Source organism: Enterovibrio norvegicus FF-33 (genome assembly GCF_000286835.2).
GTDB lineage: Bacteria > Pseudomonadota > Gammaproteobacteria > Enterobacterales > Vibrionaceae > Enterovibrio > Enterovibrio norvegicus_A.
The window spans coordinates 1,526,998-1,642,340 of the sequence record NZ_AJYD02000038.1; the positions used below are offsets into that span (position 1 = coordinate 1,526,998).

The window sequence follows — 115,343 nt, forward strand, 5'->3', positions numbered from 1 at the left end:
CGTTGAATGCACAACAACCCGTTAACGCACCTTCGGTTCTATTCATGATGCTCTCGGATGGTAGGCCTGTGACCGTGGCTGGCGATCAAACCACCGTCAATACCGTTATCCAATTGGCTGGCGGCAACAATCCAGCCGCAAAAGAAAGCACCAGCTACAAACCCCTTTCAGCGGAAGCTATCGTGACGATGCAACCCGACTACATATTGGTGTCAGATCGCACATTGGAACAAGTTGGTGGCATGGATGGCATGCTAAAGCAACAACCTCTGCTTGCCGCTACCCCGGCGTTTCAAAACAACAAGGTGATTCCTATCCGTGGTCACTCGATTTTGGGCGGGTTTGGATTAGCAAGCCTTGAGTTGGCAACGTCGCTTAATACCCGTTTTAACAACGATAACTAACACGCAGCGGAAATAACGGAATACAGAATGAACGAGTTAATGACGCGTCGCGTACCTGTTCGATGGATGCTGCTATTTGCTACCATCTTGCTATACACCGCCATGGTGAGTTCCATCACACTGGGCCCAATGGACATCAGTATCACGGATAGCCTAAAAGCCTTACTCCCAATAAAAGCAGACCTGCCAAATTATGTCAGCGTTATCATTCAGCAAGTGCGCTTACCTAGAACCCTGTTAGCCATTGCCATTGGTGGCATTTTGGCTATCTGTGGTGCTGTGATGCAGGGGCTTTTCAGAAACCCACTGGCTGACCCAGGTATTATTGGCGTGTCCGCTGGTGCTTCATTAGGCGCAGCGATTGCCATCGTGTTGTTTGGTGGAGTCATTGGACACACCGCCTTTCTAACAATGGGTACGGTTCCTCTGTTTGCATTTCTCGGCGGCGCGGCGGCCACTTTCGCCATTTACTACTTGGGCACAAACAGCAACGGCACTTCCGTCACGATAATGTTGCTGGCTGGCGTAGCACTGGGCGCAATTGCAGGTGCGGGAATGGGGCTGCTTAACTATTTTGCTGATGATCAGGCGCTGCGTGATTTATCACTATGGACCATGGGATCGTTAGCAGGCGCATCGTGGGATGCGATCATTCTGGCCTATGTTTCGTTGTTTGTACTGGCATTTTTCTATCAACGAAACGCCAAAAAACTCAATGCGCTATTACTCGGTGAAGCAGAAGCGCGTCACATGGGCATCAATGTACAGGCATTAAAGCGCCAGCTGATCCTACTCACTGCTGCTGGCGTCGGTATCACCGTCGCGCTGTCAGGGATGATTGGTTTTATCGGCCTCGTTGTACCACATATCGCGCGCATGCTGACGGGTCCTGACCATCGAACCTTGCTGCCTGTTTCGCTGGTGCTTGGTGGCCTTATTTTGCTGGTCTCAGACATGATTGCACGAACCATTGTGGCACCTTTGGAAATCCCCGTGGGGATTATCACTGCAGCCATCGGGGCACCCTTCTTCTTGGCGCTATTGCTAAAACAACGAGGACGACTGGCGTAATGAGTATTGAAATCAAACACGCTTCGCTTTCAATGGGCAACAAAGTCCTACTCGATGATGTTAGCGTTCGGTTTAACAGCGGCGAACTGACCATTATTCTTGGTCCCAATGGCACGGGTAAAAGCAGCTTACTAAAACTGCTCAGTCGAGAATGGCCGTGCAATGGCGAGCTTAATTTCTATGACAAACCCGCGTCTGAATGGAAACCTGAAACTCTGGCGCAGTCTGTCGGTATCTTGCCGCAATCTAGCAGCTTAACGTTTGGCTTTACCGTTAGAGAAGTCGTTGAACTCGGTGGGTTAGCGTTGAGCGTACCGCAGCGAGAGATTAACAACATTGCGACTGCCAATATGACGCAAACCGATGTTCTCCATCTTGAAGACCGCCTGTACCCAAGTCTCTCTGGCGGTGAAAAACAACGGGTGCACCTCGCACGCGTATTAACACAAGTATCCAGAGCAGCAAGAAGCACAGTACTGATGTTGGATGAACCCACATCAGCATTGGATATCGGCCACCAACACAAGACATTACGTCTGGCAAAGCAACTAGCCAACGAGGGATCTGCCGTGATCGCCGTGATCCACGACCTTAATCTGGCATCACAGTACGCCGACCGCGTCATCATGCTAAATAATGGTAAAATAGTGGCGGACGGAGCCCCGGAAGCTGTCTTAACCTCGACCAACATTGAAGCGGTTTATGGCTGGCCTGTTCAAGTTATCCCCCACCCTGAACAGAACTATCCAGTGATCTTGGCCTAAACGGTTAACGTCCCACACCAAACCTATTTAAACGCTCCCTTGTGGAGCGTTTTTTGTTTAATACCAATTCTTCACCCACAGAAACCAAAACATGAATAAATTTTTGGTATGGCGCAGTTTTGCTACGACATCACTGTTTAACGATACTACGCTGTAGAAAAAGCGATATAACGCTTAGAGTCATTCTGTATTAAGTCACTTAAGTGTCTTGGTATTAACAGTCTTACTCTCTGAGCATCAACCAAAACAAGGGTCTTATAATGATTCGTACGGGTATTGTTGGCTTTGGCTTTTCTGCACAAACCTTTCATCTGCCGTTTCTCTCTGTCCTGCCCGATTTTGAGCCTGTCGCGGTCGTGTCTTCTCAACAAGCACTTGTTGGTCAATTGCTACCGCAAGCTAGCTGTTATTCAAATATCGAAGCAATGCTGCGCGATGCTGACCTTGACCTTGTCGTTATCACAACCCCTAACGACACCCACTATGACTTTGCCAGACAAGCGCTAGAAGCGGATTGTCATGTTCTGTTAGAAAAACCCTTTGTAGTCAATAGCGGTCAAGGGTTAGATTTACTGCGTATATCCAATACGCGCGGTAAAATTCTGTGTCCTTACCAAAATCGACGTTGGGATGGCGACTTCCAGACCGTTAAATCACTCATTGATTCAGATGAGTTAGGTAAGGTTCGTGTGTTTGAATCGAATTTTGACCGATTCCGCCCTGAAGTGAAGCAACGTTGGCGCGAACAGCCTGGTGATGGCGCAGGTATTTTGTATGATTTAGGTTCACACCTTGTTGATCAGGCGCTTTTTCTATTTGGTGAGCCTTTGGCTATCACTGCTCATTGCAAAGCGATGCGCAATCAATCGAAAGCCACTGACTATTTTCACATGACCCTTCACTATTCAGACAAAGAAGTCATTCTCAATTCCAGTCCATTCCGATCGGGTAAAGGCGCACGATTTGTCGTTCAGGGTGATAAAGCGACCTTCTCTTGCTTTGGTTTAGACGTACAAGAACAACAGTTACGTGACGGTGTCACAGTGACATATTCAGAATTTGGCCGCCAACAGCACCAAGGCAAGCTAGAAATCGGTGACAACGTCACTGAAAAAGATATCGAACTCGAATACGGCTGCTATTCGGATCTCTTTGCACAGCTCGCAAGCGCAATTCTAAACGGCACACCTCCGCCAGTTGATACCTATGACGCAGTGAAGGTCATATACGCCTTGGAGCTTGCAGAGCACTCGTCTCAGGCTGGCAGAACAGAGCGCTGGGAGTTCTGATTTACCCTCTCGTGACTCAGTTATTCCGTTATTCACTAATGCCAGCGTGTTAGCTGGCATTAGTGAATCAATAAAATTTGAACCACTCTGCCATCTCTCTGGATGACGGGCCTTTCTCCTACCATTTTTTATCATGAGAGCAGTCATCGGTACTTCCTTAGCCCTCACTTAGTTTTCCTCTACTTTGGCCATTCGGTGCCTTAGGTAGCGAAATAAAGTAATGCCCCATTTAATCAGCAAGAAGATGAGGATAAGCGCGGCAAAAGTAGCGCTAATAGCGTCGAAATAACAAGTTATAGTGCGTATAAGTTGAAAGATAGGAGGCGTCAGGTCGGATAATACATTTCAGATACAAAAAAGCCTGCACAAGGCAGGCTTCTATAGGATGAATCTAACACGTCAACTTTCTATGTTTACATCATGCTCTTTGCAATTACGTAAACCAACATGCCCGCGAGCAGCCAGAACACAGACATATTAAACTTACGCAATACAGCAAAACCGACCACCACTGCCACCATGTCGGCAATACCATGAACCGCTGACACCCAAACGGGCTGATAGAAAGCAGCAACAAGCAAGCCGACCACCGCAGCATTGATCAATACCACCGACCCTGCAAACTTATTGTGATTCATGACTTTTTGCCATACGGGTATCGCGGCAAACAGGAGCAATGCACCCGGCAAGAAAATGGCAACGGTAGCAATGACACTGCCGATCACAGGGTGAATACCATCCATCGATGCGCCAACGTAACTAGCAATCGTAAACATGGGCCCTGGAACGAGCTGCGCAGCTGCATAGCCTTCGACAAGTGCATCACCCGTTACTGCATCACCAATAAGGGGCTGCAGCAATGGCAACACGACATGGCCGCCACCAAACACAAAACTACCCGCTTGATAGAAATGGTTAAACATACTCACTAAGGGCGCACTGCTCAGGGTCGGCAATATTAGAAGTGCTGCAAAGACACCGAATAGAACCAATGTTTGTAAGAGGCTCGTATCTTTGTTCGCTTTGGCTTCGATAGACACTGGTTTACGGATAAACAACCAACCGAGTAAGCCAGCGACAACGATTGGCAATAACTGTGCAAGTAACCCTGACTGCCATAAAATCCAGCTTGCAGATCCTGCACAGACAATAAACGTGACGGCGTCACTAATAAACTTACGCGCCATTGTCCATATGGCGTCAGCGACAACGACTACGGCTAACAATTTGGCCGCAGAAATGAGTATGGTCAACCATGTCGCATCGCCAAGGCTTGCACTATACATAGCTGCGAGCGTCAACAATAAGAAAGATGGAAACGTGAAGCCAACGAATGCGGCAATCGCACCCAGATAACCTGCTCGGTGATAACCAATGAACATACCCAACTGACTGCTTGCAGGACCAGGTAAAAACTGGCACAAGCTCAGTGCCATTGAGAATTTTTCTTCTTCAATCCATTTGCGCTTATCCACGAATTCACGTTGGAAATAGCCAATGTGGGCAACAGGCCCGCCAAAACTCATACAACCAAGAACTAAGAAACGAATAAATACGTCAAGCATTACAGATGTACCTCCATGATTGAGGCCGATTCTATCGGACTTCACCACATTAGTAGAAACAATTCATATCGATGATCACTATTAACCGCATCAATTAACTGACTGATACTCTGATCTGCCCGTCTTAATTTTGTTGCTCGGATCAGTAAGATCCGTTCTTTTTCTACATTTGTATGTAAGTGCACACTAACTAACGCCATGGTTGTTTCCACACGAAAACAATAAGCTTTAATTGGATATATAACAACAACTTAATAAGCATAGAAAACCATGACTCTTAACTTGTACTGTGTGAAATCTAGTTACAAATGGCGATCTTGAGTCAACTTTTTTACAAAGTTGGATCAATAGTCCCTGTTCAAAGTTAATGACCCTTTTGCCTCAATCGCTCACGAAGATTAAAGTGAGCAGATAACAAGCACCGTCTTTTGTCAGTGAAAAATGCGCACTTCTGTGGAAACCATATGCGTGATTGTATTGAGCTGGTTTGTTATGGCTGTTTACCCTATTGGAAGAATTAGTCGCCATAGGTTCATCTGTACTACTCGCTTAATTCATGATGAGCTATCTACAATAACAACGTAAATTACGCCATGTGACACTGTCACTCGTTCAGTGCTCGTGAGTTGTGATACGCTATGCCCTTCTTCTCATAGACGAAATTTCCGCATGTTAGATAATCTTCAGCAAATGGTTATCCTCGCTACCGTCGCGCATGAGCAACATTTCACGCGTGCCGCTGAGTTTTTGGGGATATCTAAATCACAAGTCAGCAAGCAGATCCGCTATCTTGAGGAGCGTCTAGGCGTTCAACTTGTGCAACGAAATACGCGTTCGGTCGCGTTAACAGAAGCGGGTAAACAGTACGCCGCGTTTGGCCGACAGATTGTTGAAACGATGCAAGATGCGGAAGCGATGGTTGCGGGCTATCGAAACGAGATATCAGGCCGCTTGAAGATTGGTATTGCTCAATCATTTGGCAATGCACAGATCACTCGTTTGCTTTCAACATTTCAAGAAAAGTATCCCGCGCTAGAATTGGAAGTGCATTTATTTGACCACCGCCCAAACTTGGTCGAAGACGGTTTTGATTGTTGGCTAGCTATTCATGAACATCCACCTGAAGGTATGGTGGCGCGTAAATTAGGGTATTGTCAGTTCAAGATTGTCGCCTCTTCCTCGTATTTGAACACGCATGGCGAGCCGAAAAATCCTGCTGAACTGAGAGAACACAACTGTATTACGTATCAGAGTGTTCAACGTACTTACGATCAGTGGCTATTTCAAAAAGATGGAAGCGAACAATCTGTCACCATTCGCGGTACGTATCGGATAAATAACGCACCCGCGGTTTTAGAGGCTGCAAAGTCGGGTGTCGGCATCGCCTATATCGCAACATATTTGCTGAATGACGAAATCGAATCTGGTCAGTTGAAAGTATTGATGCCTAGTTGGAAGCCGACGCTCAAATTACCCGTTTATGTTGTGTATCCAAGAAGGGAGTTCTTAGCGCCGAAGGTGAGGCATTTTGTTGATTTTCTTGCGGAGAACATCGACGTGACAAACAATCAACGCTCGTCATTTTAGTCTTTAACAGGCTAAAAGTCAGAGCGCTATGATCGAACAAGATTATACGTGCAGATAAAACAAAAAACGAGTGACAACGTCACTCATTTTTTATTCTTTTTCTCGTAAGTATCTTATATTATTGGTATTTTTACTGAGCATCCACTTTCTTGTCTGTTGGCATCGCGTACATGGATGTCACAATCTGCGCCACACCCTCAGGCAAAGAAGATATCTTACTGTCAAAAAGTGCGCGATCACTGTCAGTTATCGACGAATGATCTTTGCCCGCTGCAATATAATTCGACGGGAACAGATGATAATTTTGATAAATCTGACGGTCAATTTCAGCAGCGAGGGCAACCGGTGTTTCGAACTCATTCCCAATAACGTCACCAAACGCAACGTGGATACGACGTTTTTGTCCGACGATCCCTTGAACAATGCTTTCAATGTCTTCGAACTCACCTTTCTCATAACCACCATCTTCTTGCTTTCGGTAAAGCTCATTGGCTTTAGCAGCATCACAGGGATCGTTTTCATAAGAGATCGTAACAGGGACAATACGCAATGATGCGATGTAATCAGCAAAAGGGATCTTTTCGCGACGCCCTTCTACGTGAAACATTTTCAAAATAGCAGGATCAGTTTTGTCGTTTCCATCTTTGGCACGACCTTCTTTTTGTGCAATCCACACTGATTGATTTTCATCGATCGAATGTTTGATATAAGCAGACAGTTGTCCCAGAGCCTTCATCATTTCACGTGGCCCTTTGGCCGAACGCTTAACAATAAAACTCTTGTTCAACTTCATCAATTCGGTGGCGCAAGGCTTTTTCAGCAAATTGTCGCCAATGGCGATTCTTAACGTATCAAAGCCTTGGGTGTGAAGACACCAGTTTACCATTGCCGGATCCATCGCAATATCACGGTGGTTTGAGACATACAGATAGCTTTGATTAGGGTCAAGTTTATCTACGCCACTCGTCGTGAATCCTTCCGATGAATTTTTGATCATAGATTGCATGTAGCTCGATACATTCAATTGAACATCACGAACCGAGTTGATTTTTCGCCATTTAGCGCGAAGGTATAATTTCATGAGCGGTTTTAGTAACCACCCGATAGTCCCAGACAGTCGGGAGAAACGATATTTGAGGATAGCCGAAATAAATTCGTCATCATTAACCAGGCGCTCAATGGCTGCCGGAACTTCATCATCGCGATAAGGGCGAATTTCTAAAAACGGATCGTTAGTTTGTGGCACGAGACTCTACTTACTCCGATAAAAACTGCGACATTTTACGCGCTTATAAGAATTCGAACATGGTTTTGATCGTCATTCATGACAGGTTGGAGGTCATACCTCCCTCTCTACGAGTCAGATCGTAACAAATTGATTATTTATCGCTCAAGAAGATACTCACAGCTTGATCTAGTTAACAAAACAAAAGAGTATGTGCGCGTCAGAACGAGAGAAAATCACTATGAAACAAGCTATCGAATTTAATCACTATCGTGCAGACACCATGATTATCGGTGCACGCAAGAAACAACACTATGCAAGTTACCTCCATGTACATAAAGGTACGGTATTAATACGCCTTGGTAAGGCCGAATTGCCCGTTTGCGCTAACCAAGGTTTCTGGCTACCGATTGACTGCCTCAATGCTGTCACCATCATGAAAGGCTCTCAAGTATCAACGCTAAACTTCTCTGTTCGTTCAACCGCTTTGCTGTCGAATCAGGCTGGCTTTATTGAAAAATCGCCGTTGATCACTGGCATCATTGAGCAACTGCACGCTCGTCAAGAAAAAGGCAACGAAGATTGGGATACACCATACGGTCGACTACTCCGTTGTGCTCGTGACTATTTAGCCACTTTAACACCCCATGATATTACCACGGACTCGTTCCGCCTATCGATGACATCGCTAGATGCTTTGGGCAACGGCAAAGCTTTGTCAGAAATCACGGGCAAAGCCTTGGAACACGCACTCGGTTTATCAACAGAAGACATTGCGGTTCAACTGCGAGTGCGAGAGTGGGTGCGCCTATACAAATCGGGACGCTCAATTAAAAAGATAGCGCTAGCTGTGTCACTGTCTGAAACTGAAGTTGAACAACTACTGCATCAAATAGCAGGTATCAGTTAAACGGCAGCTGCATTTGAAGTAAAAATTCGGTATCGCTATCCTCATGCCAACGCATATCAAATCGATACCGAGCATCACTGATTTTCGATTCCGTACTGAAACTAAAGTTCAAACCATGGTTCATAATCCAATCTTCGGTTGAACTCTCTTTAAATGAAAGTCCTTGGTATTCCTCAGGCTTCCATATACCAAAACCATAGAATGTAGTGCCACTGGAAGTCGTTAGATATTGAGGAACGTCTAAATCATACTTCCAACCATCCCAAATTGATGGCAGTGGGATATCTTCCACTGTCCATTCAATCACACTTCTTTCATATGACTGAGAAAAGTGAACGTTATACGCCCCTCCATTCTTCAATGTATCGGCTTTCGGAGCTTGTTGCTCAAGGTAAGCAGCATGCAAGAGTGACGGTGTCACTAATAGCCCTAAAGCGACACTTATTTGTTTTATTATCTGGGTCACAGTCAACACATAATCCTACAAGGTAGTTAATCCAGGAGACAAAAAGAAGGCATCTCCAAATTGGAATGTTTTTATATTTTTTGTTTCGTTGCAAAGACGAAGGCCTGCGGTTTGTCAGTCTTGACCTCTTCGCTTTATTCCATCGCGCTAAAATCAATCTTTGTCATATTCGCTGCCACCGTTGGCGTTGTCAGGTCTGAAATATCTATATCTTGTTCGAGTCTTTTCCTGATCTCCGTACTTCTCACCGGCACACTTTCAGGGCATGCCAGCACGCTCCAGCGCTTTAGGATATCTTGAGAGCGATAGAATTTTGCAAAGCTTAAAAAATTGTCAGGCCCTAGTACGAAGGTGAGATCAGAATTGGGATATTGCTTCTGAATATGGTTCAGCAACGCCCACGTTGTCACTGCACCTTCTTCACCCAGGCTTTTTTCATCTAAATAAATGTCTAGATTTGAACAACCCGCATCTTCAATGAACCCTTTCACCCATTGGCAACGTTTGGTGAAATCTGCCATCTTTTTTCCCCAAGCATGTGAATAACTTGGAACAAGCAACACCTTGTCGTAATGCGCTAGTCGTTGCACCACACTTAGATGACCAAGACTGGGAGGATTGAATGCACTACCAAAAATGGCAATTTTTTGATGTAAGTCCGTATTGACCATTATTAATCGTTTTTTGACAATGAGTTACATATAGATACTGAATCAGGCTGTAAGGTTCAATCTATTTCTCACAAAAGCATCACTAAGTGGGCAATAAAGCAACATCGGCATCATACTGCTCAAGCGTGGTCATTCGGGTAGATCAATCTCATGGCATAAAACGTACTTATTTCAACCAATAGGGCTTTATCTCAATGAATGTTCATGATTTTGGCATCGAGATATTGCAGAATAGAGTAAAAGAGAAAATGAGGAATCCCGCGAAATGGAACAAGCTATCCGCGCAGAGATGCGAGTACTGCCAACTATCGATGCAGAATTCGAAATACAACGTCGTGTTAACTTCATTAAGAAACGCTTGGTCGATTCAAGAACCCAATCCTTGGTGCTAGGCATCAGCGGCGGCGTTGATTCTTCAACCTGCGGACGTTTGGCTCAACTTGCTGTTGAGCAGCTGAATCAAGAAACAGGCACCAATGACTATCAGTTTATTGCCGTGCGTTTACCTTATGGGGTTCAACAAGACGAAGATGAAGCACAACTTGCGCTGAGTTTCATTCGCCCTACCCATTCTGTTAGCGTTAATATCAAAGACGGTGTTGATGGGATGCATTCAGCCACACTGGCAGCACTCGAAAATACAGGACTGACGCCAACTAACAACGCAAAAATCGACTTCGTGAAAGGCAATGTTAAGGCACGCGCTCGCATGGTCGCACAGTACGAAATCGCAGGTATGGTCGGCGGGCTTGTATTGGGAACGGATCATTCGGCAGAAAACATTACAGGCTTCTATACCAAGTTTGGTGATGGAGCCTGCGATCTTGCCCCGCTTTTTGGTTTGAATAAGCGTCAAGTTCGCCAACTTGCCGCCCAACTGGGTGCACCAGATCTGCTCGTGGTTAAAACACCAACGGCAGATTTGGAAGAACTGGCGCCTCAGAAAGCCGATGAAGATGCGCTTGAGCTCACCTATGACGAGATTGATGATTTCTTGGAAGGCAAAGACGTGTCAGATCGCGTTAAAGAAAGACTTGTTCATATCTATACAGTGACTCAACACAAGCGTCAGCCTATCCCTACGATTTACGACGACGAATAATTTCTAATTCGACTTCATAGATAAAAAACGCGCCTATCTTGGGCGCGTTTTTGTTTCGGAAAATAAAAACCAAAACAGCATTCGGTATAACGTGTTTTTAGTACCGTCCTATTTTGTCTCCAACCTCAATCAACATATCTAACTCCCACCAGATCATCTCACACAGTCCATGTCGGTATGTCGCTTTACGAAACTCAGCATGCTCTGATCGATACATTTTGTATTTTTCATGATGAAAGAGGCGGCAAGCTTTAACATTGGCAAGCCTATCACACGATTTTACGATAAGTGCAAGACGTGCGGCTTCACTGGATTCATCAAGCTGGATGAGTCTTTGATGAAGTTGATGCTTTTTACTTTTTCGATCGCCACCCATGGGATCGGTGACATAGCTGACAGACAATCCAATCATGCCGCCAAACTCGACGACGAGCTCATCAACACTTGTTGTAGTGTCTTCGAGTATATCGTGCAATTGGGCAATGATCATGGCGTTGATACCGAAAGGCTGTGCAAGCCTTTCAACATCATCGAGGTGGACAGAATAGGGGAATTCACCATAACGCTGCCCTTCATGTCGGGCTCTGGCAAATGTTCTAGCTAGCAGTAAACGATCATTCAAGGCGATACCTAATATGTTGCACGTGAACTGTAAATAGCCTTACAAATTCAACGTGATTCAATATATGTATAGATTACCGCTAGAAAACAAAAAGAAAAACGGCCAATTATTGGCCGCTTTCACATTAATCATCTTTTTTTGATGCTTCGCGTTCTCGGATCTCGTTTGCCACAATCATAATGGCTTCTCCGCTGCTCATGCCTTGCGCCATCAGTGCATGAATACGATCAGCAGCAACTTGTTGCTCTGCGTGCGTTAATGTAGGCGAAAAGTTCATACGCGACCTCAAATTCTTACGATAAGAAGTCGCGTATTCTACTGCCCAGCGGGGATAATGTCACCTTAGAAGGTGAATGCCAACTGTGCAGAGGCACCATAACTGTTCTCATCAATAATCTGAGCAGCTATATCAAAGTGTACTGTATTGAAAGGCGACAAGCCGAGACCTAACGTCACGGTGCCGTCCAGGGTATCTTCCATGTCTTGAATATACCCAGCTCGTACCTGAGCCCATCCCCACGCGTTAAATTCCGTCCCTAAGCGAACCAACTGCGTATTGTCTTTTATCTCTGGTCCACTTGGTGCTGAGAAGCGTTTTTGCTCATTCAAATCAATATCTAGTGCTAACGTGAATAAATCAGTAACAAATGCCCCACCCACTGTGTAAAGTGGCGCGATCTCATACGTATATTCACGCGTATAGAGTACCGTCTTAATGTCTTGTGCAATCAGATTTTTTGCTGCAAAGCCAACACGAAATGGCCCTGTTTGCCACGCTGCGCCCAAATCCACATTGAACACGCTTTCTTCTGTTTGATTGGCATCTGAATCCCAATCATCAGCATCAAAATCATCAATCGAGACTTCGTAGTGATACGTATAATACTTCTGCGATTTCGGGGTGATACCTAGCGCAATACGTTGGCCAGCAAGTTCGACATTCCCCCCCAACGCTAGCCCAACATCAACCACTGCAAATGCCAACACACGAGCTTTTGACGTTAATGTTGGCGCTGAGCCTAATCCGACATTTTCAATGGCTGAAATATCAGCATCTTCCACTTCGGGCATGATTATGGCTTCGGTGTAGCCTTTAACATAAAAGTTACCCGATATGGTCGATGTGGGCACGGCTATCGCACCACCAAATCCGCCACTAACATAAGCCACTTTGTTTTGGAGATTTTCAAGGGCATTGGCCGTTGCCGTGACATTGTCAGGGTTTTGAGGATTATTTGAAAAACTATCAAATACACCACTGAAGTCTTCCAAGGCATCGACAAGATCATCAGGATCGCGATACTGAATACCGATGACCGGAAACAGTACTCCAAATGCGGAATCTGGCTCTAACGCTACCAATGCTGGGTTATGAAAACCAGCAGTGAGGTAGCTTGCTGCTGCTGTGCCTGCGCCACCCATTGCATCAATACGAGGATCAATACTGTAATTTGCTGCAAGTGAAGGTAAAGAAACCATGGCCAAACTGACTGCGAGTAAGCTTTTCTTCATAACATGAATTCCATTTCTGATCATCAAAGGTCAGGAGACTTAAGCACATATCAATGACACGCTGTCTCTCTGTTTGTTTACAATCATGATCTTAGTCGACGATAAGTATCAACTTGGAGACACATTTTAAAGGTGTGACATCACTCATGTGTATGAGCGAAATAGGTGCAGAAAATAGTAGGGATATTCGCAAATAGCCTCAACGACGACTTACTTAACGTCTTTGTTTAATGACAGTTCTTTTAAATCAATATCGGGTAAATCAATTGATCGAGCAATGCGTTGAACATCTTCAAATAAAATAGCTCCCTGCCAACGCCGTTCTATCAACGCCACTGAAAACCAATACTGTCCATTAGGTACATCTATCACCGGCAACGATGTAGGCAAGTTTTTGTCTTTATCTTCTGACCAAATGGGGGCATCTTCCACGCCAGTTTGCTGATAAAGATTCATCGAGAGAAATGGACGCGGGCAAGTGCTCTTGAGATCTATCCTTGGCGCAATACGCCAGCTTCTGCTGTCTTTCCAACTGATCTTTTGAATCGGCTCAGGTTGAGCAATAAGCACCCATGATGACCAAGCCTCTCCTTCTTTAGAAGTGAGGTCGAGCTTGTAAAGACCCGCAGGAACAGCGCCGGCTACCGCTTCAAACTCCAACTTGAATTGGTTTTCGTTTTCCTCTGTCAGTTCTGAAAGAATCAACGATTGATTGGGCCATTCCGCAAATGAAAGGCTGGCTATCCCTTGGTTGGAGTTGCCATAAATGGAGAACTGATAGTAAACACGGTTAGGGGTTTGAACTGTTTCACGACGAATCACCATACTTTCCAGCCAGCTAGGCAAAGATAAGGTGCTCAAACTTCTTCCACAGTCTTCACTGATCGCCAAAGACAGTAATTCAGTCAGATGACGATGCTCAGTACTGGTCTTTTCTTGTTGCCATGCTTCCACCATCGCATCAAAACTTTCTGCGGTATTTCCTTCCAACAAGCGTTGATGAGCCGATGTCAGCGCATCCGATCCACTAAACCATGCACAGACACCTTTCAGGGGCAGCGCCATCATGACGAAAAGAAATACCGCGCGAACCATTATTGCACTTTCATCCTATATCCCACACCGCGAAGTGTTTCGATATCAATTTCAGGTAGCTTTTGGCGAAGCTGAAGGACATGAGTGTCTACCGTACGCGTCGTCGGGTAGTGGTTGTAGCCCCACACTTGATCCAACAGTTCGTCACGCGTAAATACACGTCCCGCATTTCTCGCTAGAAACGCCAAAAGGTCGAATTCCGTTCGTGTCAAAATCACTTCGTTATTTGAACAAATCACACCACGTGTTGACAGGTTGATACGCAGTTTACCCACGACGATATCGTCGGAATCAACATCGTCTTCTGATGCAGGTTTACGTAAATGCACGCGAATACGTGCCAATAACTCAGCCTCTGCAAATGGCTTTGTCATATAATCAGTCGCGCCGGAGTCAAGTCCTCCCACTCTGTCCCGCACTGACACCATTGCGGTTAACATGATCACAGGGACTTCTTTAATTTTTCGCCAATCCGGCAACCAATCCATTGAATCGCCTTCCGGCAATTGACGGTCCAAGACGACCAAATCAGCATCCACCCACAATGCTTCTACTTTGCTTGCACAATCTGCGTACAAACATGTATATCCGTTTTGCTCAAGACTGGCCAATAGGCCATCTGCTAGGTTTGCGTCATCCTCAACGAGCAACAGAGTCGTTTGGGTCACAAGGTATCTCCAAAATAAACGTCGTTGGAGGGCCGATAAGTATTAATTGGCCCCCCATCCTTTCAATCATCGATTCAACAATTGTCAGTCCAAGCCCTAGGCCTTTCTCACTGACAAAAGGTTTACGTATTGTTTTCCAATCCTTCGCGGTTAACTGTCCCTGATCCTGTACTTGAATCTTCAGTAAACCATGACTGATTTCGGCATTCACCTTAACGGGTGCGATACCATATTTCTTTGCGTTGCTTATAAGGTTGTCTAGCGATGTCGTCAACCAATAAATGTTAACTGCAACACACCCATCTTCTTTGACAGCCAATTCAACATCACGTTCTTCACAAATGTAACCCAGCCACTCAGAAAGCGAAGGGATATCCTCTCGGACAAGCTGTTGCTGATTCGATTGCAAATAATCTTTGCTCGCTTCTGCCAATTGCTTGAGACGCATTGAGTCTTCACACAAACGCCGAAATTCATCATAAAGCGCTTCGGGGAGGCTATCGAACTTACGCCTGAAGCCTTCAACCGTCATAGACAGACTCGCAATCGGAGTGCGAAGTTCATGCGTCAAAATTTGCAGTACTAGCATGCGTTCTTGCATCAAGCGTCTTTTGACTGTCCAACGGTTGAATACCCAACCGGCTATCCACAAAAGGTTTATCACTGCCAATATGACAACAAGATTCGACCAATATGAGGGGGCTTGTTCTTGGTTCCAACAGACATTGCCTATACGAGACAAACAATACGCGTCGTTATCCGTTGGGGATGCTAACAAATCGCGTTTTTCAAGCAACGGAAGCCATACATCGATACCATAAATTTTGTATTGGCTGCCTTCGCGTAGCCATAGCTCTTCACCAGACAGGATTGATTCGGCCCCATCATTTAGCGCACTCACGCCGTTTTCAGGCATCCGTTGCAGACGCCCTAACAAAGTATCAGGCGGCGCAAGTAGGCGCTCTTTTATGTGAAAGAAGCGAAGAAGCTCATCTCTGCGTTCGGGGAATTTCTCGACGTACTTCGCCGCATAACTTCCCCCACCAGGGTGAATAAGATTCGATCGTGAAAACCAAACAGGTGGCAAGCGAGTGTTAAAACACAGCGCACGCGTGAAAACCAAAGGATCCGTAACCAATGGGCTAACAGGCCACGCGCCTTTGCATTTCTCAGAGGCTTGATAAAGTCGTTTCAAATCTTTCAGGGGGTAGTTTACGGACTGAGGCAATAAGCTGCCCGCTACCAATAGCGGCTTGGGATATTCGCTATGAACAGCATTCAATGTATACGCTGCCGCAGGTCGCTCTAATAAGAGTGATGACCTGAAAGCACCGAGTTGCTCAGGGAAAGATCCGTTGGCCAGTATATAAGGGCTGACAAAAGACAACATGATAAGTAGGAACGTACGCATTCGAAGAGAGTAGCATCAAAATATTACCAATTGTCAGTACTTTGTCAGAGTGAACGCTGCAAATAAACCTGTTGGCTACTCCTCATACAAAAAAGGCCAGCTTTCGCTGGCCTTCCTATAACGCTACTACGGCTAGAGCGCGAGATTAAAGTGCTTTCGCAATCGCTTCTACGCTTTCTTTCGCATCACCAAACAGCATTGCAGTGTTCTCTTTGAAGAACAGTGGGTTTTGAACACCCGCATAACCCGTATTCATTGAGCGCTTAAACACGATAACATTCTTCGCATTCCACACTTCAAGAACCGGCATACCCGCAATTGGACTGTTAGGATCTTCCATTGCTGCTGGGTTAACAGTGTCATTCGCGCCGATAACTAGAACCGTGTCCGTCTGTGGGAAATCATCATTGATTTCATCCATTTCAAGCACGATATCATATGGCACTTTAGCTTCAGCAAGCAAAACGTTCATGTGGCCTGGCAAACGACCCGCTACAGGGTGAATACCAAAGCGAACATTGATACCTTTCGCACGAAGTTTTTCAGTAATGTCCTGAACAGGATACTGCGCCTGAGCTACCGCCATGCCGTATCCTGGCGTGATGATAACCGAGCGAGAATCTTTCAGCATTTCTGCTACTTCTTCTGCTGACGTTTCACGATGCTCACCATACTCAACATCACTTGCTACAGAAACTTCCTGACCGAAACCACCGGCGATAACGCTGATAAAAGATCGGTTCATTGCTTTACACATGATGTAAGAAAGAATCGCACCAGACGAGCCTACCAGCGCACCGGTCACAATCAACAGGTCGTTTGCCAGCATGAAGCCCGCTGCCGCTGCTGCCCAACCTGAATACGAGTTCAGCATTGAAACCACAACCGGCATGTCCGCACCACCAATCGATGCGACCAAGTGGTAACCGAACGCGAATGCAATCAACGTCATTATGATCAGCGCAAACACACTGCCATCAGCTTTCACGAAGTAAGCCATCAACAATGCAGATGCCACGATCGCTGCCAAGTTAAGCTTGTGCTTATGTGGCAGATTCAGCGCTGATGAAGAAATGATGCCGCGAAGCTTTCCAAAGGCAACGATAGAACCAGTAAAGGTTACCGCACCAATGAACACACCCAAGAACACTTCCACCATGTGGATAACGTGCTCAGTGTGCGCAAATTCGCCGCTGTATTCTGGTGGCGCGAGAAAGCTGTTAAAACCGACCAATACCGCAGCCATACCCACAAAGCTGTGAAGTACGGCAACCAGTTCTGGCATTTCAGTCATTTCAACTTTCTTGGCGTAATAAATACCGATCGCGCCACCGATGATCATTGCAAGAATGATCCAAGTGATACCTTGAGAGTACGGGCCGAAGATGGTTGCAATCAATGCAATCGCCATACCCGCCATACCGTAATAGTTACCGGCTCTCGCTGACTCTTGCTTTGATAACCCAGCCAAACTCAGGATAAAAAATAGTGCAGCAACAATATATGCCGCTTGTGCTAGTCCTGCAGACATTCCTTGCTACTCCTACTAATCTTTACGGAACATTTCAAGCATGCGCTTGGTAACGGTGAAACCGCCAAAAATGTTAATGCTTGCAATAAGAACCGCAATGAATGCGAGGAAGGAAACCACACCATTACCTTGTCCAATTTGCAACAAAGCACCGACAACGATAATGCCTGAAATTGCATTCGTGACTGACATTAGCGGCGTATGCAGCGCATGGGTGACGTTCCAGACCACGTAGTAGCCAACAACACATGCCAAAACAAATACCGTGAAGTGGGATAAGAAGGCGGGTGGAGCGACTGACGCAACCCAACCAAATGCCGCCAAAGCAACAGCCAGACCCGCCAATTTCTTCTTAGGCGAAACAGGCTCATTGACTTTCTTCTTAGCAACTGGCTGAACGTCAACTTTCGCTTGTGGTTGTGCTGACACTTGAATGGGTGGCGCAGGCCATGTGATTTCGCCTTCTTTCACCACGGTAACACCGCGAAGAACAACATCGTCGAAATCAATGTTGATGTTGCCATCTTTCTCTTTGCAAAGAAGCTTCATCAAGTTAACAAGGTTAGTACCGTATAGCTGTGAAGACTGAGTTGGCAGACGGCTTACCATATCGGTATAACCGATAACTTTCACGCCATTTTCAGTAAGAACAACTTTATCCGCTTCAGTGTATTCACAGTTACCGCCGTTTGCCGCAGCCAGATCGACGATAACGCTACCCGCACTCATCGAATCAACCATTTCTTTGGTGATTAGCTTCGGCGCTGGACGGCCTGGGATAAGCGCTGTCGTGATAATGATATCAACGTCTTTCGCTTGCTCAGCATAAAGTTCAGCGGCTTTACGATTGAAGTCATCTGACATTTCTTTCGCGTAACCGTCACCACTGCCCGCTTGTTCTTCGAACGCAACTTCGAGGAACTGCGCACCCATACTTTCGACTTGCTCTTTTACTTCAGGGCGAACGTCAAACGCACGAACAATAGCGCCAAGGCTACCCGCTGCGCCGATAGCAGCAAGACCAGCGACACCAGCACCCGCGACAAAGACTTTCGCAGGGGGAACTTTACCTGCAGCAGTAATTTGACCGGTAAAGAAACGACCGAACTCGTGAGCAGCTTCAACCACGGAACGATAGCCCGCAATATTAGCCATAGAACTCAACGCATCCAGAGCTTGCGCACGCGAAATACGCGGCACTGCATCCATGGCCAGTACGTTGATTTTCTGAGAGGTGAGTTGCTGCATCAATTCTTCGTTCTGGGCTGGCCAGATGAAGCTCACAAGGGTTGCCCCCTCTTTGATACGCGCAATTTCGTCAACGCCAGTCTCTGCATTTTTCACAGGTGCGTTAACTTTAAAGATAATATCTGACTGCCATACGGAATCGGCATCAGCTACTTTTGCTCCAGCCTGCTCGAAAGCAGTGTTATCAAAGCTAGCGAGTAGTCCAGCATTGCTTTCAACAACAACCTCGAAGCCCATTTTAATGAGCTGCTCTACCGTTTTAGGTGTGGCAGCCACTCGCGTTTCATGCGCAAGTATTTCTTTTGGAACACCAATTTGCATAGTTAGTCCCTGACTATTGGCAGTGTAAGTTATCTGTTTGTAACGAACTGAAAAGGCTTAATCAAGCATTTTTGTAGTAAAAACACCAAAATAATCAATAAACCATCTAAAAACGATCAAATCTTAAAGAATTTTGGTGATAAAATAACGCCATTTGTTTGTGGACGGAGGTCATACCTCCCAAATTACACTATTGTTAAACTACTGATTAAATGCTGATTTAAGCAATAATCAAATCAAACCCGCTACCCATTCAATATCCATTCGAAGCCTTGGCGTACATTTGACCGGAAACACAGATATTTGCGTTGATCTTGGTCATTTAGCTAAACATTCTTTCGCCCATTTGATCGATAAATAAATGAGACTTTTTGAGCATAAGTTCTGCTGCACCAGCCTCACTTGGCAACAGATCAGAACGTATGAAGGAATGCGTTTGGACTTCACCATCAATCTCTTTGCAAATGCGCCCACTAATCCGAAATTGACCACCTTCAGATTTGGGTTCTGGGTAAATGAGAAAACCCTTATATTCGGTTGGTTCAGCCTGTTTGCTAGGCTTATCTTTATCGCCAAATAACCAGTTAAACAATCCCACGCAATGTCACCCTCTTCGGTTCTCCAAAATACTGAATAAACATACTGACGAACTGCATCAGCCTTGTCTATAGTCGTACCCGAACAACACACGGTAAACATAACGAAAAAAGGAGAGGATAGTGATAAACAATAACTTGTGGGGTATATAAGAAATTTAATGGCGATGACGCTGTTTCAAAGAATGGCATATACCCAAACCACCTCAAGCTCCTTGTTCTGCGAGATTTTGTTTAGGTTCTGGATCTAAGCAGGGGGAGATAATACGACTGTAGATTGGAAGGAAAAAGAGATAAGGGAAAAACAAAAAACGCCGGTTCGTCACCAGCGCCTTGTCGTATTCTTTTCAAGTTGTCGTGAAAAAATTTAGCGGATCAGCCCGATATCGCGCTTGATGTGTTCTGGCAAATCATGAGTAGAATGAAATGTGTTGCTCACATCTTTCTTGCGCAGTACGTCCATTACATGGGCAATCAATCCTTTGAAAGAAACCGCATAGTTTTTTTGCACTTTTTCAACAGAAGTCATGGCTGGGCCAAGGTTTACTACCTGTGTCATATTTGCCTCACTATGTGATTGTCTTTACAGCACAAATTCTAATCGTATTCCCATCGTTTATGAAATGACTTTAATTCCTCAATTGGATTAGTTTTTCTAATGTTGCGTTTGATCTATGTGTGTTTTTATTGCTAAAAAATCGGGATTTTTAATAACCCTACAATTGATCACCAAAAAAACACGCATTATTAAATTTAATTTATCATCTCATTTTCACTCTGTTAACATCCTTCTTTAACAATAAACTCCGAGACTTCTTTGTTAGCATTTCTTAGTCAACATTCATCAGTACTTCTTATTGCCGCCGCACTATTAGGTTTTACCTTTCCTAACTTGTCAGCTGCCAGCATCCCTTACCTGCCGTATATATTGTTTGCATTAATGCTTTTTACCCTCATTGGCATTAATCAACGCGCGTTGGTTCAAGCTCTCTTTAATCGCTCGGCATGGATTTATGCCCTCGTCCATGGCGGCGTCACTACCCTCGTCGTTTCAAGTATTGCATTGCTGTTTGGTGCTAGCACTGAATTACTGATGGCAGCGACTGCCGTCTGTGCCACCGGAAGTCTGTTTGCCACGCCTGCCATCGTAAGATCTGTTGGCTTTGATCCATTGGCGGCAATGGCATTCACCCTATCCAGTACTTTGATGATGCCAGTCATCTTGTACATCAACCTTGCTGTGTTTAGTGGCGATGAATTCTCACTCGATTTACAAAGTTATTGCTTAAGGCTGGCCGTGTTCATCATCGGTCCAATGGTGATTTCTTATCTCATTCACCAATATGTTCCTCAAAAACACCTCTCTCGCATCCACGGTAAGCTTGCACAGTTCACTATCTTACTTGTCTTCAGCTTCCCGTTTGGTTTAACAGGTCAATACCGTACGCTGTGGAACGACGACAGATCTTTTGCTATCACCATGTTCTTTATGGCTTTTGCAATATGCATTTTATTCTTCATCATTGGGTTGGCGCTGTATTGGCGAAAAGGGCGAGAAGCCGCATATGTCGCCGCGATTACATCAGGCAATAGAAATGTGCTACTGACCTATTCAGTGGCCGGGGCATTTCTAGGCCCACTGTATTTGCCATTGGTAGGCGCATTGCAATTCCCAATATTTTTACAACCTATTGTGGTGAGGTATTTATTGAGAAGAGGAGACAGAAAAGCACAAAAAGAGGGATTGAATAGACGATAAAAAGAAGAATACGAGAAATAAGGAACACCAACACAACGACCGTGTTGTCAGTTTTTTATATTTAATAACAGAGTGCTAGCCTGATGGGCCCTTTATCAGACTATTGGACAGTTGTCCGTCAGCTATTTGTTATCAGCCTCCTGCGCCTGGCACGAAGTAAACCAGTGATAACCATGCCGCCACCCAGAAGGTGATTAAACCGAAATCTAACCAGTCGCGTTTTTCTACCATGATTTATTCCCCTATCGCTGCATCACTTACTTTATCGACGCTGAATCCGACTTCTTGAGACTTTTTCGGATATACCTAATTCATAGACGGCAAAACATCGCCATGTTTCCAACAGCTTGCAAGTTTTGGGCACAAATGTGATGCAGCACGAGAAATAGTTAACATAATGAAAAATAGCGACATTTATAGTCGCTATTTCAATGAGTTAAAACATAGTTTCATCGAAGGGGAAATCAGTCAATGCCATCTGATTTACACTCAGGGCAAGGGACATAATTTGCCAACACCATTGAAGTTGCTGACAACGTTTCCTTGGTTCGCGCAAATTCAATGAAGCTTTCAGAAAGCGTGACGTCAATGGAGCGTGGTGGCTCTTTGAGATGCTTAAGGGAGTCATATCCCTCTTTGCCTTGAGAGGTATAGGCGGAAGAAACGGCGGTATAGGTGCTATCGCGTTCAATATTCAACCATTCGCCGTCAAGACGTTGGTACTGAAGCGTTGTAATGCGCTCACCTTTGGGCATTTCACATTGATAGATGTATTTCAGCCCTGCGGTATAAGGAAAACTGCCGTCACCCGTCCCTTCAGTGCCATTGTTGATTGCATTGTCAATGGCACCTTCAAGCGCTTGCATGACCTGCAGCCCTGTTGGTTTGTACAACATTAGATCAATGGCAAAAGGCAAAAGTCGGCCTGCAATTTCAGCGGCAGTGAGTTTCCCCTGCTCAAGACTGACGCGAACACCTCCCGCATTGTGAATCGCAAAGTCCACCAGATGGCCACGTTGACGAGCGGCAAAGAGCAAACCTTCGCAAACGAGCGGTGCAATTTCACTGCCGCCTTTTTCATCAGGCACGCGAAGGTGACGTAATCTTGCTGGCAATAGCGTGACAACGTCACTCTTCAGTTTTTCAACGGCTGGTTTATAACGCGCATTCAGCACCTGTTTTATGCTTTCATCGCCTCGGCAATGAAGCACATTAGGCTGCTGGGCTAAATATTCTTTCGCGGTCTTGAATGCCTCTTCGGGCAGACTTTGATCCCAAGAAGCATCCATCGCAAGGCTTCTGCCTAGCATAAGATAGTTGCTGCCGCTGTAGGCGCTGACTTTACCTTGCTCATCAAGCGTCACAATGAGTTTGCCCAATGCAAAAGAGTGACAACCCGCCTGCACCACCAGCGTGTCGTTGATCAATCGACCATACGGACCCATATCCCCTAAGCCAACGTTAGTAAAATCGCCTTGCAACACATGGCTGTGTCCACCCACGATGACCGAAACACCTTCCACTTCTTCTGCCACTTTCAAATCTGGTTCGTAACCCAGATGACTGAGCAAGATAATGTGGTGAGTGCCGAACTCGCGTTTGATATAAGAGACAGTATTGATGATCGTCTGTTTGGCATTGACGAATGGTGTGTCGGCATCTGGCATCGCAATATCGGCCATTTTATCTAGCGCAACACTAAAGATAGCGACCGTCTGATCATCCATTTTTTTGAGCAATACATTCGCAATTTGTTTATCGGGATCATACGGCAGTAATTGCTTCTTACCTTTAACGGGAAAGCGTTTGCGGTCTGATTCATTGCTGACATCCCAATTGCCAGCAAGTAATGGAAATTCTATTTGATCGAGAAATCGTGAAACTGCGCTATTGCCAAGATCAAGCTCATGATTCCCCAAAGCCATAGCATCAGGGTTAAGCAAATTGAGCATCGTTGCGTTCGCTTCGCCTTTGAACAGACTGTAATAAAGCGTGCCTTGAAAGCAATCCCCCGCATGAAGAAACAGGAAACCGTCTGTATCCGCTTGGGTTTCTTGTCTAAATGATTTAACGACAGAGGATATACGAGCAAAGCCGCCTACATTGGCATAAATACGCTCATCAAGTCCTTGCACAGCCAATGACATTGGCGTTGGTTCGAAATGGGAGTGGGTATCGTTGATATGCGCGATGGCGAGCGTTATTGGCGTGACGGTAGGCATGATTTCCTTTTACGCGTTTCACAAAAGCTGAGTGTATCAAACTCTAAGTCTAGTTCACACACATCACACTTTTGTTGCAAGAAAATCTAAGACTTCACTGAGGACAGAATAGCTCGTCGATTAGGTCATTGCCCTATCTGAGCAATGAAGGAAACAAACTTCACCGATGCACCGAGCATTAGACTCATCATCGCGGCATACCACCACTTCATTTCTTCAGAAGAAAGGCTCTGAACATTGAACAGCACCACATTGAGCCTATGCCATTTTTCAGTTCGATAAGCATACTGGAAAGCACAACGAATCAGCATCACCACGCCGGTGACCAAGAAAACTGTTTCAATCGCGTGTGCAATCACTGGTAGCAAACTGTTCACTCCTTCTATCAACAAACAAAATAAAACAAATGCGCAATCAAGATTCAATGTTTTATTTACACGGAGAGTATAGTTCGTGAAGTGAAGGGAAAAAGACCAAGATAAAATGCGGTTGTGATCATAATGGTTTGTTCAGATAACAAAGGGAGCCATTGCTCCCTTCTATTCGATTGGCCAGTTAACCCTTCACTCGGTGAGCACACCATTTTGATAATCTTGGATCGCCTGATTAATCTCATCCATCGAATTCATCACAAATGGACCGTAATGCACAACAGGCTCATCAATGGGCAGCCCCGCCAAGATCAGCACACCAGAATCTTTAACGGCTTTCAACGAAAGCTGTTCTCCCTCAGAAAGCTGAACCAAATGCCCCTGACTTATCTGCTTACCCGCGACCTCTATGCTGCCTTTATAGACGAACAGATTCACTTGGTAGGCCGATGACATGGCAATGTTACGCGCCTCTCCCGCCAGTGCTTGCCAATCTGCAATCAATGTTTCAACACCTGTATTCTGCAAAGGTCCAGTGATTGCCTCACCGTTTTCAATGGCATTGCCTGAAATCATTCGAAGTAGGTTTTGTGCTGACCCGAACTCGTTGATTTCTGGCGCTTGAAAATCGTGGTATTGCGCCGGAAGCATTTTCTTTGCTGCTGGCAGATTAATCCAGATTTGAAAGCCATGCAGTTCGCCGTCATTCATGATCGGCATTTCACTGTGGATCACGCCCTTTCCAGCAGACATCCATTGTGCACCACCGCTGCTAAGCTCACCCACATTGCCCATGTGGTCACGATGCTGAAAGTGTCCTTTTAACATATACGTCAGGGTTTCAATTCCACGATGCGGGTGAGGAGGAAAACCGCCAATATAGTCATTTGGATTGTCGCTTTTAAGCTCGTCGATCATCAAAAACGGACTGAGCTTCGCATCGTTAAAGCCATGAACGCGATTGATTTTAACGCCATCACCGTCTTTTGAAGGGTGAGACTGAATAACACGAGTGACGGTTCTTAATTTCATAACAAGCTCCTTTGTTAGAGACAGTCTAGGGCAGAGTGACCCAAGGAAAAACCCACCAAACAGGAACAACTTGTTCTGTTTTTTCGAACAATCAATTTGGATGCAAAAAGTCTTTCGTGTTCAACAAAGTTATTTGCTTATCAAAGGCGAAAAAATTTTCTGTCCCAGTACGGACATCTCTGATATCTATACCCAAGTTCTACCAATTCACGGATGAATTTCTAATGATCGAATGGAAAGCTGACCATCTTTGGTACCACAGCGAAACATATCGTTGTTTTGGCGTCGATATTGGCCAGAGAATGACGATTGTTCGGCTGGATGATGGAAGCTTATTGGTTCATAACCCTTGTGAACTTACAGAAGACATCAAAACGCAGATAGCCGTACTCGGCAGAGTAAGCTGCGTCACCACGGTTAATCAAAGTTTGCATCACCCCCTATCAGACTGGTGGCTTGTGTATCCCGATGCCTATTTTTACTCGGCTCCCGGTCTTGCCACAAAACGCACTGATATTGGTTTTGATGGCGAACTAACATCCACCACTTCACCGAGATGGCGTAATCAACTCTACCAAACAGTTTTGCGTGGCAATGACCAAAATGAAGAAGTGGTATTTTGTGATCCCAACAGTCGGACCTTAATGGTGGGTGAAAGCTTAATTTTGTTAAACCACGGATCAGTATTGCGTCGTGCCGTAGGAAAAGTCAGCGGTTGTCGCCAACATGCCAAAGTTCCGCTCACCCAGCGCTTCCAGATCAAGGACCCAAAATTGCTACGACGTTCGCTACAAGAGATACTCACTTGGCCATTTGATCACATATTGCCCGTGCATGGTGACCCTATATACCATGATGGAAAAACGAAGCTTGCTGAGGCCTATGGCTGGCTGTTGCACAGATAGTGGCTCGAAGTACATTGTTAGACTCTTACCACTAATTCATAGCCCTTTACATTCAAGTCGCTATAATTGGGCAATAATTTTTCCACGTCCCCATAGAAGCAGTTCATGAAACAAAATATTTTAACCTTTTTAAAAGGAATGGCCATGGGTGCGGCCGATGTCGTTCCCGGCGTTTCCGGTGGCACAATCGCATTTATCACCGGCATTTATGACACCCTTTTAGAAAGCATCCGTCGCGTCAATCCATCTATATTCTCTCGTTGGCGTAACGAAGGGTTCGCCGCCGTGTGGACTCACGTTAACGGCACATTTCTCAGTACTTTGCTGGCCGGTATTCTGACTGCAATTTTGACACTCGCCAAAGCCGTTTCTTACGCACTAACCGAACACCCCATCGTCATTTGGTCGTTTTTCTTCGGCCTTATCGTGGCATCTGCCTTACACATGATCAAACAAGTTGAACGTTGGTCACTGCCTGAGGTTGCTCTCGCCATCGCAGGTGCGGTGTTCGCATACGGTATTACTGTTGCTAACCCAATATCTCTTGAGTTCAACATGCTCACCGTATTCATCGCGGGTTCTATCGCTATTTGCGCGATGATCTTACCAGGCATTTCTGGCAGCTTTATTCTTTTGCTGCTTGGCATGTACGGTCCTGTGCTAGACGCAGTAAAAGGCCTAAACATCCCCATTCTTGGCTTGTTCGCACTAGGCTGCTTAGCGGGTTTATTGACCTTCTCTCATGTCCTTTCTTGGTTACTACGATCCTATCGTAGTTTTACTATCGCCTTTCTTACCGGTTTGCTTATTGGAGCACTTGGAAAAGTATGGCCATGGAAAGAAGTGCTCAGTTTCCGCATTAACTCATCGGGTGAACAAGTGCCATTGATTGAGAAAGTCCTGTCCCCATCCGCATTTGAAGCGGCAACCGGGCAACCGTCTCAACTTATCGTTGGACTTCTAATGATGGCTGTCGGATTTGGGCTCGTTCTTGGCTTAGAAAAAGTGTCACAGAAGCTTGGCGACTAATCAGCCTATATGCCACACGGCTGACACGATGCACAAACATTAGCGTCTTGAAATGAAAGGGTTGCCGCGAGGCAGCCCTTTTTCATTTAGCCTATTTCAAGACCTTACTCACATAGATATCAGGAGGATGGTGATACACTTTTCAGCGTTTATTCCTCAATATTGTTCTTTATGAAAAATAGCCTTTTTACACATCGTCGATGGTTCGACGCCTTTTCTCTCCTTATTTTTCTTTGCGCAGGCTATTTTTTGGCCGATCAGTTTCTGTTTTCTGAATCCAATGAATCCGTCACCACGACACCAGCCTGCACACTTGGCACAACACCTTGCGCATTTTCTTCGGCAATAGCAAAACTCACCGAAGATACCGTTACACCTTTAATTCCTGTCACACTCGATGTCACAGTTAACGACAATGACGCACCTTATTTGTTACTGGAAGTCGAAGGTGTGGAAATGAACATGGGGATGTACAAACTCAAGCTAGCCAAGTCTGACAATAATCAATATCGTGGTGAAGTCATGTTGCCACTATGCATGGATGCTGAAATGACATGGCGCGGCGCCATTAGCAGTCCAGACAAGAAAATTTTGCTGCCTATAGACATAAGGATGAAGAGATGAAAACAAAGATCATTGTTTTAGCTCTGGCTTTACTTGCCGGTTTGGGCGCGAGATACATGGTGCAACAAAACGAAACCGTTGAAGCAAATGTTGAACTTGGACAACTAAAAAGTGGTGATCAAAACATCAACCTTTTTGACAATGCAGACGACAGGTTACGCGTGGTCTATTTCGGCTACACCCATTGCCCCGATGTATGTCCAACATCATTAGCCATTCTTTCCGCGGCGCTAAAATCACTCCCAGAAGACGCCTTGACCAATGTTCGCCCACTGTTTGTTACCTTAGATCCCAAAAGAGACGACGCTGAAGCTGCAAAAGAATATGCGGGATATTTCCACCCCATGATTGAAGGTGCGAGTGGCAGTGAACAAGAAATTGCGGCATTGGCACGCAAGTACGGCGTGCTTTATCAAATCACTGAACTTGAAAATTCCGCCATGGAATACGCCGTCGACCACAGTTCCTACTTCTATTTTTTGCAACCTGATGGCACTTTGGTTGAAAAAGTCCCGCACACGCTAAATCCAAACATGGTGTCAGATGCCATCATGAGGCTCACTACTGCCACGCAGTAATCCGTTATCCTAATTACCATCAACGCGCTCCTGGTGCGTTGTTTTCCTTAAACATCAATATATACAAATAAAGGAACCCTTGATGAAAGCCTCTTCGTCTTTATGTGCATTACTCATTGGTCTATTCACTTTTTCTGCACAAGCGACCATCGAAATCAACGATCCTTATGCACGAGCAACACCACCACGAGCGCCAAACAGCGCAGCGTTCATGGTATTAGTGAACTCAGGGGACAAATCCGTCAATTTGGTCAGAGCGGCCACTCCCGCAGCCGGAAAAGTTGAATTGCACAGTCACGTTATGGCTGACGGCATGATGAAAATGCGACAAGTCGAAAACATTGCCATTCCTAGCCATGGAAAAGCGACGTTAGAACCCGGTGGTTTACATGTCATGCTTTTCGATTTGGCTGCACCATTGAAGGAAGGCGAATCACTTCCCCTCACCCTTCACTTCTCAGACGGAACAGAAATCACACAATCTGTTCCTATAAGAAAGACAATAGTTGAATCAAAAATGAAACACAGTCACGATAACGGCTAGAAATCTGCCAAAGTTCTAAACATTTATGCTGACCTGTGACTTAGATTTTTAGGCTGTATCAACAATGAGGCGGATATCAAAGGGCAACAGGCGGCAGAATAGACAATCCCAGTCTATGGTTATACTGCAGCCAGTTATTCAACAGGTAAAAGCAGTAAAGTAATGCAACCCAACAAAAACAATGAGGTTTAACTATGAAAATTCGTCTTCTAGCGTTAGCAGCAGTTGCATCCAGCGCACTACTTGCTGGTTGTTCTGGCAATTCAGCGCTTGAGCAAAGTGTTGCAGATATGTCATCGAAAGTAGATTCTCTTTCAAACCAAGTTTCAGCTCTACAAGGTGACGTAGCTGACGTAGCAGCAGCATCTGCACTGGCTTATGACGAAGCTGCTCGTGCAAATGAGCGTATCGACAACATGGCGCAGTCTTACACTAAGTAAGTCAACTGCACCATATCCCCCTATAATTCTGCGGCATCTTCGGATGCCGCATCGTTATTTCCCATCTCTAACGGCAATCCTGATTGTACCGCTAACGCTGCCCTGTAACGACTCACATTCATTCTGTTGGCTTCCAACCAATGTGCCGTGCGCGCATCTGGTGGCGTAAGAATGCGTGAGCCTGCTTCTGCTTCATCTTCTGAAAGCGGACGATGAACTTCAACATACACTGCGCCATCAGGCTCATAACTGGTTTTCACCGGCTCGTTTATCACACGTACTTTCTCGCCAACCGCCACTTCATTGAACAACCAATCAATGTCCTGCGGGCGCATACGAATACACCCTGAGCTTACACGTAAGCCAATCCCAAAGTCTTTATTTGTACCGTGGATCAAATAAGAGCCAGTGCCATAAGCCAGTCTCAGTGCGTGATTGCCCAATGGATTCTCTGGTCCCGCGGGTACAACTTCAGGCAACACGATATTGCGCTCTTCTAGATACTCTTTGCGAATGCTTGCTGGAGGCGTCCACGTTGGATTTTCACGTTTTTGGCTGATTTTTGTTTTCATAATTGGCGTATCACGGCCAATACGGCCAATACCGATCGGGAAAACATTTACTTTGCCGATTTTCGGTTCGAAATAGTAAAGGCGAAGTTCCGCAAGGTTGATGACAATGCCTTCGTAATCGACGTCAGGCAGGATCAACGCCTGCGGAATCGTGACGAATGAACCTGGCTGCGGCAAATAAGGATCGACGCCAGGGTTGGCTGAAAGCAAGGCGAGAAATCCGACATTGTATTCTTTCGCGATAAGCTCGAGATGCTCGCCCGGTTTAACGACATGCACCGTATTGTCACCAATCAGGCGCGTGTCTTTTTCCGGCCATTCGTATTGGTTTGCTTGAAGTGCAAATGGCATCAGCAATGCACATAAAATTGAAAGTCGTTTTAGCGTTAAACTCATGTGTCAAAATTCTCGGTAATATTTTTCGCCGAATCGATTCTTCATTTACCGCACGTATTCAAACGGACAAATTGCATGTGGCGCTTAATCCAAGACGATTCAGTGTCTTTAACCTTATAGAGTATAAGATATCACGCCAAGCGACTCACCCTTCAGGCTAGCCTCTTTGATTATCACATCAAATGTGCAATTTTTCTCGACGCTGACACAAAACGTAAAGAGCGCCCATCGGCGCTCTTTAACATGAAATCTTCCCACTGCAATACCGAGCAGAACACAGCAATGATCAGAAAAACATTCTAAGTCCAAATGACCCTTCAAATTTGAACGCTGCGTCTTCTTGCCAATACCAGGCTGTTCCCGCTTCTCCGTAGAGTTCAACATTGCCATGCCCCATTGGCAATGCAACACCTAGCCCTGCTCTGGGTCCCCATTTATGCTTAGGGTCATCAACCCACTGCATGCCTGTGTAGCCATAAAGAGGCGCATATTCGGGTCTTGCCAACCACTCACCGAGATTCCATAGGCCATCAACGGCGGCCCCTTTTTCTTGTATTCCTAAAGAAATACGAACCACATCTTGTGACACTGTCACACCAGACATTGGTGAACCAAAAAAAATCCCAGCAGACAAGCCTTGTGCTGACACGGATATCGAAGGCATGGCTAAAGCAAACAATAAGAAAAAACGTTTCATCAAAACTTCCATTTAAATATACCCGAATGACATAACCGTTCAGACGTGCAACGGGCGATAGGAGCGCTTCATTGCAGAGGTGGAATAGCTGAAAATAGGTTCAACCAGGCATCCCAAACGCCTGACTGCCTATAAAACAATCACTTCGTTATATGCATCGACAACGCGATCACTCTACATGCCATCGGTCACATCTACCATCATCCAAGTAACGTTTTTTCATACAGAATGTAAACTAATGAAAGAAATTGCTCGTTATGTAGGTCTGTTCGGAATAATACGTAGGCTTTTGATGAAAGCCTGACCTGAAGTCACCGCCGGAGAGCATCGATGCTGATTCGTGTACCTAAAAAATCTGAGATAAAAGAGCATGAACTGACACCACAATCGGTTTATCACTCGCGAAGAGACATACTGAAAAAGCTAGGAATAATGACAGCCACCTTGCCTTTTGCGGCTCAGAGTCAAGCTAACATCTTTGACATATTCAGTAGCGGAGAAGACAACGCTGAACCAGCGACAGTTTTTCAACGATCCCCGCTTATAACAAACTCAAGCCCTTATGGGAGTGGTTTGTCACTGACTCCGGAATCAAAAGTGCTTACCTACAACAACTTTTATGAGTTTGGTACAGGCAAAGGCGACCCTGTTGAAAACAGCCAGTCTTTTCGCGTTGACCCTTGGAAACTCGAGGTGACTGGATTAGTCAATAACCCTATCACGCTAAGTTATGATGATTTGCTCAAACAGTTTCCATTAGAAGAGCGCTTGTATCGAATGCGCTGTGTGGAAGCATGGTCGATGAATGTGCCATGGATAGGCTTCTCACTTGCTGCTCTATTGAAAGCTGCCGATCCTCTTGGCAGTGCGAAATACGTTGCATTTGAAACCCTACACGATCCCAAACAAATGCCAGGGCAAGCCTCTCAGTTTGTTGGTGGTGGGATTGATTACCCCTACGTTGAAGGATTACGCCTTGATGAAGCCATGAACCCATTAACATTGTTAAGTGTGGGCTTATATGGTCAAACTCTTGCCCCGCAAAACGGCGCACCGGTGCGCTTGGTTGTGCCATGGAAATACGGATTTAAGAGCATCAAGTCGATCGTTAAAATTCATCTTTTGGAATCACAGCCAGCTACAACGTGGAACTTGCTGGCTCGTCACGAGTACGGGTTTTACGCCAACGTGAATCCTCAAGTTGATCATCCGCGTTGGAGCCAAGGCTCAGAACGTTTCATTGGTGAAGGATCAATCTTCAGTTCTCGTCGTCAACCTACACTGATGTTTAACGGCTATGAAGATGAAGTGGCGAGCTTGTACAAAGGCATGGATCTGAGGTCTAGCTACTGATGCCACTCACAGCAAAGCGAATCGTTTGGGTAAAAGCGCTGATTCATGTTGTCAGTCTGACGTTTGCGGCCAATATGGTTTGGTTAGTGCTAAACAACAAGTTCGGCGCTGACCCTGTAGACGGCATCACTCACTACACTGGGCTGGCTGCGCTTAATACTTTGATCATTACTATGTTAGTTAGCCCCATTGCGAAGTATGCGCGACAGGGTTTACTGATCCGTTGTCGGCGGGTGCTTGGGCTATATAGCTTTTTCTGGGCAACCTTACACTTGCTCACGTATTTGGCGTTGGATCTGACATTCGATTTTTCACTTCTAGGCACAGAAATCCTAAGCCGCCCTTACCTCACCGTCGGCGCATTTTGTTGGGTAATCCTTTTTGCACTAACCGTGACTTCAACGTCGCGTATTCAACGGAAAATGGGCGTGAAATGGCAGAAACTGCACAATTCTGTTTATTTGGTTCTTATTTTGGCACCGATTCATTTTTACTGGTCATCAAAGTCTGAATTGCTTGAGCCTTCCCTCTATTTTTTGTTGGGAGTTTCACTACTGGCAATTCGCTGGAAGACCTTAAAAAGAATCGTATTAAACCCGATGCTTAAGCGCGGATAGCCTCACTTTTGAACGCTTCACCACATTTAGCTACCAGAGATAGTGCAAAGTGTAAATTTTTGCCATACTTTAGATAACCCTCTGTCGTGGGGCTTGTTTTGGAGTAGGCATTTTTGCTTGATGAACTTATTTCACAGAGCCTGCGAGACTTTCAATCAGACTGTCTCAATTTCTGTGAGCACCACTATCCGACGATTCATAATCGTGGCATGAATGAGAGCCATCTTGGTAAGGCTTTAGCACGACGGATCGTACACTCCTATGACAAGCTCAACATTGATGCTTTTCTTCATCAATTGGATGAATCACCTGCCCTAAAACAACCTGTGTTTCGTGTCGACGCACCCGATCATCAAATCTATATCGTTGCCCATCGACTCATCAGTGCAAACCTTGCTTGCCGAAAAGGCATTGTGAAAGACATGCATTGGACACTCGACCATATTGATACCACCAGCGAGAAAGAGAAACGCGTGATTTTAGTGGCGGACCACTGGATCGATCGCTCTTCTGCCAGCAAGTCAGTACCGAGTTGGTGGTTAGGCCACCAGCCCATTCACCAAGCCGATTTCGCTGCACAAGGGGTAAGGCTTCTTGAGGCTGAACATTCTCTGGCGGGTGATATCGAACTAGAATGCGCTCTAACTGGCGGGCTGAACCGGATTTTCCATCCATTCCATCGTCAGCGAGATGGCCTGCCTCTCTATAAGTATTTGCTGTTAACTGCCACATATCCGCTTTAGTTATACGTATGAGTTCTGCGCATGCTTTATCCTGCGTACTTGCATTGTCTCTGGATGATGTGGAAACTCTATTAGGACAGACTCTCAGCGCGGCTTTCTAAGCGCTAATTAACCACTATTCGATACTCTTAAGGGGCATGGATGCTCGAAAAAGTCATTAGCATACTGTTCCCCGTTTTTGCGGTGGTTGCGGCAGGCTTTTTCGTTGGAAAGAGCTTTCGCCCCGATATGCGACACGTTAATCGAATCAATATCGATTTGATGGTGCCTTGTTTAGTGTTCACCACACTGTCCGTGATGCCTATGGGCGGAGAACAAAACGCACTGTTTATTGCAGCAGTCATTGCGGTATTGCTGCCCGGCGTACTGATGATACCCATCTGCAAGATCCTATCTTTGCCCTACAAAACATGGGCTCCCCCACAGATGTTTAGAAATAGCGGGAATCTCGCTATCCCCTTATTTGGTTATGCATTTGGCCTCATTGGAGAAGCGCCCGCCATCTTGCTGTTTGTGGTTTCCATGATGCTTCACATCACGGTGGGGTTGGCCATGCTAAGCAATAGCGAGTATCGCTTTCGTCAAATATTCAAAATGCCGATATTGATTGCTTCCATCCTCGCACTGATTTTCAATTTCAGCGGGATAACTGTGTGGGCGCCGTTAAACGAAGGAATGATATTGATTGGCAACGCAGCGGTGCCAGTGATGTTGATTTCTCTCGGGGTGCAACTCACCGCAATTCAATGGTCAGGATTGGGCGTGGGTATTCTCAGTACCTTCTTGAGCCTCGCAACAGGGGCGGTAAGTTTCGCCGTGATCTATTTCTTCGTGCCCCTGCCACCGGAGCACCTGCGTATGATGCTGTTGTTCGCCATGCTACCACCTGCCGTGATGAATTTTCTGTTTGCTGAGCGCTTCAATGTCGGTCCAGATAAGGTCGCCTCTATGGTATTGTTTGGCAACTTCCTCACCATCGTGACCTTACCCGCGTTGCTCGTCGCTGCTTTTGCGCTGTTTTAAACCAGATTTAAACGAAGTTTGATCAAGTTTAAGCCTGCTAGAGCGCAGGCTTTTTCCAGACAGATTTAAAGTCAAACCAGCCCACCTTGTTAGAAGACACATCTTCCAACTCACGCCCATCCACCACACCAAGCCATATGTGAAACAACGGGATAATCTGTGCTGAACCCACCAAGGTTTTACCGATGGTTTCCGCATCAAAATGCGGTTGGTCTTTATCACGCCACGTCGCCATTTTTTCAACAACAACGCTAAATTCATCTTGGGGCATTGCCGCTGAAAGGTGCTCAAAGTTCATTAACCAAGGCAAAATGGCATCGCTACGCTTATTTCCTAAACTCATACCACAAAGCCAAATATCCACTTTCTTTGCTTGTTTCGGCTCCATCATGTCTTCATAAGAAACGACTTCGATGTCTAACCCCACCCCTTCTTTCGCCAGCAACGCCTTCAGGGCTTTAGCCATCAAAGGAAATAACGGATTGTCCGATTGATGCGCTAATCTGAGTGTTGTTTTTGAAGACGGTACAGCAATGTCAGAATGAGAAACATTGGTGTGAATCCAGCCTGGTAACAAACCATACGCATTGGTCAGGCGGTATTCGCCAATGCCGCTTTCTGCCAAGTATGGCAACAAACGTAACGACGACAGCCTATCGCTTAAATAAGCCGCCCAACGCGGGTCTTTCGCCACACCACTGCAGCGATTTAGCATCAGGTAATTACACCCTTCATCCAGTGCCAAGCGTTCTTTGGTTCCATTTTGCAAAATGCCCTGACGTGAATCCAACGCCGTCGGATCCAATGTTGCCGTGGGCTGCAAATAACACATCGCCGCACTGTCTAAGACCCAGATTTCGATTTCATCCGTCAAGGCACGGAAGCCAAAATACTGATCATGGGCCTTCAACACGAGCTGGTGGCTATTGTTCTCGACGACACGATATGGCCCTGTACCAACAGGAAACTGCTCACCGTTTTTTGACGTGGCTGCTTTCTTCGATTGAATCGAGGCCATAGGCACTGCCAATGTATCGGGCAAGCGGCGATCTGGGCGATTCAAATAGAAATCAATGACATTGTCTTCGGGCGCCACAATGTGGTCGATATGCGAGAAATAGACATTCTCGCTAAGGGTTTGCAGTGACCAAATCACATCATCGGTCTGCAACAAGCTACCGTCATGAAAACGAACAGCGGGTCGCAGGTAAAATCGCCAATGCGTATCTGAAAGAGCTTCCCAATGGTGGGCGAGATCGGCTTCTACCTCTTCAGTCGAATCATTGAACCGAGTGAGCCCATTAAATATTTGCGTGATCAGGTGTTGCTCTGAACGTCGAAGCGGTTTGGCCGGGTTCAAACAGGGAAACGCGCGATAATAAGGAAGGCGAATGATCTGCTTACCTTCTTGCGTCGATACCCCGAGTTGTTCTTGGATAAGATGCGCCAACTTGGCCGCGTCATTACCCAATTCTTCGAGTGCCGCATCCAGCTTTCCGTCTTTAACCCACTTTCTGACACGCTTCATTTGCAGATCAGAATCAGTTCGGTGAAAAGTCAGTCGGCTTTGTTTACCACGCCCTACCGCAGGCTCCCAACTCAACCAACCCTGCTCCCCCATTTTACTCAGCACCATCCGAGCATTACGACGAGTGCAACTGAAGATTTCAGCCATATCTTGGAGGTTTGTATCACTGTCCTTACCACTGAAATGGGCAAAGACTTTTGAAAACTGAGTTTGAAGACGCTGTCCTGACATAAAAGGGGAACCTAATTTCAAAGCAAGTGGGCATCAGAATTTCCTATTTTAACCCAAATTTTGGGAATGCCTACTGTTACTCGCTTTTTATCAATTGGTTAAGAGATATACAGTTACCAAAATAGTTTCCTCATTCTTTGGATTGAGCATTGTTATTTAACGCCATAGAGCTATTATCGATGCTCAACTGCAAGATGCCTAGCCGGCACAGGAGCCACCATGAGCGACGCCGCTGTTCTTTCTCACTTCCGCAAAAAGCATTTTTGGATGGCAAGCCATGTTGAAAACGCTCAATACCCAACGCCTGAGAGCCTGCAAGGTCTGAAATGCTATCAAGTAGCCGAAACAGAACCTAAGCAAGTCGAACGAGCTGCTGTCTCAGCGCCGGTTGAAGGTTATTCGTTTTATGCTGTGGATTGCCATCCATTGATGGTTCGCTACGCACGCACTTTAGCGCAAAAGTGGCCTGAAGCAGAACATGCCGCGATGCTCGAATATTTGTCTCAATTGTCGCTGACAGACATTCCCACTCCTGATGGCATAAATGTGGCGCTCTATGTAGCGATGCAATCGGGTAAACCTGTCGCAACGGGAATGATATTCAGTAGTACCGAAGAAAACGATGTGTCGGTCGTCGGCCTTTACGATATCTATGGCATGACTGAAGAAGCAGAACGTGCAATACGTGGACATTTGGCGACACTCACAGACACCCAGGTCCTTGTTAGCGAGTAACGCATCCACCGCCAACGTCCAACTGTACTGTAATGTAATGTCAGCTTAAATGAACAAAAATAAAAAAGCAGAGCCAATCGGCTCTGCTTTTTTATTTCTCACTTACCCTGCACTAGGATAAGCCATTAAAATAATGTGTTAGTTTGGTTTACGCTGACAAAAATTGAAGCAAAAGATGTACTGACTCAGCGTAATCCAATTTTACGCACGTGATGCGCGTTCTTTCTTCACAATCACAAATGCTGCACAGATGAATGCGATGACAAGAATAGTTTCCACGGGGTTCTCCAAGATTGTTTTAGGCAGCATTAAGCCACAGTAATAAAAGGTAACAACATAAGGTTGTTTTTTCGGCAGCGAGTATAACCAAAACTCGTAACCAGATCTCGCCAAATGTTAAAAAATATACATCTAATTTCGATGTCATGTTGAAGGGCATGATTTAACGCGATTCGACAATTCGGAGTTTATCTGCACATCGCCTTTAAAATCCTTGATTTACCGCAGATATAACAAAAAAACCACCTCATCTAGAGGTGGTTAAAGTTTGCTTTTGCGGGTGATACTAATATTTTGTAACAGTACTATTGAATCGCTGCTCCCAAGGACGCCCATTGGCCGATCAGATCTCGCTCTTCTTGCGTCATCTTCGTTAAGTTACCCAAAGGCATGATATTTGTGGAAACCGATTGGGCGACTATCCTCGTCACTTCGAGCTGAATTTGTTCTGGCGTATCGAGCATCACACCCGCAGGAGCAACCGCAAAAGCGGGATGTGTCGGCGATTGGGAGTGACAAACCGTACAACGTTCCGAAATAATGGTTTTCACTTCAATAAACGCCAGCGTATTCTGAGATTCTGCATTGGCTCCTGCTGTCGCAGGGGCAGTGCCTGAAGGAGAAATAGGCGCAGATACTGGCGCTGATACATACGCCAAACAAATCATTCCCAACGCTGCCGCCGGCAATGTCCATGCATACTTTTGGCTCGCATGTCGCGTGTTGAAGTAATGGCGAACCAAAACACTGAGCAACGAAACACCTGCCAGCACCGCCCAATTGAACTCATGACCGTAAGTGCTTGGAAAATGGTTGCTGATCATGATGAACAACACAGGCAACGTGAGATAGTTATTGTGTCGCGAACGCAGTAACGCTTTAGCTGGAAGGCTTGGATCAGGCGCTCTCTGTTCTTCAATCGCTTTCACCAAGGCGCGTTGCCCTGGCATGATCACTCGGAACACGTTACCCACCATAATGGTACCGATAATTGCACCAACATGGATGTAAGCGCCACGACCGCTAAACACGAGACTCAATGCCCAAGCGGCGAACACCAAACCAACGAACAGCGCCACACCCAATAGCATTGGCTTTTTACCCAATGCCGAGTTGCAGAGAACGTCATAGACAAACCAACCAGCAACCAGTGACGCGATACCAATCATGACTGTCGTGCTTGAACTAAATTCTGACCCTGGTTTCACCAAGTAAATATCAGCATTGGCGTAGAACACGATGAAAAGCAGAGTCATGCCCGTGAGCCACGTAAAGTAAGCTTCCCATTTAAACCAGTGTAAGGTTTCTGGCATTTTTTCAGGCGCGAGTTTGTATTTTTCCAAGTGATATATACCGCCACCATGAATGGCCCACAAATCACCAGACAAACCATCGCGCGGGTTTTGTCGATTTAAGTTATTTTCCAACCACACAAAGTAAAACGACGCACCAATCCATGCCACGCCAGTGATCATGTGCATCCAGCGAACCGCTATATTGAGCCATTCCGTGATATAAGGATCCATTACACTCTCCTTTTCGGATGCCGTTGCTCATACCCATTCAATACGCACTCAATGCTCACTGAAAAACCGCATCTTGGCATTACTTGGGTATATTATCGGCTACGTCATCCCTTACTGTTTTTTCTCAGATATTGACGCTCACTTTAAGCAAAGCAGGAATCGATTGGCTTTGATAAGTCCAAATCAAAATTCAGGTGCCAATATCACACGTGTTTGTTCTGAAAAGAAAAACTCGTCACAGTTATTCCCGGCACCTTCTCGGTCGACCACCAAGAATCTATCTTTTGCCGTCAATGCCAGTACAGGGTGATGCCACACGCCACAGTGATAATTCACCCCTTGCGTGCCTTTGGCATAGAAAGCGCGGATCGAGCACAGATCCGGCTCCTCACCCACGGGCGCAACTAACACTAAGTAGTCATGACCAAGCAGCGGCATAAATGCCTGTGAGCCTTTCGGGTGACGCTCCAGCATCTTGATAGAAAGCGGATAGGAAAGCGGTGTTGCCTCAAAAATATTGATGATCACGCCACTCCCCTCATCCACTTGTGTGGTAGCAAGTTTGTGGTAACGACGTGTAGAACCGTTGTTGATCATGAAGAAGTCTCGATTTTCTGCTTCAATCACGTCTCCAAATGGCGCAAACTTTTCTTGCGTCAGCGGTTCCGGCGTCAACGTAATCATGTTGTCGAAGGCAATATCTTTTTCCATGTCCATTTTCATCCTATGACTGTCTGCAACGCGTCTGTTTTTCAGTCTGATTTTCGACCAAATACGCGCACTCGACTGATGCCACCATCTGGGAAAATATTCACTCTAACGTGAGAGATAGTGCCCAGCCCATTCAGTTGATCCGCAAACTCATGGATATTATCGGCTGACAATTTTTGACTGGGCAGAAGTTCGCGCCAGAACAAGCTTTGTGTAGCGATTTGATCGTCCGTACCACCTTCAACAAAAGCGGCTTGAATAGACAGGCTGTCAGGGTAATTACCTTTAAAGTGCGCCGTATCGACAACGATGCGATCAACCAAACCTTCATGGCCCAGCGACAAGATAACCCAGTCATTACCGGGTACACGTCGACGCGCTGTTTCCCAGCCGTCACCCATATTTACGCCACGGCCCGGCATAATGAGATTACTCATATGACCAAAGTGTTGATCATTACACGCTAACGCCCTGCCGCCATTTTCCACAGCAAGTAGGTCTAACTCTTGCTCAGTACTCACTCGGTCCCAATCCATTTCGGGATGACCATACACACGCAATCGAGCAACACCACCATCTGGATAGATGTGGAATCGAACATGCGTACAAGGCTTTTGAGAGGAAACATCTGCAAAATGATGACTGTCGCCACGCAGACCTAAAGAAGGTAAGAGTTCATCCCACTGCTGGTGGGTTGCAGGTTCGCCATCGGGGCAATAACACCCTTCCAATGACGCGGACGGCGGGTAGTTTCCAGTGAAGTGAGCGGTATCAATATCGACACCGACAACTTTTCCCGGCAGACCCAATTTAACGACACAGTAATCATGGCCTTCTTCACGCTTACGACGTGATTCCCAGCCATCCATCCACTTGCCATTTTCGTCATAAACATCTTCTTTCCATTCTGCAGGGGCATCATCGACAAGACGCTGTTTGTCTGCAAAAAAGTCGTCAGTCGCATAGATTGCTTGCGAGCCCAGTCTGCTGCTGGCGAGATTGACGAGCTTGGTGAAATCAGGACGATTATCCATTTCCGTTGCTTCCTTCAAGAGTAAGAAGCGTCTTTTTTCCTTTCACTGTGGCAGGAAACCAAAAGCCGGTTTCCTGCGAGCTTCAATTTGCGAGACGCTGTATTCGCCGTCTACATTAATTAGTCGTTAACAGACGGCGGCCAGAGAGCTACAAATCACGTAGCCTGAACAAAGCGATGTTGTTGATTTCCACAATCGCTGTGTTGAATTCGGTGATAACGTCATTTTCCAAACGACGCTCAAAAGCGTCCAAAATCAAATGCCGATTTGCCCCCTTTACCGCCATGATAAAAGGGAACTGAAACTTGTCCTTGTAGCGCTGATTAAAATCCGTAAAGCGCACAAATTCTTCGGTCAAACATTGATCAATGCCCGCACTTGCCTGCTCAGTCGTCGATTCAGCCGTCAGTTCACCAGCTTGCGCAGCGCGTCCGGCCAAATCAGGGTGAGCCAAAATCACCTGCATTTTAGATGCTTCGTCAGCACTGTTCAGAACGTGTGCCATTCGAGCATGCAGAACATCCTGATCGTTAAAGGCTTGGTCCAGCCCGTCGCCATAAGCTTGTTCCGCAACCCAAGGGCTGTGTTCATACACACCGCCAAAGGTTTGAACAAACTGTTCTTTCGTTTGTTCACTTGGGCGACAGGTCGAAAATAATCCCATTGTGCTACCTACTCCTTGGTCATCGATGGATGCGGATGATGCTGATGCCAGTGTTTGGCAATATCGACGCGACGCGTGATCCATACATTGTCGTGCTGTTTCACGTACTCAACGAAGCGCTTTAACGCAGCCAGTCGTCCAGGCCTGCCAATCAAACGGCAATGTAAACCGATAGACAGCATTTTGGGTGCATCCAACCCTTCCTCGTACAAGACATCAAAACTGTCTTTAAGATACTGGAAAAACTGTTCGCCAGAGTTGAAACCCTGCACGGTTGAAAAGCGCATATCATTGGCATCTAGCGAATAAGGAATAACGAGTTGGGGTTTACCCGGTGGCGTGCCATCTTCATGCCAGTAAGGCAAATCATCATCATAGGCATCAGAGTCATAAAGAAAACCGCCCTCTTCAGCCACCAGCCGACGCGTATTTGGGCTTGTTCTGCCGGTGTACCAACCTACTGGTCGCTCGCCTGTTGTCTTCTCGATCGCTTCAATAGCTTTGGTCATATCTGCGCGTTCGTCTTCTTCGCGCACATATTGGTAATCAATCCAACGATAGCCGTGGCTACAAATTTCATGGCCTTCGTTCGCCATGGCTTTGATCACATCAGGGCTTCGCTCTGCTGCCATGCCCACGGCAAAGATGGTTAATGGGATTTCATGTTGTCGAAACAAGCGAAGAACACGCCACACGCCTGCACGCGACCCATACTCATACATTGATTCCATACTGATATGACGAACACCAGCCAGAGGTTGTGCTGAGGGTATTTCAGACAAAAAAGCTTCTGATTCCCGGTCTCCATGCAAAACGCAGCGCTCGCCACCTTCTTCAAAATTGAGTACAAATGAAACCGCAATCCGAGCCTCCCCTGGCCATCTTGGGTGAGGAGGATGGGCGCCATAGCCTTTTAGATCTCGAGGATAGTCACTACTCATCGCGCCATTCCTATCATTATATTTGCGTCAAAATCTTGCGTGTTTAGTCACTTCCATTTCCCTGCTTATCAAGTCGATGTCAGCGAAGTTCACAAAAAGCGGGTTTCGCCATTCACTGGCAAGCTCAATTTTAGTATTGCATTTTGTATACAATTTACAAGAACAAGTTAACAAAATGTTGCCGCCTTCATGTTTTCGACAATTCGATCCTGTCTAGATTAACTGCCATTTTTCACGCTAACCCTTTTAATTACGGTATTTATTCCCAGATTCTCACAATTAGCACTGCGTATTTTTTGACCTTTACAAGACTTAACTATTGTGTACATTTTAGTTATTAGATGTGCACATACGGCAGAATTCATTGCTACTGGGTAACGTTGATTTAACGGACCAATACAGCAGCAAGCTGTAATCAATCGGGTTGACGTCACTGATGCGATGCCATTGCACAAAGGAACCGTTACTCATGAAGGACGAAGTGAAGATGGGAAAGCTGACAACACATGTTTTGGATACAAGCAAAGGTAAACCTGGTTCAGAGATAGAAGTCACGCTATTCAGGGTCTCTGGTCACAGTCTAGAACATGTCGTCACCACAATGACAAACCTTGATGGAAGAACGGATGAACCGTTACTCGAAGGTACAAACTTCCTAAAGGGAAAGTATCAATTGCAGTTCAATACCGCCGGTTATTTCCACAAAACAGGCGTCACGTTAAGTGATATTCCTTTTCTTGATGACGTGGTGATACGGTTCGGTATCGACAACCCTAGCGCTCACTTTCACGTTCCTCTGCTGGTTTCTCCGTACAGCTTTTCGACTTATCGAGGGAGCTGAAAAAACCGCCCCTCGCAAATACTCACAGGACTAAATCGACATAGAAAGCGCGAACAGGTTCTTAGTGAAATTGGACAGAAGTAACAGGATGGAAACGATGGACAAGAATAGCACTGTTGAACAAACATCAGTAAAGAGTGGCTTTCTGGAGCGGTTCTTCAAACTCAGCCAACACGGCACATCAGTAAAGAACGAGTTTATTGGCGGGATCACCACCTTTGCCACCATGGCATATATCATTTTCGTGAACCCTAACATCATGTCAGCGTCTGGCATGGATCCCGGTGCGCTCTTTGTCGCTACCTGCATAGGCGCAGCCATCGGTACGTTGATGATGGGACTATTTGCGAACTGGCCTGTTGGTCTTGCGCCAGGAATGGGGTTGAACGCATTTTTTGCTTTCACCGTCGTTGGCGAAATGGGCTATAGCTGGCAAGTCGCACTCGGTGCCGTGTTTATTTCCGGTGTGATCTTTGTGGGTCTCAGCGTGTCACGTGTCCGTGAATGGGTCATCGAAAGTATTCCCACCAGTTTACGTTATGGCATGACAGCGGGGGTCGGCCTATTCCTCGGCATTATCGGGTTAAAAAGCGCAGGCATTGTTGTCGGTAGCTCGGCCACCTTGGTGACACTGGGAGATTTTACTCAGCCCCCTGCCATTCTTGCCGCCGTGTGCTTCTTCATTATTTCCGTGTTGTCTGTGAAGAAGGTTTTTGGCTCCGTGCTCATCGGCATATTCAGCGTGACGCTCATTGGCCTTGGGCTCGGTCTTTTCGAATACAACGGTATCTTTTCCGCACCGCCAAGTATTGCCCCAACATTTATGGCCATGGACATCGCAGGCGCGTTCAATGTCGGCATGATCAGTATCATTCTCGCTTTCCTTTTCGTGAACATGTTCGATACCGCGGGTACGCTAATGGGCGTGGCTGAGCGCGCAAACTTGGTCAACAAAGAAACAGGTAAAATAGATGGGCTACCAAAGGCGCTCAAAGCAGACAGTCTGTCGAGCGTCATCGGCGCTTGCTTTGGTTGTCCTCCTGTCACCAGTTATGTTGAAAGTGCGGCAGGTGTTTCTGCCGGTGCGCGTACTGGCTTATCGGCGGTTGTGGTTAGCTTGTTGTTTCTGGCCGCCATTTTCCTCGCGCCGCTGGCAGGAATGATCCCTGCCTACGCCACGGCTGGTGCACTGATTTATGTCGCATTTCTCATGATGAGCAGCATCAAGAACGTCAACTGGGATGACTTTACCGATTCCGTCCCTGCTGCCGTCACCGCGCTCATGATGCCACTGACTTTTTCAATCTCAAACGGCATCGCATTGGGTTTCATCACTTACACCGTACTCAAAGCAGGCACCGGAAAATTCTCAGATATTTCCATCGCCATGTATGCATTGAGCATTCTCTTTGTATTCAAACTTATCATTCTTGGATAACAAAAACATAGGGACCCGCAGAGGTCCCTTTTTTCTATTTTAGGATTGGACAACCTTTCAATCAGCATCAAGGGTAAACGGAATTTCACTATCATCGCTGTCGAAGGGAACGAGACAGTAAGAGGAAAACACTATGAAATTGCTTTACGAGTTAAATGACAGGCCACCAGCAGGCTCAACATTCTTGCTGGCACTGCAACACATGCTTGCTTCCATTGGGGGCATTATTGCTGTCCCTCTCATCGTCGGCAGCGCCATCGGATTGCCTGCCGGTGATGTCGTTACACTGATTAACGCAGCACTATTCGTTTCTGGTGCCTTTACTATTGTTCAATGCCTTGGATTAGGCCCAGTGGGTATTCGGTTACCCGTGGTTATGGGGTCAAGTTTCGCCTTTTTGGGGATAGCTATCGGGATAGGCAAAGCTGATGGGGTCTCCGGCATAATGGGCGCAGCCCTCGTGGGTGCCTGTCTGGTCATTGTTTCAGCCTTCTTCATGGAGCAGATCCGAAAACTGTTTCCTCCCGTTGTCAGTGGCGTTGTGGTTACCTTGATTGGTTTAACGATATTACCCGTCGCCATGAATTGGATTGGTGATGCCCCCGCAGGCAGCGATCAATTCGCCACACTGCCGAAGCTATTTCTCGCTGCAATTTCGCTATTGGTTGTCCTTTTAGTGTCGACCTATGCCAAAGGCGGAGTGGCAGCATCAGCCATCGTGATTGGTTTGGCGGGTGGTTACCTTGTCGCACTCAGTATGGGCATGGTCAATCTCGATCAGCTCCACAATTCAAGCTGGTTTGCTGCGCCAGAGCCCTTTAAGTTTGGTCTCAGTTTCTCTTGGCCTGCCATCATAGGCATGTGCCTTGCGTACATCGTCGTGATTGCAGAAGCGACAGGAGATTTCCTTGCCCTTGCCAGTAACTGTCATCGCACCATTTCCGGTAAAGATCTGAAGCGTGGACTGTTAGGTGATGGTATCGGCAGTGCTGTTGGCTCTTTATTTGGCGCCATGCCATTGGCATCGTTCAGCCAGAACGTCGGCATTGTGGGCATTACTGGGGTAGCAAGTCGCTTTGTGGTTGGCACCACTGGCGCATTGCTGATCCTTGCAGGCTTATTCCCTAAATTCGGCGCGTTAGCCGTCTCCGTACCGAAACCTGTATTGGGTGGTGTCGGTTTTGTCATGTTCGGGATGATTGCTTACGCGGGTATCCGCATGCTGGTGAAAGCCGCCGATACGCGTCGTAACGCCTTGGTGATTTGCGTATCGCTAGCAGCAGGTTTAGCCGTCACCATTAAACCTTCGTTACTCCAGCATTTACATCACGATATTGCGCAGCTTCTGCACTCCGGTATCACCACAGGCACGATTGTCGCCGTGATGTTGAATCTTGTTTTACCAAAGTCGAAAGAAGATGTGACCGCTGAGCGTGAAGCCGAAGAGGAAGAAATGAACAGCGAACACACTCAGCCATTGAACGAAGACACTGCCGATCCAGTGATGGTTCGCGCTACCGCGCCAAAAGACGCGCCGCTCGATGAGGATTCCAAACCGACACCCTAATCCTCACCTAGCACGTTATCGCCCCGTTCATTCGGGGCGATTTTCTTCAAAGACTCTGTTTTCAATCACATTGACTTCACCGACAAAGGATCTTCTTACATGGCGACAATCTGGCTTAAATCTCCCCTCGCAATTTGGACAGGCACTCACGAAGACGCGTCCGGTGGTGTGGTGATTAAAGGTAATACCATCGTTGAACTGGTCGCGCAGAACGCCCTACCATCCGTCAATGTCGATCAGATTGTGGATGCCTCAGAACATGTCGTGTTACCCGGCTTGATCAATGCGCATCACCACTTCTACCAAACCCTGACTCGCGCCTATCCCGATGCACTGGACAAAGAGCTGTTTCATTGGCTCAAAGCCTTGTACCCAGTGTGGGCAGGGCTTGATGAAGACATGATGCGTTTAGGCACAGAACTCGCGTCAGCAGAGCTGTTACTTTCAGGGTGTACAACCGCTTCCGATCACCATTACTTGATACCAGTTGGCCTCGAACACGCCATCGACATGCAAGTTGAAGCCACGCGAAAACTGGGATTGCGCACCGTGCTTACGCGTGGATCAATGAGCCTTGGTGAAGATCAAGGTGGCCTACCACCAAGGCACACCATTCAAACCGAGCAAGCCATTATTGATGACAGCCTACGTTTGATCCGCGATTACCATCAACCTGAATTTGGTGGAATGACACACATTGCTCTTGCTCCTTGCTCGCCATTTTCAGTCACCACAGAATTGATGAAAGAAACCGCACGCGTTGCCAAACAACACAATGTCATGCTTCACACCCACCTGTGCGAAACCACCGACGAAGAAGCCTTTTGTTTAGAGAAATTCGGGCTGCGACCTGTCGATTACCTCGAAGATGTCGGCTGGCTTCACAACCGAACATGGCTCGCACACGGTATTCACTTTAATGATGAAGAGATCAAACGATTGGGTCAGGCTGGTATTGGCATTTGCCATTGCCCGAGTTCAAACATGATGCTGGCTTCAGGTATTTGTCGGAATTTGGAGCTCGAAGCAGCAGGCGCGTCTGTCGGGTTAGGCGTGGATGGTTCCGCCTCCAATGACGGTTCAAACCTCGTTAATGAACTTCGAATGGCGACCTATATTCAGCGCCTACGATACGGGTCCGCCAAGGTTAGTCATCTCGATGCTTTCCGTTGGGCAACCCAAGGCTCTGCAAAAAACATTGGCCGCAGTGACATCGGGACTCTGTCCAAAGGCATGCTGGCAGACATCGCCATGTTCAAACTCGATGAAATCCAATTCTCCGGCAGTCACGATCCACTTGCCGCTCTCGTGCTGTGTGGCGCACACCGTGCAGACAAAGTCATGGTGAATGGAGAATGGCGCGTGAAAGACGGAGAACTCGTTGGTGTAGATACACACGAGTTGATGGTGAAGCATCGCGCCGCAGCGCGGAGATTGGCGGAAAAGGCACAACAGTTAAAACGATGAGTGTGGTTTTCTGAGTAGCTTCAAATCACATGATGATTTGATAAACCGCCTTATTCGAATCATCTGGTGATTAGAATAAAACGTTAGTCACCTTAAAACGTGGCAATGAAAACACGCTACCACGTGCAGCATTTCACTTGGTAGAACCCCGGCTCTCTGGCATCATGCGCCCAAGATCGCCGTGGTCAGTTACGGCACAGTAAGTGTGAAGGTAGTCAGTGTTAGAAAACAGCCAACAGTTAAGTAACCGTTACAATGAACACGGTTACTTTGTTCTGAGAAATTATTTCGATGAAGCTCAAATTGCTTCACTAAGAAAAGTCATCCTCAAATTCCACGAACTGTGGAAAGACGACAACAGAAGATTCTATCGAGAAGAAGCATTTAACTCGTCTTTGATTACCGGAAGCGAATATCTGCCCGATGAAGACAGAACCCAACTTTTTGATTTCATCAGCTCGAAAAAAGTCATGGATGTGGTGGATGCGGTGATACCGCAAAACCCCGCGTTCATGAACACGCAATTGTTCTTCAACCCCGTGAATCCCGAGCAAAAGGATTTCTGGCATCGTGACTGTCAGTACGACTATGACATTGAAGATCAGATGAGAGTGATACAGGAAACCCAAGTGTTGCATCTTCGTGTGCCATTGTTTGATGAACTCGGCATGGAGATTATCCCTGGTACGCACAAGCGCTGGGACAATGAAGAAGAGTACAATGTCCGCCAAGAAGAGAATGGAAAAGTGAGCAATGACCCCATCTCTGGCGGCATTAACATTCCGTTAGCAGCCGGTGATCTGTTGGTGTTTTCGGCAGACATGATCCATCGCGGCCTATACGGGTTAGATCGTTTGGCGTGGGATATCTTGATTTTTGATTCGGCGGCAGATTATATCGACTACATCGATGATGATTGCTTGCCCTCCCTATCTATGCTGAACAATATTGCCGACCCCAGGCTGTTTATCAATACGATGCAGTTGAAATCGACGGCGTGTGCGTAGAAATATCAACAAAGAAAGAATTAGGTTGATGCCATCTCCACCATGGATGCATGGCATCGATTCGTTAGGATAAATGATACAGACCTCAATCATTGAGCTTGGTGCCAACTGAGTCGCATGAATCCGCCCTCGCCCTCGTTATCTTTAATCACTGTGCTCAAATGAGGTAATTTCTGCCCATTGAGGACGACGTAATGAATCGCGATCCCACTCTTATCAGCAACAACACGACACACTATCAAGGAGTGGTAGAACGATTTTCATTTGAGGCCGCCTCGTTGAAAAGCAACATTGCAAACGAAGATGCTGAACGCCATATCGTCGTATACCTTCCCCCGTCATACGCCGAGAGTCCAAAGCGCGAATATCCTATTGTCTACATGCTTCATGGCATGGACAGCCACCCAGAGAGTTGGTTTGACCAAACCGCAACCAATCTGGGCATTAGACACATCATGAATAATTTGGGCGAACGCGGAGACATTGAAGACATGATCGTTGTCGCCGTGGATGGCAGATCGTCTATCAAAGGCGCTTGGTATCTCAACTCCCCCATTTCTGGCAATTTCTTTGATTATCTGACGCAAGACATGATTAATGAAACTGAAAACCGCTACCGCGTCAAAAAGGGGAAACGAGGCATTTGTGGGCATTCAATGGGGGGATTTGGCGCACTCTACGCAACAATGCTTCACCCAGAGTTATATCAAGCATGTGCGGCATTAAGTCCAGGTGGAATGATAATGCGCGAGCATCGCTACCAACAACATGCTGAGTTTTTCAAAAATCAGGTAGAAGCTTTCACCAAAGGCGAAGAGTGTGAGTGGTTTTTCTATGCCTATCTTGCCATTCTTCGTGCCATAGCACCGGACAGGAGTAATCCTCCCTCTTACATCATTCGCGACATGGACGCAGCGATGCGAGCACTGGAACAATTTCACCTTTCAGCTATTGCTAAAAAACGTGCGCCCTTCATCAATAAACAGGGTAAATACACAGCCATTGGCGCACGCGATATAAACGCGCAAGACGAATTACCTATCTATGCCGAGATCGGCTCAGATGAGGGCGAAGCAGCAGGCGAACCGATTCTAGAAAACTTCCAGAAGATGATCGCAACGTTTGAAGAGTTAGAAATTCCCATCACCCATCATGTCTTTGAGGGCGGACACATCGACAAAGTTGGAGAACAAATTGATCGAGGGATTCGGTTTATCGACGCTTCGTTTAAACAGTGAAATTGACAAATATATGCCTATCTGGGGTGTTTGATCCCCTCATCTCCTTTAGCCCCGTTGTAACCGCTTGAGTGAGCCGCCAAACACCGTCAGCAACAAGCCGACAATCACCACAACAGCACCAAAAACCTGTTGCGCGTTCAAGGTTTCACCCAGCAACACGGCAGCACTGATCATCCCTACCACTGGCACCAACAATGAAAGCGGTGCGACACGCCACGTTTCATAACGGCCCAGCAAATAACCCCAAATACCATACCCCATTATCGTGGCGACAAAGGCCAGATAGAAGATAGAGAAAACAGACTGGAACCGGATATTTTGCAGGCTATATACAATGGCCTCTTTGCCTTCAAAAAACCAAGAAAATACAAGGAAAGGCAATACTGGAATTAAGGCGCTCCATACCACCAACGACAAGACAGGAACGTTGTTATTACGCATGATCACTTTGTTTGAAATGTTACCCAAACTCCAACAAAAAGCGCCGGCAAGAGTCAGCAACATCGTGGTAAACGACAGGCCGACAGCAACGTCGCTGCTGCCCTCTGTTCCTGCGAGAAAATACATGCCAGTCGAGGCGACAATAATCCCGACGATATGATGCCATTTAAGGCTCTCGGACAAGAACAACGCACCGAGCAAAATAGTAAAGAACGCCTGCGCTTGAAGCACCAAAGAAGCAATACCCGCAGGCATTCCGCTCTTAATAGCAAAGAACAAGAACGCAAACTGACCGAAGCTGATGGTTAGCCCGTAACACAACAACCAGCGCAGCGGTACATTTGGCCGTTTAACAAAGAAAATCGCGGGTATCGCCACCAAGCTAAAACGCAAAGCGCCCAACAGAAACGGCGGTACTTCGCTCACCCCGACTTTAATTACGACGAAGTTGACTCCCCAAACAACAACAACGAACAGCGCCAAAAAAAAATCTTTTACGGTCATGCTTTTTCCTGCTGTTAGCCATAGGTTTCGGTGTTTAAAAACCGTTCTTACCCCAAGCGCTAAATTTATAGAATAGAGAATTGGCGCGAATCACGTGCCTGAGGTGAAGTAGAGTTGATAGCGTAGAAAAGCACAAGTAAAAGAAAGGCTAACACCCAGTAAACATATTCAATCCTCGCACCCTTACAGCCGTCTTATAAAAGCGAGTAAAAAAATGAGAATGATCTTTGTTGGTACTAGCGGCCGTTTTTCAATCCAGCCTCTGTGATGTTCGTAGGATTGTTGTGCATGTTCGTCGTAGCCCCAGAGAAAAGAGCGGCGAACACAGCGTGAAACGCAGTGATAATAAGGGGTGGCGTCGAGACTGATGAGAGAGGCTCGGGCTTTTCTCATTGGCAGTAAAGTGGCTATCTATTAAACGACATAGAAACAATATCGTTTAATAGTTAACCGTTCATCGTTGAGCATTGCCTTTGAGCCTGAAAGCACAAAGCCGTGAAACTGATAAATCTATGCCTTTCTAAATGTGCCTGTCCCACTTATTCCAGCTTCGACGTGCGAAAACACAAAAACGGCACTGCTCGCAGTGCCGTTTTTTTATGGGTGGAGAAAAAGTGAGTTCGCTTTTATGGCATTTTAAGTCGATTTAAAAGCCGTTATTGCACGTTTTTACCCACCCAGGTAGTGATCCAATTCGCGATGTCTAGGTGGTTATTTTCAAGCATTAACATGTGCCCATTGCCGCGAATGCCCTCGTCTTCGAGCCTCACCAAATCCACATCGACGCCTGCCTGCGTTAGCCACTTAGCGGTGCAATGGTCGTATTCAGCGTGATATGACGATTCGCTGATGAGGAAAAGTACCGGGGTATCTTTCAGATTAACCAGTTGCTTTGCGGGTTCTGTTTGCTGCCAACATTTAATGAGGTCGGGTCTGTCAGCGTTTGCTTGCTGTTCAGTCACGAGATCGGCTGGCGTACTTACGCCAGGTGAATAGGTGATTGGCACGACCGTTACGCCCCAAGGCATGCTCGCCTTGCCCTTTTTGTTTTGAATCGGTGGGCCACTTGGTTCCATTGTCACGATAGACTTAACTAACTCAGGCCTTGCATCTGCGATCAGCCAGCCGAAGGGACCCGATTGAGAGTGGGTGAGAACAATGGCAGGGCCGATTTTGTCGAGCAACGCTACACCTGCATCACGCACAACGTCACTGCTTTCCACGTGTGATTTGAGCGACTCAACCTGACTGGCATAGAACTGATCGAAGACAGGGTCGCCTTTTCTGCCCGTTCCCGGCCATTGGGTATGAAGGTGAGATTGCGGCCATTGCTTCTCGAACTGTTCTGATGCGGTGAATTTCTTTTCGATAATGCCAGCGTTGAACATCCGTAATTCACCATTGAGATTCGGGTGCCATGCAGAGCGTCCTCTCGCGGGTTGGTCAACCATGTAGACCACATAGCCTTTTCCTACAAAGTCATGCGCCCAGCCGGAACGCCCGTCTGGGGTTGTCATCCAATTAACGGAGGTTTGTGCCGCCCCATGAATCAATACGATGGGGTAGGGCTGAGTCACCGTTTCAGGTGTCCAGCGCTCAACATACATTTGACCGGACATCAGTTCTTTGCCGGGTTCACCATGGTATTCCCCGCCAACAAAAAACACGTCACTTTTGTAGTTGCCCGTAGAAGGTTCTGTGCCATGAGAATATGGCACAACCGCGGATAGCAAAATGCCTAATAGAAGTTTTTTCATTGTCATCCCTTGCTCTAATTTACCACTGCCCTCGTTAGACACAGACCATGAAGCCACCGCGAAGCCGAAGCAAAACGGTAGTCAGTTCATTGGCGTTTAGTGTCTACATTCATTGCAAATCAGCCATGCTGGGAGTTTGAGCGATTGGCTTAGGCCGTAATCGCTCATCAAGGTAAGCGCCATAGATGGGCTTTTCATATGTTTATTGGAATATGAACATGGGCTATACAGCCCAGCGATGGCCGATGGATAAACAGTATTGAAGACGAAGCTGACACCGACCTGTCTTACTCAGAATGATGTTCCAGTTAGGCATATCGTCATCAAATTCGGATGGAGAATGGCGGATAGAGAATGACGGATAGGAAAGAAAGGGTATAAAAGACCGGATAAAACATGACGAGTGGGATGAAAAACGCCAGCGGTATGTGACTGGCGTTTTCAACGGGGTTGGGTGTTATTCAGCGCTTAGCGGTTTAAGGCCTGCAAGAACCGTAGGCAGAAGCTCGGATACCGTAGGGTGGACAGGCAGGGCTTGTTGCATGATGCGATAGCTCGCACCCGTTGCCATGTAGTTGATGATCACCGAAATGATCTCGTCTCCGTTGAGGCCAAACACGGTTGCGCCGAGGAATTGTTCCGTATCACCATCCACAATTGGTTCTTTGTTGGGACAGTCACTATTAAAAAATGGAAAATACATTTCATATGCCTTCCTACTATTGGCCTAGTAGCAAGCTTTTGAAACTGGATAAAAGAGGTTCAAACTAGATTTCAAAGGAGATCGACATATAAGAGGTGTGCGAAAATCACCAATGTGGTGATTATTAGTGCTTGCAGGAGGTGTTGCCGACGCTAGCTCGTCGAGATGCGAAACCCGCAAAGTCGTTTTCGTCCCAGTAAGGGTAGCGCTGTTTTGATTGATGATTCAGAGCCAATCAAGGTTCCCTTTTCAACTTGCGCGTAGGTACTAAGCCATTCAGCGGAATCAAACCCTAGGCGGTTGAGTATCTCAGGTTCATGATCATCAATATGACCGCGCTTATCCTCTCGGCACTGACGCCCCGTCCAATCAACCAACTCTAAATAATCCATCAAGCGAAAAGGTATACCATCAGGCATATTTCCTCTGGGGTTGCCCGCAAAAGGCAGCAAACCAACAGCGCCAGGTTTATCAGTCTCTATCGCTTCAATTCGCGCTTTCACGCTCGTGAAATCAGACGTTTCCGGCGTGTCTGCGATCGCAGCGCGTACTGGGTTCAAATCCACATATGCCATCGCTGCCGCTAAGGCTTTTTCATCTAACAGCGCCTGACTTTTAAACCGTCCTTCCCAGAAGTGCCCTGTGCATTTGTCTTCTTTATTGGCCTCTGACGCGATATGTTGATTGAGCAACCGCATGAACCAGCTAATCGAAGTAAGCCTATCCCGCCATACTTCAATGATCTCGCTGCATCGTTCAGCTTCTGCCTCTGACAGTTTATCACCTTGAATAAAACGCTGGATAAGTGAAGGCCCTTGATGAAACGCCAACCAGCGCTCAACAACATCAACTTGAGTCAGCTCGTTGGCTTTTTCCGTATTGATATGAAGAACCACATGGTAATGATTGCTCATAATGGCGTAAGCACAAACATCGACACAGAATGCATTTGCCAACGCTAACAACCGTTTTTCAATCCAGCCTCTGCGATGTTCGTAGGATTGTTGTGCATGTTCGTCGTAGCCGCAGAGAAAAGAGCGGCGAACACAGCGCGAAACGCAGTGATAATAAGGAGTGGCGTCGACACTGATGAGAGAGGCGCGGGCTTTTGTCATTGGCAGTAAAATGGCTATCTATTAAACGATACAGAGATAATATCGTTCAACAGTTAACCATTCATCTTTGAGCATTGCCTTTGAGCCTAAAAGCACAAAGCCATGAAACTGACAAATCTATGCATTTCTAAATGTGCCTGTCCCCTTTATTATTGCTTTATTACCATATGGCTACTTCACATCAAATGAATAACTACCTTTTTCCCTTTGAATATCATCTAAAAAATCCTGATATTTATAGTCACGAGAGAAATATGAGAATGATTTCAGATAAAAATAATCATTTGCAGTCATAAAATCTCTAGATAGTTCCTTTGAAATTTGCAATGAATTTTCATAATTAATGGAATCACTTAAATTAAAACCAGTTACTCCAATAAACGAACTATCTTGACATACACTAGCCCCACACGATTCTAAGGTTTTAATAAAGTTTGATTTTCTATTATCCCAACCAAAAGCTAATACAGGGCCTACAGAAACACCTTTAATGTAATCTCTATGTTGGTCTAACCATTTATATGTTTCATCTATTGTCTTACTAGTTTCACCGGCATAAAGTAAGACATTAACTTTTACATCAATTCCTACTTCATGAGCGTCCTCTAGAAGCCTTGAAGCCCGCGTTAGATACTTTTCAGGATCTTTAGCTTTGCCCATATTTTTTATTTGTTTCGGGCTCGCGCTTTCTAAACCAAGATCTAAAACTTTCATACCAGCCTTAGCTAGGGCTGAGATATCCTTAGATGTGAAATTATCAGCTCTCGACTCTGCTCGCCAAGAATAGGTTTGTGAATGTAACTCTCTCTGCTCAGTTAACTCTTCTAGCCACTGTGATGAAGGTTTAAATATTGATGCCTCAAAGTACGGCGACATAGGATTTAAGTCATCTTCCAATAAAATATGGTTTGCTTCAGATGTAAGTGCTAATGCAGATTTTAATGGTTGTAGCTTCTCATCACGTTCTTGACAAAAATCACATTTCATTCCACATCCACGAGAAACTTCTATACCTGGTTGATAAAATTCTCTTTTATCAACCAGGTTGTAATTTAAAGGTACATAACCCGAAACTCTATCTGCTTTTATATTGAGAAGTGTAGCTACCTGATTTTCACCTAAGCCATCGACTATTTTGTCTGCATATGGCAATAACTGAGTTAACTGTGCAATTTCGCCATCTATTACCCAGCGTCCACCAATTATAATTTCTTTTATTTTTAATTCATATTTAAGTATCTTAGTAAAATCGTTAACCCAACTTATTGCATAAAAGCTAGGTATAGAAATAAATACAGGAAACTTAGTCTTAGCAATACCTAACTGCACACAATATTCAGCAAAAGCCCTTGGCGCAGAAAAATGCCCATGTAACTGAATTGGAGTTAGACCAAACTCATTAATAATTGATGTCAAAGACAGTAAGCCATAGTTCAAGTAATTATTCTTTTTATTTATAACATTTGCATCTTTCTTAACATCCAACTGCCCAGCACTGATGCAATAAACTTCATACATTAGTATTAAATTCCTATTCTAATTATTATACCCACTTAACGTGAGCTGCTTTGCCATATAACGTCGTAATAATGGGTGCTTACCAAACCACCCAAAATGATAAAAATAACCTTATTAACAATGGGTTAGAAAGCGCCGCAACGAGATTGCATCCCATTAATTACCTTGTTATAGCAGGCACAGCTAGCCTTACTATCGCGGTCTTAATTGAATGTACATCCGATCTGTATTGACACCCTTCCTATAAGACACGGCATAAGCTAAATGCTTGGATGCTAGCGTGTTTCGATAACTAGCGATCACACTTGTTGGTGTGTTGTACACAAACCGAACAATGTATTTCCCGTTGTCTCTAATCACTTTATCAACAACAGTAATCGCCGACAGCTCATCGTACATTAGCGTCTCTGGATTAATAGTTGCCCCAGGAAGAGCATCATAGATGACGGTGTCTTCAGTGCTTCGAATTCGATTCTGGATAAATTGAGATTTACTTCGGTAAGTAGGTGTTACGTCAATTACGACATTGTCTTTGTGTTTACGCTTTTCATCTTTTGCAGCATCATCGGCTACTTTCCAAATGACATGTGTCATTGCGGCTATGATTTTTCCAACATTAAATACTATCGTTATCAATAGAAATGGAAGAGACAGCAATGCTTTTAGTGCTTCAAATGCTTGTTTTCCCAAGCTTTCATCATTTTCGTTGTACATTATGTGTCAGTAATTACTCGCATGAGCTTGCTTAATAGATATGACACGAATTTTATTCCTAAAAACCATTTCAGTATAGCGATTTGTATAAGCGTATAACGTTGTTTTAAGGGGCGAAAAACATTAGCTTTACGCCAGAAAGCCACCGTAATCGCCATAAGTTGATATGACAAAATTTGCGCGAATGTTTTGCGTCCACCTTGAAAACCTTTGTTATAAAGCTGCCACCCAAACTGTTTGACTAGCCGCACCTCGCTTTTTGCCTTTGCAAGCAGCCCTTGGGATGCTTGGTCTTTTCTGGCCATTGATGGCTTGTTTGCAACACTTTCAATGGTGAGCGGCGATCCAAAACCAAACCGCTTTTTTGTTGAGAAAACCACCGTGTTTGAGTTTCAAACTCACTGGCTTACATGTAAGCAAAATCACAGCGTATAACGCCTGCATAACACGTTTGCTACCATACAAATTAAATCAAAATTTACCACTTAATACGGTAAATTCAAAGAAACCTACAATGCCGAGTGTAGCAAATCGTGTTGATGCGATTGTTATGGCTACAACTCTCCGCGAGCGAGTTTAAAAGCATTAACCATCGCATCTTTAAAAGGGTCAGCTTTTAATTCTTCCACGTTAGTTCCCAGCTCTAAATTTTGGGCTTCTATCTGGGGGGGCTGTATTATGAGTTCGTTAATAATCCCCCGATATGCTGGAATTATTGCAGATTTCACTTTGTCTGAAAGTTCATTTATTGAACTAAAGTAACTTGGATTATGGCGCTCTGATAGCTGAGCCTTAAACTCTATAAGTTTAAATTGCTTTTCTTTTAACTCATCATACGGTCATCACTAATTGACGAATCATTTCGAAAGAAGACAAGTACGTGCTTCTTATATTTCTCTGAAGCTAATATATATTCCCAATGAGTAATACTTCGGCGTCCACCGGTCATTTTAGGCAAGATTGAACCATATCGCTCACCGACCAAAAGAATAACAAAGTCAGCCTCTTTAATACCCCTCTCAATTTGAGATTTTGACGAATTATTTGACGCAGGTTGAATATCCAGCGCATTTACATTTATTGATTCTGATTTCAATACTTCAGCAACTGCTTGTCTTTCATTCATAAAATCAACAAATGTCGAACTAATAAATACCGAAGGGTGTAGACTCTGACTTATACTCAAGTTAACTCCTTTGTTTAAATATTCCTGTAGCCATAACATTATATTAGACCCCAAAATGGGGCGTTTAAACACCCCATTTTGTCCGATAACAACAGTACGTTAAAAGGTATATTTTTGTAACATGCTAATTTATAATTATTTTAACAACATCTTAAAATAAATGCTTGGAGAAATACCCCAAAACGGCCTGCTTCGATATTATACACCTCGCGCCCAACCACTGGATATTTAACCTGTGGTTGATTTTTACGAATATACCCCCCAAACCGACGCATTCAAAACACACCCACCTCGCCCCACAGCAAAACCATCACTGCCTACTTTACCCGCCCAAAATCTACCACAAAGTGCATAAATCACGGCATGATTTTGGTCGCAGTTAAGCACGGGTGCTGAGTTTTTAATCAGCCAAATGAAGAGATTGTGAAGCAAGACTATCTTTGCAACTATTTCAAGGCGTTAAAGGGAAATCAGCCATCAATCCGCATGCTTCACCCCACACCCTTTCAGTACCAGATTGACCAAAAACTCTGCGGCTTGTTCGAAGTCTTCGTCGTCGAGTTCATATTGTCCGCAGACTTGGCAAATCTGCCAGTTGAAGTCGGCATAGGTTTGGGTGGAAGACCAAAGCATAAACATCAGATGCTTGGCGGGAACAGGGTCCATCCAACCTTGGGCAATCCAATAATCAAACTTGTTGAGGATCATTTTAGATTGGTCGATCAAGGCTTCTGCAATGTCTCTCGGCAAATGCGGTGCACCCGCCATCACTTCGGCAGCAAAGGTTTTTGAGGCTGAGGCGTGGTCACGGGAAATTCGAAGTTTGGTGCGAATGTATTGGGTCAGCGCTTCTCTTGGGTCATCCAATTGCTCAATCGGTAATGAGGCTTCGAGCAACGGCAAGGTGACGCTCTCCAATACCGCGCGGTAGAGGTTGTCTTTGGTGTTGAAGTAGTAATAGAGGTTGGGCTTGGGGATTTCTGCGCGTTGGGCGATTTCGGCGGTTGTCGTGGCAGCATAGCCTTTTTCAGCGAAAAGTTGGCTGGCAACGTCGATGATCTTTTCCTGATTTTTCGCCCTGATGCGTGACATTACCCGTCCATGGATTCATTAAGTGCTTAGCTCAACTCTAATGAATCAACGGCAAATCATCCAGTCGCACTGGCGGAATTCACGATAAATGAAACAAAAAAAAGCCCGTCGTGAAAGAAGCGGGCAAATATCAAAGGACCGATATGATATCTAAAACAAAACTCGGCAAAGCTTAAACCATGCTACTCGCCGCGAATATTGTGGCTTGAAAGGGATTCAATGGCTTTGATCAGCGCGGAATGATCCCAATCCTCACCGCCTTGTTCTGCGCACAAGCCAAAGAGATCTTGGGCTGATTGGGTATTGGGCAATGCGACACCCAGTGTCTTGGCTCCCGTTAAAGCGAGATTCAAATCTTTCTGGTGAAGGCGAATTCTAAATCCGGGGTCAAAAGTACCTTTCACCATGCGCTCCCCGTGTACTTCCAGCACTTTGGAATTGGCAAAACCGCCAAGCAAGGCGTTGCGAATACGTGCTGGATCGGCACCTGCTTTGGAAGCAAATACCAACGCTTCCGACACCGCCTCTATGTTCAACGCGACAATGATTTGGTTGGCCACTTTGCACACTTGCCCAGCGCCGCAGTCACCCACCAAATTGATGTTTTGACCCATGGCACCGAACAAAGGCAATGCTTTCTCGAAATCAGTTTCAGCGCCACCCACCATGATAGTCAGCGTGGCATTGATTGCCCCCACTTCTCCGCCAGACACGGGCGCATCTAAATACGCTGCGCCGCTTTCTTTTACGCGAGCAGCAAACTGCTTAGTTTCTAGCGGTGAAATTGAGCTCATGTCGATCACGGTTTTCGATGCATCTAACGCGGGCTCAATCCCTTCTGCGCCGAACAGTACCTCATCAACCTGCGGCGTATCAGGCACCATAATGATGATGAAATCTGCACCCTGAACGGCTTCTCGATGGGTGGCGAAGGTTATAGCGCCTCCTTCTTTCAAGCTGGTTGGTGCTGAAGAGCGACGTTCAGAAAGATGGAGTTGATAGCCCGCTTTTTGCAGATTCTCTGCCATGGGTTTGCCCATGATGCCCGTGCCAATAAATGCAATTGTCGTCATGCTATGACTCCTTATTCTGTTGGTAGTCCGCTAACCATTTCAGCCCTTCGTGGGTTGTGGTGGCGGGTTTGTACTCGCAGCCCACCCAACCTTGGTAGCCAATGCTGTCGATATGATTAAACAGGAAATGGTAATTCAGTTCGCCCGTTCCTGGCTCATGTCGACCTGGGTTATCCGCGATTTGAATATGACCAATGCGATTGAGTGAGGAAGTCATCGTTTGGGCGATATCGCCTTCCATGATTTGCATGTGGTAGATGTCGTATTGCAGTGAAATGTTGTCACTGCCCACCGCATCACAAATCCTCAATGCCTGTTGGGTATTGGTGAGCGCAAAGCCCGGAATGTCACGGGTGTTAATGGCTTCAATCACTAGCCTTATTCCCGCGTTTACCAACTGTTCATTGGCAAATTTCAGGTTCTCAATCAGGGTCGCTTCTGCGTCTTCTTGAGTGACGCCTTGGGGCACAATGCCTGCCAGACAGTTTACTTGGTCACATTCAAGTGCCTTGGCATATTCAATCGCGGTGGCAACGCCTGCGCGAAACTCATCGACTCGCGATGGGTCAGCAGCAATCCCGCGGTCGCCATTGTCCCAATCACCCGATGGGAGGTTGAATAGCACTTGTTTCAGCTGGTTTCGATCAAGTTCTGCTTTAAGTTCCTTTGCGTTAAACGCATAGGGAAACAAGTACTCCACGCCTTTGAATCCGAACTCTGCCGCGGCACTGAAGCGCTCAACAAATGGCAGTTCGTTAAATAGCATGGATAAATTGGCAGCAAGCTTTGGCATATCAATCTCCTTATCTCTGTGTTCTTTGTTCTTGCTTCTTGATGTTGTATTTGCGCTGTGCAAACACTTATCTGTCTTGCGCCGCCAAAGCGGTGGGAGCGTCAGCTATGGATTCCGCCAACGATTCGAATTCATTCACGGCATCGATTTCAGCGCCCATGGAAATGTTGGTGACCTTCTCCAGAATGATTTCCACCACAACGGGAACGCTGTGTTTTGCCATTAGTGCTTTCGCTTGTTCTAGTGCAGGCGCAATCAGATCAGGGTCTCTGACTCTTATCGCCTTACAGCCCAAGCCCTCTACGACAGCAACATGGTCGACACCATAATCGGCCAATTCTGGCGAATTCTGATTTTCGAAGGCCAGTTGTACGCAGTAATCAATATCGAATTGACGCTGCGCCTGTCGGATTAATCCAAGGTATGAGTTATTCACCAATACGTGGATATAGGGAAGCTTGAACTGTGCACCGACAGCTAACTCTTCGATCATGAACTGAAAATCGTAATCGCCTGAAATCGCGACGATTTGACGCTCGGGGTCGGCAGCGCGAACGCCTAAGGCCGCAGGTACTGTCCAACCTAAAGGCCCAGCCTGACCACAGTTAATCCAGTGGCGAGGTTTATAAACATGCAGGAACTGCGCGGCGGCAATTTGTGAAAGACCAATGGTGCTGACGTAGCAAGTCTCTCGGTCAAATACGCGGTTCATTTCTTCGTAAACACGCATGGGTTTGACTGGCTGTTCGGTGTAATGGGTTTTACGCAGCATAGTGGCTTTACGCTGCTGACAATCACTCACCCAAGCGCTGTGATCGTTCAGGCGACCTTGAGATTTCCATTCTTTGGCGACCTCAACGAGTTGGGACAAAGCTGCATAGGCGTCAGACACGATGCCGAGATCCGGACAGAAAACACGGCCAATTTGCGTCGGTTCAATGTCGATGTGAACAAATTTTCTGCCTTCGGTATAAACATCAACCGATCCCGTATGGCGATTCGCCCAACGATTGCCAACGCCAAACACCAAATCAGACGCCAACATGGATGCATTGCCGTAGCGGTGAGACGTTTGAAGCCCCACCATGCCCGCCATAAGTTCATGATCATCCGCGATACTTCCCCATCCCATTAAAGTAGGAATAACCGGTACGCCGAGAATTTCCGCAAACGCTTGCAACAGCTCAGACGCATTGGCATTAATCACACCGCCGCCTGACACAATTAATGGCCGCTCTGCTTCATTGAGCATTTTCAACGCCATTTCCGCTTGATGGCGTGTCATCGCAGGTTTGTAGGGGTCAAGAGGCTCATAGCTATCAATATCGAATTCGATCTCAGCCAGCTGAACATCCAAAGGCAGGTCTATCAACACAGGACCAGGACGACCAGAACGCATCACCTGAAAAGCATGCTGAATCGCCCGAGGGACTTGTGCTGGCTCCATCACGGTTGAACACCATTTGGTGACAGGACGCGCTATCGATTCTATGTCTACCGCTTGAAAATCTTCTTTATGTAGACGCGCTCTTGGTGCCTGCCCTGTAATACATAAGATGGGTATGGAATCAGCCTGCGCAGAATAAAGCCCCGTGATCATATCGGTGCCTGCTGGGCCAGATGTGCCAATACAAACGCCGATATTTCCTGCATTTGCTCGCGTGTAGCCTTCAGCCATGTGCGATGCGCCTTCAACATGGCGAGCGAGAATATGGTCAATCCCTCCCACTTTCTTCAATGCTGAATAAAAAGGGTTGATGGCAGCCCCCGGAACACCAAATGCTTTCACCACCCCTTCACGCTTTAACACTTCTATGGCTGCATCAATCGCTCTCATCTTTGCCATGAAAAACTCCTTTTGTATACAATTTAGAACTTAATTGTATTTTTAGATCGAATAAAATTTAACCGCAAGGGGTTTTTAACATTTACCCAACAAAAGAACGACGGTGAGTTACCTTCAACGGCATCAGGCCTGGCATGGAGGGAGTGGTCTGACAACTTACGAAATATCAGAGATTAGAAGAAATCACTATTCACATCGCATTAACATTGTGCTTTTATTGTTCACTATAAAAAAAATTATAAAACACCATAATTAGAAAAATTGTATACATTAAACAAAGGACCTTACCGATGCATGACATTCAGAACAATCCAGAACATCAGCAAAAACAACGCCAAATACATCAACCCAACGCCGCTGCATCAAGGCTAGAGGTCATTGGTTCGCTTTTTAGCGAAGAGGCTAAAGCGATACTCAATAAAAAGGCATTAGCATTTTTGGAAACCCTGTGTGTGAATTTTGCGGGTGATCGGCAAACACTGCTCGATACACGAATAGCGAAACAGGCTGAATTTGACAGCGGATCACTGCCAGATTTTCGAGCCGATACGCAGCCTATTCGTGATGACCCGAACTGGAAAGTGGACGCAGTGCCTGATGCCCTGCTCGACCGCCGCGTTGAGATCACAGGCCCGATCGACCGAAAGATGGTGATTAATGCCCTCAACTCTGGGGCCAATGTTTTCATGTGCTGCTTTGAAGATGCAACGTCGCCGACATGGGAAAATATGGTCAATGGCCAAATCAACATGCGTGATGCGAATGCTGGCACGATTGCGTTCACCGAACCCAAAAACGGTAAGCACTATCAACTGATAGACAACCCTGCCACCATGATCCATCGCCCTCGTGGTTTGCACTTAGAAGAGGCGCACATTCTGTTTGATGGCAAGGCGATGCCGGCTAGTTTGATGGATTTTGGCCTGTACTTTTTCCATAACCACCAGAGCAGAAAAAACATAGGACAAGGCGTGTATTACTACCTGCCGAAACTCGAATCAATGGAAGAAGCCGCATGGTGGGAAGCCGTATTTGATTTTACGGAGCAATATTTCAACGCAGATAGCGGCACCATTAAAGCAACGGTTTTATTAGAAACACTGCCAGCCGTATTCCAGATGGAAGAGATTCTGTATGCCATGCGCAAGCACATCGTCGGTATGAATTGTGGCCGTTGGGATTACATTTTCAGCTACATCAAAACACTGAAAAACCATACTGACCGCATCCTGCCCGATCGTCATGCCATTGGTATGGATCAGCCGTTCCTTGAGGCATACAGCAAGCGTTTGATCCAGACCTGTCATCGTCGCGGGGCACTGGCTATTGGCGGCATGTCAGCGTTTATTCCTTCCAAAGATCCGGAAGAAATGGATCGCGTGACTAAGAAGGTTATCGATGACAAACGCCGAGAGGCCACCAATGGCCATGACGGCACTTGGGTTGCACACCCGCATTTGGTTTCTCTGGCACGCGAAGTGTTTGATCAATACCTTGATGGCTCTACTAATCAACGTCATTTCATTCCTGACGGCACATTCAATAGAGAAGCATTACTTCGCCCAAGCCGAGGGCCGAAAGATGAGCAAGGGGTAAGAAAAAATATCCGAATCGCGGTGCTTTACATGGAATCGTGGCTTCGCGGCGTCGGCTGTGTGCCTATTTATGGAATGATGGAAGATGCCGCCACCGCAGAAATTTCTCGCGCAAATATTTGGCAATGGTTGAAACACAACGTGTCGTTAGATGACGGGCGCACTTTTACCACTGAGATGTTTAGAGAATGGTTGGATCAAGAAGTGGCTGAAATGAAAGCATCTTCAGATGACCCCAACAGCAGGAAATTCGATCAAGCGTCTGATCTGTTTTTCACGCTTTCGACCGACAACCATTTTGCCGACTTTCTGACGATTCCTTGCTACGCAAAACTCGAATAACAAGCATTGGCGGCTTGCTTAACCCGTAGCCGCCCACAAAGTCTAGGAGACTTCCAATGGAAAATCTGACGATGATAAAAGCACTGGAAATTACCACTCAAGTATTTCTGGCGGCACAAAACCGAAAAACGGCTCCGCTCACTGTTGCCATATTGGACAAAGGCGGCGCGTTAATCTCGCTTCAGCGGCAAGATGGTTCCAGTATGATGCGCCCAGAAATTGCCATCGGCAAAGCGTGGGGAGCCTTAGCACTGGGTTGCTCATCAAGAAAGATTGCTGATGATGCGCAAGCAAGGCCAAATTTTATCTCGTCGATTTCCACGCTTGCTCAGGGCAATTTGGTGCCTGTTGCTGGCGGTGTTCTCATTCGTGATGAACACACCGAACTACTAGGTGCGGTGGGAGTTTCTGGCGACATTTCTGACACCGACGAAGCGGTTGCGATTGCAGGGATTATCGCAGCTAAATTGAACACAGATACGGCTCTCAATGCGCAGTAAATAGTGCGCAATTAGTCGACGCACAAACAAAACCCTTCAGGTTCCCTCCATTTGCGGGGGAGCGAAAACAACACCTATCAATGAATCATTACTGTACCCAAGCATCTTGATGTTGTTTGGGTACAGTCGAACCGCCGCAATCCCCAAATTCTCATCAATCTCCTGAATGGAACAGAACACGCACCGCAAACATAGGCGCAATCAATACAATAATTACGTCGATGTTGTACAATCACTTCAACTATTCTTATACAAACCAATAGTCAAAATTATCAATTTTTTTGCGTTCGCTTTCAGAACGTTATTTGACAGCTGGCTCACTCTTGGTGGGTCGTGAAAGGGATAACTGTATGACAGGGCTTCTCAAAGCTACCACAAAAAAAAGTAAACCGACGAACCCTAAAATGACACAAGATGACATCGTATACGGCCATATTTTCGATGCCATCCTCGAGCAACGTCTTCCGCCAGGAACCAAACTTAGCGAAGAAGCGTTGGGCGAGATCTTTGGTGTTAGCCGTACCATTATTCGTCGTGCACTGCTTCGCCTTTCTGTTGAGCAGGTCGTCAGCACGCGCCCGAACCGAGGTTCGATTGTCGCTTCACCATCTGTTAGCGAAGCACTGCAAATACTCAAGGCGCGTGACGTTATGGAACTCGCGATTGTTGAGCTTGCGGCTGAAAATGCCACCAGCGACCAAATCGCAAAGTGCCGTGCCATGGTTGCAGAAGAGCATGAAGCGATCGCGCTAAATGACACTGGCCGAAGCATTCGCCTTTCCGGAGAGTTTCACATTGAGCTGGCTGCGATGGCAGACAACCTTCCCTTGATGAGCTTCCAGCGCAGTTTGGTTTCCCAATGTTCTTTGATCATTGCGCTTTATGAATCAACCAAGCAACATAACTGTTCTTACGATGAACACACACAACTTCTTGATGCCATTGAAGCTCGCGATAAAGTGAAAGCGATGGCGTTGATGAAAACGCATCTCGACCACATCAAATCAAAACTTAACCTTCACGATGAAACCAACGCTCAAGATCTTCATGCCGTTTTTTCTAACGTGCTGAAAAAGAAAGCTTAAGTTCTGAGTCTAGATTCTACATATTGTCCCACTCTGTAGTGGGACAATCATGCCTCCCCCACATATTGCCCTTATCTTCCATTTCCTTCTCCGTTGTCACAAAACCAATTCCACCTATCGTTTCCGAGATTATGAAACGATCAAACTCACAAATTGTATACAATAATTAAAGACAATTTAAGATTCTAACAACCAAAAACACCAATTATCCATTGATTTATAATGATTTTCCTTTGTTAATTTTCACGATCAAACTTGTTAACGAAAAGTTGACCCATCGGTCAGAAATGACTAGTTTATAGACAATGGATTCGAAAGCGTCATGGAGGCAGTGTGATCCGTTTTCTCTTAAATCAAACCTTGCAGGAAGAAAAGGATATTTCTCCCAACCTGACTGTATTGAATTACCTTCGCGAACATGTGCGCAAGACAGGTACCAAGGAAGGATGTGGCTCCGGTGATTGCGGTGCATGCACCGTCGTGTTGGGTGAGGTGGTAGATTGCAAGCTTGAATACCGCAGCCTGAACGCCTGCCTCACCTTTGTTTCGGCACTTCACGGAAAACAGCTTATTACCGTGGAAGATCTTCGAACGAAAGAGGCGCTTCATCCCGTACAGAAAGCCATTGTCGATTTTCACGGCAGCCAATGCGGCTTCTGCACCCCCGGTTTTATCATGTCGATGTTCGCACTCACCAAAAACACACCGAACGCCGATAAAGAAGATACCTATGAAGCGCTCGCTGGCAATCTTTGTCGTTGCACGGGTTATCGCCCTATCGTTGAAGCGGCGTTATCACTCAGTCAAGAAGCGCCTATCCGCGATCAGTTCTCCGATTACGAGCGAGAGACCGTCGAAAAGCTCAATGCGATTGGTGAACCCGAACTTGAACACCATGCTGATGGCAAGACGGCTTTTACCCCGACGAACAGTGACGAACTTGCCAAAACCTTGATGGCACACCCCAATGCCAAACTGTTAGCAGGTGGCACTGACCTGGCGTTGGAAGTCACGCAATTTCATCGTGACATTGATAAGCTGATTTACCTCGGCCATGTCGATGACATCAAAACCGTGAACGAGACTGACACGCACATCGAAATCGGCGCCAATGTCCCGTTAACGGATGTGTATCGCGTGCTCGAACCTCACTACCCTGATTTCGGCGCACTGATCCAGCGTTTTGCTTCTCTGCAAATCCGCAACCAAGGCACAATTGGCGGCAATATTGCCAATGCTTCGCCGATTGGTGATGGGCCACCGTTGTTAATAGCGCTAGGTGCGACAATCACGCTTAGACGGGGAGAAACAGCACGTGAGATCGCGTTGGAAGATTTCTTCAAAGACTACAAAGTCACTGCGCTGCAAACCTCTGAGTTTATTCAGACGATTCGTGTACCCAAACCGTTGCCAGACCAAGTATTCAAAGCATACAAAATCTCCAAACGCTTTGATGATGATATCTCGGCGGTATGTGCTGCATTCCGCCTGAAATTCAACAGTGACACTGTCACAGAAGCACGCATGGCGTTTGGTGGAATGGCAGCCATTCCGGCTCGGGCCGTTAAGTGCGAACAGGCATTAGTCGGCAAACCGCTTTCTTTAAGTACAGTGCAAGCCGCCATGACTGCGATAGCCGATGACTTTTCTCCCATTTCTGACTTCAGAGCGACCAAAGAATATCGCGCTGAAACGGCAGCGAACCTGCTTTATCGACTGTACACCGAGTTGAACTATTCATCTGGCGGCAAAATGATTGAAACGAGGGTGATTCACTATGTCTCGTAAAACAACCCCCTCCATGACAATGGAAGAAATGACCACGCAGGCCAAAGCCGGACTAATGACAGGTGTCGGCAAATCCGTAAAGCATGAAAGTGCTGAGAAACAGGTTTCCGGTGAAGCACTGTATATTGATGACCGCGGCGAATTTCCCAATCAGCTCCACGTTTATGCGCTGATGAGTCCCCATGCGCATGCCAACATCACCAAATTGGATGTGACGCCCTGTTATAACGTGCCAGGTGTGCGTTCGGTGATCACTTCAAAAGATGTACCAGGCGAGTTGGATATTGGTCCTCTTCTCCCCGGCGACCCAATGCTGGCTGACGGTAAAGTCGTTTATGTCGGCCAACCCGTCATCGCCGTTGCCGCAGACAGTCTCGACAACGCCCGCAAAGGTGCGGAAGCCGCCATTGTTGAATACGAACGCTTGCCTGCCGCGCTAGATGTTGAAGAAGCATTGGCACAAGAACTGTTTGTGACTGACAGCCACACTCAAAAACGTGGTGATTCTGCCGCTGCCATCGCCAACGCTGATCACGTCTTAGAAGGATCGCTACACATTGGTGGTCAAGAACATTTCTACTTAGAAACGCAGGTTTCTAGTGTCGTTCCGACCGAAGATGGTGGCGTGATTGTCTATTGCTCCACCCAAAACCCGACTGAAGTGCAAAAGCTTGTGTCATCGGTTCTTGGTGTTCCTATGCACAACGTGCTGATTGATATGCGCCGAATGGGGGGTGGATTTGGTGGTAAAGAGACACAAGCTGCTGGCCCTGCCTGTATCGCAGCGGTTTTCGCCATTCAAACTGGTCAACCGGTGAAGTTCCGACTACCTCGTCGTGAAGACATGATGATGACAGGTAAACGTCACCCTTTCTTTAATCAGTACAAAGTCGGTTTTGATAACAATGGTTTGATTGAGGGAATCGATATTGTGGTGTCCGGTAATGCTGGGCATTCCCCGGATTTATCTCGCTCGATTGTCGATCGCGCCATGTTCCACTCAGACAACGCGTATTTTCTTGGCAATGCCACTGTCACAGGGCATTGCGTGAAAACCAACACCGCATCAAACACGGCTTATCGGGGATTCGGTGGCCCTCAAGGGATGATGACCATTGAACACGTGATGGACACCATCGCTTACCATCTCGGCAAAGATCCGCTCGATGTACGCAAAGCCAACTACTACGGCGCAGAAGGCGAAGGCCGTGATGAAACCCACTACTACCAGAAAGTGGAAGATAACTTTATCCACGAAATGACCACAGACTTGGAATCAGAGTGCGACTATCAAGCAAGACGAAAAGCCATTGCTGATTTCAACGCGAGTAGCCCGATCCTAAAAAAAGGCATTTCCATCACGCCTGTGAAGTTTGGGATCTCTTTTACGGCGACCTTCCTGAATCAAGCTGGCGCACTTGTGACCGTGTATACCGATGGCAGTATTAGCCTGAACCACGGTGGCACAGAAATGGGCCAAGGTTTGAACACCAAAGTGGCACAAATCGTCGCCGAAACCTTCAGCGTTGATATCAGCACGATTCAAGTGACCGCTACCAATACTGAAAAGGTGCCAAACGCTTCGCCCACAGCGGCCTCTTCAGGAACAGATCTTAACGGTAAAGCGGCACAGAATGCTGCGTTGATGATTAAAGAGCGCATGGTGAGTTTCGCCTCGTCGCATTTCGATGTTTCACCAGAGGCTGTGGTTTTCAGTAATGGCATAGTTTCCGTTGGCGACAAAAAGACGATGACTTTTGCCGATTTCACTGAGCTTTGCTGGTTTAACCAAATCTCACTGGCGGCGTCTGGTTTTTATCGCACACCGAAAATCTTTTACGATCACGAAAAAGCCCGTGGACGTCCCTTCTATTATTTTGCTTATGGCGTGTCTTGCTCTGAAGTGATTATTGATACGCTAACAGGGGAATACAAAGTGCTCCGTGCTGACATTCTTCACGACGTGGGGGCATCACTTAACCCAGCGATAGATGTCGGTCAGGTTGAAGGTGGATTTATTCAAGGCATGGGATGGCTGACAACGGAAGAATTGGTCTGGAACGACAAAGGCCAGCTGATGACTGCAGGCCCGGCAAGTTACAAGATCCCAGCTGTCGCTGACACGCCGGAAATCTTCAACACGCGTTTGGTCGAAAACCGCACTAACCCAGAAGACACGGTTTTCCACTCCAAAGCCGTGGGCGAACCCCCATTCATGTTAGCCATTTCGGTATGGAGCGCGATTCGCGATGCCATTATGAGTGTTGCTGAAGACGGGGAGATCCCACACCTTCCTTCCCCCGCCACACCCGAGCAGGTTTATCACACCATCAAACAGGCTCGCAAAGGTAAATCTGCCGCGGATTTTTCGCTCTAAGCAGATAACCCAGAACCATGGATTGGAGAACAGTGATGTTTAAAGACAATTGGATCCAGGCACTGGCTGACTTTGAAGCCAAAGGCACACCTTGTGTGATGGTTACAGTACTCGAAGACAAGGGCTCTGTGCCACGTGGCGCAGGCACGAAAATGCTGGTGACGGAAAACGAAGTCATTGCCACCATTGGTGGCGGGCATCTTGAGCATGTTGCAATGAAAGCCGCGCAAGAGATGCTAACGCACGGTGATAGCGAGATGAAAATCGAGCGGTTCAATCTAGGCGCAAGGCTGGGGCAATGCTGCGGTGGCATTGTCACACTGAGCTTCGAACCCATTGGACAACAACGACATATACTGGCTCTTTTCGGTGCTGGCCATGTTGCCAAAGCACTGGTTCATGTTCTCGCCACCCTGCCATTCAAGGTGATATGGATTGATGAGCGTGAAGCGCAATTTCCCGCTCAAATTCCTGACAACGTTGAAATGCGATTAACGGACGACCCCGTCGGGGAGGTGGCTAGCCTGCCAGCCAACAGCATGTATCTGGTGCTGACCCATAACCACCAGCTGGATTTTGATCTCTCTCGCGCCATCCTCAAACGCGGAGACAGCCGCTACTTCGGTTTGATTGGCTCACTGTCTAAGCGCAAACGTTTTGATTATCGCTTAAAAGAACGTGGATTTAACGATGACGCCATCAATACCATGATCTGCCCTATCGGTATCGAGGCGGTAAAAGGTAAACACCCCGCAGAAATCGCCGTTTCCGTCGCGGGCGAGCTTATCGCCTGCTACCAAGGTGAATACATCTCTAGCAAACGGGAGCATACGCCACAGAAACGGGCAGAAAAACTCTCTATTCTGAATACACAACCAAGCGAAAACCAAAACAATAAAAATAACGAGAAAATAAGGGCATAAAGGAATGAAAGACCCAAAAGCTCATCCTACAAGAGCCTTTCGCGCTGCTATTTTACACAGTCTTGCCAACCCAACGGACGTGGGTTTGGAAGATTCATACCAATATTTTGAAGACGGTATGCTGCTTGTCGCCGACGGTCACATTGTTAACGTCGGTCATGCAGAGGATATCCTTCCAATGCTTGATGCCAGTATTGAAGTTGTCGAGCTTGACGGCAAATTAATCATGCCGGGATTTATCGACACCCATATTCACTACCCGCAGACGGGTATGATTGCTGCCTATGGCGATCAACTGATCGATTGGCTGAACAACTATACCTTCCCTGAAGAAAGGCGCTTTGAAGACGATGACTATGCGCGAGATGTCGCGGTGCATTTTCTTGATGAACTGGCGCGAAACGGCACCACCACTGCACTCGTGTTTGGCACTGTGCATAAATCCTCTGTTGATGTATTTTTTCAAGAGGCAGAGAAGCGCAACCTGCGCATGATCGCGGGAAAAGTGTTGATGGACAGAAATGCGCCGGACGATCTGACCGACACACCCGAGTCTGGTTACGCCGACAGCAAAGCGCTGATAGAAAAGTGGCACAACAAAGGTCGACTTCATTACGCTATCACGCCACGTTTTGCGCCGACCAGTTCGTCTGAACAGCTTCGATTAGCCGGAAAACTGCGCCAAGAATATCCCGATGTTTACCTGCACACACATCTGTCTGAAAACCCGAAAGAGATAGAATGGGTGGCGGAGTTATTTCCAGACAGCAAAAACTATTTGGATGTTTACGACTCACACGGTTTGCTCTCGAATCGCTCAGTGTTTGCCCACGGCATTCATTTGTGCGAGCAAGAGTGCGCAAGACTGGCAGAAACCGATTCAGCGATTGCGTTCTGCCCCACGTCGAACTTGTTTTTAGGCTCGGGCTTGTTCCCTTTGTCGAAAATGGAACAAAGCGGAATTAAAGTAGGCATGGGGACAGATGTCGGTGCAGGCACCAGTTTTTCACTGCTTCAAACCATGAGCGAAGCCTATAAGGTGATGCAACTGCAAGGCGAGAAACTGCACCCACTAAAATCGTTGTATCAAGCCACGTTGGGCGGAGCAAAAGCACTCTCATTGGATAACGACATTGGTAACTTAGAGGTTGGGAAAGAAGCGGACTTTGTTATTATCGATCTTCATGCAACTCAACTGATGAAGTTTAGAATGGAGCACGCGGAATCATTGGAAGACAAACTGTTTGTGCTCATGACACTGGGCGATGATCGCGCCGTATTTGATACATACTCTTATGGGCAATCCGTGTATCCCGTCAATAACAGGTAGAATTTCTCATATCCCATTAACGAAGAATCTGTCTCATGTCTACGCTGAGACACTTAGCCTTTCGGCCAAAGCCTCCTCCTGATTGCCATTAAAAACTCAGCAGAATCAATTCCGCTGAGTTCAATGGAACGAAACCAAGAGTGACTCTAGTTGCCGTTAGCTGTTGTTGTGCGAATACCGAAACTGTTCGGTTGAACCGTAAGTACTACACCATCACTAAACTGAACCTGTTGCGTCGTACTCTCATAGTTATAAGCCATATACGTTAGCGTATCGCCTTTCTTGAACGCTACTGCTGTTGGGGAGTCGGCCGTTAACGCTCCTGTTCCCGTCATCAGATGCCCTAGCGCCTTCCATGTATGTATCCAATGGTAGGTATGCGCTTTCGATTCACCTTCTTCAGTGACATAGTTCGAGCCTCGCGTTTCATAATCTGCAATCGCAGCATCTGCATCTGTCATTGCCCATAGGTTCCACCAGATATCTCGCCAATGACCGTCTTGCAAACCCGACGCTTTTCCATTGCTGGACTCGGTTAAGCCAAGTTCAACATAATCTTCCATGTAGTCAGCGTGGAGGCCAACGTGGAAAACCAATGGATTGAGCGGCAGCCCTTGTATGCCAAGGATATGCGCGTAAGCGCCACTGAACCAGGTAGAAAAAACACCGCCCGTCCCCCAGATAATTGACGTTGTGATCTTGTCGTATCCCGGCGGGAAGTTATCGTAATCGTCCCCTTTGTTTGGATAAAGCGGTGAGCGATTACGATATCCATCAAGGTTGTTCCAATATTCCCAATACGCAGCACTTGATGAAGCATGCAAATACATGCCTTTATCAACGAGATCTTGGTCGCCCGTGATCATGCCGTATAGCACGATAGCACCGTATGAGTTGGCCGCTTCTGATGTCGATTCGTTGTTGTTGCCCAGTGCAAAGTTAGCGTGACCTGACGCCCATGAGAAGCCATTCGCAGGGTCGAAATTTCGAAGGTACGGGAACATATCATCCCCTTTGCTCGCTGCGTAATCACGGATCAATAACTCAACCATAGGGCCGTACTGATCCGCGCCACACCACGATTTATCAGTGCGACAAATTTCCGCAGCGGCACGCACGAAGTAGCCGTAATGGAAATGGTGATCGTTGAGTTGTTGGTGCGTACCGAACGACTCTTCAACGCCCAATAAGGTTGTCCAAGTTTCGTCGTAAACGAAATACCTTACCGTGTCCAAGCCACCGTTGGTGTCTGCACTAAACCAATCTTCCAGTTCAGATTTCAACCATACCGTCAGGGTGTTAGCTTCTGTTTCCATACCAATAGAACGGGCAATGGCAATCACTTCCGCCGCTTTACCGTAACTCTTACCTGACCAATAGGTGTCTGTGTATGGGTTCCATCCATTCGAGCCTTTGTTGACATATTCCGTCACCAAGCTGCGTAATGTTGTGTCGTTAACGTCCCCAACCGTGCTCGGAAGCGTCGGCAAGACACCAACAAATGGCATGGTGTAAGAAAACGCATTGGTTTGGCTGAACTTGATCACGCCACGCGCACTGCGCATTTTATGATCGGTCGTTGGCGCATTGCTGTTCTTCCAATGCATTGGATGCAAACCCGCCAATGTTTCAATCGGGCTGCCACTGGCATTAAGATAGCTATGCGTCACTGTTACTTGGTTATTGGCACGGTTAACTTCGTAATCAATTTCTACGTTACGGACAACTTGACGTGCCAACGCAGCAAACTCATTACTAACGGCATTACTTGGCACAGCAGTGCCCGGTAACAATGTAATGGTCGCTTCTTTCGCGCTGTTTATAACGGTAATTCGATTGCTCGTTTTCCCGGTGAAGGTGGTTGCACCCTCGCCCACAACCAAAAAGTTAGTGCGGTTTCCCGCTATGCTAGTCCAGATCCCCAGCATGTTGTTTGAATCTGCAAACGTGCCTTTTTCACCGCTGTTCGACCTCAGGGTTTTCAGCACTATGTCGCCATGAAACGCTTTCACATACACATAAGGCGAGCCATGTACAAAGGTGGCCTCCATAATTGGCGTCGTACCATTTCGCCATTCCACGGTCATTGCGCCATCGCTGTGATCTTTTAGGTAGCCTTCCATGTCGCTAAACTGCGAGTTGGCGATGGCAATACCATCAAAGACTTCATCGAACGGCGCTGGCACTGTGTATTCAAACTTATCAACCGCACCTCGTAGCCCACTGGGGATACCAAGCATTCTAAAACCGCGCTCAGAAATACGTGCACTAACAGGATCCGGTGTGATGTACCCTGCGCCGTTGGGGTCGCCAATACGCATTTCCCCTAAGAAAGACACTGAGCCCCACCATTTGTGTGTGGGCACAGGTTGATCTGAGAGTTCGGGAACAAGCTGAGGAAATATTTGAGTTGGCGTACCAATGTTTGAGCAAGATTCTACGCCAGGTTTCACAACACCTGCGTTAAATACCCAAAAGCCATGATCTTCGGCACAGCCATAGCCTTCAGGATTAAACGTATCTGAAATGCTGCCAGCGCCATACGGTGTGATGACATAGTCACCATTATAGGTGCTGCCGTTTCCAGCATTTTCATCTTCAACCAGATACACATCTGCCACCAGCACTGTGCCACTCCCTGAAAATTGAAGGCCAATCCACGTTAAATCGGCGAATGCTGGAAACGGAACCTGCATCTCAATCCAGCCATTGCTGAGTGCTGTGCCGGTATTAATCGCATAAGGCTTTTTATCTTCGGTGCTATTTACGCCCTGAATGGACACTTCAACTTGAGCCGCAAAAGTACTCTTCACTTTAAAACGAAGTTGGTTATACGCCGACGCATCAATAGCCTTTGCTGGATTTCGATTGCCCCACGCAAGTTCAGCATAAGGAACGCCATATCCCGTGCCGCTTGTTACCTGAATGGCGCGCTCATAGGTGGTGTCTGAGGGGGTTTTATTGATCGTTGAATTTGAACCCCAAGAGACAGCAGATTCAGCAAAATCGAATGAATCAGCATTCTCTGAATGGAAAACATAACCATTGGTATTTTCGGGGGTGCCATCACCGCCGTCTGTGCCATCGCCACCGTCTGTGCCATCACCGCTGTCTGTGCCATCGCCACCGTCTGTGCCATCACCGCCGTCTGTGCCATCACCACTGTCTGTGCCATCACCGCTGTCTGTGCCATCGCCACTGTCTGTGCCATCACCGCTGTCGGTGCCATCGCCACTGTCTGTGCCATCACCGCTGTCTGTGCCATCACCGCTGTCGGTGTTTTCTCCCCCGCCATCAGAGCCGCCTGACCCAGACTCCAAACCGTCAGTGGTGGTCGTTTTCTTGAGCTCAATATCTAGTGCACTATCCTCACCACCCACGGTGACGTTACGCACTAAATTGCCAAAATCATTGTGTGAGATAGCAAGTATGTAGTTGCCACTAGGAAGCGAGAATAACGCTTTGCCCGAAGTATCGGTGCGGTGGGTGTTGCCTGATACATCGACGATGGCATTGGAGACCGCTTGATTCGAATCCTGATCAGTTAACACCACACTTAACACGTATGTGATCGTCGTTTCTGAATTGGTTTCGTCACCATCGCTACCTCCGCCGCAGGCAGATAATAAAAATGATAGACAAAGGTAGGTGAAAATTCTGAAATTACTCAAAGGGATACATCCATTCGCTAAGAATCCAACCACTTTCTAATGCTCCATAAGCAATTTTGAAAGCGCTTTCTTTTCGTGGATTATATAGATGCCGGATATTCAATGGACATTGGTTCATCACAAATTAAGTGTTGTCGTCGCATTTATTGCTCACTCACGACATATGAACCATCCGAACCTTAAGTGAGACAGGCAAGGGATATCTACAATCCCAAACACAAAAATTAACCACAAAAAAAGCGCCTTAACAAAGGCGCTTTCTTATTCAATCGACGATTACTCTTCGACGGGCTTTTTCTTCTTAACCATAAAGACATCTTCACCCACAGACACACCTTGATAGAAGCTTTTATTGCGCTTCTTCGGTGCTGCTTTTTTAGAGGTTGGCTTATTGGTTTTCTTCGCTTGTGTCGGTTTCTTACTAAACGCTTTCTTACGTTGAGGCACCAGACCTTTAAACTTACCTTCCAACCCTTCAAAGGTCGCAAAGGTCATTTTCTTGTCAAGGAAGCCTTCAATGCTTTTGAAGCTGTTCCAGTCTTTCGGGCCAACGAAAGAAATCGCGATACCTTTATTACCAGCACGACCTGTACGGCCAATACGGTGAACATATTCTTCGGAGTGCTTAGGCATATCAAAGTTCACAACATGCGAAACGTTTGAAATGTCCAAGCCACGCGATGCCAGATCTGTTGTGACCAACACTCGATGCAAGCCGCGCTCAAACTCATTCATGATGCGGTTACGCGCACTTTGGCTCATCTCGCCGCTCAGTGCAACAGCCTTGATGCCACGCTCTACAAACATGTTTGCCAAACGTTCAGTATCTGCTCGCGTTGCAGTAAATACCATTAGCTGTTGATATTCTTCTTCTGCTAACACGCGATCCAGCAATGCTTGCTTGTGATCTAGGTGGTCACATAGATAGAAGCGCTGCTCGATATCTTTGTGTTCTTCGTTAACAAAACCAATCGCTACGCGCTTTGGTTCATTCAACATGTCAGCGGCAATGTCATTGACTTGGCGATGATCAAGCGTTGCAGAGAACATCAGCGTTTGACGACGACGGTGACCCGCTGCATCGTTAATCGCTTTAAGCTGGGGTGCAAAGCCCAAATCCAACATGCGGTCGGCTTCATCAAGGATCAACATTTCCAAACCTTCTAGGCTTAGATGACGATGCTCAAGGTGGTCAGCAAGACGACCAGGGGTCGCAACCACGAACACTGGGTCTTTACGAAATTCTTTCGCTTGATCATTGAAGTTCTCACCACCAAGGATCAACACGGCTTTGTATTGTGTGCCCGCAATCAATTTACGCAGCTCACCATATACTTGTTTTGCCAATTCACGAGTAGGTGCAAGCACAACAACACGTGGATCACGGCGGGTTAACGCCTTGACGCGCATCACGCGCTGCATCGCTGGGAGCAAGAAGGCCAGTGTTTTACCTGAGCCCGTTTTAGACGACGCCAACAAATCTTTCCCTGCATTTACAACAGGAATGGCGGATGCCTGAACATCTGTCGCGGAATCAAATCCCCAGTGTTCAATTGTTTTTAGCAGGCGCTTGTCTAAACCCAGGTCTTCAAATTGCAAGGTGATACTCCAATGTTTCTTTATATACAGGCCGTTACTGCGTATTCGTTATACTTATCAACGCAAAGTGACGCCCCACAGAAATAGGCGCGGATCTTATCATATTTCTTCATTACCACACATTTTTATTGTGCGTGATCACACTTTCACCGACAACCAGCATCTATCCATCGGTATTTCTCTTTTTGACAGGTAGCGTGGGGGTCAAACTAGTCATACCGAGAAACCAATTAATGCCAACATCCAGCCCACTATATGCTTGGAAACGCTTTACGCTTGAAGAACGCGAACACACTTTTCCAAACGGATTAGTGACCTCGCACATCACCCTTACCCATCCTGGTGCCGTGCTTATCCTGCCAGTGGCGAATGACGGTAAATTGGTCATGATTCACCAATACCGTCCATCTATCGATCGTTGGATTTACGAGTTTCCCGCAGGCACCATGGAATTAAACGAATCACCTGATGTGTGTGCAAAACGTGAACTTGCCGAAGAAGTGCAATTAGCAGCCTCTGAGTGGCACAAGATTGGCGAATCACTGCCTGCTCCTGGATTTTGCGATGAAACCCAGTATTTGTATGTGGCAAAACAGGTTTCAGACTGTGAAGGCGAACTGGACGACGACGAAGTGCTTGAAGTGGTGCATTTCCCTGTTGATGAAGTGGCTCGTATGATAGCCAACAACGACATTCAAGATAGCAAAACCATTGTGGCATTTTGCCGCGCTCAACTTTTAGGGCTGATACGCTGATAATTCCTAGTCCAGTGTCTCTTTGCTTTTTTGTATCAACGCTGACTACCTTTCCCTTCGACCTACGCCACCTCACATGGCTAAGGTAATCGGCACGTCGATCACAACGTGCCTTTTAAACAAAGTGTTAACATTGACATCCGACCAGTTGAACAATTAACGTGAGTGAAGCAATTTCAACTCAAGGAAGAACAATGAAACAGACTCTTGCCCATGCTAACCGAATGCTAAAACTATTCGGATTCTTCAAAGTTCCTTTAATTTGGTATTGCCGCCCTAAAATTCTTGTGCTCAACGAAGAGCGCGTTCAAATTCGAATTCCACTCAAGCGAAGAAACAAAAATCACCTGAACAGTATGTATTTCGGCGTTTTAGCGGTAGGTGCTGATGTGGCTGGCGGTTTTATGGCGATGAGTAAATCTGAGTCTCGAGGCAAGACAATATCACTTGCATTCAAATCAGTGACCGCTGAGTTCCTAAAGCGTCCAGAGGCTGATGTGATTTTCACATGTGACGACGGAAAACTCATCGATCAGATGCTAGATCAGACAATATCAAGCGGCGAGCGTGTCAATCAACCCGTCAGAATCACGGCAACATGCCCTTCCTTACATGGTGATGAACCGATGGCGATCTTTGATTTAACATTGTCAGTAAAAGCAATAAACTGAATTTTTCACACCACTTTGCTGGATACGCTAAAAAAATTCAATAAGTCTCTAAAATGAAATAACTATTTCTTTGCCCTTTTATTGTTTTCGTTATTAGACTTAAGTATTAAAGCGAATTTAGCGGAGTCTGTTTTGGGCAAAAAAATAAGCGACTTTTTCCAACTCGATACAGCGCCCGGCATCATCCTTATTGCCTCCGCTTTTTTAGCACTCATTATTGCTAATTCCGCCCTTGCTCCCTATTACCTCGCCCTTCTCGATACGCCTATTCACTTCAAAGTAGGTTCGCTAGATATCGAGAAAAATTTATTACTTTGGATCAATGATGGTTTGATGGCCATTTTCTTTTTGCTTATTGGCTTGGAAGTAAAGCGTGAGTTAATACAAGGCGCACTGCGCACTCGATCTAGAGCCATGTTCCCTTTGATCGCGGCTGTTGGCGGAATGGTTTTTCCGGTGCTTATTTTTGTTTTGTTTAACGCAAACGACCCACAAGCATTGGGAGGCTGGGCAATACCTGCCGCTACAGATATCGCTTTTACATTGGGTGTATTGGCGTTGTTTGGAAAACGCGTTCCTGTGAGTTTAAAAGTGTTCCTACTTGCATTGGCGGTGATCGACGATCTTGGCGCGGTGATCATTATTGCACTGTTTTTTAGCAGTGATTTGTCTTTGCTAGCACTGTCCATTGCCGTTTTAGCTTCTGCCACTTTGTTCTACATGAATGCAAAAGGCGTTGCTCGATTGACGGGATATTTATTGGTTGGTGCGATTCTTTGGGTCGCGGTACTTAAATCAGGCGTACACGCCACTGTGGCGGGCGTTATTCTGGGCTTTGCCGTTCCACTAAAAATTAAACATCACCGCATCAGAAGCCCTTTGCGTTATCTTGAGCATGGCATCCACCCATGGAGTAGCTTCGTTATACTGCCGCTGTTTGCATTTGCCAACTCGGGCGTTCCAATGGAAAACTTCAACATGGGCATGATATCTGACCCCCTCCCTCTGGGTATTATTCTCGGATTGCTGTTAGGCAAGCCTGTAGGGATTTCCATCACCTGCTATGCATCAATCAAGTTAGGGATAGCCAGCTTGCCAAAGGGTGTTCAGTTTGCGCACATCATGGCGTCATCTATCTTATGCGGCATTGGTTTCACCATGTCGATATTCATCACCACTCTGGCCTTCCCTGGCGTCGATAATCACGCATTGGTCGACTTGTCTCGTATTTCTATTTTTATTGGATCGATATTGGCTGCGGTCTTGGGTTATCTGGCATTGAAATATGCTTTGCAGTTACAACCAAAACCGAACGCTGACGAGATTGAAGCAGAGCAAAAGTAGCGCCTTTCTAAATGGACATTAACAACTAGAACGCGACTTCTCATTCACTGGTAAATGATTTCCACCTCACTTGTAGACACAAAAATGTCACGCATTTTCTCCCCTTTTTTTGACTGTCATAAGTCAGAAGTTCTGCAAGTTTTCTGGCGTGTTTTTACCCCACCAAAGCCCAACTATTGACATTTATAGAAGCCGCATCACAGCAGTGTTCAAAGAGGAAACCTACCTAGTTATCAACTGTTTCTGTGGATAAAAAATCATTTATCCACATGCCGAAAATGAACAAAAGCCATTGATATTAAAGGAATTAATATAGTCCAGAAATAGATGCTGTTTTTCATGCAATTTTTCTTTGTGATTTTCGGCAAATAATAGACATGAAAAAGGCCTGCAATATACAGACCTTTTGACGGTGAATGTTACTTAGTCAGCAGCGAAATACTTCACTCTATAGAAGATTCGATAAAGCACCGGAACCACAATCAAAGTCAGTACTGTGGCAAAACCCAACCCGAACATGATGGTTACAGCCATTGGTTTAAAAAACACATCAGGCAAGAGTGGCAACATGCCAAGTACCGTGGTGATAGCTGCCATACAAACGGGACGAACACGGCTCACCGACGCGTCGACAATGGCAGTGTATGGCTCTTTTCCGCTTTCCATTTCAGTGTTGATTTGGTCAATCAAAACAATGCCATTCTTAATCAACATGCCCGATAAGCTCAAGAAGCCTAGCAATGCCATAAAGCCAAACGGCGTATTAAGCACCAACAAGCCAGTCGTGACACCAATAATAGCCAGAGGCACGGTTAACCAGACGATGAGTGAGTCCTTCACTGAGTTAAACAGAAATACCGTAATCAAGAACATGAACAGATAACCGAGAGGCATGGTAGTGAACAAGCTTTCCTGCGCATCGCCCGACGATTCATATTCTCCACCCCATTCGATGCTGTAGCCTTTAGGTAGTGGAATAGCTTCAATTTCTGGCTTGATACGTTTTAACAAGGTAGCCGCCGTCACATCTTTCAACGGATCGGGATCAGCAAATACCGTTAATGTACGCTTGCGATTTTCTCGCACAATAAGCGGGTCTTCCCAAATCAAATCGTAACCCAAAATAACCTGCTGCAGTGGGATAAAGTCATTGAGCACTGGGCTCCAAATTTTTATCCCTTCAATGGTTTTCACATCCACACGTTCAAGCTCTGGCAACCTGGCCACAATCGGCATCAAGGTGGTTCCATCGCGATAGACACCCACATTCAAACCTGAAAACGACATCATGAATAGGTCATCAACATCTGCTTTAGTAATGCCATAACGTCGGGCTTGGCTTTCATTAAACTCTGGTTGCAGAATTTTGGTTCGCTCTCTCCAATCATGACGAACATTCACCACATCAGGGTCGGCTTTTAATGTGTCGACTACCTTGGCGGCAATGGAACGCAGCACACTCGGATCTGAGCCGACAATGCGAGTCTCGATTTTTGAACCGCTAGAAGGCCCAAGTTCAATACGCTTTAGCTTGTACTGAATACCGGGGAATTCCTTATCAATGTGTGATCTTACGTCGGACATAGATGGTAATACTGCATCGTAGTCTGTCACTCGAACGATCAGTTCACCGTAGGCTGAGTAACTTTTTTCAGGTGCATAGGTCAGCATAAATCGCTGCGTACCTTTACCTGTGCTCGTTGATACGTATTTAACCGTAGGCTGTTCACTTACCCATGCTTCCAATGATGACAGTGTTTCTTGGGTTGCACGGATATCCGTTCCTTCTGGCATCCACACGTCCACCATATAAACAGGCGTTGTTGAAGACGGAAAGAACGACTGCTTAAGCAGCGTGAAACCATAAAGAGAGACGGCGAGTGCGACAGAAAGCACCAACACGGTGAGGTAAGCGCGACGCATACAAATATCAAGAAGCTTTGTATACACCACAAACAACACGCCGTTGTATGGATCACTTTCGCCATCACTCTCGCTGGCGCTTTGCTCTTTAAAAAACAGGTTGGCGAAAAATGGCGTCAAGGTAATTGCGGTAAACCAACTGAGCATCAGCGATATGAGTAATACGCTGAATAACGTACCGCAATACTCACCCGTGGAATCGCTCGACAATCCAATGGGGGCAAAGGCAGTGACAGAAATGACGGTTGCACCCAACAATGGCCACTTGGTCTGAGTGACAATGTCAGATGCTGCTTCTATTCTGGTTCGCCCTTTCTTCAACCCAATGAGTATGCCTTCCACCACCACAATGGCGTTATCCACCAGCATACCCAGCGCTATAACCAATGCACCAAGCGAAATGCGCTGCAAATCAATTTGGAAATACTTCATGAAGATAAAAGTACCCAAAACGGTAAGCAGCAATATCAAGCCAATCAGTAATCCCGACCTCAGCCCCATGAACAACAACAGCACCACGATCACAATTGCCACTGCTTGCGCTAGGCTCACAACAAAACCGTTAACGGATGTTTCCACTTCCACGGGTTGCGCATACACCACACCGATATCAATGCCGATAGGCTGATTTTCTTTTAATTCCGCCAAACGGCGATCGACCCGTTTTCCAACCTCCACAACATTGACCCCTTCGGCAAATGAAATGCCGAGGTTTAATGCCCTTTCTCCGTTGTATGAAAGTAAGTTGCTTGGTACGTCTTGATAACCACGGGTGATATCAGCGACATCCTTTAAGTAGATCAGACCACTGGAGCCAGCTTCATTGATGATGAGATTACCGAGTTCATCCACGCTTTTAAATTCGCCGGTTGGATGAATACGAATATATTCATCACCCACCCGTAATGCGCCCGCGTTACTCACCACGTTTTGCGTCGCTAAAAGGTTGTAAATGACTTGTGGCGATATCCCTAAGTTCGACAGACGCCGTATCGAAATTTCGATAAAAACTTGCTCTTGCTGGGAACCGGTAACTTGTACCTTGGCCACGCCATCAACCAGCTCAAGATCTCGCCGAAGAAAATCAACGTAATCCGTCAGTTCTTTCGATGAGTAGCCTTCACCTGTTATGGCCAGCAATACACCATATACGTCGCCAAAATCATCAATAACTTGCGGCGTATTCACGCCAGGAGGAAAACTGCCTTGAAGGTCGTTAACTTTGCGTCGCATTTCATCCCAGATTTGGGGTAGATCATCCGGTCCGTAATTGTTCTTCATTGTCACCGTGATTTGTGACAATCCACGACTGGAAATGGACGTCACTTCATCAACATACACCAGTTGCTGAACCGCTTTCTCTATTGGGTATGTGACTTCCTCTTCCACTTGCTGTGGCGTTGCTCCGGGGTAGCTTGTGACGATAAGGGCATCTTTCAGCGTAAACGCAGGATCTTCCAATTGGCCCAAGCCAAAGAAAGACGTCGTACCGCCAATAAGAAAGATCAGCGTCAGCATCCAACTAATGACTTTATTTTTTATAAAGTAACTCGCAATAGTCTGTTTCATCAGTTGGCGTCCCCTTCCATCAAGACATTGACGGGCTGCTTCGCGCGCAGTTTATTCACACCTGCAGACACCACTTTTTCACCCTTTGACAACCCATCTACCACTAAGACTCCCGTTGGTGTTAGCGCCCCCACGGTGACGTGTCGTTTTTCGACACGGTTGTCTTCACCCACTACCCACACAAACTTATTATCGCGGTTTAATCCATCGCCATCTTCATTGAAAAGCGTTTCCAGTGGGACTTCGAGAATGTTTGCCCGCTCTTTAACTAAGCCATTTTCTTTAACCACGACTTCGACGGTCATACCATCCAAAATGAACTTGTCTTCTGGCATTGGCATGGTCAAAGTCACCATGAAAGAACCTGTGGTGGGGTCAGGCTCAGCCGTAAACTCCTTAACCTTTGAGGTATATGTCTTTCCATCGTCCGTTTGCACACTTGGGTTAATCTCGCGAGAATTTTCTTCACGGGTTCGATCACCATGTCGAGTGAACATGACATCTGGAACTTGGAGACGCACATCCACTTGCGTGGCGTCATGGATATTCAGGATGGTTTGCCCAATGGCTACGTTCTCAAATTGCTCCACGGGAACACGGCTCACGACACCATCAACCGGTGCTTTTAGCGACGTGTAAGACAACTTAAGCTTTGCGATGTCCAGTTCGGCTTTTGCAATCTGACGTTGAGCTGCCAACTCATCAAACTGAGATTTAGCTAGCGAGCCTTTCTCGACAAGCGGTTTCGAGCGACGATACTGGCTGTCTGCAACATTGAACTTAGCCTGCGCATTGTCTGCCGCCAGTTTGTAATTGATTGGGTCGATAGTCGCGAGTACGGTACCCTTTGTGACTAACTCGCCAGGCTTAAAAAAGATCTTATCTACCTCTCCGGCTACCAAAAATGACAATGCTGCTTTATCAGCCGCTGAAGCGATGGCTGGGAAGTGCAACTTACTTTCTGAATCATTCTCACCAACCTCGAGCACTTCCACATTTTGGACAGGGACTTGTGAAGAAATTGGCGGCTCCGTGCACGCTGCTAAAACGAAGAGCGCGATGAGTGGCAGTGCTGCATATTTCACTGGTGTTCCTATAAAATGGATGCTGTAGGAAGACGAGTCATGTTTTTCTTTATATTTGTTTTCCATTATTACAGCCCTCTTTCCTTCACCCATGGATAGACAACCATGCCATTTTTTAGGCTTTGAATACCGTTGACTACGATGACATCACCGTCAGATAGCCCGCTTTCAAGCACATCGCCATTAAGCACGATAGGGACGTTGTTCACCTTGCCCCCTTCTCCAACACGCCACACGGAAGTTAGCCCTTCATTAATATCAATCGCACTTGAAGGCAACGTATTCTGAGCACTGCCGGGAAAATTTGTCGACACTTCGGCAGCCATACCTGGCAACACATTGACACCTTGGGGTCGAGGCAAAGACACGGTAATTCGATAAGACGCTGTCGTGGTATCTGCCTCAGTATCTACTTCTTTAAATTCGGCAGGGAAAGTCTGATCGGGGTATGCGTCAAAAGATACCGAGGGAGAGTGGCTATTGGCTTCTCCTCCAGAAGAGAAAAAATTGAATAGCCTTTCTGGTAATTGAAAACTGACATTGATCACTTCGTTAGTTTGAATATGCATGACAGGTTCCATCGCATTCACAAACTCAAACTTTTCTTTCACTCTTAACGACACCGTGCCACCGTAAGGCGCTCTCAATGTTGTGTAGTTGAAATTGGATTGGGCTAACTCTAAGCTAGCTTTGGCTTCATTCAGTGACGAGACCGCTTTATCAAAATCCTGCGCAGAAATAAAATTGGTTTTCTTCAGCTTTACCGCGCGTTGATATTGAACAGTGGCTAATTGATGAATAGATTTCGCTTTTTCTAACAACAATAAGTATTCAGCTTTGTCGAGTTCCGCCAGTACGCTTCCTTCGACAACCTCCTCTCCTGAAAACACCGGCATGGCAATGATTTTGCCTTCTACTCGAAAAGCTAACACGGCCTGATCATCGGCCTCAACGGTTCCTGGAAAAGCTCGCTCAACGTTGCTTTCTCCAATCGAGACGGTCATTAATTTTGCGGGACGTGCTTCAGGTTCGGGGATTGAAACTTCTTCACTGCAACCACTTAAATAAAAACAACACGCAAAAATAAGCGTTACTTTCATCATAACTCTCCTTGTCAGAACAATTTTATCGAGAGGATTTGAAAACGTACGAGTAGCGCAGTAGCACTTGAAAACCCTAAAGATAGAGTACTCGAAGAAAGGATAGAATTAGTCAGATATGGTCATTTTCTTATATATCAAACAAATAACTGCATAAATTGGACAAGGTCACTCTATGTGGTTAGAGATTACGTAATATTCGTTCCATTTGATTCCGAACAAATCGTTTCAACTTCACGGGTGATCGTACCCGTGCTCTGATCCAATTCAGGAAGAAATTGTTGCAGGTCTTCGATAGATTCACCGGGCATTTTCTCTATGCGTAAACACAAGTCTGCCAAACCATCCGCACCAATCATTGATGCTGCGCCTTTCATACGATGCGCGATTTTTTTCGCAGCAGCAACGTCGCCACTGTCGAGTGTTTGCTGAAAAGCGTCAATATCTGCTTGCTGTGCCGACACATACTTCCCAAGAATATGATGAAGCAGCTCCTCGCTGTCCCCAACCTGATCGCGAATACGCTCTAGGTCCAGACTAGGATGCGGAGCAGCCATGTTTGACGATGACAGAGAGGATGAAATGTCTGGGTGTGACGTTTCCTGAGAAGTACGCTTGTTATGATTGTTCACGGCGTCATTGAGGCTAAGGGTCGACGTATAATCATCTTCCAAAGTACTCGATACATATTTACTGCTGACATATAACAGCATCAAATTGACCAATTGTTCTTTAGTAAATGGTTTTGCTAGGTGAGCGTTCATCCCTGCATCAATACAACGTTCTGAATCTCCCGACAACGCATTCGCTGTTACCGCTATGATTGGCGTATCAGTATCAAACTCACGAATTTTATTGGTTGCTTCAAACCCATCCATCTGTGGCATCTGGCAATCCATCAGTATCAGGTCATAAGGCGTATCGGTGTGCATTTCCAATGCCTTAAGACCATCTTCTGCGAGCGAAGGGTTACACCCTAAGCTATTAAGAATTAACATCATCAAATCTTGATTCACTAAGTGATCTTCTGCCACCAGCACGTTTAACCCTTCAAATCTCACAAATTCCGGCGATTTGACTTCAACAGTCGGCAGTGGTTCGTCTATCGCCAAGGAATGGAACAATGTATCGGGGTTCACAGGGTTAATCAGACACGGTAAGCCCAACTCATCAATGACGCCATCGTGGCTGATCATAATCGAATTTGCCGCCATGTTGATGACGGGACGCATCTCTCCCATGACGCTATCATCGATGAAAAGCAATGTTGTCTCCGTGATGGATTCATTGGGCGTTTTACCCGGCGTAAATTCCGACACATCCATACCAACACTAGACAGATAGGTGTTAAAGACCGTGAATAGCTGGGCGTCGTTAGTTGCAATGACAGCATTAAGGTTGCGAATATCATCAGGAAGATGCATACCACTAAACAACGTGTCGTTCATGTCTTCTACACTTTTCAGCGGTATATCGACAGTGAAGGCCGTCCCCATACTTTCTTTACTCTCCACGGTCAGGGTGCCATGCATAAGTTCAGTGAGTTTCAGACAAACGGGTAAGCCAAGTCCTGTGCCTTGATAAGATCGCGAATAGGAACTGTCAACTTGCGTGAAATTATCAAAAATTGCCTGCTGGTTTTTTTCTGGAATGCCGATACCTGTATCTTTGACTGTCAAACGAACCATCGCCTTTCCATCAACGACAATCTGACTGATGTGAACCATGACAGAGCCTTTCTTGGTGAATTTAACGGCATTACCCACCAAGTTAAGAATGATTTGGGTGTAGCGAACAGGATCCAAAATCAACCAACGAGGAAGATCTGGCTCAATCAAGCAATGAAGGCGAAGGCTTTTTTCTACCGCGCGAGCGTGAAACACAACCAAAGCATCATGCACCAGATCAACCAATTCCGTTTCCTGCTCGATAAGCTGCATTTTGCCCGCCTCGATTTTGGTCAGATCGAGTACATCGTTAATGATATTTAGCAAGGCATTAGATGAATGAGCGAGCGTATCAACAAAATAGGATTGTTGTTGGTTGAGTGGCGTATCTTTGAGCAGGTTAGACATGCCGACAATGCCATTCATCGGCGTTCTTATCTCATGGCTCATCATGGCGAGGAAGTTGGTTTTAGCTTCGTTGGCGCGTTCCGCTTCTTCTTTCGCGCTCAACATTTCTTCGGATATCAAATCATTAAGTTTCTTTTGGCGCACAAAGTTGACCATCGCACTCAGGCTCGACAATACCGGCTCTAGCCAAGAAAGTAGATCATCATCGTAGCTCGTCGATTCATCAAATAGGCAAACCACACCAACTAATTGATTCGATAAAAATAAAGGCATGCATAATGAATTGATAATGAGCTTATTGTTGTTGGTAGTCAGCCCTGCGACTTGCAGGCTCTTATCCCCTTTTGTTGTTTCAATTACCTTGGTGACAACACTCTTAACAAATTCCTCAGACACATAGCCATTAGCAACAAGGCGAGTTTGTGCCAAAGGACGATAGTTGTCTTTCTCGTTGTAATCGACCTCTACAATCAAGCCGTGGTTACTTTCCCCGATCCGGAGTAGTATTTTCAGTACTTCTTTAAAGCTGTTGTGGTAATCATCGCTGACAAGAAACTTATCTTGAAGAGTTTTCACTGCGGAAAAAAGTTCAGCACCTTTAGACACTTTTATTTTGTCGAGATGTTGCTCTGTAATGTCTCGAATAATGGCAACTTGAAGTTGTGCATCATTAACTTCAATTTTCGTCGAGCGAACTTGAACAATGACTTTGTCATGAGATCGCACAAGCTCGTAATTTAAATTCTTAGTGTTAAAGCCATACAAAGCTTGCGAGAAATAAGCGCGTGAATCAGGGACCACTTTTGCAATAATGTCGGTGAGCGACGTTTTTTCTAATGGGATATCGTCCAGCTCAAACATCCGCTTTGCGGCCTCATTGAGTGTCGTCACTTTGTGGTCTTCCCCGAGCACCAGCAACCCATCTTTGTAGCTGTGAATGATGGTATTGAGGTAATTTTTACTGGATTCAATTTCTTTAATCGCGCGCGCATATTTCCATATCAAAAACATGATCATCAAATCGAGCAAAAATATCTGCGCAATACCCGATACGATCTCTGATGTCAGCGTGTTTTCAATGGGTCTTGGGTCTTCATAGATAATGAGCTCGCCAACTGGTCTGGGTTTATCAAGCTCCGAGTATGTAATCGGAAAGCGATGAAGGCGGAACTCGTTATCAAATCGTCCATCTTTGGGGGGCGTGATATGGCGGAAACTATCATCGTTCGCAACCACCTCAATGCGATACACGAATCGAGAGAGCGCCTCGCTCTCTAAGTCCTTGACGACGGTCTCAAAATCAAAGTTCCAAAGTTGATTGGGTAAACGATAAGACAAGCGTGTAGCGATAGACGCAATTTCATACTCTAGTTCACCATGAAGTCTGTCATGGGTTTTCACATAGTTGAACGCACCAAACATACTGAGTATCAACGTGCCACATATCAGCAAAATCACAGCAAGTTTTGTTCGCATCATCAACATAGGGCTAAACCTGCATGCTAGAAGTGATATCCGAAGTACTATCTCGCGCCTGCTCGTACTCTTTTAACACCGCTTTATCATTAAGCTTGAGTTGATTACACCAATGCAATAAACCATTCCAGTTCGCATGTTCAATGTCGTGACACAATGAAAGTAAGTGTCCATATACACCCGATCTGGCAACCAAAGCGCGCTTCACATCGGGAGAAAGATCGAGCAACCCAATAATGTCGGCCATTGGCTTACTCAACATCACGTCTAGCATTGAGAAAGCGCCAACAATGAACCCTTCATCCTGATTAAATTGCTCAGAATCGAGCGTCAATGACGAAAGAAACGTCGCGCGGGTAAGAGACACACTTTGGAGTTGGGCTGCATGTTGGTGGTTCAAATTAGACATGATCAGCAATGACACTAGACGCCTTAGAGATTGCACACCTAAATACACCACCGCCTGACGTGGATTAGAAATTTTGTTTTTCTTGGTTTTTGCCAAAATGTTTGCGCTGGCTATCACCTTGTAAAGCAAAGAAACATCTTTGGAAATAATTTTGGTGAGGGTGTCGATATCATCAGGAGTACGATTGATGATGATACAAACGTCCAGCAACGACATCACTGACGGGGCAACATCATCAGTACGAACAACCTGAGGTTTTTCAAAAAAGTAGCCTTGAAACAACGCAAATCCATAGCCTTGCGCTGCAGCTAACTCTTCTTGTGTCTCCACTTTTCTTGCCAAAAACACTTGTTGTGAAAACTGTGTAATGGTTTCTTCCCAATCTGCTGGATTGCTGCGTTCCATACTGATGCTAAAAATATCGACCAATTCAAGATGCCTGCGCCATTCATTATCCATGGCCTTACTATCCATCAAGATACGGTATCCTTCAGTACGATAGCTTCTCAGCTTACTAACGAGCTCTTGAGAAGGTAAGCAATCATCCGTCACCGAAATGATCAAATGCTGTGACGGCATCGCCAATGGGATCTCATTCAGTAACGAGGACTCCCCGAAACTGACAATATAGCGAATGTCAGTGTTACGATTGGCACTGGATAGAAAATTGGCACTCAATATACGCGATGTCGCCGTGTCTTCATCGACAGACGGAAATTTGTTTTCCAATCCCTCACGGAATAGCAATTCGCTACCCCAATGGTGCAGTTCATTGTCAAAGATTGGTTGGCATGAGAAAAACACTTCGGCCACGCAGTCGCCATCCTATTTATGAGACATGTAATTAAAATTTAGACCAAATGCCGTATATTTCCTTTTTTTTCCGTTAAATAGACGAAACTCTTGTTCAACATCACGCGTCTTGGGCCCACGAATGACAAAAACAAAAAAAGAAGCCAAGAGGCTTCTTTTTTATTTATAACTTTCAATAGGTTTGCTGTTTACTCAGTGGCTTCTTCAATGCGGAAAGGGATCCGCTGAGGTTTGTCACTGAAACCTCCAACACTCACTTGAGTGATGTCATCACCATCAGGCTCAACACTGGCCCAAATTAATGAGCGTCGGTTCAAGTTTTCGCCTTGCTCAAACAAATAGCGATACTTACCACCACCTTGATAAACATGCAGATAAGACGCTAGCGCACCCGCAGCACTTCCGGTTGCTGATTCTTCATTAATACCAAGTAGCGGGGCAAAGTTACGACAGCGTGCTGAAATATCGGATTCTGCAGGCGTCAGTGAAAACACGTGTACAGCCCCTGTCTTGGTTGCCTTGTTAAATTTCTTAATGGCTGCAAAATCGGGCGAAACCTTGTTCAATACCGCTTCGTCGGTTACCGGGACAATGATATCGAACAAGCCAGTAGATACCGCTTTTACCGGTAATCCGGTTGCAAGTATGTCTTCAACGGTTAAGCCGAGCATTGATGCTAGTTCATCAGCAGCAAACTCTTTACCAAATTTAGGCAAGGTTTGCTCCATGGAGATGCGTCCTTCAGGAGAGACGGATACCCCTAACACCCCTGCGCCAGTTTCTTGCTTGTAGTCACCAGCCTCTATTTTCCCATTTTTAAACAGAGTAGAAAACGTACCGACCGTAGCGTGACCACAAAACTCGACTTCATTTGTTGGTGTGAAAAAACGCACACGAAAATCTGCTTTTTTCGAAGGGGAGACAAACGCGGTTTCAGAATGGCCAAGTTCTTTGGCGATAGACTGCATTTGTTTGGCGGTGAGATGAGCGCTGTTGAGAACAACGCCCGCTGGATTGCCGCCTTTATTGTCAGCAACAAAGGCATTAACCACATAGACTTCAATAAATTCTGACATCGCTACCTTCCTTGTTTTTTATTATTCTCTGTCGGTCATGTGACCTGTTTCGAAATAACAGGTACAAAACACATTTAGGTATATTTGTTACAGTGTTACAAAAAAGCGAAAAACACAAGAAATTGATGTTTTTTCAGGGTATGCGCGACCTTGTCGTCACGAAAATTGCCTTAACCACGCTAAGAATGCTGTTGAGGCGTCATTTGCTTGCTAGATGTTAGGTATTTTCCTTAGAATATGTCCCACATTGGCTAGGAGTGTTAAACAATGATCGATTTAGAAAACATGATGAAAGGCGCACCTGAGCGCGAACCCGATCTTCCTTTGCCTTCTTTAGAAGATCAAAAGCGTATCGTCGCGGAGCTTAAAGCATTAGAAGAGAAAGGCGAACTCACGCCTGAGGTTATGGAAAAGTACTTCGGCGGTAAATCAACGCATTAATGATGATTTGAACACTTACCGCGAACGGTTGCGGAGTTTGTCAATTCAATGGCATATGACTCCGCTATTAAGCGGTTAAATTGTCAAAAAAACGCGCCTAAAGCGCGTTTTTTATTTCAGGTTGTTGGGTCTCAAGATACTTTCAAACAGTGTACTGCCGTCAAACAATTGTTTAGCTAAACGGGTCAACATCCCCTCATCTATTTGATAGATAATCTCATCAGGGTACAACACCCCTTCTACGCCATATCCCCACAGGTCGTATCGCGCCAGTGCACCCACCATGTACAAACCATCGTTACTAATGTCATACATATCATTTGAAAGCTGACGAGCGGCGTTATCTCTTTCACGTTTTGACACAGGGGCTGTCAGCACGCCCTGAATCTCGGGCCAAAGCGACGCCAATAGCTTTTCTTTTTCCGGAGAAATTAACGCAGTTAAACTCGTCACCGAAAAAGCCTCGCCATCCCGCGTCCAAGAAGAAAAATACGGGTCGTAAGACAACGCATGTTTTTCTCTAACAAGGTTGTTATAACGAGATTGCAGCACTCGGTTTAACATGTCTTCTGCGTAAATTAAATTCAATGTTCGCGGCGTTGCCTCAGAGACGAATACACGCTCGATATAGGTACGATATTCTGGTGAAAGATGCTTAACAACACGACCACCATTACGGTTATATCGGTTCAATACTGGCTTTGTTTCTTGCCTTTGGGTGGTCATGCTACCCAAATAGCCCGTCACCATCCTTTCAACAATGCCAAGTGATTCATCTGACACTACATAGATACTGAAGTGCCCGACGTCACTGAACAGCTTTTGGTAAACATGTTTAACATCATTAAACATTACCGATTCATAATCTTCCGCTGACAACGGAGACTCATAACAGTCAGACGGATAAATCGCATCTAACGATGCCCGGCCAAACACATCATAAGGTGAGCTTTCCGCACTATTTACCCGATGAATAATGCGTGCTTTTTCTCGTGAAAACGCCTCGTTATTGGGTTCAATCTTTTCAATTAGGTATCGTAGCGCGTTCAATGCTTCAGGGAGGTATTCATTGGGACTCAACAACGCGAAATTATGACTTTTATTGAATACTTCGGGTTCGATAGAAATCGATCTAACCTCAAGGTAGTGCGAAAAATCAAACGCTTCAATATTGCCGACGTTACCGGTTCGGTAGGTTTCAAACAGTAAATCAAGCGCTGCCCTTTCTGTTCTAGAAAGAACGGATAGCCCCCCTTTGGCTTGTAAAACCACATAACTTTCATACGTCGGCCGATCCATTTGATAAAACATCACGGGCAATCCGTTTGGCAGTTGCCATTCAAATAGGCTGTCGTGTCGTTCATTGACCGCCTCCACCCCCTCACTGAATGTTTCAGGTTGCGGTATCTCCACATCCAAATAGGCGACATTTACGTTTTCGCCCCGCTTTCCGGCATCAGCAAAATAGCGCCGCTTCAATGCTTCAGCATCAGATATTGATTCCCCATTGTCGTAAACCAAAGTGACGGCTTGATGAGGGACAGAAAGAAGCTTGGCTAACCTTGAATTGAATGCATCAAACGACAGCGTATTGAGAAAACCTTCGAAATTCGCATTCTGCTCTCGGTCATCTTGGGGCAATCGGTTGAGGTAGAGATCTTGCATTGCCGTTTCTGCAATCTCAATGGGCAGGTAGTCTTCATACAAATTAATGGACGCTTTGTACTGCTCAAGCAACGCAGAAAATTCACCACGGCTAGCACCATGGTCGCGAAGAGATGCCATATTTCTCGCCAATTCATCCAATATAAATTGTCTGTCGACATTATTGAATTCAACAACCAATTCGTACACGTCATAACCTGGCGTAAAGGCAACACTGTTATAAATGCCATTGTGCGAAACACCGGCACGGTCGAACTGTTCTTCTAATCGCAATTGAATGGCATCCAAAACCATCCATTCCAACCACATCTCTCTTTGCTCTCTCAACGTATTGATCGCGTTCTGACGTCCATCGGGAAAGCTAAGTACAACAGCAGGCGACTCGCCTTGCGGCGCATAAAGCGTTAATGGATAAAGAATATTGGCGTCTATCTCGTCAAGTTGATGGAGCTCTGGCTTTGCGTTATTGGAAGGCAATGACGCAAACGCTTTATCAATCTTCTGACTTAAGTTGGCGACATCGATACCGCCAACCACGACCAACTGCATTCGATTGGCTTGGTACCACTTCGTGTAAAACGCCCTGAGTTTGTCAGCCGTAGCCTCTGTCAACGTTGAATCAGTACCAATCGGATCGCGAACGACATAGGGCGAGTTTGCGAGTAATGTGTCATAGAGTTTGAGCTGCCAAGATGCATCGCTGCGATTGTCTTGACGCCATTCACCAAAAATAACTCCTATCTCACTGTCCACTTCTTGCGGGTCGAGTATCAGCCCATCGCCAATGTCTCTGAACCACGCCAACGCTTGCTGCGTACTTCCGTTGTCCGGGAGAGAAAGCTGATAGATCGTCCGCCCATAATCAGTTACCGCATTAATGTCAGGCCCAAACTCGACGCCTACCGCAGCAAACGTATCGAACACAGAATTGTTTGGAAATCGCTCGGTGCCATTAAACGCCATGTGCTCAATGAAATGCGCATAGCCTCGCTCATTGTCCTCCTCGTTTAGACTCCCAACGTTCACTACCAAGCGAATTTCAACGTTTTCACCTTCTATCGGGAACAGGTGATACTGAAAACCATTGGCAAGCGTGACTGATGTCCAATTAGGATCCGTCGTTAATGCAGGAGAAAGCGTAAGTGTTGAGCAACCCACCACTAACAGTAATGCTAGTGTTGTTGCTAGACGAGCAAACATAGAGGCTCCGGAAATTCAATGCTATGAATCACTGACAAGAAATGATGTTTTAATTTGATGACTATTAAGACATAGGCAAGGTTGGAAAAATTGCAATTCAAGCGAGAATGTGAAGTTCAGTGTCAATTGAGATTAATTTCGCTCGGAAATCACTAAAGTCATGCCCGATTTCTTTCGAAAAAAAAAGCCGCCAACGCGTGGCGACTCCGTATCTCTTTCATGACTAAATAAAATCAAGCATTAGGCAATGAGATCAAAGCGATCTAAGTTCATGACTTTCGTCCACGCTGCTATAAAATCATTCACGAATTTTTGTTGAGAATCTTGTGTGGCATAAACTTCTGCCAATGCGCGAAGTTGTGAGTTTGAGCCGAAAACTAAATCAACACGAGTACCTGTCCATTTGACCGCACCGGTTGACCTGTCACGACCTTCAAACACGTCATCGCCACTAATGGGTTTCCATTCAATGCCCATGTCGAGCAAGTTAACAAAGAAATCATTGGTTAACGACTCAGGACGATGCGTGAATACTCCGTGACAATGACCACCCGCGTTGGTGTTAAGAACACGCATGCCACCCACAAGCACGGTCATTTCTGGCGCTGTTAGTGTCAGTAATTGCGCGCGATCAACCAACATTTCCTCTGCAGAGACGGTGTATTTGGCCTTCTCATAGTTTCGGAAACCATCAGCCTCAGGCTCTAACACCTCAAAGGAATGAACATCAGTTTCGTCCTGTGACGCGTCCATCCTTCCCGGTGTAAACGGCACATCAACCGTTTCGCCAGCATGTTTAGCCGCTTTTTCGATGCCAACACCACCCGCTAAGACAATAATATCCGCAAGTGAAACACGCTTGTCGCCCGTTTGAGTTCCATTGAAGTCAAACTGCACGCCTTCCAATTTCTCTAGCACCATCGACAACTGGTCTGGGTGATTAATCGCCCAATCTTTTTGAGGTGCAAGTGCAACGCGTGCGCCATTGGCACCTCCACGCTTGTCTGAACCACGGAACGTCGATGCAGACGCCCAGGCTGTAGACACTAATTCTGAGACAGTTAAACCCGTTGCCTCAATGTTGGCTTTCAGATGTGCAATGTCAGCGGCATCGATCAAGACATGATTGCGCTCTGGTACATGATCTTGCCAAATCATTACTTCACTCGGCGCTTCTGAACCAAGATAACGAGTACGAGGACCGAGGTCACGGTGGGTCAACTTAAACCATGCGCGTGCAAACACCTCTGCAAACTGATCCGGATTTTCCATGAAACGACGAGAAATCTTTTCGTAAGCTGGATCAAAACGAAGAGACAAATCCGTTGTTAGCATAGTGGGGAGCCGTTTCTTCGAACTGTCAAATGGGTCAGGGATAACGCCATCTGCGTCTTTCGCAACCCATTGGTGTGCACCAGCGGGACTTTTCGACAGTTCCCACTCGTAACCAAACAAGTTTTCAAAGAAATAGTTGGTCCATTGCGTTGGCGCTTGTGTCCAAGTGACTTCAACGCCACTGGTAATTGCATCACCGGCTTTACCCGAACCATGGCTGCTTATCCAACCAAAGCCTTGTAATTCTATCGGCGCTTCTTCCGGTGCTGGCCCAACCAATGCAGCATCACCTGCGCCATGTGTTTTACCAAAAGTATGCCCACCCGCAATCAATGCGACGGTTTCTTCGTCATTCATTGCCATTCGTGCGAAGGTTTCACGAATATCAACAGCAGCAGCAAGTGGGTCAGGGTTACCGTTTGGCCCTTCTGGATTCACATAGATAAGCCCCATTTGAACAGCAGCAAGTGGGTTTTCCAAATCGCGGTCTCCGCTATAGCGAGTATCGCCAAGCCAAGTCTTTTCTGTGCCCCAATAAACATCTTCCTCTGGCGCCCAAATGTCTTCTCGACCGCCTGCATATCCAATCGTTTTGAATCCCATCGACTCCAATGCAACGTTACCCGTTAGGATCAGCAAATCAGCCCAAGAGATCTGTTGGCCATATTTTTGTTTTATCGGCCAAAGTAATCGACGAGCTTTATCTAAGTTTCCGTTGTCAGGCCAGCTATTGACTGGCGCAAATCGCTGATTCCCAGTGCCTGCGCCACCGCGTCCATCTGATGTTCTGTAGGTACCCGCGCTGTGCCACGCCATACGAATAAAAAACGGGCCATAATGACCAAAATCTGCAGGCCACCAATCTTGAGAGTCAGTCATTACTGCATGAATGTCTTGCTTCACCGCTTCGAGATCGAGCGCTTTGAATGCGTTTCGGTAATTAAAACCACCGCCTAGGGGATTAGACTCAGGGGTGTGTTGATGCAAAATACTGATGCGAAGTTGGTTTGGCCACCAATCACGATTTGTGGTGCCACCACCAGCAGAATTGTGGAATGGGCATTGACTCATATCAGACATAACTTTCCTCCAGATAAACGCATGTTGTCTGCGCAGACTTAAGGTATAGATGGATTAGCCCCTCGTATCCAATTGGAAGATCTGAACGTTGTAATAGGTAATTTCGATGTCATACGTGATAAACAAAAAATAGATATATATCATATGTTTACATTGATTCGCCATTCTCACGTTTGATACGGTGCATTCACAAATAAGCCTCTCAAGTGAAACACCCAAAACCGACCAATGAAACCGAGAGTCAACCCAAAAAAATAAGCCCCGCGAAATGCGGGGCTCGGTATGACTTATTTAACGCTTACTAAGCGTGAATCATTACTGAAGTGCCCAAGGGCCATTAGCAGATCCTGGCATGTCACCTTTAGTCCACCATTTCGCCTTGTACGTGCTACCTTGGTACGTTGTTTGATCACCACCTGTGTAGACTTTATCTGAACGCCACTCGTTCAATGAACCATCGTCAAACTCTTCCCAAACGGAAGCTTTGCCTGGCTCTTCACCTTTGGTCCACCATTTCGCGGTAAACTCAACACCATTGTGAATGACTTTGTCACCCGTGTTGTAAACCTTGTTGGCGTCCCAGTTGCTGTCAGTTGGCCCCGTATCACCTTTCACGTTAACCGCAACGGTGGCTGAATCAGCATCCGAACCGTCAGTCACTGTTACCACGACTGAGATCACGCTGTCTTTATCAGATGCAGGTGCAGTCACAGTAATAACTGCAGAGTTACCATTTTGAGCAACGACACCTTCGCTTGCAGTAAAGGTCAGCGCATCGCCTTCAGCATCAGAAGCAGACACCGAGATATCGACAGACTCGCCAGCGTTAACTGAAACTGATGAAGGAACGGTCAGTGCTGGTGGCGTATTTTCAACAACGCCAGAGCCTTTCACATTCACAGCCACGGTAGCCACGTCAGATTTCTTACCATCTGTTGCAGTTACTGTAATCGTCTCAGTGACATCTGTTGCGGTGTTCGGTGCTTTGTAAGTCACAGTCGCTGTGCCATCGCCATTATCAACGACATCTGCACCAGACGCGGTAAATGACAATGCGTCGCCGTCTGCGTCTTTCGCTGAAACAGCAAAGCTAATCACTTGACCAGATTCCGCGGCTTGTGCACCCGGTACAGAAATGACTGGCGCTTCATTTGGCATTACATTCGCGCTAAACACGTTGTCAATTTGCTGTGCCAGTGGCGATTTCAGGTTGGTACACTCTTTTAGCTTAGTACCGTGATTGATGAAGGTACCTTCACACTGAATGTCACCGTGTACCTGCCAAACGATAATACCGCCAAGATCGTTGTTCACAACATACTCAGCTTTCTTACGAATGGCTTCTTCATCGTCGTAGCTAAGGAAATACTTTCCTTTCACTGCATAAGGCACTTCTGCATTGGCGTCCCAGAAATGCTCCCAGCCGTTTTGCTTAATGATGTAGTTGTAGTTTGGTTGACCTTCAAACGCTTTCCAGTTATCCAAGTCCACTGACGACTCAGTCGGACCATCAACGGAGAAATTCACGGTACGCTTGTCGGTAGGTGCGCCTAAGTACGCCGTTGTTTCGTTAGTTTGAACACCACGACCGTAGAACGCTGCGCCGAAGTTAATCTTCTTAGATGGAATACCACGCGCCTGCATCCAAACGCGCAAATCGTCCAACGTTAGTCCATCAAACTCTTCTTCTGGGTACGGGTACAGCGGGGAGTTATGACCCGCAACGTTTGACCAACCACCGTTAAGGTCGTACGTCATCATGTTGAAGTAATCCATCGAGTTCGACAGACGATTCCAATCGTAACCTTCTAGTGCAGCGGGTACTGCTTTAAACGCAGCAGTCAGAAGTTTGTCATCACCAATACGCGCACGAATGTCATCCATCAACTGTTCAAAGTTAGCGTAATCGACATCAGAGCCAGTGAAGTTCATGCCGCCAGAACCAGGGAATTCCCAATCAATATCAATACCGTGGAAACCGAGTGCCATTAGACGGTCTACGTCAGCAAGGAAACGTTCTTTTTTGACCGGATCAGCCGCCATTTCAGGGAAGTGCTTAGACATACTCCAGCCGCCAAGTGAGGCCATCACTTTCACGCCTTTTTGGTTTGCCAAATCAATCAAACCCGGTGCGCCGCCTTCTTTTTTCAACGGAATAGGCATTTGGCCTGTTACGCCTGACGGCGCATGTTTCCAACCGCGTCCATCTTTCACAAAACCTTGTGCTTGTACTTTTGCTAGCTGATCAGCCTGCCATGGTTCGTTTCCAGGGAACTCATGAATGTACTCAAGCTCACCCCAAAGAATATGGAAATCCCAGCTTGAATAAACATCTGGGTGCAACAGTGGGCCTGGTTCTTGAACAGAATTAGGTTGGTAGATGTTCTTGTTACGTAAATCACCACTGTGCAGCGAGCCATCTTTTGCTACACCGAAAAAGGAGAAGTTAAGGATGGAGTAGATATCCATGTCTACGTTTAAATGGGTTGCTTCGCCTTTTACGCTAAAACCTGCATCAGTGCCCTTCCACGCTTCCCATTGCGTCAGGTAACCAATAACCGCTTTATCATGTGTCGGTGCGGCTTGCAGTGAGGCACTCATGCCTAACACGCCAGCGACACATACGGCAACCGCTGTGAACTTAAGTCCTTTATACATTGTTATTTTTCTCCACGTCTTGGATGTTGGTTGTTGTGCTAACACCTACTTTTCCATTACTTAATTTCTGACGCGAATGTAAATATCAAACTTTGGTATCAAGGTTAGGAATGTGTTTACTCAGTTACATTTATTTCGTAAATTTTTTGCAGCAATGCAGCTAATTGGAAGAGAAAAACAGGCGAATATCACATTGTTAACAATTCGTTTTTTATCTTAAAAATCAACCATATTTAACCAACATCACGATGAAGCTGAGTGAAGTAAAGACGTTAAATAATAGATAAAAAAAATCCGCCAGCGTAAGGCATGGCGGAGACAAGCAACAAATGTGAAGCGCTAACTAAATATTCCCTTCAGCAGGGAAATAGTGAGTGTAAGCCGTGCCGTGTAAGCACTATGGCTTATAGCAAATGGCATACCAATTAATTCAATCGGCAGAACATATGGGAGGACGGGTACTTATTACACAGAAATTCAAAGCATGACGTTAGATATTGGGGCAATTTTTGCACCATCTATGCGCAAGGTGGCAACGAGGACTGGCTCTAAACGTGCGTTTCAAACCGTCATTCTTACCTTCAACGTTAGCAGCGTCACATCTTGTTTAGCTTTAACGATTCCAATCTGACCTCTGCTTGATGATAATGTCTCACTTCAAGGCGTTGCCAATAACAACCAGTGAGATAGCTACCATGGATTTTGCGTTACCTCTCGTCATCCTCGTGATATTCGTTTTCATTATTCTTAACCGCCAGAAGGCTAAGAAAGCCGCAGCAGAAAACATTGAAGCTGGCACAGCATTCTTAGACAAAAATGCACAAGAGGAAGGTGTGATGACCACCGCTTCTGGTCTTCAATACAAGGTGTTGGAACAAGGCGAAGGCGAAGCACACCCAACCGCCAAATCTCGCGTAAAAGTGCACTACCACGGCACCTTGCTCGATGGCACTGTGTTTGACAGTTCTGTGCAACGTGGTGAGCCAATTGATTTTGGCTTAAACCAAGTGATTCGTGGCTGGACAGAAGGCGTTCAGTTGATGAAAAAAGGCGAAAAGACACGTTTCTTTATCCCTGCACAATTGGCTTATGGCAATACGTCAGCAGGCGCAATCAAGCCCGGCTCAACGCTGATTTTCGAGGTCGAATTACTCGATTTTAACTGATCGTCGTCATTCAATAATCGAACGAAGAAAGCCGCTTACCATCATGGTATGCGGCTTTTTTGTTTTCGGGCGACCCCTATTGCGAGTGATCAGTAACAGCAGGCAGTGTCATGTATTGATAACACTTAGCCTAACTCAACAACCTTAGATGCGCTTTCGACGCTTTGCGTCCACACAATGGCTTCATCAAGAGGCATTGGCCTTGCAAAGTAGTAACCCTGACAGGTTTCGATGCCACAGCTTTCGACAAACACTTTCTCGTGCTCTGTCTCAACGCCTTCTGCGACCAGAGCGCAACCAGTCACTTCGCTAATCTTCCCTAACAGTTGATAGAGGTTTTGGCCTCGCTCTTCCTTCACGTTTAACAGCAGCGAGCGATCCAGCTTCACCTTGTCGAAGTTGAACTTGAGCAAATGCGAAAATGACGCATATCCAGCGCCAAAATCATCAATAGCTACTTTCACACCCAGGTTTTGCAAAGCGTTAATATTAGCGGTGATCTGAGTGTGATCTTCTAAAATAGCTTCTTCGGTGATTTCAATCTCAAGCGCCGTTGCTGGCACACCGTAATACGTCAAACGCTCGGCAATGTAATCCACAACCTTCGGGTTAGACACGGTATCAACGCAGATGTTCACACCTACCTTACAGCCCTTAGCAATTGGGAACTGTTTTATATCGGTCAGAACAAGATCGATCACCATTTGGTCAAGTTGCCACATCGCATCGAGTTGTTGAAAGTCCGATATAAACGTTGGTGGTTGTACGTTGCCATTCACATCTTTGTAGCGAACAAGCGATTCGAACGCGATGTGTTTTGGGTTATTTAAATTAACCTGGGGTTGGTAAAACATCACAAACTCGCCCTGACTCAGCATTCGGCTCACACGTTGACTGACTTCATGCTTGTTGATATAGCCGCCCATCGAAGTATTTACGTCGACGAGGAAAGATTTCAAGGTACTGTTTTCAATTTCGCTTTTACGAAGAATGGCCCTGTCGTCAATGTTACTTCTCCCTGCGTAATGCAAGTAGAAAGGGCGATAAATCAGTATACCGACGCCCACCACAACAAGTTGAAGCACAACGCCACCAAGACTGTCTTGTGTCGCCCAATAGCCGCTTAAAAATGGTGGCGTCATCCAATCCACTATCGTGCTCACCGGGTTAACCCAACCAATAGACATTACGCCATATACCACCGCAAAGCTGACGATAGGAACGAGGATAAACGGGATAATCAATGTCGGGTTAAACACGATCGGCAAACCGAACAAAAGCAATTCGTTGATGTTGAACATCACTAAAGGCAATGCTGACAGCGCCAATATAGTATGGCGACGATCTTTGGAAAATAGCAAGATACAACACAGCAAACTGAGCGCATTTCCAGAACCGCCGATCGCAAGAAACGCGTCATAGAACCCCTGCCCCAAGATATTCAGTGATGCCTCGCCCGCTTCCCACGCAGCGATATTTAACTTCGTGTCTTCAAACAATTGCTGCTTTGCTCTAAACAGAAAGTTATGCCCATTAATGCCCACTGAACCTAACAGGCCCAATAGAAAGACATATGCCATGCCGCCATCAAACGTCAGTGGATCAATCACCGACAAATCACGGTACTTATCACCATACGCAATGATGGTCTTCGTGAGTGCCGAGAACGCCATGGTTAGCAATAAGAAACCAAAAAAATGTGCCACTTGCTTATAGAGCGCACTGACAAAATCGACACGTGATGGATTGAGTGGGTACAGACGAAATGACACACAAGATGCCGTCGCTACACCTGCAGTCAACAAGGCTACGAGTGGGTTATTCGGCAAACCATTGTGATCCGCCACCAAACCATTCGCCAACGAAATCGTGACGAACATTGCCAACGCATACGGCACAACGACCATTGGATTCACACTGTGTTTTGACGACAAGTAGTACGTCGTAATCAAACACAATGCCGTTGGGTATACCCCGATCAAAATATTCGAAAAGTAGAAAAATTGTTGCGCAACCAAAGGGATGTTTGAGAAATTTAATAGTTGACCAACAAATATCGAAATCGCGTTACAAATAGTTAAAGGGAGAAGCAGTAAAAAAACAATGGATATATCACGTACATAGGTATCGTAATAAGATCGGAAAGTAGACAAGTTGCGCATATACAGTTGTTAAATCTCAGCACGTACGATTAATACACAACAAACATTACCCATAAATCGCCCTGATGATTGCATTCGGTATCATTAAACACACAAAAACATCGCACTCACTATCTTTCGAAAGTAAGCCGTGATTTTGTCTGTTAATGAGGGAAGACGGGCATACCCGCTAAATCAATTGGCAAGAACTCATAGTCTGAGAGTCCGCACTATCCAAGGAGAGAAGCAGTTTGTTGACGGTGTTCACTGTTGTTCAAAAATTTTGCGAATTATATAGTCCAAAATATATACACTCAACCAAACCTTGGTGTTATTTCTAATTAGCATCCCCCAAGCGCCCATTGGAAATAAAACACATCCACCATGTAAATACTTGGTAACAACACAACCACAAACTAAGGCAATAAGCCGTCACTAAACTAAAAGTGACTGAATTATCTAAATGAAAGACATGTATCCACTACAACAGAAAATGTGGTGGCGGTGGCTCGCTTTTCACCAAGTCTGAAACGATCTGCAATCCACGCTTGATACGATAACGACTGGCTTCTCCTCCCAAGCTAATTCGAACATGATTTCTGCGTATATCGTTATCTAATGTGAACGGCTGAAAACCTGTCAGTTGAACACCCGCTTGTCTTGCGGCAACCAGTAAATTGTCAGCTTGCCATTCGCTGGGCAAGGTTAACCACACATGCTGACCATAAGGGTGAGCTTCAAAGTGCATGCCGGATAGACAATTCGCGGCAAGACGCTGTCTAGCCGCAAACTCCTGACGCTGAAATGCTTCAATGCGCTCAACTGAGCCATTAATGATCCAGTGACTGGCGATTTCAAACGGCAAAGGTGTGGCCATCCAACTCGTCGCCGCCAATCGTCCAACAGCATGCTGCTTAAGATGGCGCGGAACAACCAGATACCCAACGCGCAACCCTGGTGCCACTGTTTTTGTCAGGCTGGTAACATAGAAACTCTGCTCAGGGATCAAGCTCGAAATTGGCGGTAAACGATTCGGTTCTAACGCGCCATAAACATCATCTTCGATTAGCATCAAGTTATGTCGCTGCACCACTTCAGCAATCGCCATTCGGCGTTCCATGCCCATGTGTGCGCTGGTAGGATTGCTCATGCTCGGCGTACATGCCAATGCTTTAATTTCTCTTTGCTTGCAGATGCGATCAAGCGCTTCAGGAATGATTCCTTGTTCGTCCATGTCGATGCCGCACAGCTTAAAATTGAAGATCTTTGAACGTGCAATTAAACCGTGATCAACAAGCCGCTCGCATGCCACTGTGTCACCAGACGAAATGGCAGTACCAAGCGCGAGCACCAAGCCGTGGCATGCGCCATTGGTTAACAAAACACATTCAGCTTCCGCGTTCAGCTTTTGTTGGGCAAGATAATGTACCGCCGCGTCTATGTGTCGTCGCAGCCCAGCAACGGGTCGCGCTGAATTGAGCAGATGAGCGGTATCACCATGCTTGGCAATGTCCATCAAGGTCTCATTGAACAACTGAGTGATTTGATTGGTGTAAACCGGGTGTGCAATTGACATGTCAATCACGTCGGAAACCGACTGTTCATTCTTAACGTCTTGCGTCAGCAGAAACTCACTTTCCTTCCCTTGGGCAAAGCTTCTGACAAACGTCCCGCTGCCCACCCACGCCTCAACCGCACCTTGCTTTTCTGCATGGGCATAGGCATTGCTGACCGTCTGCACACTGACGGCCAATTGATCGGCCAGTTCACGATGCGGCGGTAATTTCGATCCCGGCAGCAATACGCCCAAAGAAATTTGATCCATTATCGCTTTTGAGATCGCCATATATTTCGGGAGCCCTGGGGCTAATTCGAGGTTTAATTTAATTGTCATAGTTCAATATTTTTATTGACCAAATTTTAGCCAGTGGTGTATCTCTAATGTATGCCTAATCAAAACAATTTGGCAACATTGAATCGTATTGATATGTATTGAACTAGTTTGAACTATAAGCGGCACTGATAAAAAGGAGGCCGGAAACGCATAAAACTGAGCTTAACGCATTCATAACAAGGTTATGGACGTGTCGCTGCTACTCAAGTTTCAGCATCACAAAGCGGAAGGCAAAGCTGGGAGGCAAAACAGTCATAAGTGGAAGGTCGATCCTGATCTCTGCTAGATATTGATGACTGGCGATGACTCTAACGATGGTCAACGTTCGTCCATTTGGGCGGTATATTGAGGAGCAAAGGGGCATGAGTGATGTAGTCCTTAATTTTACACTTGAAGAGTTTGACGTCCGGCTGGAGAAAGTTCGTGCGGCTATGGAAATCAACGAAATTGATATTCTTATCGTCCATGATCCGTCCAACATGGCGTGGCTAACAGGCTATGACGGCTGGTCATTTTACGTACCTCAATGTGTCGTCGTCGCACAAACTGGCGTTCCTTTGTGGTTTGGTCGTAACCAAGACGCCAATGGTGCACGTCGCACCGTTCATATGTCTCCTGAAAATGTCGTAGGCTACCCGGATCACTATGTGATGAATCCTCCGCTTCATCCTATGGAGTATCTCGCTAACGCAGTGCTTGGTGAAAAGCTATGGGACCGTGGTCGAATTGGCGTCGAAAAAGACAACTACTACTTCAGCGCAACCGCCTACGAGGCATTGCGTGACAACCTACCCAACGCATCATTTACTGATGCAACAGGCTTGGTTAACTGGTGCAGAGCAGAGAAATCAGAACAAGAACTGTATTACATGCGAGCAGCAGCGCGCATTGTAGAAAACATGCACCGCGTGGCTTACGACCTGATCGAACCTGGATTACCGAAACATATTCTGGTGGCTGAAATTAACAAGCACTCCGTTATCGGTCACGATGGGCACTTCGGCGACTATGCCGCTATCGTCCCCTTGCTACCGTCTGGCATTGACGCGTCGGCCCCACATCTCACGTACGATGATCGTCCCTTTAAAAAAGGTGAAGGCACTTTTATCGAGATGGCGGGGGTTCACCGTCGCTATCACTGCCCGCTTTCACGCACGATTTATCTTGGCGAGCCGGCCGATCATTTTAAACGCGCCAACGATGCATTGAATGAAGGTCTAGAAGCGGGACTGGCGGTTGCCAAGCCTGGTAATACGTGTGGCGACATTGCCCGCGCCCTCAATGCCATCATGGTGAAGTATGGTTTTGATCGGGGCGGTTCACGATGCGGCTACCCCATCGGTATGAGCTATCCACCCGATTGGGGTGAGCGCACCATGAGTCTTCGCGACACTGACACTACCATTTTGAAAGAAGGCATGACATTTCACTTTATGCCCGGTCTTTGGATGGATGATTGGGGCATGGAAACCACAGAAAGCATCGTGATCACGCAGTATGGTGCAGAAACATTGTGCAATTTTCCACGCCAGCTTTTTATTAAGCATTAGCAGTGAAGAACATACTCAAACGCTCACGAAAAAAGGATTAAGATTCTATGGCGAAATTACCGCCTAGTTCAGTATCAACAACCGTTGATTTTGAAGCAGACGGCATACAGCATGGCTTTTTGAAATTGCCTTATTCTCATGATGGATCGGCATGGGGTGCCATCATGACCCCCATCACCGTCATTAAAAATGGTGAGGGTCAAACAGCGCTGCTAACAGGGGGAAATCATGGCGATGAATACGAAGGGATCACGTCATTACTCAAATTGAGCCATACCCTAACACCCGCTGATATCAAAGGCCGCGTAATTATCGTGCCAATGATGAACCACCCAGCTGTCGAAGCGGGAAGCCGTGTTTCTCCCATTGATAACGGCAACATGAATCGCGCATTTCCGGGTCACCCCTACGGCAGTATGACAGAACGTATGGCTGACTACTTTACCCGTCACCTTGTCCCCTTGTGCGATACCGCACTGGATATTCACTCAGGGGGCAAGACACTAGACATTCTCCCTTTCGCTGCGGCTCACCGTCTTGTCGATAAAACGCAGGAAGAACGTTGCATAGAAGGCGCACGATTGTTTGGCGCGCCCTACTGTTTTTATATGGAAGAAATGGACCCGACGCAGCTGTATGACACGACTGTTGAAGCACAAGGAAAAGTGTTCGTCACCACGGAATTGCGAGGCGGCGGAACCACGAATCCTGAAACAATTGAAATGGCAGATCGTGGTATTCACAATTTCCTCGTATTCAGCGGCATCTTGCAGAAAGACCACATTGAGCCACCTAGCACACCCACTTTCTTGGAAATCCCAAATGCTCAGTGTTATTTGCAAAGTGAGCACAATGGAATCTTAGAGCTATGTGTGACGTTGGGTGATGACATCAAAGAAGGTGACCTCATCGCGCGCGTTTATTCGACCGAACGCAGTGGACAAGCCCCGATCGAATACCGTTCACAAACTCACGGTATCCTCGCTGCCCGTCGGCATTTAGCTAAGATCAGCCTCGGTGACACCTTCGCCGTGCTTGCGAAGCCAATCGACTAACCACCTCACTTCTGAGGCATAGCAAACGGCGTTGCATCATCAAGTCGCTCGACGCCGCTTGTTTCTGCCTGGGCTATGTGAACCAAACGCCCTCGCCACTCGCCTTTAGCACACAAAATTGGCCTCGAGAAATGTCAACAATTCCAACTCTGTGCCACGCTTAAAGGTATCGAGCACACTGAGACAGGGTCATCAATGCAACTTGATCGGTACGACACAAAAATCCTGCAAATTTTGGCGACGCAAGGGCGAATCACAAAATCGCACCTCGCCGAAGCGATTAATCTGTCGATCAGTCCGTGCTGGGAACGAGTAAAGCGCCTTGAAGAGGCTGGGATCATTGAAGGCTATGGCGCCAAGATCAACCCCAGTATCTTCAATAAAAAAACGCCGGTACTGGTGGAAGTCACACTTGGAAAACACGACGCAGCCAGCTTCAAACGTTTTGAAGAAGCCATGCAAACCTGCCCTGAAGTGGCTGACTGTTTCGCAACGGGTGGAGGCATTGACTACATCCTCAGAGTGATGGTGAAAGATATCGATCAGTATCAACGTCTTGTCGACAGTTGGCTGGTGTCAGAACTCAGTATTGAGCGCTATTACACCTACATCGTCACGAAAACGATCAAGCACCAAGGTGACACATTTGAAATCGATGAAAACCTGATGCGATAACCTTCTTTTCGTCTCGAAAAATTCTCCTTAACGCCTCTTTTATTGCTCACCGTCAGGCCATTAATCGCACTCGTTTTCCTGTGCAGAAAAAACACCATGTCTTTCGTCGTCCAATAGAAAAAAACCTCAAGCCAAACCCCATTTAACAGAAAACAACCCAGCCGAAACTGACTTACCTTTTAATGAGAAAAACCATATATACCCAAACAAACTCTCGCTGAACAAGCATCTTGAGGTTGCTTGGATATACACGAGTCATCTTATAGGGAGGTCATGATATGGCCGCACTGAATTTGCCTTACGAAGGAAAAGCCAGCAACGCTGTGTTAGCGCAGTTGGATGATGCGCGCTTACTCCGTCAGCTTGCTTATATAAACGGAAAATGGGTGGCAGGTAACGACGATATTGCCGTGACCAACCCCGCCGATGATCATGTGTTGGGTTATGTCACCTCATTAAAAAAATCTCAGGTCGACAAGGCCATCAACGCTGCGCACAAAGCTTTTGTTCCTTGGCGTGCCTTATCCGCAGAACAGCGGGCAACCAAACTGATGAGTTGGCATGATTTGCTGCTTGAAAACAGAGAGGACCTCGCCCGCTTAATGGTATTGGAACAAGGAAAAGCCTTAAACGATGCTCGGGGCGAAATTGATTATGGCGCATCGTTCATTCGCTGGTTTGCCGAAGAAGCGCGTAGAGCTTATGGTGAAACCATCCCTAGCCATATCCCCAATGCACAGCTTGCTACTCTGAGAGAACCGATTGGCGTAGCGGCGTTAATCACGCCATGGAATTTCCCCAATGCGATGATCACCCGCAAAGCCGCTGCTGCATTGGCAATTGGTTGTACGGTGATCGTGAAACCTGCCAACGAAACGCCCTTCTCCGCATTAGCACTCGCGGAACTGGCAGAGCGTGCTGGCATTCCAGCCGGCGTATTTAACGTGGTCACCGGCGATGCACCCATGATCGCCGCCACGCTGTGCGCCTCAGACAAAGTAAAGGCCCTCTCGTTTACCGGTTCCACACGCGTCGGGAAAATCCTACTCGAACAATGCGCCGATACAGTGAAGAAGTGCTCGATGGAGTTAGGTGGCAATGCCCCTTTCATTGTTCTGCCGGACATGGACATTCATGAAGCAGCCAACGCTGCGATTGAAGCCAAGTTCCAGACATCAGGCCAAGACTGCCTCGCCGCCAACCGGATCTTTGTACCACGCGAATACCATGACGAATTTGTCGCGGCCTTCGCTGCTGGCATGCAAAAACTTCGCGTTGGAAATGGCATGCAAAAAGGCGTAGACCTTGGCCCGTTGATAAGCCGTCAAGCCGTCGAAAAAGCGCAAAAATTGGTCGACGATGCACTCGAAAAAGGCGCAACGCTACTCGCAGGAAAATCACCACAATCGCTCAACAGCAATTTTTTTCATCCCGTACTGCTAACCCAAGTTACGCCTGACATGGCGGTATATCGTGAAGAGAACTTCTGCCCCGTTGCAGGTGTGATTGCCTACGACAACGTAGATGACCTTCTTGTTGCCGCGAACGACACCGAATATGGCCTTGCTGCCTACGTGTACGGAAACGATATCCGCGACATATGGAAGCTCATGCGCGGGCTAGAGTTTGGCATGGTGAGTGTGAACAGCGTGAAAATGACGGGTCACCCGATCCCGTTTGGCGGCATGAAGCAGTCAGGCCTTGGGCGCGAAGGTAGCCGACACGGTTTTGATGAATACAGCGAAATTAAATATTACTGCCTTGGCGGTTTACCGACAGCCAGCGGTTGCTGATCTTTTGCAGATACATGGAGTTTGATATGACACAGAATATTGATACCAAAGCCTTGCTCGAAATAGACCGTCAGAACGTCTTTCACGCATCAACGCACCTAAAGCAATACGCCAATGGTGACTTGCCTGGGCGTATTATCACCAGCGCCAAAGGCATTCGCATTCAAGACTCAGAAGGCATAGAACTTGTCGATGCTTTCGCGGGGCTTTACTGTGTGAACATCGGCTATGGTCGAGAAGAAATGGCCGAAGCCATCTACGAACAAGCCAAGAAGCTTGCTTACTACCACACGTATGTCGGCCACACGAACGAAGCATTGATCACCCTGTCAGAACGTATTTTGAAGATGGCGGGCCAAGGCATGAGCAAGGTGTATTACGGCATGTCCGGCAGTGATGCGAATGAAACCCAACTCAAGCTCGTTTGGTATTACAACAATGTGCGCGGGCTGCCAGAGAAAAAGAAGATCATCTCTCGTGATCGTGGTTATCACGGCTCCAGTATCGCCTCGGGTTCAATGACAGGGCTGCCACTCTTTCATGCCCATTTCGATCTGCCGCTTGATCGTATTAAACACACTGTCGCGCCTTACTATTATCGTCGTCAAGACGACGGGATGACCGAACGTGAGTTCTCAAAATACTGCGCAGATGAATTGGAAAAAATGGTGCTCGCCGAAGGTCCAGAAACCGTCGCCGCCATGATTGGCGAACCTGTACTGGGCACTGGCGGTATTGTTCCGCCACCAGAAGGCTACTGGCAAGAAATCCGCAAAGTATTGGATAAATACGACATTTTGCTCATTTCTGATGAAGTGGTTTGTGGTTTTGGTCGTCTTGGCGCTGACTTTGGTTCAATTATGTATGACATGAAGCCCGACCTCATTACCGTCGCCAAGGGACTTACTTCAGCCTATCAACCGCTTTCCGGCGTCATGGTGGGTGAAAGAGTATGGAAGGTGCTTGAAGATGGCACAGATCAATGGGGCGCTATCGGGCACGGTTATACCTATTCAGGTCACCCATTGGGCGCGGCATCGGCGCTGTGTAACCTCGATATTATCGAGCGTGAAAACCTGACGGCGAATGCGCGTGATACGGGTGCCTATTTCCAACAACAGATGCAGGCCACGTTTGCCAATCACCCGCTCATTGGTGACAGCCGCGGTATCGGATTGCTCCATGCGCTTGAGTTTTCCAGCAACAAATTCAAACGCGAACACTTCGATCCCTCTTTAAAAGTCGGCCCACAAATCGCCGCTGCATGTCTTGAACAAGGTTTGATCGCTCGTGCCATGCCACACGGCGACATTTTGGGTTTCGCGCCACCTCTGGTAGTTAACCATGCAGACATTGACGATATCGTCTCACGGGCGAAAAAAGCCATCGACAAAGTGACAGACAAGTTGGTGAGCAGTGGTAGCTGGAAAGCCGCTTAACACATTCAAACATCACCTCATACCATTGAAAAAGCCCCGAATCCGGGGCTTTTTATTGAAGATGACAATCGCGATCATCCAGATAAACTGGATGACATTCTTCTTGATATTCCGTGTAATATTGAAAAAATGTGCCCGTAGCCGCCTAAAAATGGCTAACACGTGTGCAATTACACGTATTCTCAGGATCTAGAAACGATATTTGTTGACCTTCCCCCAACTGTAACCTTTATACTTCTCTTCAATATCTACTCACAAAAGTCTTTCGATGCGCTTTTCATCTTTTCGTACATACTGGATCGCTATTATCAGCTTACTTGTCATGCTGACGTCCGGTTTTGCGTCGAGCGCATCAATGATGTCGATGTCAGTGCACATGATGTCCAGCGAACAGATGTCTCACGCTACAATGAGCGAAGAGCATCACGCGGCTTCAAATACAGATTCTGATCAAGATTGCTTGTTGTTTGAACCTTCAACCGATTTGCATGCTCAACATAGGGCTTCACCTAATCCTACATCAGAAATAGAAATGCTCGATTGCAGCTCCGATCCAACCATGGTTCATAACTGCTGCACGGCGACTTGTTTCAGCGCTGTTGCGCTAATCTCCCCCAATTATCAATCCGAGCAACACGTAACCAAACTTGCCCTTATCCACTTGGAGCAAGGCGTTACCCTCATTGCTCGCGTTCAATCTCTCTACCGACCCCCGATAGCCTAAATCCAACTCTGAAATGTCGTACCACTGCGCCTTTTTTATGCGCCGTGGAGGGTGATTCCGCGTCCGAATTTGACGCGAACAGAATGGATTTAACTCGTGAATATCAAACCAAGCTTATTAGCACTGTCGATCAGTGCCATGGTTTGGATGCCAACGCCCGCTTTCGCCGCTCCATCGGCAGAGCAAGTGCGTTTGGCGTCTGACTCCAACACACTGACGCAACTTATCGAAACAGCATTAGCAAACGATGCCAGCCGAAAGCAGTTCTATGCGCAATCTCAAGCCATGCGTGAAACAGGCATAGCCAGTGCTACCTTGATGGATCCCAAACTCAAAGTGGGTGTGGGTGGCCTGCCCGTCGACAGCTTCCAGTTCGATAAAGACCCAATGACCAACATCTCCATTGGCCTGATGCAGCAGTTTGAACGTGGTGACACCTTGTCTTTGCAAGGTAGAAAAGCCAATCAGCAAGCCGATGGCATTCAGCTTCAAGTCGAAGTGCGTGAGCGCGAAGTGGCCAATACTCTGACTCAGCTCTGGTTAGAATTGGGTTATCAGCAACAGGCTGAACGCATTTTGCGCGAGAACCAACGCCTGATGCGAGAGCTCACCACCTTCATCCAAACCAACTATTCGATTGGCAAGAATGAAGCGCAAGACTTGCTCAACGCCCAACTTCAAGTCAGTAGGCTTGATGAAAAACTGCAAGCTAACGCGCAGGTTCAGCGCCGCATTATTTCTCAACTCTCCGAATGGCTGGGTGCAAACTGGCTCGCCAACGCAAAAGATCTTAACGCCAGCAACCAGCTAAATTGGCAAACCCTGACGGCAACACTGAGTCAAACCAGCTCCATCGAGCATTTTACCCTTCTTCGCCAGCACCCAATGGTAAAAATGGCCGATGTGGCTATCACCACACAAGAAACACAGGTTGAATTGGCCGAGCAAGCTTACGCGCCGCAGTTCGGTGTCGAAGTGATGTACGGCTATCGCCAAGCTAACGGCATGAACGGTCAACCTGCCTCCGATTTAGTTAGCGCGTATCTGACGCTCGATATTCCGCTGTTCACCGATAACCGTCAGGACAGAAACCATGCCGCCGCTCAGTACCAAGTGGGCGCTGCAAAATCACAGAAAGACCTCCTCCTTGCGCAAATGAACGCCAAGGTGAATGCGCTTTTGGTGGATAAAAGCAATCTAGAGCAACGTTTAGATCGCTACAGAACCACCTTGCTAGAACAGGCTAGCGCACGCACCAAAGCGGTTGAACGTGGATACCAAAACAACACGGCACAGTTTAATGACGTGATAGCCGCCGCCAGTGATGAACTCACTTTATCCCTTGAGCAGCAACGTTTGATCACCGATTTAAATCTCGTGAACAGCAATTTGGCGACCTTATTGGGTAGTTTTGATTACACGACCGTGACACCTGATATCGCAATGCCAAACCCAGCGCCATCACAAACAAAGCACTAAGCCGCAAGGTAGGAGATAACAATGAAAACAATGCAAGTAGCTACCCTCGCTTTGCTGGTTGGCGGTGCCATCGGATTTGGTGCAAACCAACTGCTTTCAGGGCATGACATGTCAGCCATGGCTGGCGCAGCGACACCTGCGAGTAATGATGAGCCTTTATATTGGGTCGCGCCTATGGACCCCAATTACCAGCGTGATAAACCGGGACAATCCCCGATGGGCATGGATTTGATCCCCGTGTATGCGGATGATGCGTCAAGCGAAGGGGACAAAGCAGGAACTGTAAAAATTAGCCCAGCGGTCGAAAATAACCTCGGCGTAAAAACAGCCGCCGTTGAGTGGGCGCCACTGTCACCGCGTATTGAAACCGTTGGTTATATTGCCTTTGATGAAAGCCACCTATGGCAAACCAACGTCCGCGTCGCGGGTTGGGTACAAAAGTTATATATCAATGCCGTGGGCGAAAAAGTCAGCAAAGACGATGTGCTTTTTACGCTCTATTCTCCCGATCTCGTTAAAGCACAAGAAGAACTGCTCAACGCCTACCGCACAGGCCGCAAAGGCTTGATGAAGGGCGCAACAGAACGATTGGTTTCTTTAGGGGTCGACCGTGACCAAATTGCACAG

95 protein-coding genes and 1 pseudogene (2 of these 96 only partly in view) are annotated in these 115,343 nt (G+C 46.5%); 45 read left to right on the forward strand and 51 right to left on the reverse strand.

Annotated features, from left to right (window positions below):
• From A1OO_RS15120 to A1OO_RS15135, 4 genes are all read left to right on the forward strand, one after another.
• Positions 1-404, forward strand: the end of a protein-coding gene (locus A1OO_RS15120; RefSeq protein WP_017003508.1) for a heme/hemin ABC transporter substrate-binding protein. Its footprint begins 457 nt before the window's first position; 404 of the gene's 861 nt are visible here — the last part of the coding sequence; its start codon lies beyond the left edge, outside the window; it ends in the stop codon at positions 402-404.
• Positions 405-431: 27 nt separating this feature from the next.
• Entirely contained in the window at positions 432-1,475 is a 1,044-nt protein-coding gene (locus A1OO_RS15125; protein ID WP_016958739.1) for a FecCD family ABC transporter permease, read from the forward strand.
• Positions 1,475-2,239, forward strand: coding sequence for a heme ABC transporter ATP-binding protein (locus A1OO_RS15130; protein WP_017003509.1), 765 nt, complete (start codon positions 1,475-1,477; stop codon positions 2,237-2,239). Before A1OO_RS15125 ends, A1OO_RS15130 begins: the two co-directional genes overlap by 1 nt.
• 260 nt (positions 2,240-2,499) lie before the next feature.
• Positions 2,500-3,528 (forward strand): Gfo/Idh/MocA family oxidoreductase, encoded by a 1,029-nt coding sequence (locus tag A1OO_RS15135; RefSeq protein ID WP_016958741.1) that lies wholly within the window; start codon positions 2,500-2,502, stop codon positions 3,526-3,528.
• 413 nt (positions 3,529-3,941) lie between these two features.
• On the opposite strand, the gene chrA is transcribed toward A1OO_RS15135, so the two are convergent.
• The gene (chrA, locus tag A1OO_RS15140) at positions 3,942-5,093 is read right to left on the reverse strand and encodes a chromate efflux transporter (RefSeq protein WP_017003510.1); all 1,152 of its coding nucleotides are present in this window, start codon (positions 5,091-5,093) and stop codon (positions 3,942-3,944) included.
• Positions 5,094-5,762: 669 nt separating this feature from the next.
• On the opposite strand from chrA, the gene A1OO_RS15145 reads away from it, so the two are divergent.
• Positions 5,763-6,680, forward strand: coding sequence for a LysR family transcriptional regulator (locus A1OO_RS15145; protein WP_017003511.1), 918 nt, complete (start codon positions 5,763-5,765; stop codon positions 6,678-6,680).
• A 130-nt stretch (positions 6,681-6,810) separates the two neighbouring features.
• On the opposite strand, the gene A1OO_RS15150 is transcribed toward A1OO_RS15145, so the two are convergent.
• Positions 6,811-7,926 (reverse strand): 1-acyl-sn-glycerol-3-phosphate acyltransferase, encoded by a 1,116-nt coding sequence (locus A1OO_RS15150; RefSeq protein WP_017003512.1) that lies wholly within the window; start codon positions 7,924-7,926, stop codon positions 6,811-6,813.
• A 220-nt stretch (positions 7,927-8,146) separates the two neighbouring features.
• On the opposite strand from A1OO_RS15150, the gene A1OO_RS15155 reads away from it, so the two are divergent.
• Positions 8,147-8,815 carry a hypothetical protein gene (locus tag A1OO_RS15155; protein ID WP_017003513.1) on the forward strand — a complete coding sequence of 223 codons (669 nt, stop codon included), beginning with the start codon at positions 8,147-8,149 and terminating at the stop codon, positions 8,813-8,815.
• Here the strand turns inward: A1OO_RS15155 and A1OO_RS15160 are convergent.
• Positions 8,808-9,281: a hypothetical protein gene (locus A1OO_RS15160; protein WP_241819242.1), complete on the reverse strand. Its 474-nt coding sequence runs from the start codon at positions 9,279-9,281 to the stop codon at positions 8,808-8,810. The genes A1OO_RS15155 and A1OO_RS15160 overlap by 8 nt on opposite strands.
• Before the next feature lie 134 nt (positions 9,282-9,415).
• Complete coding sequence (locus A1OO_RS15165; protein WP_017003520.1) at positions 9,416-9,952, reverse strand: nicotinate-nicotinamide nucleotide adenylyltransferase; 537 nt, start codon at positions 9,950-9,952, stop codon at positions 9,416-9,418.
• Between the two features lie 265 nt (positions 9,953-10,217).
• Here A1OO_RS15165 and nadE point away from each other — a divergent pair, with 265 nt between their 5' ends.
• Positions 10,218-11,054, forward strand: a complete 837-nt coding sequence (gene nadE, locus A1OO_RS15170; protein WP_016958748.1) for an ammonia-dependent NAD(+) synthetase — start codon at positions 10,218-10,220, stop codon at positions 11,052-11,054.
• A 97-nt stretch (positions 11,055-11,151) separates the two neighbouring features.
• Here the strand turns inward: nadE and A1OO_RS15175 are convergent, their stop codons facing one another.
• The 10 genes from A1OO_RS15175 to A1OO_RS15215 all read right to left on the reverse strand — a co-directional run bounded on the left by A1OO_RS15175 (position 11,152) and on the right by A1OO_RS15215 (position 20,617).
• Positions 11,152-11,676, reverse strand: coding sequence for a phosphohydrolase (locus A1OO_RS15175; protein WP_016958749.1), 525 nt, complete (start codon positions 11,674-11,676; stop codon positions 11,152-11,154).
• 124 nt (positions 11,677-11,800) lie between these two features.
• Complete coding sequence (locus tag A1OO_RS23080; protein WP_016958750.1) at positions 11,801-11,953, reverse strand: YoaH family protein; 153 nt, start codon at positions 11,951-11,953, stop codon at positions 11,801-11,803.
• 65 nt (positions 11,954-12,018) lie between these two features.
• A complete protein-coding gene (locus A1OO_RS15180; RefSeq protein ID WP_016958751.1) occupies positions 12,019-13,188 on the reverse strand; it encodes a conjugal transfer protein TraF in 1,170 nt (389 codons plus the stop codon).
• Positions 13,189-13,398: 210 nt separating this feature from the next.
• Positions 13,399-14,283 (reverse strand): DUF2861 family protein, encoded by an 885-nt coding sequence (locus tag A1OO_RS15185; protein WP_016958752.1) that lies wholly within the window; start codon positions 14,281-14,283, stop codon positions 13,399-13,401.
• The gene (locus A1OO_RS15190) at positions 14,283-14,951 is read right to left on the reverse strand and encodes a response regulator transcription factor (RefSeq protein WP_017003530.1); all 669 of its coding nucleotides are present in this window, start codon (positions 14,949-14,951) and stop codon (positions 14,283-14,285) included. Before A1OO_RS15190 ends, A1OO_RS15185 begins: the two co-directional genes overlap by 1 nt.
• Positions 14,923-16,362, reverse strand: a complete 1,440-nt coding sequence (locus A1OO_RS15195; protein WP_026023883.1) for an ATP-binding protein — start codon at positions 16,360-16,362, stop codon at positions 14,923-14,925. Before A1OO_RS15195 ends, A1OO_RS15190 begins: the two co-directional genes overlap by 29 nt.
• A 145-nt stretch (positions 16,363-16,507) precedes the next feature.
• Positions 16,508-17,893: a Re/Si-specific NAD(P)(+) transhydrogenase subunit beta gene (gene pntB, locus A1OO_RS15200; RefSeq protein ID WP_016958755.1), complete on the reverse strand. Its 1,386-nt coding sequence runs from the start codon at positions 17,891-17,893 to the stop codon at positions 16,508-16,510.
• Positions 17,894-17,908: 15 nt separating this feature from the next.
• The gene (pntA, locus tag A1OO_RS15205) at positions 17,909-19,462 is read right to left on the reverse strand and encodes a Re/Si-specific NAD(P)(+) transhydrogenase subunit alpha (protein ID WP_017003531.1); all 1,554 of its coding nucleotides are present in this window, start codon (positions 19,460-19,462) and stop codon (positions 17,909-17,911) included.
• A 322-nt stretch (positions 19,463-19,784) separates the two neighbouring features.
• Positions 19,785-20,060 carry an HlyU family transcriptional regulator gene (locus A1OO_RS15210; RefSeq protein ID WP_016958757.1) on the reverse strand — a complete coding sequence of 92 codons (276 nt, stop codon included), beginning with the start codon at positions 20,058-20,060 and terminating at the stop codon, positions 19,785-19,787.
• A 365-nt stretch (positions 20,061-20,425) separates the two neighbouring features.
• A complete protein-coding gene (locus A1OO_RS15215) occupies positions 20,426-20,617 on the reverse strand; it encodes a hypothetical protein (RefSeq protein WP_016958758.1) in 192 nt (63 codons plus the stop codon).
• 381 nt (positions 20,618-20,998) lie between these two features.
• Between A1OO_RS15215 and A1OO_RS15220 the strand changes: the two genes are divergently transcribed.
• Positions 20,999-21,817, forward strand: a complete 819-nt coding sequence (locus A1OO_RS15220) for a hypothetical protein (protein ID WP_016958759.1) — start codon at positions 20,999-21,001, stop codon at positions 21,815-21,817.
• Positions 21,818-22,281: 464 nt separating this feature from the next.
• Here A1OO_RS15220 and A1OO_RS15225 read toward each other — a convergent pair whose 3' ends face one another.
• The 3 genes from A1OO_RS15225 to A1OO_RS15235 form a co-directional block, all read right to left on the reverse strand.
• Positions 22,282-24,039 (reverse strand): bifunctional metallophosphatase/5'-nucleotidase, encoded by a 1,758-nt coding sequence (locus A1OO_RS15225; RefSeq protein ID WP_016958761.1) that lies wholly within the window; start codon positions 24,037-24,039, stop codon positions 22,282-22,284.
• A 125-nt stretch (positions 24,040-24,164) separates the two neighbouring features.
• Positions 24,165-24,398, reverse strand: coding sequence for a hypothetical protein (locus A1OO_RS15230; RefSeq protein ID WP_241819244.1), 234 nt, complete (start codon positions 24,396-24,398; stop codon positions 24,165-24,167).
• Positions 24,399-24,602: 204 nt separating this feature from the next.
• The gene (locus tag A1OO_RS15235) at positions 24,603-25,442 is read right to left on the reverse strand and encodes a pirin family protein (RefSeq protein WP_016958763.1); all 840 of its coding nucleotides are present in this window, start codon (positions 25,440-25,442) and stop codon (positions 24,603-24,605) included.
• Between the two features lie 224 nt (positions 25,443-25,666).
• On the opposite strand from A1OO_RS15235, the gene A1OO_RS15240 reads away from it, so the two are divergent.
• The 6 genes from A1OO_RS15240 (at position 25,667) to A1OO_RS15265 (ending at position 29,562) form a co-directional block, all read left to right on the forward strand.
• Positions 25,667-26,347: a DUF4336 domain-containing protein gene (locus A1OO_RS15240; protein WP_016958764.1), complete on the forward strand. Its 681-nt coding sequence runs from the start codon at positions 25,667-25,669 to the stop codon at positions 26,345-26,347.
• Between the two features lie 105 nt (positions 26,348-26,452).
• Positions 26,453-27,376 carry a DUF368 domain-containing protein gene (locus A1OO_RS15245; protein WP_017003532.1) on the forward strand — a complete coding sequence of 308 codons (924 nt, stop codon included), beginning with the start codon at positions 26,453-26,455 and terminating at the stop codon, positions 27,374-27,376.
• 249 nt (positions 27,377-27,625) lie between these two features.
• Complete coding sequence (locus tag A1OO_RS15250; protein ID WP_241819139.1) at positions 27,626-28,000, forward strand: hypothetical protein; 375 nt, start codon at positions 27,626-27,628, stop codon at positions 27,998-28,000.
• Positions 27,997-28,578 carry an SCO family protein gene (locus A1OO_RS15255; RefSeq protein WP_016958767.1) on the forward strand — a complete coding sequence of 194 codons (582 nt, stop codon included), beginning with the start codon at positions 27,997-27,999 and terminating at the stop codon, positions 28,576-28,578. The genes A1OO_RS15250 and A1OO_RS15255 overlap by 4 nt, the downstream gene beginning before the upstream one ends.
• 82 nt (positions 28,579-28,660) lie before the next feature.
• Positions 28,661-29,122, forward strand: a complete 462-nt coding sequence (locus A1OO_RS15260; protein ID WP_016958768.1) for a copper chaperone PCu(A)C — start codon at positions 28,661-28,663, stop codon at positions 29,120-29,122.
• A 194-nt stretch (positions 29,123-29,316) separates the two neighbouring features.
• On the forward strand, positions 29,317-29,562 hold the full coding sequence (locus A1OO_RS15265) for an LPP leucine zipper domain-containing protein (protein WP_016958769.1): 246 nt from the start codon (positions 29,317-29,319) through the stop codon (positions 29,560-29,562).
• A gap of 20 nt (positions 29,563-29,582) precedes the next feature.
• On the opposite strand, the gene A1OO_RS15270 is transcribed toward A1OO_RS15265, so the two are convergent.
• Together A1OO_RS15270 and A1OO_RS15275 are read right to left on the reverse strand one after the other, a co-directional pair.
• On the reverse strand, positions 29,583-30,530 hold the full coding sequence (locus A1OO_RS15270) for a L,D-transpeptidase family protein (RefSeq protein ID WP_017003533.1): 948 nt from the start codon (positions 30,528-30,530) through the stop codon (positions 29,583-29,585).
• 286 nt (positions 30,531-30,816) lie between these two features.
• Positions 30,817-31,227 carry a hypothetical protein gene (locus A1OO_RS15275; RefSeq protein ID WP_016958772.1) on the reverse strand — a complete coding sequence of 137 codons (411 nt, stop codon included), beginning with the start codon at positions 31,225-31,227 and terminating at the stop codon, positions 30,817-30,819.
• Positions 31,228-31,557: 330 nt separating this feature from the next.
• Between A1OO_RS15275 and msrP the strand changes: the two genes are divergently transcribed.
• The 4 genes from msrP to A1OO_RS15295 all read left to right on the forward strand — a co-directional run bounded on the left by msrP (position 31,558) and on the right by A1OO_RS15295 (position 34,963).
• Positions 31,558-32,580, forward strand: a complete 1,023-nt coding sequence (gene msrP, locus A1OO_RS15280; protein ID WP_016958773.1) for a protein-methionine-sulfoxide reductase catalytic subunit MsrP — start codon at positions 31,558-31,560, stop codon at positions 32,578-32,580.
• Entirely contained in the window at positions 32,580-33,197 is a 618-nt protein-coding gene (gene msrQ / locus A1OO_RS15285; protein ID WP_017003534.1) for a protein-methionine-sulfoxide reductase heme-binding subunit MsrQ, read from the forward strand. The genes msrP and msrQ overlap by 1 nt, the downstream gene beginning before the upstream one ends.
• Before the next feature lie 113 nt (positions 33,198-33,310).
• Positions 33,311-33,940 (forward strand): hypothetical protein, encoded by a 630-nt coding sequence (locus A1OO_RS15290; protein WP_016958775.1) that lies wholly within the window; start codon positions 33,311-33,313, stop codon positions 33,938-33,940.
• A gap of 141 nt (positions 33,941-34,081) precedes the next feature.
• Positions 34,082-34,963 carry an AEC family transporter gene (locus A1OO_RS15295; RefSeq protein WP_017003535.1) on the forward strand — a complete coding sequence of 294 codons (882 nt, stop codon included), beginning with the start codon at positions 34,082-34,084 and terminating at the stop codon, positions 34,961-34,963.
• Between the two features lie 37 nt (positions 34,964-35,000).
• Here A1OO_RS15295 and A1OO_RS15300 read toward each other — a convergent pair whose 3' ends face one another.
• Positions 35,001-36,722: an SgrR family transcriptional regulator gene (locus A1OO_RS15300; protein WP_017003536.1), complete on the reverse strand. Its 1,722-nt coding sequence runs from the start codon at positions 36,720-36,722 to the stop codon at positions 35,001-35,003.
• A 219-nt stretch (positions 36,723-36,941) separates the two neighbouring features.
• On the opposite strand from A1OO_RS15300, the gene A1OO_RS15305 reads away from it, so the two are divergent.
• On the forward strand, positions 36,942-37,457 hold the full coding sequence (locus A1OO_RS15305) for a hypothetical protein (RefSeq protein WP_017003537.1): 516 nt from the start codon (positions 36,942-36,944) through the stop codon (positions 37,455-37,457).
• Between the two features lie 584 nt (positions 37,458-38,041).
• Here A1OO_RS15305 and A1OO_RS15310 read toward each other — a convergent pair.
• From A1OO_RS15310 to puuE, 5 genes are all read right to left on the reverse strand, one after another.
• Positions 38,042-39,262, reverse strand: a complete 1,221-nt coding sequence (locus tag A1OO_RS15310) for a urate hydroxylase PuuD (protein ID WP_017003539.1) — start codon at positions 39,260-39,262, stop codon at positions 38,042-38,044.
• A 183-nt stretch (positions 39,263-39,445) separates the two neighbouring features.
• Entirely contained in the window at positions 39,446-39,979 is a 534-nt protein-coding gene (locus tag A1OO_RS15315) for an ureidoglycolate lyase (protein ID WP_017003540.1), read from the reverse strand.
• Between the two features lie 35 nt (positions 39,980-40,014).
• On the reverse strand, positions 40,015-41,007 hold the full coding sequence (gene alc, locus A1OO_RS15320; RefSeq protein WP_017003541.1) for an allantoicase: 993 nt from the start codon (positions 41,005-41,007) through the stop codon (positions 40,015-40,017).
• Between the two features lie 148 nt (positions 41,008-41,155).
• Entirely contained in the window at positions 41,156-41,671 is a 516-nt protein-coding gene (gene uraD, locus A1OO_RS15325) for a 2-oxo-4-hydroxy-4-carboxy-5-ureidoimidazoline decarboxylase (RefSeq protein ID WP_017003542.1), read from the reverse strand.
• A gap of 8 nt (positions 41,672-41,679) precedes the next feature.
• A complete protein-coding gene (puuE, locus tag A1OO_RS15330) occupies positions 41,680-42,612 on the reverse strand; it encodes an allantoinase PuuE (RefSeq protein ID WP_017003543.1) in 933 nt (310 codons plus the stop codon).
• Between the two features lie 487 nt (positions 42,613-43,099).
• Between puuE and uraH the strand changes: the two genes are divergently transcribed.
• The 6 genes from uraH (at position 43,100) to A1OO_RS15360 (ending at position 50,170) form a co-directional block, all read left to right on the forward strand.
• Positions 43,100-43,453 (forward strand): hydroxyisourate hydrolase, encoded by a 354-nt coding sequence (gene uraH, locus A1OO_RS15335; protein WP_026023886.1) that lies wholly within the window; start codon positions 43,100-43,102, stop codon positions 43,451-43,453.
• A 97-nt stretch (positions 43,454-43,550) separates the two neighbouring features.
• Positions 43,551-44,891 (forward strand): NCS2 family permease, encoded by a 1,341-nt coding sequence (locus tag A1OO_RS15340; RefSeq protein ID WP_016958786.1) that lies wholly within the window; start codon positions 43,551-43,553, stop codon positions 44,889-44,891.
• Positions 44,892-45,024: 133 nt separating this feature from the next.
• Positions 45,025-46,458 (forward strand): nucleobase:cation symporter-2 family protein, encoded by a 1,434-nt coding sequence (locus A1OO_RS15345; RefSeq protein ID WP_016958787.1) that lies wholly within the window; start codon positions 45,025-45,027, stop codon positions 46,456-46,458.
• 99 nt (positions 46,459-46,557) lie between these two features.
• Positions 46,558-47,925 carry an 8-oxoguanine deaminase gene (locus tag A1OO_RS15350; RefSeq protein ID WP_017003544.1) on the forward strand — a complete coding sequence of 456 codons (1,368 nt, stop codon included), beginning with the start codon at positions 46,558-46,560 and terminating at the stop codon, positions 47,923-47,925.
• Positions 47,926-48,143: 218 nt separating this feature from the next.
• Positions 48,144-48,932 (forward strand): phytanoyl-CoA dioxygenase family protein, encoded by a 789-nt coding sequence (locus A1OO_RS15355; protein ID WP_017003545.1) that lies wholly within the window; start codon positions 48,144-48,146, stop codon positions 48,930-48,932.
• A 194-nt stretch (positions 48,933-49,126) separates the two neighbouring features.
• Positions 49,127-50,170 (forward strand): alpha/beta hydrolase, encoded by a 1,044-nt coding sequence (locus tag A1OO_RS15360; protein WP_017003546.1) that lies wholly within the window; start codon positions 49,127-49,129, stop codon positions 50,168-50,170.
• Between the two features lie 48 nt (positions 50,171-50,218).
• Here the strand turns inward: A1OO_RS15360 and A1OO_RS15365 are convergent, their stop codons facing one another.
• From A1OO_RS15365 to gcl, 13 genes and pseudogenes are all read right to left on the reverse strand, one after another.
• Positions 50,219-51,118 (reverse strand): EamA family transporter, encoded by a 900-nt coding sequence (locus A1OO_RS15365; RefSeq protein WP_016958791.1) that lies wholly within the window; start codon positions 51,116-51,118, stop codon positions 50,219-50,221.
• A gap of 198 nt (positions 51,119-51,316) precedes the next feature.
• Positions 51,317-51,511 (reverse strand): annotated as a pseudogene (locus A1OO_RS23820) (alpha-amylase family glycosyl hydrolase); the annotation flags it as partial.
• 263 nt (positions 51,512-51,774) lie between these two features.
• Positions 51,775-52,875: an alpha/beta hydrolase gene (locus tag A1OO_RS15370; RefSeq protein WP_017003547.1), complete on the reverse strand. Its 1,101-nt coding sequence runs from the start codon at positions 52,873-52,875 to the stop codon at positions 51,775-51,777.
• A gap of 457 nt (positions 52,876-53,332) precedes the next feature.
• Entirely contained in the window at positions 53,333-53,578 is a 246-nt protein-coding gene (locus A1OO_RS15375) for a hypothetical protein (protein ID WP_016958793.1), read from the reverse strand.
• Positions 53,579-53,730: 152 nt separating this feature from the next.
• Positions 53,731-54,693, reverse strand: a complete 963-nt coding sequence (locus A1OO_RS15380) for a transposase (RefSeq protein WP_017003548.1) — start codon at positions 54,691-54,693, stop codon at positions 53,731-53,733.
• 171 nt (positions 54,694-54,864) lie between these two features.
• Entirely contained in the window at positions 54,865-56,211 is a 1,347-nt protein-coding gene (locus tag A1OO_RS15385; protein ID WP_017003549.1) for a radical SAM protein, read from the reverse strand.
• 192 nt (positions 56,212-56,403) lie between these two features.
• Positions 56,404-56,925, reverse strand: a complete 522-nt coding sequence (locus A1OO_RS15390) for a hypothetical protein (RefSeq protein WP_017003550.1) — start codon at positions 56,923-56,925, stop codon at positions 56,404-56,406.
• Positions 56,925-57,230 carry a hypothetical protein gene (locus tag A1OO_RS15395; RefSeq protein ID WP_017003551.1) on the reverse strand — a complete coding sequence of 102 codons (306 nt, stop codon included), beginning with the start codon at positions 57,228-57,230 and terminating at the stop codon, positions 56,925-56,927. The genes A1OO_RS15390 and A1OO_RS15395 overlap by 1 nt, the downstream gene beginning before the upstream one ends.
• A gap of 518 nt (positions 57,231-57,748) precedes the next feature.
• Complete coding sequence (locus A1OO_RS15400; RefSeq protein ID WP_017003553.1) at positions 57,749-58,111, reverse strand: DUF4062 domain-containing protein; 363 nt, start codon at positions 58,109-58,111, stop codon at positions 57,749-57,751.
• Positions 58,112-58,588: 477 nt separating this feature from the next.
• A complete protein-coding gene (locus A1OO_RS15405; protein ID WP_017003554.1) occupies positions 58,589-59,203 on the reverse strand; it encodes a TetR/AcrR family transcriptional regulator in 615 nt (204 codons plus the stop codon).
• Positions 59,204-59,385: 182 nt separating this feature from the next.
• Complete coding sequence (locus A1OO_RS15410) at positions 59,386-60,276, reverse strand: 2-hydroxy-3-oxopropionate reductase (RefSeq protein ID WP_016959317.1); 891 nt, start codon at positions 60,274-60,276, stop codon at positions 59,386-59,388.
• A 1-nt stretch (position 60,277) separates the two neighbouring features.
• A complete protein-coding gene (hyi, locus tag A1OO_RS15415) occupies positions 60,278-61,069 on the reverse strand; it encodes a hydroxypyruvate isomerase (RefSeq protein ID WP_016959316.1) in 792 nt (263 codons plus the stop codon).
• Between the two features lie 67 nt (positions 61,070-61,136).
• Positions 61,137-62,915 carry a glyoxylate carboligase gene (gene gcl, locus A1OO_RS15420; protein WP_017003555.1) on the reverse strand — a complete coding sequence of 593 codons (1,779 nt, stop codon included), beginning with the start codon at positions 62,913-62,915 and terminating at the stop codon, positions 61,137-61,139.
• A gap of 290 nt (positions 62,916-63,205) precedes the next feature.
• Here gcl and aceB point away from each other — a divergent pair, with 290 nt between their 5' ends.
• From aceB to guaD, 7 genes are all read left to right on the forward strand, one after another.
• The gene (aceB, locus tag A1OO_RS15425) at positions 63,206-64,852 is read left to right on the forward strand and encodes a malate synthase A (protein ID WP_017003556.1); all 1,647 of its coding nucleotides are present in this window, start codon (positions 63,206-63,208) and stop codon (positions 64,850-64,852) included.
• Positions 64,853-64,908: 56 nt separating this feature from the next.
• Positions 64,909-65,352, forward strand: a complete 444-nt coding sequence (locus tag A1OO_RS15430) for a GlcG/HbpS family heme-binding protein (protein WP_017003557.1) — start codon at positions 64,909-64,911, stop codon at positions 65,350-65,352.
• Positions 65,353-65,702: 350 nt separating this feature from the next.
• Complete coding sequence (locus tag A1OO_RS15435) at positions 65,703-66,437, forward strand: GntR family transcriptional regulator (RefSeq protein WP_017003558.1); 735 nt, start codon at positions 65,703-65,705, stop codon at positions 66,435-66,437.
• Between the two features lie 333 nt (positions 66,438-66,770).
• Entirely contained in the window at positions 66,771-68,225 is a 1,455-nt protein-coding gene (xdhA, locus tag A1OO_RS15440; protein WP_017003559.1) for a xanthine dehydrogenase small subunit, read from the forward strand.
• Entirely contained in the window at positions 68,215-70,602 is a 2,388-nt protein-coding gene (gene xdhB / locus A1OO_RS15445) for a xanthine dehydrogenase molybdopterin binding subunit (protein WP_017003560.1), read from the forward strand. Before xdhA ends, xdhB begins: the two co-directional genes overlap by 11 nt.
• Positions 70,603-70,637: 35 nt before the next feature.
• Entirely contained in the window at positions 70,638-71,525 is an 888-nt protein-coding gene (gene xdhC / locus A1OO_RS15450; RefSeq protein ID WP_017003561.1) for a xanthine dehydrogenase accessory protein XdhC, read from the forward strand.
• Between the two features lie 4 nt (positions 71,526-71,529).
• The gene (gene guaD, locus A1OO_RS15455; protein ID WP_017003562.1) at positions 71,530-72,855 is read left to right on the forward strand and encodes a guanine deaminase; all 1,326 of its coding nucleotides are present in this window, start codon (positions 71,530-71,532) and stop codon (positions 72,853-72,855) included.
• Between the two features lie 146 nt (positions 72,856-73,001).
• Here the strand turns inward: guaD and A1OO_RS15460 are convergent, their stop codons facing one another.
• The gene (locus A1OO_RS15460) at positions 73,002-76,526 is read right to left on the reverse strand and encodes a glycosyl hydrolase (protein ID WP_035008586.1); all 3,525 of its coding nucleotides are present in this window, start codon (positions 76,524-76,526) and stop codon (positions 73,002-73,004) included.
• Between the two features lie 276 nt (positions 76,527-76,802).
• Positions 76,803-78,125 carry a DEAD/DEAH box helicase gene (locus tag A1OO_RS15465; protein ID WP_017003564.1) on the reverse strand — a complete coding sequence of 441 codons (1,323 nt, stop codon included), beginning with the start codon at positions 78,123-78,125 and terminating at the stop codon, positions 76,803-76,805.
• Positions 78,126-78,358: 233 nt separating this feature from the next.
• On the opposite strand from A1OO_RS15465, the gene A1OO_RS15470 reads away from it, so the two are divergent.
• The 3 genes from A1OO_RS15470 to nhaA all read left to right on the forward strand — a co-directional run bounded on the left by A1OO_RS15470 (position 78,359) and on the right by nhaA (position 80,895).
• Positions 78,359-78,880 (forward strand): NUDIX hydrolase, encoded by a 522-nt coding sequence (locus tag A1OO_RS15470; RefSeq protein ID WP_017003565.1) that lies wholly within the window; start codon positions 78,359-78,361, stop codon positions 78,878-78,880.
• A 194-nt stretch (positions 78,881-79,074) separates the two neighbouring features.
• Positions 79,075-79,551, forward strand: a complete 477-nt coding sequence (locus A1OO_RS15475) for a PaaI family thioesterase (RefSeq protein ID WP_017003566.1) — start codon at positions 79,075-79,077, stop codon at positions 79,549-79,551.
• Between the two features lie 132 nt (positions 79,552-79,683).
• Positions 79,684-80,895, forward strand: coding sequence for a Na+/H+ antiporter NhaA (gene nhaA, locus A1OO_RS15480; RefSeq protein WP_026023889.1), 1,212 nt, complete (start codon positions 79,684-79,686; stop codon positions 80,893-80,895).
• 423 nt (positions 80,896-81,318) lie between these two features.
• Here nhaA and A1OO_RS15485 read toward each other — a convergent pair whose 3' ends face one another.
• The 6 genes from A1OO_RS15485 to A1OO_RS15510 form a co-directional block, all read right to left on the reverse strand.
• On the reverse strand, positions 81,319-84,387 hold the full coding sequence (locus tag A1OO_RS15485) for an efflux RND transporter permease subunit (RefSeq protein ID WP_016960237.1): 3,069 nt from the start codon (positions 84,385-84,387) through the stop codon (positions 81,319-81,321).
• The gene (locus A1OO_RS15490; RefSeq protein ID WP_017003568.1) at positions 84,387-85,538 is read right to left on the reverse strand and encodes an efflux RND transporter periplasmic adaptor subunit; all 1,152 of its coding nucleotides are present in this window, start codon (positions 85,536-85,538) and stop codon (positions 84,387-84,389) included. Before A1OO_RS15490 ends, A1OO_RS15485 begins: the two co-directional genes overlap by 1 nt.
• Positions 85,539-85,540: 2 nt before the next feature.
• On the reverse strand, positions 85,541-86,575 hold the full coding sequence (locus A1OO_RS15495; protein WP_026023890.1) for an efflux RND transporter periplasmic adaptor subunit: 1,035 nt from the start codon (positions 86,573-86,575) through the stop codon (positions 85,541-85,543).
• A 185-nt stretch (positions 86,576-86,760) separates the two neighbouring features.
• Complete coding sequence (locus A1OO_RS15500; protein WP_017003569.1) at positions 86,761-90,132, reverse strand: ATP-binding protein; 3,372 nt, start codon at positions 90,130-90,132, stop codon at positions 86,761-86,763.
• A 4-nt stretch (positions 90,133-90,136) separates the two neighbouring features.
• The gene (locus A1OO_RS15505; protein ID WP_017003570.1) at positions 90,137-91,345 is read right to left on the reverse strand and encodes an EAL and HDOD domain-containing protein; all 1,209 of its coding nucleotides are present in this window, start codon (positions 91,343-91,345) and stop codon (positions 90,137-90,139) included.
• A 188-nt stretch (positions 91,346-91,533) separates the two neighbouring features.
• Entirely contained in the window at positions 91,534-92,421 is an 888-nt protein-coding gene (locus A1OO_RS15510) for a PhzF family phenazine biosynthesis protein (protein ID WP_017003571.1), read from the reverse strand.
• Positions 92,422-92,688: 267 nt separating this feature from the next.
• Between A1OO_RS15510 and A1OO_RS15515 the strand changes: the two genes are divergently transcribed.
• A complete protein-coding gene (locus tag A1OO_RS15515) occupies positions 92,689-92,862 on the forward strand; it encodes an ATPase (RefSeq protein WP_016960244.1) in 174 nt (57 codons plus the stop codon).
• A gap of 111 nt (positions 92,863-92,973) precedes the next feature.
• Here A1OO_RS15515 and A1OO_RS15520 read toward each other — a convergent pair whose 3' ends face one another.
• The 3 genes from A1OO_RS15520 to A1OO_RS15530 form a co-directional block, all read right to left on the reverse strand.
• Complete coding sequence (locus tag A1OO_RS15520; protein WP_017003572.1) at positions 92,974-95,727, reverse strand: M16 family metallopeptidase; 2,754 nt, start codon at positions 95,725-95,727, stop codon at positions 92,974-92,976.
• Positions 95,728-95,967: 240 nt separating this feature from the next.
• Entirely contained in the window at positions 95,968-98,142 is a 2,175-nt protein-coding gene (katG, locus tag A1OO_RS15525; RefSeq protein ID WP_017003573.1) for a catalase/peroxidase HPI, read from the reverse strand.
• A 315-nt stretch (positions 98,143-98,457) separates the two neighbouring features.
• Positions 98,458-100,800, reverse strand: coding sequence for a glycosyl hydrolase family 18 protein (locus A1OO_RS15530; RefSeq protein ID WP_017003574.1), 2,343 nt, complete (start codon positions 100,798-100,800; stop codon positions 98,458-98,460).
• Positions 100,801-101,495: 695 nt separating this feature from the next.
• Here A1OO_RS15530 and A1OO_RS15535 point away from each other — a divergent pair.
• On the forward strand, positions 101,496-101,966 hold the full coding sequence (locus tag A1OO_RS15535; protein WP_016960248.1) for an FKBP-type peptidyl-prolyl cis-trans isomerase: 471 nt from the start codon (positions 101,496-101,498) through the stop codon (positions 101,964-101,966).
• Between the two features lie 125 nt (positions 101,967-102,091).
• Here the strand turns inward: A1OO_RS15535 and A1OO_RS15540 are convergent, their stop codons facing one another.
• Together A1OO_RS15540 and A1OO_RS15545 are read right to left on the reverse strand one after the other, a co-directional pair.
• Positions 102,092-103,918 carry an EAL domain-containing protein gene (locus A1OO_RS15540; RefSeq protein ID WP_431354952.1) on the reverse strand — a complete coding sequence of 609 codons (1,827 nt, stop codon included), beginning with the start codon at positions 103,916-103,918 and terminating at the stop codon, positions 102,092-102,094.
• A 670-nt stretch (positions 103,919-104,588) separates the two neighbouring features.
• Positions 104,589-106,001 (reverse strand): aminotransferase class I/II-fold pyridoxal phosphate-dependent enzyme, encoded by a 1,413-nt coding sequence (locus A1OO_RS15545; RefSeq protein WP_026023892.1) that lies wholly within the window; start codon positions 105,999-106,001, stop codon positions 104,589-104,591.
• Positions 106,002-106,363: 362 nt separating this feature from the next.
• On the opposite strand from A1OO_RS15545, the gene doeA reads away from it, so the two are divergent.
• From doeA to A1OO_RS15585, 8 genes are all read left to right on the forward strand, one after another.
• Positions 106,364-107,551, forward strand: coding sequence for an ectoine hydrolase DoeA (gene doeA / locus A1OO_RS15550; protein WP_016960251.1), 1,188 nt, complete (start codon positions 106,364-106,366; stop codon positions 107,549-107,551).
• A gap of 47 nt (positions 107,552-107,598) precedes the next feature.
• Complete coding sequence (gene doeB, locus A1OO_RS15555; protein ID WP_017003576.1) at positions 107,599-108,606, forward strand: N(2)-acetyl-L-2,4-diaminobutanoate deacetylase DoeB; 1,008 nt, start codon at positions 107,599-107,601, stop codon at positions 108,604-108,606.
• Positions 108,607-108,801: 195 nt separating this feature from the next.
• Positions 108,802-109,281 (forward strand): Lrp/AsnC family transcriptional regulator, encoded by a 480-nt coding sequence (locus A1OO_RS15560; RefSeq protein ID WP_017003577.1) that lies wholly within the window; start codon positions 108,802-108,804, stop codon positions 109,279-109,281.
• 278 nt (positions 109,282-109,559) lie between these two features.
• A complete protein-coding gene (locus A1OO_RS15565) occupies positions 109,560-111,074 on the forward strand; it encodes an NAD-dependent succinate-semialdehyde dehydrogenase (protein WP_017003578.1) in 1,515 nt (504 codons plus the stop codon).
• A 26-nt stretch (positions 111,075-111,100) separates the two neighbouring features.
• Positions 111,101-112,513, forward strand: a complete 1,413-nt coding sequence (locus A1OO_RS15570) for an aspartate aminotransferase family protein (protein WP_017003579.1) — start codon at positions 111,101-111,103, stop codon at positions 112,511-112,513.
• 268 nt (positions 112,514-112,781) lie between these two features.
• Positions 112,782-113,237 carry a hypothetical protein gene (locus tag A1OO_RS15575; protein WP_017003580.1) on the forward strand — a complete coding sequence of 152 codons (456 nt, stop codon included), beginning with the start codon at positions 112,782-112,784 and terminating at the stop codon, positions 113,235-113,237.
• 102 nt (positions 113,238-113,339) lie between these two features.
• Positions 113,340-114,716 (forward strand): TolC family protein, encoded by a 1,377-nt coding sequence (locus tag A1OO_RS15580; protein WP_198928393.1) that lies wholly within the window; start codon positions 113,340-113,342, stop codon positions 114,714-114,716.
• Between the two features lie 21 nt (positions 114,717-114,737).
• A protein-coding gene (locus A1OO_RS15585; protein ID WP_016960957.1) for an efflux RND transporter periplasmic adaptor subunit crosses the window boundary here: on the forward strand, positions 114,738-115,343 show its beginning. It continues 1,104 nt past the right edge of the window; only the first 606 of its 1,710 coding nucleotides appear in the window; its start codon is at positions 114,738-114,740; its stop codon lies off the right edge, out of view.

Coding starts and splice junctions, on each gene's coding strand:
- A1OO_RS15125 (WP_016958739.1), top strand. CDS start 432: ATGAACGAGTTAATGACGCGTCGCGTACCTGTTCGATGGATGCTGCTA.
- A1OO_RS15130 (WP_017003509.1), top strand. CDS start 1,475: ATGAGTATTGAAATCAAACACGCTTCGCTTTCAATGGGCAACAAAGTC.
- A1OO_RS15135 (WP_016958741.1), top strand. CDS start 2,500: ATGATTCGTACGGGTATTGTTGGCTTTGGCTTTTCTGCACAAACCTTT.
- chrA (WP_017003510.1), bottom strand. CDS start 5,093: ATGCTTGACGTATTTATTCGTTTCTTAGTTCTTGGTTGTATGAGTTTT.
- A1OO_RS15145 (WP_017003511.1), top strand. CDS start 5,763: ATGTTAGATAATCTTCAGCAAATGGTTATCCTCGCTACCGTCGCGCAT.
- A1OO_RS15155 (WP_017003513.1), top strand. CDS start 8,147: ATGAAACAAGCTATCGAATTTAATCACTATCGTGCAGACACCATGATT.
- A1OO_RS15165 (WP_017003520.1), bottom strand. CDS start 9,952: ATGGTCAATACGGACTTACATCAAAAAATTGCCATTTTTGGTAGTGCA.
- nadE (WP_016958748.1), top strand. CDS start 10,218: ATGGAACAAGCTATCCGCGCAGAGATGCGAGTACTGCCAACTATCGAT.
- A1OO_RS23080 (WP_016958750.1), bottom strand. CDS start 11,953: ATGAACTTTTCGCCTACATTAACGCACGCAGAGCAACAAGTTGCTGCT.
- A1OO_RS15180 (WP_016958751.1), bottom strand. CDS start 13,188: ATGAAGAAAAGCTTACTCGCAGTCAGTTTGGCCATGGTTTCTTTACCT.
- A1OO_RS15185 (WP_016958752.1), bottom strand. CDS start 14,283: ATGGTTCGCGCGGTATTTCTTTTCGTCATGATGGCGCTGCCCCTGAAA.
- A1OO_RS15195 (WP_026023883.1), bottom strand. CDS start 16,362: ATGCGTACGTTCCTACTTATCATGTTGTCTTTTGTCAGCCCTTATATA.
- pntB (WP_016958755.1), bottom strand. CDS start 17,893: ATGTCTGCAGGACTAGCACAAGCGGCATATATTGTTGCTGCACTATTT.
- pntA (WP_017003531.1), bottom strand. CDS start 19,462: ATGCAAATTGGTGTTCCAAAAGAAATACTTGCGCATGAAACGCGAGTG.
- A1OO_RS15215 (WP_016958758.1), bottom strand. CDS start 20,617: ATGACACAGGTAGTAAACCTTGGCCCAGCCATGACTTCTGTTGAAAAA.
- A1OO_RS15220 (WP_016958759.1), top strand. CDS start 20,999: ATGCTTTTTACCCTCATTGGCATTAATCAACGCGCGTTGGTTCAAGCT.
- A1OO_RS15225 (WP_016958761.1), bottom strand. CDS start 24,039: ATGCCTACCGTCACGCCAATAACGCTCGCCATCGCGCATATCAACGAT.
- A1OO_RS15235 (WP_016958763.1), bottom strand. CDS start 25,442: ATGAAATTAAGAACCGTCACTCGTGTTATTCAGTCTCACCCTTCAAAA.
- A1OO_RS15240 (WP_016958764.1), top strand. CDS start 25,667: ATGATCGAATGGAAAGCTGACCATCTTTGGTACCACAGCGAAACATAT.
- A1OO_RS15245 (WP_017003532.1), top strand. CDS start 26,453: ATGAAACAAAATATTTTAACCTTTTTAAAAGGAATGGCCATGGGTGCG.
- A1OO_RS15255 (WP_016958767.1), top strand. CDS start 27,997: ATGAAAACAAAGATCATTGTTTTAGCTCTGGCTTTACTTGCCGGTTTG.
- A1OO_RS15260 (WP_016958768.1), top strand. CDS start 28,661: ATGAAAGCCTCTTCGTCTTTATGTGCATTACTCATTGGTCTATTCACT.
- A1OO_RS15265 (WP_016958769.1), top strand. CDS start 29,317: ATGAAAATTCGTCTTCTAGCGTTAGCAGCAGTTGCATCCAGCGCACTA.
- A1OO_RS15270 (WP_017003533.1), bottom strand. CDS start 30,530: ATGAGTTTAACGCTAAAACGACTTTCAATTTTATGTGCATTGCTGATG.
- A1OO_RS15275 (WP_016958772.1), bottom strand. CDS start 31,227: ATGAAACGTTTTTTCTTATTGTTTGCTTTAGCCATGCCTTCGATATCC.
- msrP (WP_016958773.1), top strand. CDS start 31,558: ATGCTGATTCGTGTACCTAAAAAATCTGAGATAAAAGAGCATGAACTG.
- msrQ (WP_017003534.1), top strand. CDS start 32,580: ATGCCACTCACAGCAAAGCGAATCGTTTGGGTAAAAGCGCTGATTCAT.
- A1OO_RS15295 (WP_017003535.1), top strand. CDS start 34,082: ATGCTCGAAAAAGTCATTAGCATACTGTTCCCCGTTTTTGCGGTGGTT.
- A1OO_RS15300 (WP_017003536.1), bottom strand. CDS start 36,722: ATGTCAGGACAGCGTCTTCAAACTCAGTTTTCAAAAGTCTTTGCCCAT.
- A1OO_RS15305 (WP_017003537.1), top strand. CDS start 36,942: ATGAGCGACGCCGCTGTTCTTTCTCACTTCCGCAAAAAGCATTTTTGG.
- A1OO_RS15310 (WP_017003539.1), bottom strand. CDS start 39,262: ATGGATCCTTATATCACGGAATGGCTCAATATAGCGGTTCGCTGGATG.
- A1OO_RS15315 (WP_017003540.1), bottom strand. CDS start 39,979: ATGGACATGGAAAAAGATATTGCCTTCGACAACATGATTACGTTGACG.
- alc (WP_017003541.1), bottom strand. CDS start 41,007: ATGGATAATCGTCCTGATTTCACCAAGCTCGTCAATCTCGCCAGCAGC.
- uraD (WP_017003542.1), bottom strand. CDS start 41,671: ATGGGATTATTTTCGACCTGTCGCCCAAGTGAACAAACGAAAGAACAG.
- puuE (WP_017003543.1), bottom strand. CDS start 42,612: ATGAGTAGTGACTATCCTCGAGATCTAAAAGGCTATGGCGCCCATCCT.
- uraH (WP_026023886.1), top strand. CDS start 43,100: ATGGGAAAGCTGACAACACATGTTTTGGATACAAGCAAAGGTAAACCT.
- A1OO_RS15340 (WP_016958786.1), top strand. CDS start 43,551: ATGGACAAGAATAGCACTGTTGAACAAACATCAGTAAAGAGTGGCTTT.
- A1OO_RS15345 (WP_016958787.1), top strand. CDS start 45,025: ATGAAATTGCTTTACGAGTTAAATGACAGGCCACCAGCAGGCTCAACA.
- A1OO_RS15350 (WP_017003544.1), top strand. CDS start 46,558: ATGGCGACAATCTGGCTTAAATCTCCCCTCGCAATTTGGACAGGCACT.
- A1OO_RS15360 (WP_017003546.1), top strand. CDS start 49,127: ATGAATCGCGATCCCACTCTTATCAGCAACAACACGACACACTATCAA.
- A1OO_RS15365 (WP_016958791.1), bottom strand. CDS start 51,118: ATGACCGTAAAAGATTTTTTTTTGGCGCTGTTCGTTGTTGTTGTTTGG.
- A1OO_RS15370 (WP_017003547.1), bottom strand. CDS start 52,875: ATGAAAAAACTTCTATTAGGCATTTTGCTATCCGCGGTTGTGCCATAT.
- A1OO_RS15375 (WP_016958793.1), bottom strand. CDS start 53,578: ATGTATTTTCCATTTTTTAATAGTGACTGTCCCAACAAAGAACCAATT.
- A1OO_RS15380 (WP_017003548.1), bottom strand. CDS start 54,693: ATGACAAAAGCCCGCGCCTCTCTCATCAGTGTCGACGCCACTCCTTAT.
- A1OO_RS15385 (WP_017003549.1), bottom strand. CDS start 56,211: ATGTATGAAGTTTATTGCATCAGTGCTGGGCAGTTGGATGTTAAGAAA.
- A1OO_RS15390 (WP_017003550.1), bottom strand. CDS start 56,925: ATGTACAACGAAAATGATGAAAGCTTGGGAAAACAAGCATTTGAAGCA.
- A1OO_RS15395 (WP_017003551.1), bottom strand. CDS start 57,230: ATGGCCAGAAAAGACCAAGCATCCCAAGGGCTGCTTGCAAAGGCAAAA.
- A1OO_RS15405 (WP_017003554.1), bottom strand. CDS start 59,203: ATGTCACGCATCAGGGCGAAAAATCAGGAAAAGATCATCGACGTTGCC.
- A1OO_RS15410 (WP_016959317.1), bottom strand. CDS start 60,276: ATGACGACAATTGCATTTATTGGCACGGGCATCATGGGCAAACCCATG.
- hyi (WP_016959316.1), bottom strand. CDS start 61,069: ATGCCAAAGCTTGCTGCCAATTTATCCATGCTATTTAACGAACTGCCA.
- gcl (WP_017003555.1), bottom strand. CDS start 62,915: ATGGCAAAGATGAGAGCGATTGATGCAGCCATAGAAGTGTTAAAGCGT.
- aceB (WP_017003556.1), top strand. CDS start 63,206: ATGCATGACATTCAGAACAATCCAGAACATCAGCAAAAACAACGCCAA.
- A1OO_RS15430 (WP_017003557.1), top strand. CDS start 64,909: ATGGAAAATCTGACGATGATAAAAGCACTGGAAATTACCACTCAAGTA.
- A1OO_RS15435 (WP_017003558.1), top strand. CDS start 65,703: ATGACAGGGCTTCTCAAAGCTACCACAAAAAAAAGTAAACCGACGAAC.
- xdhB (WP_017003560.1), top strand. CDS start 68,215: ATGTCTCGTAAAACAACCCCCTCCATGACAATGGAAGAAATGACCACG.
- xdhC (WP_017003561.1), top strand. CDS start 70,638: ATGTTTAAAGACAATTGGATCCAGGCACTGGCTGACTTTGAAGCCAAA.
- guaD (WP_017003562.1), top strand. CDS start 71,530: ATGAAAGACCCAAAAGCTCATCCTACAAGAGCCTTTCGCGCTGCTATT.
- A1OO_RS15470 (WP_017003565.1), top strand. CDS start 78,359: ATGCCAACATCCAGCCCACTATATGCTTGGAAACGCTTTACGCTTGAA.
- A1OO_RS15475 (WP_017003566.1), top strand. CDS start 79,075: ATGAAACAGACTCTTGCCCATGCTAACCGAATGCTAAAACTATTCGGA.
- A1OO_RS15485 (WP_016960237.1), bottom strand. CDS start 84,387: ATGAAACAGACTATTGCGAGTTACTTTATAAAAAATAAAGTCATTAGT.
- A1OO_RS15490 (WP_017003568.1), bottom strand. CDS start 85,538: ATGGAAAACAAATATAAAGAAAAACATGACTCGTCTTCCTACAGCATC.
- A1OO_RS15495 (WP_026023890.1), bottom strand. CDS start 86,575: ATGATGAAAGTAACGCTTATTTTTGCGTGTTGTTTTTATTTAAGTGGT.
- A1OO_RS15500 (WP_017003569.1), bottom strand. CDS start 90,132: ATGTTGATGATGCGAACAAAACTTGCTGTGATTTTGCTGATATGTGGC.
- A1OO_RS15510 (WP_017003571.1), bottom strand. CDS start 92,421: ATGTCAGAATTTATTGAAGTCTATGTGGTTAATGCCTTTGTTGCTGAC.
- A1OO_RS15515 (WP_016960244.1), top strand. CDS start 92,689: ATGATCGATTTAGAAAACATGATGAAAGGCGCACCTGAGCGCGAACCC.
- A1OO_RS15520 (WP_017003572.1), bottom strand. CDS start 95,727: ATGTTTGCTCGTCTAGCAACAACACTAGCATTACTGTTAGTGGTGGGT.
- katG (WP_017003573.1), bottom strand. CDS start 98,142: ATGTCTGATATGAGTCAATGCCCATTCCACAATTCTGCTGGTGGTGGC.
- A1OO_RS15530 (WP_017003574.1), bottom strand. CDS start 100,800: ATGTATAAAGGACTTAAGTTCACAGCGGTTGCCGTATGTGTCGCTGGC.
- A1OO_RS15535 (WP_016960248.1), top strand. CDS start 101,496: ATGGATTTTGCGTTACCTCTCGTCATCCTCGTGATATTCGTTTTCATT.
- A1OO_RS15545 (WP_026023892.1), bottom strand. CDS start 106,001: ATGACAATTAAATTAAACCTCGAATTAGCCCCAGGGCTCCCGAAATAT.
- doeA (WP_016960251.1), top strand. CDS start 106,364: ATGAGTGATGTAGTCCTTAATTTTACACTTGAAGAGTTTGACGTCCGG.
- doeB (WP_017003576.1), top strand. CDS start 107,599: ATGGCGAAATTACCGCCTAGTTCAGTATCAACAACCGTTGATTTTGAA.
- A1OO_RS15560 (WP_017003577.1), top strand. CDS start 108,802: ATGCAACTTGATCGGTACGACACAAAAATCCTGCAAATTTTGGCGACG.
- A1OO_RS15565 (WP_017003578.1), top strand. CDS start 109,560: ATGGCCGCACTGAATTTGCCTTACGAAGGAAAAGCCAGCAACGCTGTG.
- A1OO_RS15570 (WP_017003579.1), top strand. CDS start 111,101: ATGACACAGAATATTGATACCAAAGCCTTGCTCGAAATAGACCGTCAG.
- A1OO_RS15575 (WP_017003580.1), top strand. CDS start 112,782: ATGCGCTTTTCATCTTTTCGTACATACTGGATCGCTATTATCAGCTTA.